Here is a 115,343-nt window from a genome sequence, read left to right as displayed (position 1 = left end):
TAGGTGCGCGGGTCCTGCCGGGGCGCATAGGGCGCCTTCGTGCCATGGCTCTCGCGGTGCGCGGGGCCGTCCGCCGCGTGCGCGGGCAGCGCGGTGAGCAGCAGGGCGCCGAGGGCGAGGACAGGGGTGAGACGTCTCATGAGTCCCGCATCCTCGGCGACCCGCGTGAACCGCCGATGGCCGGCAGATGAGCGGCTCGGACGACCGGCTCAGCTCTCCGACTCGCCCTCCATGGCCAGCAGTTCCTCGTTCGGGATCGCGCCGCCGAACCGCCGGTCGCGGGAAGCGAATTCGACGCAGGCCCGCCACAGGTCACGGCGGTCGAAGTCGGGCCACAGCACGTCCTGGAAGACCATCTCGGCGTACGCGCTCTGCCAGAGCAGGTAGTTGGAGGTGCGCTGCTCACCGCTCGGGCGCAGGAACAGGTCGACGTCCGGCATGTCCGGGTAGTAGAGGTACTTCTGGAGCGTCTTCTCGGAGACCTTGGACGGGTCGAGCCGGCCCGCCTTCACGTCCTCGGCGAGCCGCTGCGCCGCGTCGGCGATCTCGGCCCGGCCGCCGTAGTTCATGCAGAAGTACAGCGTGAGCAGGTCGTTGCCCTTGGTCTGCTCCTGGGCGACCTGGAGCTCCTTGGCGACCGACTTCCACAGCTTGGGCATCCGGCCCACCCAGCGCACGCGAATGCCGAGTTCGTCGAGCTGGTCACGGGTCTTGCGGATGAAGTCGCGGTTGAAGTTCATCAGGAAGCGGACCTCGTCGGGCGAGCGCTTCCAGTTCTCGGTGGAGAAGGCGTACAGGGAGATGTTGCGCACACCGATCTCGATGGAGCCCTGGAGCACGTCGAGCACCCGCTCGGCGCCGACCTTGTGCCCCTCGGTCCTGGGCAGACCCCGCTCCTTCGCCCACCGCCCGTTGCCGTCCATGACGATCGCCACGTGGTTCGGGACCAGTTCGCCCGGGAGCTTCGGCGCGCGGGCGCCCGACGGGTGCGGCTCCGGCGCCTTGTACTCGCGCCGCTGGCGCCCGAGGATCCCGCGTACCACCATGTGCTTCTCGTCTCCCTCTGCGATCTACGGTTTCGCTACGACTTCTCGACGTACCGGAGCGAACGCAGTCCGCGCTCCAGATGCCAGTGCAGGTAGGCGGACACCAGCCCGTTGCCCTCGCGGACGTACCGCGCCTCGCACGCGTCCGCCGTCTCCCAGTCTCCCGTAAGCAGTGCCCCGAGCAGCACCAGGGTCTGCGGGGACGGTACGACGCTGCCGGGCGCCCGGCAGTCGGCGCACACGGAGCCGCCGGAGGCCACCGAGAAGAAGCGGTTCGGGCCGGGCATGCCGCACCTCGCGCAGTCGCTGAAGCTGGGGGCGTACCCGTTGACGGCGAGGGAGCGCAGCAGGAAGGCGTCGAGGACCAGGTGCGGGGCGTGCTCGTTTCGGGCGAGTGTCCGCAGGGCACCCACCAGCAGCAGATACTGCTGGACGGCCGGCTCGCCCTCGTGATCGGTGAACCGCTCGGCGGTCTCCAGCATGGCCGTACCGGCCGTGTAGCGCGCGTAGTCGGTGACGATACCGCCACCGTAGGGAGCGATGGTCTCGCTCTGCGTGCACAGCGGCAGACCGCGCCCCACCAGCTCGCTGCCGCGCGCGAAGAACTGCACGTCCACATGCGAGAACGGCTCCAGGCGGGCCCCGAACTTCGACTTGGTGCGGCGCACGCCGCGGGCCACGGCGCGTACGCGTCCGTGACCCCGTGTGAGCAGCGTGATGATCCGGTCCGCCTCACCCAGTTTCTGGGTGCGCAGCACAATGCCGTCGTCGCGGAACAGACTCATGGGGCCATTCTCGCGTACGGCGTCAGCGCGCGTGGTCGGGTCGGTGTATGGCGTCCCACGGTGCCAGGTTCCAGGGGCTGGACCGGTTTGCCGGATCGAGCAGTGCGCGCAGATGCGCCTCCGCGACGGCCTGGGGGGCGGGGAGGTCCACCTCCGGGCTCCCCCGCAGCCCGTCCCGCCAGATCTTGCGCCCAAGCACGTAGTGATCGGCGTACTCGTGCCAGGAAACGTACGTCCCCGCCACCGTCGGCACGATGTTCTTCAGCGCGGTCCAGGCCTCGGCCTCGCTGATCATCCCGCAGCCGAAGCCGCGGCGGGTGATGTCGACGTACAGGGCCGCGTCCCAGGCCAGCGGAGAGACGCCGAGGAGCCGATGGGCCCTCGCCCGGTAGCCGGTGCGCGCCAGCCCGTCGAGCCGGCCGATCAGCTTCTCCCGCGAGGTGATCTCCCACTGGTCGGCCAGCCACCGCCGGGCCGCCTCGTCGTCGATCCGGGTGAACGGGTACAGGGTGATCCGCGAGGCGTTCCGGTCCCTGCTGACCGGCGCGCTCAGCGACACCATCCACAGTTGGTGCATCGTGAGCGGGACGGGGTACCGGCGCTCGGCCCGCGGCCTCCTCCGTCGCGTCAAGCTCCACAAGCCCATGCGCCCGCAGCCTACGTCATGGCCCACACGCCCCTGCGGGTCCGGGATCGACTGCTTCAGGGGACCTCGCCGCGGCTGCGGGCGTTCGCGTACGCGGTCGCCGCGCTCAGGCGCTCCGCGGGGGTCGCGAGACGCACGGCCTCCGGCTCCACGTCCCACTCCTTGCCCCCGCCGTACGGTCTCAACTGGACGTACGGGCCCTCGTGGCCCATCACCTCGCCCACCCTCCCGGTGCGGATGTCCACGGCGTACGAGCCGATCGGTGGTTTCATCCCGCCTCCGGGGCCCGTCGGATCCCCGGCGCCGCCGCGCGCCGGGCGGCGGCGCCGGCGGAACGGCCGCCGCCCGCTTCCACGAGCGGACAAGGCGCCTCGCGCGCGAGACCGGCGGGGTCGATCAGGAGCGACGGCACGGCGGTTCCGGCGTCCTCGAGCGCCGAACGTAATTCGTTCACTGTGTCCTCCGCCTCTTCGACGCGGTGCGCCGAGTGTCGTCCCCCGAGTGATACGTGTAGTGCAGCCACCGTGCTCCCCTCCCCCTTCGGGTTTACTCTTCGCATCCCTATGGTGACGCTCTGCATCTACACTGGGCAGGTGTCTGCGCTCTACAAGTGCTGACAATGGGGGGACCTTGAGCCGTGGCCAACGGTTCACGCGGGCGGTGTGGGGCGGAGCGCCCGGGGTCGGCCGGCACCCCTTCCTACGGCGGGTCGGACAGCTCATGTGCCGGGCCTTGGCCGCCGGTCGGCGCTAGCGGCGGTCCGGGAGCGTCTCCCGCGGCTGCGGGGCGGGGTCCGTGGAGTCGCGGTGTGCCGTGTCGCGGCGCAGGAGTGCCACGTGCGCCGCGGTGAGCGTCAGCAGGATGCCGATGTTGAGCAGCGCCGCGATGTGCACTCCGTCCGTGAACGCCGTCCGGGCCAGAGCGAGGAGTTCACCGCCGAGCCGTGCGGGCAGTCGGCCGGCGACCTCGGTGGCCCCGCCGAGGGTCGCACGGGCGGCATCGGCGAGATCGGGCCCCAGGCCGTCCGGGAGGGACCCGCCGTCCAGCTTCGCGCGGTACACGGCGGCGGCGACGGATCCGGCGACGGCCACACCCAGCGCCTCACCCAGGTTCGCGCCGGTCTCCCCGATGCCCGAGGCGTTCCCGGCGCGTTCGGGTGGGGCACTGCTGATGATCACGTCGTTGGTGAGGGCGAGGGCCGCCTGGATACCGAAGGAGGTGACGGCGAAACCCACGACGGCGAGGAACGGCCCGGACTGCGTACCGGCCAGGGTGAGCAGCACCAGTCCCGGTACGGCGAGGAGGAAACCGCCCGCCATGACCTGGAGCGGGCCCGTGCGGCCGGCCACGGCAGGGGCCAGCAGCGCACTCACGACACCCGCCCCCACCGCGGGCAGCGACCACAGCCCGGCGACGGACGGGGAGAGCCCCAACACGAGCTGGAAGTACTGCAGGAGCAGGAACTGCGTCCCGGTCACCGCGAAGAGCCCGAGGGTCAGCCCGCCCAGCGCCACCCCGAAGGCCGGGCGGGTGAAGAGCCGAAGGTCGAGCATGGGGTCGGGGAGCGTCAACTGCCTGCGGACGAAGACGGCACCCAGGCAGAGCCCGGCGGCCACGCTCAGCAGCGGCAGCGTATGGACGCCGTGCTGGGCGGTCTCCTTGAACCCGTAGACCACCGGCAGCACCGTTGTGACGGACAGCGCGACGCTGACCGGGTCCAGTCGGCCGGCCCCCGGATCGCGGTATTCGGGCAGCAGCAGCGGACCGGCGATCAGCAGGACGATGCCCACCGGCACGCCCAGCAGGAACACCGAGCCGAACCAGAAGTGTTCCAGGAGCAGCCCGCCGATCAGCGGGCCGATCATCGCGCCGATGCTGAAGTTGGTCATCCACGCCGCGACCGCCAGCCGCCGCTGTCCGGGGTCACGGAACATGTTGCTGATCAGGGAGAGGGTCGACGGCATCAGTGTCGCCCCCGCGACGCCGAGCAACGCGCGCGACGTGATGAGCATCGCCGCGCTGGACGAACAGGCGGCGAGCAAAGAGGCCGCCGCGAAGGCGGCAGCACCCGTCAGGAGGAGTCTGCGGCGGCCGATCCGGTCCCCGAGAGTCCCCATGGTGGCGAGGAAACCGGCCACCATGAAGCCGTAGATGTCGACGATCCAGAGCAGTTGCGTGCCGCTTGGGTGCAGTCGCTCGCTGAGGGCGGGCGCGGCCAGATGCAGCACGCTCATGTCCAGACCGATGAGCATGGTGGGCAGTGCGAGGACCGCGAGCCCCAGCCATTCCCGTCGCCCGGCCCGCATCGGCACGTCGGTATCCGTGCGTGTCCTCTCTTCGCAGTGAACCATCGGAATCAGCCGACGGCTCGGGAGGAGACCAGCGCATCCCGGCACTCGCCGAGCAGGCGCCGTACGGCGTAGGTCACCGGGTGATGCAGCGCTTCGTCGGGCGTGAGCCACAGAGCCGTGGTGCCCTCCGGGCCGAGTTCCACCGCCAGGTCCGCGTCCACCGCGTCGGCCGTCCGGTACACGTGCCACAGATGGGCGTCGGCACCACGGCGGCAACCGTCACCGGGTACGGGAGTCCTGGTCAGGTGTTCGAGCCTGCGGCCGGTGATGCCGGTCTCTTCCCACAGTTCGCGCGCCGCCGCCGCGTCGGGGCCCTCGTGGCGCTCGACGTGCCCGGCGGGGATCGTCAGGCCGAAGGGGAAGGCCGTACGGTCGAAGAAGAGGAGGCGGCCGCGGACGTCCTGGACGAACACCCCCGCCGTCTCGTGCCAGTACTCGCCCTCGGCGTCGGTCCACCATCGGAGCGCGGGATCCAGCACCAGCGCCCGGTCGGCGACGTGACCGCAGGCGAGGCACACCGCATGGCGGCGGGCGCCCTCGGTGCGCCACTCCACCGAGGTGCTGCGGCACCGCAGGCAGTAGTGGCGCACGGCGCCGTCCTGCAGTGCGTGGGGCGGAAGGAAGTCCAGTTTCATGCCTCACTCCGGATCTCCGACGTCCCGTCAGCCACGTGGGGAGGCGGCACGGGAACCCCGGCTTCCCGCGGCAGACACGAGGTGTCCGCCGCGGAAGCGGGGTACGTCGGACCTGACAGACGCTTATGTGTCGAGGCCGAACCGGGTGAACAGTTCCTTGTCGCCCGTGACGTAGGAGGTGTCGGTGATGCACGTCTGGTCGGACGGGCCCCGGCTGCACATGCACATGTGCCGGCCGGTGGAGACCACGCGCGCCGCACGGGCGCCACCCGAGGACATGATCTCCTCGGCGATGTCCTTCACCAGGTGCTCCTGGATCTGGAACCTGCGGCTGAACGCCTGTACCAGGCGGGGGAACTTGCCCAGGCCCAGGATCCGGCTGCCGGGCACGTAGGAGATCGCCACCTTTCCGTAGAACGGCAGGAAGTGGTGCGCGCAGATGGAGTAGTAGTTGATGTCGTGCACGCGGACCACACCGGCGTGCTCGCCCTGGACTTCGACCGTGGTCTTGAGAATCGTCGACGTGTCGATCTCATAGCCGCTCAGCAGTTGGCGGTAGGCGCGGACGATGCGGGGTTCGCATTCCGGCTCCCGGTACCAGTCGAGCGCGCGTTTGTCGGTTGTGACGTTCTCTTCGAGCCACTCGGCGATGGTGCTCATTAACACCTCCTGATGGACGCGCTTGTCGCGCCTCTACTGCTGCTGTTCCAAGGCGGTCTGAGGCCGGTCCCACACATGCGGCTCCAGGGAACTCGGTCATGACGTTCCGGCGAAGTGGTCGCTTCTGACGACCGTGCGGCTTCCGGTACCGCAACGCCGGTCCTACGGGTGCCCGTGCCGCTCGCGGCCCTGTCCGAAAACGCGTTCCGGGGGCCATGAGCATGGGCGCACGTGCCGTGAACAGCAGCTTTGTGCTGACGTTGCCATGCTGCATGCCGGTCACTTGGGGCCGCAACTTGTCCGAGATATCCGAGTGATCCCGATTTTTCCTACCGTCGGCCCGGCCCGGTGAGGACGTTGCGAGGGCGGCCGGCGAGGTAACTTACGAGGTTGTCGTACACCTCCTGGAGGTTGGCCGACCGGGCCGTGTCGGTGTACCAGGCGGTGCCCGGAGTGAGGATCACGTTGTCCAGCGTGCGCAGCAGTTCGGCGCCCTGGGTGGTGATGTCGTCCAGGGCGGCGCCCGCGAGCCTGCCGGTGGTGAGCATGCGGGTGAGCGCGGCCTGGTCGAGGAGCGCGCCGCGGCTGGTGTTGACGAGGACGGCGGAGGGCTTGAGGGTCTCGAGGCGCTCGGCGGTCACCAGTCCGCGTGTGGTCCCGTCGAGGGGGACGTGCAGCGACAGCACGTCGCTTCGGCGCAGTACCTCCTGAAGCGGCAGCACGGTGATCCCGGGCGCCGCCCTGCCCGTACGGTTGGCGCCGATCACCTCCATCCCGAACCCGGCCGCGATCCGGGCGACGGCCGTGGCGATGCGGCCGGTACCCAGCAGCCCGAGGGTCCGGCCGTGCAGTTCGAGGCCGAGGAACGGCCCGTACAGGTGACTGGCTCCGGCCCGCACCGCCCGGTCCGCGGCGGGCAGCCGGCGGATCAGGGCGAGCAGGGATGCGAAGACGTGTTCGGCGACGGCCTGCCGGGAGTACGTCGGGCAGTACGCGACGGTGAGACCGGCACGGGCGGCGGCGTCGAGGTCCACCGTGTCGAAGCTCGTGGTGACCAGCGTCAGATAGCGCAGCCGGGTGATCCCGCTCAGCAGGCCGGCGGTCAGACGGGTCCACTCGACCACGGCGAGGTCGGCCCCGCGCAGCCGGTGCAGGGCGGTCTCGGGATCGGGGCGGTCGTTGAAGACCTCGAAGTCCCCGAGCCTGGCGAATCTGGCCCGCCACCACTCGGGCAGATAGGTCGGCTCGTCGAGGTAGACGATCCTCATCGGGCGCGGGTCCCCGACAGCTGCGGAAGTGTCTCCACCGCGCCGCGCAGACGCGCGCAGGCCCTGGCGAACATGACGGGGTCGCGCGCGAGGGCGATACGGATGTGGCGGGAGCCGAGATCCGGGTCGTGCCAGTAGAAGTGGTCGCCGGGTACCACGGCTATACCGACGTCCCCGAGCAGTTCGACGACCTCCAGGCTGCCCGGCGAGGGGGCCGCGATGCGGACCCATTCGACGCTGATGGTGGCCTCCGCTGCGCCGGGCACCAGCAGGGAGCCGTCCAGGGCCCGGTGCAGGGCCCTGCGGTTGGTCCGGATCACCTGGCGTACCGAGGCGTCCAGGCCGCGCCGCACCGAGTCGTCGAGATAGGCGGTGAGCAGGGTCAGGACGAACGGGCTGACGTTCAGCAGCAGGTCGTTGTGGAGTTCGGCGAGACGGTCGTGGAGGTCGGCGCTCGTGGCGAGGATGCTGCACTTGAGGTCGAGGGTGGGCCAGGTCTTGCCGGTGTCCTCGATGCACAGATAGCTCACCCCGGAGCGATCCAGCACCTCGTACTGGTCCCAGACGTCGCCCCGGTCGAAGAAGCGGAAGGTCCAGTCGACCACCAGTAGGGTGCCGTTGGCGGCGCAGACCTCCGCGACCCGCCGGAAGTCGGCGGGCCCCAGGGTGAAACCGGTGGGGTTGTTCGGCAGGGTGAGGAAGAGCGCCCCGGGCGCGTCGGCGGCCGCGAGCAGCCGGGCGAGGTCCGGTCCGGTCACCGCCTTCTCGGCGACGGGCGTGAGCGCCACGCCCCGGCGCATGAGGAGCGTGGCGAGGTTGTCGAAGCACGGCTGCAACAGGGCAACCCCGATGCCGGCGCCGCCCAGGAAGGCTCCGACCAGGTCGATCGACAGGGAGGCCGAGTAGCAGAGCAGCGCATGGGGGTGGCGGATCGCGGATCGCTGTCCGGCCAGCCGGTAGAACGTCTCCTTGAAGGTGTTCTCGACGTCCTTCTGCCTGCTCAGTTCGCTTGTCTCATAGAGTTCCGGCAGGCGCCGGGTTATCTCCCGCTGTGCCGCGTCCGCCCCTTGATGGGCGTGACCGTCGGCCAGGTTGAGTTCACGATCGAATCCGATCCGCTCGTACTGCGTCAGATTCGGCAGCCGGGCCGGTTGCGTCATGATTTCCCCCTCCGTTCTCAGCAGCCACCGAATCCCGCCGGTCGTCGTCCTTTTCGGTTCCATGCAGCCGAATGAGCAGATCGTGCACCACGAGCACCGCGGTGAGGTATTGCCAGAGATCCGGCCGTGCGATGAGTACCGTGGACAGGCCCAGAGCGAGTGTTCCGACGATGAGTCGTCGCCACCTGTTCCGCGACCTGAATAACCGGAACTTCGCCCCCGTCATGACTGCTCCTCCTCCCGTTGCTTCCACGATACGGAGCCCGACGACGGCCGGCAACGGCCGTCTGTACCGACGGAGCAGCAGCCGATAGTGTGGGTAACTCCCCGACGCGAAAGTCGCGTTCACCGGTTGCGCTGAGGTAGCGATCATGGTCTCAAGCCAGCGCCGCGTTGAGTTCGAGACAGTTCTGCGGGACCTTCTCGACAGCCCGGCGATATCCGGAGGCAGAAAAAAGTTGGCGCGCGCACTCGCCGTCAATGAAGCGACGATCTCCCACTACCTCAACGGCCGCATCAGGCCGAGCTTCGAGACCCTCGTGCGTATCGCGGACCACTTCAACGTCACCCTGGACTACCTGGTGTTCGGTGAACGCCCCCGGGCCCAGGCGGAGGACGACCCGGCCGGTGTGCGGGCGCAGATCCGCAGGGCGGTCGTGGAGGCCAGTGACGCGAGCGGGCGCCATCTGGACATGGTCACCCGCATCAGCCGCCGGTTGCAGGCGAAGATCGACGAAACGGCCCGGGCGCTCATCGAGCACGGCGAGAACCAGGGCCCGGTGGGCTTCGTCACCGACGCGGAGGCGATCGGCATGGAGGCCTGCGTGCGGCGCATGCGCATCATGACGCGCCTCTTCCAGTCCGATGTCAACGACGGCGAACCGGGCGCGTTCATGGACGTCGTGATCCACAATTTGAAGCTGGGCCGCCCCTATCAGTATCTGCTCTACGGAGAGGGAGACTCCTGGCGGCCGTCGGTCGAGAAATTCCGGGAGCTGGTCACCCAGAGCGGCGTCCCCGTCGAACTGTCACGCGAGAATTTACAGTTCCGCTGGCTCTCCCAGGAGCTCGTCAGTTCCGTCTGCATCCTCGATCTGGATCTTCCGTTGATCAATCGTCAGGAACCGATCCTCTGGGAACGGCATCAGGACAACATCTCTCCCGAGGGCATCTGGGCCTATTTGTCGATCGAGCGTCCCGACGCCCAGGGCGGGGTGACCATCGAGCCCGTCTACCTGCTGTCGACCCTTCGTCAATTCAGCAGGGACTGGGCGGCCGCGAAACCCATATGAGCCGCGCAGACCCTGGACCTCGGTGTTGGTATAGTGGCGCGCTCAGGAAGGCCCAGGTCGACGTGGACTGAGTGGACACCAGATGAGTCAGGCAGCAGACGAGCCGAGGGACACCACACACGACGGGGACGAGCGCACCGGGGAAACCGGCGCCCCATTCGTACCGGCTGACTTCACCATCCCCCGCGGTTTCAGCGACGGGAAAATCCATCTGGTTCCGCTCGGTCCCGAGCACAACGACCGTGACTACCGGGCCTGGACCTCGAGCATGGATCACATTCAGCGGACTCCTGGATTCGAACGGTACGGCTGGCCCGTACCGATGACGCGCGAGGACAATCTCCGGGATCTCCGCAGACATCGCGAGGACTTCGAGCACCGTATCGGCTTCACCTACTCCGTCCTGATCGACGAGGACGTCATCGGCTGCGTCTACATCTACCCGGCCGGCCCTCCGGGCCACGCCGTCGTCCGCTCCTGGGTGCGCGAGGACCACGCCGAGCTGGACGAGCGGCTGTACGAGCTGGTCAGCGAGTGGCTCCGGCAGAAGTGGCCGTTCCGTGGTTTCACCTACTCCCCGCGGACCGAGAAACGCGACTTCGCCGCCCGCTGACGGGATCGCGCACCGGCCCGCGAGGAGACGTCGGGTCCCGGTACTCAGCCGGAGAGGTCCTGGGTGGCCTCCCACAGCCGGTTGAAGCGCTTCATCCGGTGTTCGACGAGGGCGGCCCTGGCGTTGAGGGTGGTCTTGGCGTTCACCTTCTTGGTGTCCTGGTCGATCTCGTAGGTGAGTTCGTTGTCGAAGATGATGAAGTCGCTGTGCGTGCCCAGCTGCACCCGGTGGGGCAGTTGGGAGAGGGCCACCACACGGGCGTCGATGCCCAGCGAGCGCTGGCTCTCGCACAGCTCCTTCAGCTTGTCGTCGATCTGTTGCTCGGTGTCGACGATGAACAGCCGCCTGATCTTCACCCCGCGCAGGATCGCATCGCTCTGCGCCTCCAGATAGCGGCTCGCGGGCTCGCTGTTCCAGAAATCACGGTCGACGGACGTGCTGGTGGCGTCGAGGGACGTCTTGATGCACCGGGTGAGGTCGATGAGCCAGTCCTGGTTCTCCCCGAGGCAGTCGGCGATGTTGTTGCTCAGGTTCTCCAGCAGCTGGGCGAGCCGGTCGATCTCCTCGCTGGCGAAGGTCTTCACCAGCTCGTTGTTCAACAGCCCCGCCTTGGTGGCGCTGCGGGCCAGCTTGGTCACCCCGTCCGAGCGCAGTACCGAGCGGTCCACCTGGCTGAAGAGTTCGGTGGCCTCGCTGATCCGGGCGAAACGGTCGTCGACCAGATCGGTCATCTCCCGGCGGTGGTCGGTGAGATGGCTGTGCACCTCACGATGGTGCTCCGCCAGGCTGTCCCTCATCTCCCGGATACGGGTGCGCTGTCCGTTCTCCATCGCCTCCAGCCGCCGCTCGAAGTCGACCATGTACTGGACGATCAGCGCGGACCCACCGATCACGATGGAGACCGTCAGCTTCCACACCTCGTCCTGCTTCTGGTTGAGCGCATTGGTGAGGACGTAGGCGATGATCGACACCACGACGGTGACGAGCGTTTTCAGCAGGAGCGGTGGGACGCGCATTCCCTCCGGCCGTGCCGTGTCCCTGGAACCTTGCGTATCGGTCATTCCTTTCCTCCCCCGTCGGACCCTCCTGGAACGCGTGCCGGAGCGGCTCGCGCGTCGTGCTCAGCGTGCGGTCAGCGCCTCCCTCAGCAGCGGAATGGCCTGGAGGGCCATCTGGTCCCGGATGCGCTGCACCAGCGTGTGCCACTGGCGGCTGAAGCCCGGCCGCTCTTCCAGCGCCTCCCACAGCGCCGACAGCTTCCGGTCCACCCGTGCCCGGGGCATCCACAGGTGCATCAGGTGGTCGACGGCGGGGCGCAGCGCCAGGACGGCCATGGGCCCGTCCGCCGACCCGAAGCGACTGCCGTCGAGCATCCGCACGAGCGTGGTGAGCAGCCAGTCGTGCAGAGCGAGGTCCTCGCACAGGCGCACGACGGCGGTCTGGTCGGTGCCTTCGGGGATCCCGAGCCGCACCGTGCGCAGGTCGTCTTCGGCGACCGTGAAGTCGATCGAGGGGCCGTGGCCGTCCGGGACGGGCAGGGCCACCCAGCGCAGGCGGGTGCGGCGGCTCTTGAAGGGGCTCTTCTGGTCCAGCAGCGGATGCCGCAGCAGCCTGGTGAGGAGCCCCTCGGCGATCAGGCCGGGGTCGAGCTCACCGGGCCGGCCGCCCTTGAGGAGCCCCTCGGCCACGGCCTGCGCGGGCAGTTTCCCGAGGGGTTCCACCACCCCGGGACGCACCAGGTAGTGGCCCCAGGGCTGCCGTTGGTCGGGTCCCGTGTCCGGGACGCGGAAAAACGAGCCGGCCTGGAGGACTCGGCCCTCGGTGAGGGCCGCGCGGGCGACGACCGTGCCGACGGCGCGTACCTTGGCGCCGTTGGAGGCGGGCAGCGCGCAGTCGACACCCATGAGGGTGTCCGGTGACAGCGCGTACAGGTTCGGGCGTTCGGATGCGAGGACGCGCTCGTCGGCCCGCAGCCGCAGCACATGGCCGGCCGCCCGGAGGTCCAGCGCCTGGGACGTCGGCAGCAGGCAGGTGCGGACTTCGCCGCAGGCGAGCGTCGTGGGCCTCGTCCGCCCCAGGGTCCCCATGTCACCACCCCGGGTAGAAGACGTAGGAGGCCCGGTCCGCCACCGAGTCGGGTACGGCGACGCCCTCGCGGTCCGACCGCTCGGCGACCTGCCGCAGTGCGCCGGCGTCCACCTCGGTCTGGTCGAGGATGATGCGCACGGCGTGCTCGACGGGCAGGAACCGCGACGGCAGCACCGAGCAGGTGCGGTACGCGTTGAAGGGAGCGGCGGTGGCGTTGAGCTGGAGCAGCGGCGCCAGCTGGTCCCATTCGGACGGGAAGCCGCCCGAGGAGTGGGCGCGGGCGACGAAGACGGGTTCGCCCTCGTTGCGGAGCAGACCGAGGCGGGTCAGCTGCCAGACCGCGGCGAGGAAGGGACAGGACCAGGTGCGGTGCCCGTCCTTGTCGTCCCACAGTTCGACGTCGAGGAAGACGGAGTGCCGGTGGGCGGCGGTCTCCTGGGGAGGCTGCCAGGCTCCGGACCGCCTCATCGCCTGGGCGCGCAGAGCCGGGGTGCGCACGCCGTTGGCGAGCCAGCCGGTCTGGCCCACGGGCGGGCGCAGGCCGTAGCTGCCGGGGGGCGGTGATTCGACCAGTCGGCCCGCCACCGATTCCGCGAGCGGCACCTTGTCCGCGACGGCACAGCCGGACTCTCTGGCCAGGTAGTCGATGACGAGTCCCGCGCGCTCGGCCTCGGCGAGCAGGACCGGTACCACCTCGGCGGGTGTGGAGAAACGTGTGAAGTAGTCGTCGATGAGGAAACAGGTGCTGATGCGGGGCCGTTTGCCGCCGGCCCGGGCGGTGGCGTCGGCGCGGGCCGCCTCCGCCCAGGGCTTCACGCTCTCGAAGTGCCGCCGCAGCCTTTCGGGGCCGCCCTCGAAGTCCTCCATGTACAGATGGCCCAGCTCCAGAGAGAGATGGGACAGCGGTAAGGAGCGGGTCAGCGGCTCGGCGGCGGTCTCCCGGAACACGGCGTCCGTCACGGCTGCCCCCAGTGGGCGTCGTCGGTCAGCTTGCGGGCGAGTTCCTCCAGCGCCTCCAGCGTCTCCTTGTTGGCGATCTGGGTGGACAGCACGTCCTCCTCGGTGATGAGCTGCTCGCGCCATTGCAGGACCGGTTCCAGCGGGACGGTCCCGAGGACGACGCTGTCCCCGATCTTCCGGTCCGAGGCGAGCTGTCGCAGATAGTCGTCGCATCGCTGCATCCAGACGGACTGGGCGGGCGACACCTGGGACCACAGCGCGGACTCGGGATCGGGTACGGCGGCGCGTACGAAGCGGATGGACTGGCGGAGCGTGTCCTTGTCGTGGAGGCCGGCCGCAGCACCGTTGAGGATTCCGTGCTCGCCGAAGACCAGCCCCGACGCCGCCAGCACGTGCTGCCGGGTCCAGCGGTGGAAGACCAGCCAGCGGGCCTCGACGCTCCGCAGCTCGGGCTGCGCGGTCGCTTCCAGCACCATGTCCATGGCATAGCTGCGTCCGGCGCTCAGGTCGACGATGATGACGTCGAACTCGCTGTTGAGACGGAGCAGCAGATCGACGCAGCGGCGCAGGGTGTCCTGGTCCGTGGCGAACTCGCCGCCGCTCGCGTCTCCCGGCAGCAGGACCAGGCGGCCGGAGCCGTTGGGCCGGTTGCGCAGCACCGGGTGCAGGGTGTGGGCCCAGATGTCGACGCGGGCAGGCTCCCCGGTGCCCGCCTCCAGGTAGGTGTGCAGGCCGCCCTCGTCGATGCCCAGCTCTCCGGGGACGTCGAAGACGGCGGCGGCGGTGGGCGAGCCGAAGTCGAAGTCGACGTAGCACACGTCGTCACCGGCGAGTGCGCGTTGGTAGGCGAGGTTCGCGCTGGTCACGGAGCGCCCCGTGCCTCCTTTGTCGGAGGCGGCGAAGACGAGCACGGTGTCATACCTCCCGGGCGGCGTCCCGGGCCTGCGCCAGGACGTCGAGTTCACCGAGCACGGACAGCGTCAGCGCACAGGCCGTACCCGGCTGTTCGTCGAGGATCCTGCGTGCCCGCCGCAGCCTGATCTCTATGCTGCGCAGCGACTTGGCGCGCTCGCCGTCGGCCGCGAGGGTGGGCTCCATCTGCTCGTAGCCGAACAGATGGGTTGACTCGCTGAGCAGCGCGCGGGCCAGGACGGCCAGTTCCGCGCTGCGGATCGGCCGCTGCACATACAGCTTGCGGGCGGCGACCATGCATTCGGTGACCCGCTCGGTGACGCTCCAGGACACCAGGCCCGAGCCGAGGGGCGAGCCGGGGTACACGGCACGCACGTTGTCCCACAGCCCGATGCCCTCGCCTTCCTGGATGCGGCGTTGCCACAGATGTCCGAAGGTCTGCTCGGCGAGCCGGAGCAGGCGGTCCTGGGCGGTGATGTTGCGGGACAGCTCGCTGAGCTGAATGGTGCGTTTGAGCAGCTGGGCCGAGAAGTCGGTCATGGTCCACTGCAGGGGCGCGCCGACGCTCTCGCTGCCTTGCAGAGGCAGGGTGACGCCGGGACTGTGGAGCTGTACGGCCGGGTCGTCGCGCGTCATACGGCTGGTGATGCGGCCGCGTTCGGCGAGCCGCTCCATGACGGTCACGGTGCGCGTGAGGTCCTCGTCGGTGGCCCTCCGGCGGACCAGGTCGTGGACCAGGATGGCGGCGACGGAGAGCGAGAAGTACTCGGATTCCAGCAGCTGGCCTGTGGTGCGCCAGGGGAGGTCCTCCAGCGGCCAGCGCTCGGGGTCGAAGCGGGCGATGCCCGACCAGTACTGCTGGGTGATCTCCCAGCGCAGCCGGAGGGCTTCGGCGAGCTTCTGCTGTTCGGGGTTGAGCAGGCCGAGGGTCAGGGTGCGGTCGGAGAACAGGTCCTGGATGCCGTCGAGTGCGACCACGGTGAAGTACAGGTAGGGCACCGCGTCCGCGACGCCGTCGGGCTGTGCGCCGATCGGGTCGCTGGTCTCCACCTTCGGTGCGTCCTTGACCAGGCTCCAGGCCCAGCCGCATTCGAAGAGCTGGTTGTCGTCCTTGAGTCGTTCCTCGACGTCGACGCCGAGGACGAAACTCTCGGTGATCGTGGCGCGCAGCGGTTTGAATCTCCGCTGGAACTGCTGGAGGACGGCACGCTCGGAGAGCTGTCCCTGACCGACCAGCCGGCGTAACCGCTGTCCCTGGCCGGAGTCGGCGTCGAAGACGTTGACGGTGAAGGAGCGCAGCAGGCTGACCATCGCGGCGGTCAGACGGGTGCTGGTGGCCTCCCTCAGCTGTGCGATGGCCTGCCTCATGTCGCTGCGGGAGGTGCGGTCCTGGTAGACCTTGAGAAAGCCGAGCGTGGCGAGGCAGAGCGTGACCGACATGGAGAAGGAGTCGACCACGCCCAGTTCCCGCTGTTCCCGGGTGATCTCCTGCTTGGCGTCCCGGGAGGTGAAGTAGTAGCCGCCCGAGAATGTGGGAGTGGCGTCCGGGCCGGTGTGCGTGCGCATGAACTGGTCGAGGACCGTCACGAGGTTGGCGGGGATCTCGGTGCGCCCGCCGACCCGTTTCAGCGCCTTCTCCACGTCCGTCTGCGTGGTGTCCGGCTCGTCGAGGCGGAATGCGGGGATCTCGGTGGCGGGATACATGAGGCACAGCAGTCGTTCGGCGTCCGCGACACTGCTGAGGCCTCCCCATTCCCCCCAGGACCACTTTCCGCCGTCGAAGGAGTGGCGGGCAATGGCCTGCCAGATGTCCAGCAGGTGCTGCCGTGGCTTGATCTGCATCCCCATGCCCCTCACACAGGTCGCTCTGCCCTGTATTCCGTGCCCTCGGTCAGAAGTGGACCACGGAATTCCGGTGACCGAGGGCCAGGATCATTCCCTCGTGCCCCGGACGCACCATGTCCGTCGGCTTCTTGAGCCCCAGGACGGCGACTTTTCCGGCGTACGGCCGCAGACTCTGGTGCACCTGCAACTCGTCCACATCACACGCCGGAAAATGTTCGTCGCCGACGTCATACCCAGTGGAGCGGGCCATGAACGCGGCGGCGAAGGGGGCACCGGGCGCCAGGGCCCGCATGAAGCACGCGACGCCGCGGCGGAACTCCGCATGGGAGTCGGACATGGACTCGGCGACGAAGAACATCGTTCCGATGGCCCAGTGCGCGGGACGGCGGACCAGATCGAAGAGGTTGCCGCGCTCGACCCGGACGGCGTCGGCGAATCTCGCCCTCCGGTTTTCGTCGATGTCGCGATAGGCCGGGCCCTCTCGCAGCACCCGCCAGAAACTGTCCCAGCCCGGGTCGAAGTTGACCCGCTGTTCCCTCAGATACTCGACGTTCGCGCGTGAAAGCTCCAGCTGGGTGATCTCCTTGCACCACGGCAGCATGGACAGAGCCGGATAGAGGTTGGCACCTGCACCGACGTCAATACCCAGAACCGGACGTTCGAAATGCCCACGGAAATGATCGCTGAAGTGATCGCGCACATACGCGATGATCTCCGCGTCCACGTCGAGCAGCTCACGGTAATTGCGGTCGATGTACGCGTGAGGGTCGAATGCGTCCCACGGGGCATCCGCGTTGAGTTTGGGTGCCCCCGCTGGGGCTGCCAGGTCCATGCTTAACCGTACCAACGGGCGAGTGGACGGGGATCCCCTTTGCCGCGACGGAGGGACCCCCGGACGGCCGGACGGGCGACGGTGAATCGGCCCCTTGGTCCTGAACCCTCCTTGAGCAGGCGGACACCGGCGGGAGATGCTGGTCAAAACCCTGCCGAAAGCGAACCGGACGGCAGGGTGTGCGCCATCCGAGTCGTATTCACCCATATGGGGCCCGCGCGTCCCCGACCTTTGACCAGGGGGTGGCATGACCGCTCATCCAGCGGAACGCTCAGGAGATCCCTTCGCGTCACTCACCGGCCAGGGCCTTTTCCCTCCCGCACGCAAACGGCCCGTGCGGATGAGAGGGGTCACCGAGGCGGACCTGCCGGAGCTGCACCGGCTCGACCGGGAGGTCTTCCAGGAGGTGGCGTACCCGTACTTCATGCTGCGGCAGCTGTTCGACATGTACGCCGATCACCTCTTCGTCCTCGACGACGGTGAGGCGTTGCAGGGCTATGTCCTGGCCGGCACAGTGCTCGGCACCGGCTGGGTGCTGGGCCTGGGCGTCGCCCGGGAACGGCGCGGGGAGGGACTGGGGCGGCGGCTGATGCTGGAGATACTGCGGCAGCTGCGCAACGACGGCGTCCGGGAGGTCAGGCTCACCGTCGACCCCACCAACGCGGCGGCCATCGCCCTGTACAAGTCCTCCGGATTCGCCCCGGCGGCAGCCGACGGCGGGCTCCGCAGGAACTACTTCGGACCGGGCGAGCACCGCCTGGTGCTGGAGCTGAGCCTGTGAGCCGGGGGCGCCGGGAGCTCAGCCGGTGAAGCGTTCCACATAGCGCCGCTGCCAGGGCGTCTCCACGGCGTGCCGGTCGTAGCGGGCGCGTACGAACTCCACGGCCTCGCGCGGCGGCACGCCGTCCAGCACGGCCAGGCAGGCCAGCGCCGTTCCGGTGCGGCCGCGGCCGCCGCCGCAGGCGATCTCGGCGCGCGCCGTAGCGGCCCGGGTCCAGACCTGGGCGAACAGCCGCCGCGCCTCGGTACGGTCGGCCGGCAACCGGAAGTCGGGCCAGCGCAGCCAGTCGTACTCCCAGGGCACCCGCGGAGGCCGTTTGCCGAGGAGGTACACCGCGTAGTCGGGCACCGGGCCCTCGGGCAGCGGACGCCGCAGCGCCCGCCCGCGCACCAGCCGCCCGGACGGCAGCCGCAGCACGCCGGGCGCGCCCGGCTCCCACCGTCCTGTGTCCGTCATCGCCCCAGTCTCGGCCACCGGTGGGCGCGGGTGCAGCGTTTTCGCGGCGCCCCCGGCGCCGCGGGCCTGCGGTGACGGCAGGTCTCAGAAGCCACCGGACGGCTCGCCGTACTCCTGGGCCGTACGGTCCTCGATGCCCCGGAAGTGGTCCGCCATCGCCCGCTCCGCGCCCTCGACGTCCCGTGCCCGCAGGGCCGTGACGATGTCCCGGTGGCGGCGCGCCGTCAGCTGCGGGGCCGTGCCGTCCGCCCAGTCCCGGGCACGGGCGACCCGCCGGAAGACCGTCCAGAACGCGCTCAGCAACTGCGGCACGAGCGCGTTGCCCAGCGAGCCGTAGAGCAATTCGTGGAACTCGCGGTCCAGTTCGGGAAAGGACCGGCCCTGGCCGCCGGCTTCCTCCATGCGGGCCACCACCGCCTCCAGACGCTCCAGCTCCGGCTCGGACAGCGTCAGGGCGACCCGCCTGATCAGTCCCTCCTCCAGCACCTCGCGGACCTGGAGGATCTCGTTCAGGGCGTCCATCTCGTCGTCGGGCCGGGTGAGCGTGCGGAAGGTGAGTCCGTCGACGAAAGGGGTCAGCGACGCCTGCCCGACATACGTCCCGTAACCGTGCCGGATCTCCACGATGTCGAGCGCCTGAAGGGCCTTGAGCGCCTCACGGACCGAGTTGCGGCTCACCCCGAGATTCTCCATCAGCTCCGACTCCGTGGGCAGCGGTGCGCCGGGCCTGAGTTTGCGATCGAGGATGAGTTGCATGACCTCGCGCTGGATCCGGCTGCTCACGCGCCGCTCGATCCTGCGCCGGTTCCCGGGGTCATCGGACATGCGCCGCATCGTACGCGCGTGCTCCTCGGGCGTCCCGTCCCCGGCACGAATGAAAACGTCAACTAACCGCATTTCAAGCCGTCATTGGTCGCACCTTTGACGGCTGGGCCATTCGTGTAGGTCCCCTTGACCGCCCTCACGCCCCCACCTATGGTCGCGCTGCCGCCCATGACGTAGGACGTCGTATCTCCCCCCTCCTCGAGCCCCAGTCCGAAGCTCTCACTCCGTCCACCTTTGCTGGAGGAACCGTGCGCGACGTGACCCTCGACGTACCGGTGCCGGACCGCCGGGCGTTCCTGAAGTACTCCGGCGCGCTGGGCGCGGCCGCCGCCCTGTCCTCGTCGCTGGCCGCCTGCTCCTCGGGCCCGGAGTCCACCAACGACACCGGCAGCGGGGGTGGCAGGAACCGGACGCTGACCGCGGTCATCGGCTACGGCAACGACGGCAGCTGGGATCCCACCCAGACCGCCTCGGCCTTCTGCATGGCAGCCAACAACCATATCTACGAGGGCCTGCTCGACACGGACCCCATCTCGCGCGAGCCGTACGCGGCTCTCGCCACCGAGGTGCCGAAGGACCCCGGCCCCACGTCCTGGAGGTTCACCCTGCGGGCCGGGGCGAAGTTCCACGACGGGCATCCGGTCACGGCCGACGACGTGGTGTTCGTCTTCGACCGGATCCTGGACCCGGGCACCCAGACCCTCGGCAAGGGGTTCTTCGCGAGCTGGCTGAGCGAGGTACGCAAGGTCGACGCGCGGACCGTCGAGCTGGTGCTCAAGTTCCCCTTCCCGGACGGTCTCTCGCGGCTGACCCTGGCGAAGATCATGCCCAAGCACGTCTTCTCCCGCCCCGGGGCCTGGGACGACGCGATCAAGGGACTGGCGGTGGGCTCCGGGCCGTACCGGCAGACCGCGCACCACCCGAAGTCCAACACCACCTTCGAGGCGTTCGCCGACTACAACGGGCCGCGCAAACCCGCGTTCAAGAAGATGAACTGGCTGACGATCGTCGACGCCGCGCCGCGCGTCGCCAGGATCTCGGGCGCCGACGCGGGGGCACAGATCGCGGACAACATCCCCTACGCCAACATCCGGCAGCTCGCGGCGAGCGGGCTGACGGTGCGGGGCGGGTCCGGGATGAACAACCTGTTCCTGATGTTCAACACCCGGCACAAGCCCTTCGACGACGTCCGCGTCCGGCAGGCGCTGCACTACGCCATCGACACCGGCAAGATGGTCGAGGTGGCTCTGAAGGGACACGGCAAGCCGTCGACCTCCTTCCTCAACGAGGCCAATCCGGCGTACCGGCGGGCGAAGACGGTCTACGACCACGACCCCGAGAGGGCGAAGGCGCTGCTGAAGGAGGCCGGGGTCAGCGGGCTGAGCATCGACCTTCTCGCGGTGAACGTGAGCTGGATCGTCGACTGCCTGCCCACCATCAAGTCCTCCTGGGACGCGATCGGCGTACGGACCACGCTGTCACCGCAGGAGACCACGGCCGTCTTCACGAAGATGGACCAGAAGCAGGACTACCAGGTCGTCGCCGCCGCCTCGAACCCCAACCAGTTCGGCCTCGACGCGGACCTGATCATGCACTACAACTACGGCCCGCAGAACCTGTGGATGCAGTACGCCCGCTGGGCCGACGACCCCGTCGCCGAGAAGCTCTTCGCGGACATGGACCGGGCGACCCGGGAGTCCGACCCGGAGCGGAAGAAGGCGATGATCCAGGACTACATCGACGTCGTCGCCGAACAGGCCGTGCTCTATCCGGTCGTCCACAACGAGCTGATGACCGCCTGGAACCCCAGGGAACTCACCGGAATAAGGGCACAGCCCTACCCGGGCATCAACCTTCTCCAGGCCAAGTGGGTCTAGCGACTTCGGGAGTTGGTCCATGGCCGCCGTCGCCGGAATCCTGGCCCGCCGTGTCCTGCTGCTGGTGCCGCTGATGCTCGGCATCGTGCTGTTCGTGTTCCTCGTGATGCGGTTCTCGGACGTCGACCCGGCGTCCGCGTTCTTCCAGGGCGCCAACCCGACACCGCAGCAACTGCACGACTTCCGGGAGCACAACGGGCTGCTCGACCCGCTGCCGGTGCGCTACGTCCACTTCGTGGGCGATCTCCTCCACGGCGACATGGGCACCAGCGCCCTTACCCGGGCGCCGGTGGTCGAGCAGGTCACGACCGCGCTGCCGCTCACCCTCCAGCTCACCTTCCTCGGGCTCGGCATCGCGGTGGTGCTGGCCCTGGCCGGCGGGGTGACGGCCGCGATCCACCGGGACCGGCTGCCGGACCAGATCATCCGCGTGGTGTCGCTGACCGGGGTCGCCGCTCCCGGGTTCTGGCTGGCGCTGCTGATGATCCAGTACCTGGCGGTCGACCGGGGCTGGTTCCCGACCGGCGGATACATCAACCCGGCGGACTCCTTCACCGGGTGGCTGCGGACGATGATCCTGCCCGCGTTCGCGCTGTCGCTGCCGGTGGCGGCACAGCTGACCAGGATCGTGCGGACGGCCGTGGTGGAGGAGCTGGACAAGGACTACGTGCGTACGGCGATCGGCAGCGGGCTGCCGCCTCGGGTGGTGGTCGGCCGGAACGTGCTGCGCAACGCGCTCATCAACCCGCTGACCGTGCTGGGCCTGCGTGTCGGGTACCTGCTGGGCGGAGCGGTCGTCATCGAGACCATCTTCTCGCTGCCGGGGATGGGCAAACTCATGATCGACGCCGTCAAGAACGGTGACCCGGCCGTCGTCCAGGGCGTCGTACTGACCACGGCGACCGGCTTCGTGGTCGTCAACCTCGCCATCGACATCCTGTATCTGCTGGTCAACCCGCGACTGAGGGATGCGGCCCGATGATCACCACACGCAGGGGCCTCGGCGCGGCCCTGTCCCGTCCCGGTATCCGGCTGCGCGGCTGGCGCCGGCTGCCGCCGCTGTCGAAGGCCGCCGTCTGCTTCCTGGCGGCCGTGGTGCTGGTGGCGCTGCTCGCACCGGTTCTCGCCCCGGACGACCCCCTCGACCAGCAGGAGCCGGTCGACGGCAGCGGGCACCCGTCCGCCGGCCACTGGATGGGGCAGGACAGCCTCGGCCGGGACATCCTGAGCCGGCTGATGTACGGGGCCCGCTGGTCGCTCGCGATCGGGCTCGGGGCGACCGCGCTGGCCCTGGCCGTGGGGGCCCTGCTCGGCGCGGTCGCGGCGACCTCCCGCAAGGCCGTCGACGAGACGCTGATGCGCTGTCTGGACGTCGTCATGGCGTTCCCCGGCATCGCGCTCGCCGCCGTCCTCATCTCCGTCTTCGGCGGCGGCATCACCGTGCTCATCTGCGCGATCGCGTTCCTGTTCATCCCGTCGGTCGCCCGGGTCGTACGGGCGAACGTGCTGGACCAGTACGGCGAGGACTATGTCACCGCCGAACGTGTGATCGGTGCGCGGACTGCCCATATCGTCCTGCGGCACGTGGCGGTCAACTGCGCCGCCCCCGTGCTGGTCTTCTGCACCGTTCAGGTCGCCGAGGCCATCGTGTTCGAAGCGTCGCTGTCGTTCATCGGGGCGGGCGTACGGCCCCCGGACCCCTCGTGGGGCAGCGTCATCGCGGACGGCAAGAACATGGTGCTGACCGGCGGCTGGTGGGCGACGGTCTTCCCGGGCCTGCTGATGCTGGTCACGGTGCTGTCGCTGAACATCCTCTCCGAGGGCGTCTCGGACGCGTGGGCGGCTCCCGCGGCCCGTGCCGTCCGGGTGCGGGGCGACGGCGACCGGTGGGAGACGCCGGAGCCGGGCAGCGGCGAGGTGCCTGCGCTGCCGGGGCTCGCCGAGGCGGCCCGGCGGCTGCGCTCCCGCGCCCGTCCGCTCCCGGACGGCCCGCCGGTGCTCGCGATGGAGAACCTCGTCGTCGGCTTCCCCGGCCGGCACCACGGCGTGGACATCGTCGACGGCATCGGCTTCGAGGTGCACCCCGGCGAGGTCCTCGGGCTGGTGGGCGAGTCGGGCTGCGGGAAGTCGCTCACCGCGCTCACGGTCATGGGGCTCCAGCCGAAGGGCGCCCGGGTACGGGGCCGGGTACGGTTCGGCGGGCGGGACCTGCTCACCGAGCCGATGCGGGTACGGCGCAGGCTGCTCGGCCACGAGATGGCGATGATCTATCAGGACGCGCTGTCCTCCCTGAACCCGGCGATGACGATCCGGGCTCAGCTGAAACAGGTCGTACGGCGCGGCGGCCGACGCAGTCCGGCCGAACTGCTGACGATGGTCGGGCTGGACCCCGAACGCACCCTGCGCAGCTATCCGCACGAGCTGTCCGGCGGTCAGCGTCAGCGGGTCCTGATCGCCCTGGCGCTCTCCCGCGATCCGAAGCTGATCATCGCCGACGAGCCGACGACCGCGCTGGACGTGACCGTTCAGGCGCAGGTCATCGAACTGCTGCTGCGGCTGCGGGCGGAACTGGGGTTCGCGCTGATCCTCGTCTCGCACGACCTGGCGCTCGTGGCGGACGTCACGGACCGGGTGGTGGTGATGTACGGCGGGCAGATCGTGGAGACCGGGGTGACCGCGGACCTCGTGGAGGCGCCGGCCCACCACTACACGCGCGGACTGCTCGGCAGCGTCCTGTCCCTGGAGTCGGCGGCCACGCGGATGACGCAGATCAAGGGGGTCGTTCCGGCGCCCGCCGACTTCCCGGCGGGCTGCCGGTTCGCGGACCGCTGCCCGCGGGCGAGCGAGGTGTGCGGAACGACGGCGCCCGCCTTGGCGGGCACACGGACGCACACGGCGGCCTGCCATCACCCGGCGGTCGACCTGGTGACGACGGAGGAGAGCGAGGCCGTGACGTGAAGGCGACCGCCGGGCCTTCCGGCGCCCCTGACGCGGACGACGCCCGTGACCCGATCGTGGAGCTCTCCGGCGCCCATGTCGTCCACAGGGCGCACAGCGGCGGCCTGTTCGCCAGGGACCGGGTGTACGCCCTGACCGGCGCCGATCTGGCCGTGGCGCCCGGGGAGACGGTCGGGGTGGTCGGCGAGTCGGGCTGTGGCAAGTCGACGCTGGCGAAGGTGCTGGTGGGTGTGGAGCGGCCGACGTCCGGCACGGTGCTGTTCCGGGGCCGCGACCTGTGGTCGATGCCGCCCGCCGAGCGCCGGGTCGCGGTCGGCGGCAGCACCGGCATGGTGTTCCAGGACCCGTCGACGGCGCTGAACCGCCGGCTGACGGTGCGCCGGATCCTGCGCGACCCGCTGGACGTGCACCGGCGCGGGACCCCGGACCGGCGGGAGGAGCGGGTACGGGAGCTGATGTCCCTGGTGGGTCTTCCCCGGGCCCTCGCCGACGCCCTGCCCGGGCAGCTCTCCGGGGGGCAGCGGCAGCGCGTGGCCATCGCCCGCGCCCTCGCCCTGGACCCGGAACTGGTGGTCGCCGACGAACCGACGAGCGCACTGGATGTGTCGGTCCGCGCGCAGATCCTGAACCTCCTGCTGGACCTGAAGGAACGCCTGGGCCTGGCGCTCGTCTTCGTCTCGCACGACATCCAGACGGTACGGCGGATGAGCGACCGTGTGATCACCATGTATCTGGGCCGGATCGTCGAGGAGGCCCCGGCCGGCCGGGTCACCGACCACGCCCGGCACCCGTACACCCGTGCCCTGTTCTCCGCGACGCCCGGTCTGCTGGACCCGATCGACCCGATCCCGCTGGCGGGTCCGGTGCCCTCGGCGACCCGGCCGCCGAGCGGCTGCCCGTTCCGTACCCGCTGCTGGAAGGCGGACGAGGTGTGTGCCACGGCGATGCCGGGCTTCTCGGGCGCGTCGGCGGCCGGGCACCGCTTCCGCTGTCACCATCCTGTGGAGGAGGGCGAGCCGACACGCGACCTGGTGCGCCAGGCGGCACGGCTCTCCCCGGACACCGCCATGGCCGAGGTACCGCCGGAACACGTACTGCCCGACCAGAAACACGCACGGGAGCCCTGATGACCCTGCCCACCCCGCTGACCGGTGTCGTCCCGCCCGTCTGCACCCCCCTGACACCGGACCGCGAGGTGGACGTCCCCTCGCTCCTCGGGCTCGTGGACCATCTGCTGTCGGGTGGGGTGGACGCGCTGTTCGTGCTCGGCTCCTCCTCGGAGGCCGCGTATCTGACGGACCGCCGGCGCCGTCTGGTCGTGGAGACGGTGGTGGCCCATGTGTCCGGCCGGGTCCCGGTGCTGGCCGGGGCCATCGACATGACCACGCCGCGGGTGCTGGACCATGTGGCGTACGCGGCCGAGGCGGGCGCGGACGCGGTGGTGGTGACGGCGCCCTTCTACACGCGCACGCACCCCGCGGAGATCGCCCGCCACTACCGTCTGGTCGCCGAGCGCTCCCCGGTGCCGGTGCTCGCCTACGACATCCCGGTCTCCGTCCACACCAAGCTGAGCCCCGAGCTGGTTCTGGAGCTGGCCGCGGAGGGCACCCTGGCCGGCCTGAAGGACTCCAGCGGCGATCTGGCCGCCTTCCGGGCGGTGGTGACGGGCGCCCACGCGGACCCCCGGATCGCGGGCTTCAGCGTGCTGACGGGTTCCGAGCTGGTCGTGGACTCGGCCCTGGCGCTGGGCGCGGACGGGGCGGTCCCGGGGCTGGCCAACGTGGACCCCGAGGGGTACGTGCGCCTGGACCGCCTGTGCCGTGCGGGCGACTGGGACGCTGCGCGGGCGGAGCAGGAGCGGCTGTGCGCGCTGTACGGCATGACCGGGGTCGGGGACCCGGCCCGGATGGGCGCCGGCTCGTCGGGGCTGGGGGCGTTCAAGGCGGCCCTGCATCTGCGGGGGGTGATCGCGTGCCCGGCCACGGCGGAGCCGCAGGTGGCGCTGTCGGAGGCGGAGACGGAACGGGTGGGCAAGTATCTGGCGGCGGCGGGGCTGTTGTAGCCGTCAGTCCGCGCCGTGAACGGGGATCCGCCGGAACTCGATCGTTTCGTACGGCCCCTTCGCCCCGGTCTCGTAGAGGATCCCGGCCTTGCCGCCGGGCAGTTGTACCAGGTCGCTGTAGGCCGCCTTCCGCCAGGACAGGGTCAGCATCTTGGTGAAGGTCGCCCCGTCGTCGGTGCTGCGCCAGACGGCCATCGCCTGGCGCGCGGTGGGCACGGAGGGCCCGGAGAAGAGCAACGGGGCATGTGGGCCGTGGAGTTGGAGGACGCTGCCCTGGACGACGGGGACGTCGTCCAGGGTGTGCTGCACGGCGTAGGGGCGGTCCAGCGTTCGGCCGCCGTCGCGGGAGTAGCTGTCGAGACGGTTCCCGGGGCTGCTGCCCATCTGGTCCCGCGCGCTGAAGTAGAGCCGCCCGTCGGGGAGCTGGGTCGCGCTGCTCTCGTTGGAGTTGACGTATCCGTCGGGGGAGTCGTCGCGGAAGCCCAGATGCCACGTCCTGCCGCCGTCGTCCGAGTAGATCGCGTGCGCGCCGTAGTACTTGGCCTCCCGCCCGGTGTCGGAGGAGCCGGGGAGCGGCGCGGCGGAGTGGTTGGCGGGCACGACGAGACGTCCGGCGTGCGGGCCCCGGGTGAGGGCGACCGCGTGACCGGGGCCGGTGGCGTACCACCGCCAGTCCGGGCGCTTCACCTCGGGCGTGATCTCCCGTGGTGCCGAGAAGTGCCGTCCGTCGTCCCCGCTCGTCTGCACGAAGACGCGGCGGCTCCGGGCGGGTGTCACCTCGCCGCGCATGATCTGCGCCTCGCTCACCGCACCGCTGTTGTAGGAGGTGACGAGGACGATCCGGCCGGTTGACGGGTCCACGACCGGCGCCGGGTTGCCCCGGGTGTTCCCCCGGCCGGCGGCGACGATCGCGAGGGGCCCCCAGGTGCAGCCGCCGTCGGAGGACCGTCTCAGCACGACGTCTATGTCCCCGCTGTCCCCGGCTCCGCTCCGCCGCCCCTCGGCGAAGGCGAGTACGGTGCCCTTGCCCGTGACGACCGTCGCCGGGATCCGGTAGGTGTGGTAGCCGCCCCGCCCGGCGGTGTACGGCACCGAGGAGAGGCAGCCGCCGCGGTGCGGATGCGGTACGAAGGACGCCGCCTGCGTCACCGGGAGGACGCTGAGCAGCCCGGCGGCGACCGTCGCTCCGACGGCGGTGCGACGGGTGAGGGTCATGGCATGCTCCCTGCACTGTGGGGCCCGGGACGTGGGATGTCCCGTCGTGATCAATGTGCCACGGATGCCACGGCGGTAGACCTGCCGGGCAGGGGCTCTGGTGTGCGGTCAGGCCCTCCTGTGGAGTACGCGCAGGGCCGTGCGCAGGCGGAGCCAGTGGCCGGTGGCGAGGCAGAGCAGGGCGTAGCGGGGTATCAGGCGTTCCACGGGGCGGCTGTCCCGGCCGAGGATGCGGATGCCGTCCTGGAGGGCCGTTCCGTACAGGGCCACGGCACGGTGCGGTTGCAGCGCCCAGAGGGTGGCGTAGGCGACGCCGCAGCGCGCGTACCAGGCCAGGAGGTGGTCTGTGCCGTGCACACGGGCACGGTCGGCGGCCAGCACCGTGTACTCGCCGACGGCGGTGCGCAGGCGGCCGGTCCGGCGGTCCGTCGCGGCGACCAGCCAGCGGGACTCGAGTGTCCAGGGGTGGTCGGGCCCGTAGAGCCGCTCGTAGTCGGCGCAGCGGGCGCGGGCGGCCTCGCGCGCCGCGCGCCAGCGGCCGGAGAGCCAGAGCGCCTGCGTCCACCAGTACCGCTGTTCGAGGGGGGCACGGTGATCCGAGCCGAAACGGGCGGTCAGATCCGCCAGCAGGCGCCGCTGGACCACGGCGTTGCGACGGACGAGGCCGACCGAGGCGTAGGCGTGGCCCAGCAGGCGGTGTGCACCTGTCACGTCCCAGCTCCATGAACCGGACCGGGTCTCGCAGGCCCGGAGCACTCGGCGGCGGATACGCAGCGCCTTGAAGCGGCGCTGCACGGCGCGGTGTCCGTCGGCCACCCGGCCGAGCAGATACACCGTGTACGGGTGTTCGGCCCCCATGAGGCGCCGGGCTCCGGTCTCCACCTCCCGGGTCAGGCGCCGGGCCTCACGTCCGCGCCCGAGTCCGGCGAGCGCCAGGGCGTGTTCGGAACGGGCCGCCAGGGTCAGCACATTGTCGGGACCGTACAGCCGTTCGCTGTCGGCCATCACCCGCTCCGTGACGGCGAGTTGCTCCCGGTGGCGCTCCGCCTCACCGTACGCCGTGGCGAGCCAGCGGCGCGCCAGCACGGCGGCCTGATGGTCGGCGCCCAGGACGCGGTTCACGTCCTCGACGACCCTGCGGTGGACCGCGAGCGCCTCGTCGTGTTCCTGGCACCAGGTGAGCACGTCGGCGAGGTCGCTGCGGGCCCATACGACGTTGAGGTGGTCGTCGCCGTAGGCCCGGAGGTTCTCCCGCAGGTTCTCCGCGCGCAGCTCTCGGGCCCGGTCGGGCCGGCCTTCCTCCAGCAGCACCCGGGCCAGGCGTCCTCGCGAGGAAAGCGTCCGCGGGTGGCCGGGACCGAAGATCCGCGCGGCGGCCCGCACCGTCCACTCCAGCAGCGCGACCGCCTCCGGATACCGGGCGGCGTCCCTCAGCGCGTCGGCAAGCGCGATCCGGGCGTCGAAGGTCTGGGGGTGCGAGGGCCCGCGGACCCTCTCGTGGTCGGCGAGAACGCCCAGCGCGTAGTCGACCGCTTCCTGGAGGCGACCGGCCTGGGCGCACAAAGAGATGTGGACACGGCGCTCGTCGAAGGTCGGGGGTGCCTCGCTGCCGAGCAGCCGCTCCAGGTCCGCGAGCAGCACCACATGGGCCTCGTAGGCCTCTTCGGGCCGCCACGCCTGGTCGAGCGACCAGACCAGTCGCCGGCGCGCCAGGAGCACGCGCCCGTCGTCCGGGCCGTGCAGGGCGGTGCGTTCCTCGACCAGCCTCCCGAACAGGGCGATGGCCTCCTCCTGGCGCCCCGCGTACAGCAGGCACGTGGCGAGGGTGTCGCGGATCTCGAGCATCTCCGGGGACCCGGGGCCGAAGAGGCGCTCGGCGTCCTCCACCGCACGCGCCGCGGCGGCGAGGCCCTCCCCGTGCAGGCCCGCGTCGACGCATTGGAGCGCGAGGCTGTTGCGGGCCCAGACGGTCTCGGGGGCGTCGGTACCGTGCTCCGCCTCGCTTTCCCGAAGGTGGCGGCGGAGCAGAGCGACGCCCTCCTCGGCCCGGCCCACCTCCTGGAAGGTGTCGGCCAGGCTCTGCAGGGAGTCCAGCGTGGAGCGTGAAGCTCCCCCGGCCGTCGGCCAGTCGGCGCGCAGCCGTTCCAGGAGGGACACCGCCTCGGCCCACCGCCCTGCCGCGGCGTAGACGTGCGCTAGATCGTCGAGGGCGGTCCTGCTGCGTTCGTGGTCCGGGCCGTAGAGCCGGCGCACGTCCTGCTCCAGCTGCTCGTACATCGGTACGGACAGCTCGTAGACCGCCGCCGACCGGTACGACCGCGCGAGGTGGCGGCGGGCCCCGAGCGTGCTCTCGTCCTCGGGGCCGAGGCACCTGTCGCAGATCTCCAGCAGTCGCCGGTAGGCGGCGATGGCCTGCCGGGCGCGGCCCGACCAGGCGTACATGTCCCCTTCGAGCCGGAGCGCCAGCCGGGAGGCGGCCGCTTCCTCGCCGAGCGCCTCCTCGCAGTCCCGCCGTGTCTCACCGGCCCACTCCACCGCCCGCGCCAATGCCCCGACATGGCCGAGGTGGTCGTAGGCCGCCCAGCGCCGCAGACCCACCAGGGCGTTCTGCACCTCCTGGTCGTACGACGCCAGGTCTCCGCGCGCCACCGACCACAGCGCACCGATCTGGTCGACGAGCTGCCCCGCGAACTCCCGGCGCTCCCATGCCTCCTCCTCCGGCACGATCACCTCGTGCAGGTGCCGGACCACGGCCCCCACCACCGGCCGCAGTGCCTCCCCGGCTCGCTCCCGCACCACCCGCTGCACCAGCCGGTGCACGCTCACCGCGTCCGCGCCGGCGTCCGTGACGAGCGACGCCTGGGCCAGGGCGCCCAGGCCCGCCTCCACCTCGGCGCTGTCACCGGCCCCGGCCTCCTTCGCCACACCGCGGAGCACGTCCCGGGGCACACCGGAGGGTGCCAGGACCGACAGCGCCTCCAGCAGCAGCCCCACCACCGGGTGCCGCTGCCCGACCTGCTCCGCCGCCAGCAGCACGGCTTCGGCCACGCCGTGCGGGTACCGCTCGCCCGGCACCTTCTCCAGCACCGTCCGCAGTGGATACGCCCGCAACCGCTCCAGATAGGCCCGATAGCCGGTCCCGCGCGCCCGGATGACGTACGCGGCCTGTGCCAGCGCCAGCGGCAGCCGCCCCAGCTCCTCCGCCACGTCACGCGCACCGTCGTCCGCAGGCACCCCCGTCCGCCGGCTCAGGAAGTCCAGGGCCTCCTCCTCGGTGAACACGGTGACGTCCACGCGAGCCCCGGCGAGGTTCTCGAACGCCTGCGAGGTGGTGGTCACGACCACCTGAGCCCGCCCGGCCGTCGGCAGCCGGCCCGCGATCTCGTCCGGGTCGGTCGCGTTGTCCAGGACCAGAAGGCACGGGTCGGGGTTCCGGGCGATCCAGGTGAGGGCCGCCCGGGCGGCCGCGGGCGCGTCGTCGTCGGCCGCCCGCACCCCCAGCTGGGCGGCCAGCTCGGCGAGCCCGGAAGTCAGCTGACCGCCGTCCTCCGCCGTGATCCAGGCGACCACGGGCCAGCCCTCCTCGATGCGGCGCCGGGCGTAGGCGGCGGCCAGCTGGGTCTTGCCCACCCCTCGGGCGCCGGTGACCGCGTGGACCACCGTCAGTCCGTGCCGCCCGGTGGCCTCGGCGAGCTCGTCGAGCAGGTCCGCCCGGGGTTGGAAGCCGACCGGTTCCCGGGGCAGGTCGCCCATGCGGATGCGGAGCGGGGGCGGATCCTTCGGCGGGGCCGCGACGGTGACCGTCGCGTTCGGGAACTCCAGCCGGGACACCGGTGAGGCCGGTTCGGTGGTCCCGGCGGCCCGTGGCACCCACCAGGCGCCCCAGGCCCCGCCCACGGTGGCCGCGACGGTGGCCGCCGCGACCCCGACGGCCACGCGGTTGTCGTCGGACGTCGGCAGCAGCGGCACTCCGGCGGCGTAGAAGAACAGAAAGACGCCCGCGAACGCCAGGACGTTCAGCACCACCACCAGCGCCCAGCGCATGCCGTGCCTCACGAGCTCCCCCTCGTCCCCCAGCACGTACCGGTACGACGATTGTGCCCCGCCGATCGCACGGCAAGGCCGGTGGGGAAGGAGGTTCCGAGAGGCAGGGAGCGGGCCGGTGACGGGCCGTCGGATTCCGCTACGAGGGTGTGCGTGCCGCCGCCAGCAGGCGGGCCACGTCGTCCGAGCAGATCGTCAGGGCCGCGCCGACCGTGGTGAGGACCTCGCGTTCGGCGGGGGTGTAGGGACCGTCCGCGAGGGCGATCCGGGCGCCCTGGAGGAGGATCGACTCACGGCCGGTGGCGGCGAGGTGCGGGGCCAGGGGGTCCAGCGCCTCGTGCAGCTCTATGGCCAGGCTTGCGCCGCCCGGCTCACCGCAGACCCGGCCGGTGTCGGCGTTCAGGGCCTCGACCAGTGCGCCGAGCCCGTCCGTCGTGCAGTCCTCGAAGCCGGCGCAGCGGACGGCGGTGGCGGCCGTCTCCAGGGCCGTGCGGGAGCAGCTGCCGCCCGCGGCGAGGACCGCGAGGGCCACGGTGTGGACGGCGTCGCGGAGCATCGCGGAGAAGCGGGTCGTGGTGGGGTGGTCCAGGACGTCCGTGCCGTAGTGGCGGCCGCAGGCCGCGCACTCCACGACCGGGCCCGTCTCGCCGCGCGGCAGGACCGGGACGCCGACGAGGGCGAGGCGGCGGCGTCCGGTGAGGCGCTGGTAGTTGCGGTCGCCCCCGCAGCCGGGGCAGAAGAACTCACCGTCGCCGACGGCGGTCCACGCGGTACGGATGCCCAGAACCTGCGAAACACGGCCCCTGCGGACTCCTCGGCCGTTGCGTCCCCGTCCTGGCAGCACGTCGCACCTCCCTCGCCACGCGGCATCATCGCCGCGCTGGCGTGATGTTAGCCACATTGTTGATGCGGAGTCAGTACCCCGGACGAGACCTCTCCGTGATCTTCGGCCGAAATGGCTGGTCCACGACGTGGCCCCGCCCGCCCTGAAGGGCGGACGGGGCCGGGAACGTGCCGGTCAGAGGGTCAGCGGGCGGCGCGGTTCACCGCGGAGACGACGGCCTTCAGCGAGGCACGTGTCGTATTCGCGTCGATGCCGATGCCCCACAGGACCTTGCCGTCGATCGCGCACTCGATGTACGAGGCGGCCTGCGCGGAGGCGCCCTCGCTCATGGTGTGCTCCTGGTAGTCCAGCAGGCGTACGTCGATGCCGATGGACTGCAGCGCGTCGAAGAAGGCCGAGATCGGACCGTTGCCGGTGCCGGTGAGGACGGTGTCCTCGCCGTCGACCGTGGCCTCGACCGTCAGCGTGTCGACGCCGTCCTTGTCGGTGGTCGTCTGGCCGGTCCTCACCTGGATGCGGCCCCACGGGTTGTCCGGGTTCGGCAGGTACTCGTCCTGGAAGACGCTCCAGATCTCCGTCGGTGTGACCTCGCCGCCCTCGGCGTCCGTCTTCGCCTGGATGATCTTCGAGAACTCGATCTGCATCCGGCGCGGCAGCTCCAGCTTGTGGTCGTTCTTCAGGACGTAGGCGATGCCGCCCTTGCCGGACTGGGAGTTCACGCGGATGACCGCCTCGTAGGAGCGGCCGACGTCCTTGGGGTCGATGGGCAGGTACGGCACCGCCCACTCGATGTCGTCGACGGTCTTGCCCTGGGCGGCCGCGTCGGCCTCCATGGCGTCGAAGCCCTTCTTGATGGCGTCCTGGTGGGAGCCGGAGAAGGAGGTGTAGACGAGGTCGCCGATGTACGGGTGGCGCGGGTGGACCTCCATCTGGTTGCAGTACTCCCAGGTACGGCGGATCTCGTCGATGTGGGAGAAGTCGATCTGCGGGTCCACGCCCTGGGAGAAGAGGTTCATGCCCAGGGTGACCAGGTCGACGTTGCCGGTGCGCTCACCCTGGCCGAACAGACAGCCCTCGACGCGGTCGGCGCCGGCCATCACGGCCAGCTCGGCGGCGGCCACGGCGGTGCCGCGGTCGTTGTGCGGGTGGGCCGACAGGCACACGAACTCGCGGCGGGAGAGGTTGCGGTGCATCCACTCGAAGCGGTCCGCGTGGGTGGAGGGCGTCGAGCGCTCCACGGTGGCGGGCAGGTTGAGGATGATCTCGCGGTCCGGGCCCGGCTGCCAGACGTCCATGACCCCCTCGCAGACCTCGAGGGCGAAGTCCAGCTCGGTGTCGGTGAAGATCTCGGGGCTGTACTGGTAGCCGAACTCCGTCTCGGGGCCCAGCAGCTTCTCCGCGTACTCCATCACCAGGCGGGTGCCGTCGACGGCGATCTGCTTGATGTCGTCCTGGGAGCCTCGGAAGACGACCCGGCGGAACACCGGGGCGGTCGCGTTGTAGAGGTGGACGTTCGCCCGCCTGGCGCCCTTCAGGGACTCGACGGTCCGCTCGATCAGGTCCTCGCGGGCCTGGGTCAGTACGGAGATCGTCACGTCGTCCGGGATGGCGCCCTCTTCCTCGATGATCGAGCGCACGAAGTCGAAGTCGGTCTGGCCGGAGGCCGGGAAGCCGATCTCGATCTCCTTGTAGCCCATCTTCACCAGCAGGTCGAACATCGCCCGCTTGCGGACCGGGGACATCGGGTCGATCAGGGCCTGGTTGCCGTCGCGCAGGTCGGTGGAGAGCCAGCGCGGGGCGCGGCTGATCCGCTGGTCGGGCCACATACGGTCGGGGATGTCGACCTGCTCGTACGGGCGGTACTTGTGGATCGGCATGGACGTGGGCTGCTGGCGGTTCGCCATGGTGCGTGGGCTCCTCAGGGGTCCGGGAGGACGGCCGACGGCGCAGCGCCAAACTCCGCGGGGAGGGGGTCGGCCTCGACTACAGGCCCTCGCCGCGGCAGCTAAGGAGGAGCAGCCCGAAACGCATGATGCTCCGCATGCTAGTGGAGCCGCGCCCGGATGCGAGGGCTCGTATCAGTATGCGGGATCCGGGGAACTTTTCGGACATAAAGTGCGCCAGCTCACAGCGGAACGACTCCCCCTTCGGATCGCGACATCACCCCCACATCACTCCCATATCACCCCTTCACGGAGTGGACTCCCCCCTGTCGTCGCTTTTCACCAATCATGGTTGCGAGGGGTGACACTGGCGTCACGGAGTGCAATGGTGCCCGACATGAACACCAACGGGGGCTTTGAGCCCGTCTTCTGCACCATCGTGCCACCGCATGTCCTCGACAACCTCGCCCAGCACGAGGACTCCGCGCTCGCCACTCCCGCGCGCCGCACCCTGGAGCGGGACGCCCTGGAGCGCACCCGCCGCCGCCTGACCACGGTCATCGGCGCGCCCGCGGCGACCCCGCCCACGGCCGACGCCGGCGCGCCGCACCGCACGGTCTACGACGCCGGACACCGGGAGACCCTGCCCGGCACCAAGGTCCGCGGCGAGGGCGACGAGGCCGGCGGGGACGCCACCGTCAACCGGGCGTACGCGGGCCTCGGCGCCACCTTCGAGCTGTATCTGACGGCGTACGGCCGCGACTCCATCGACGGCAAGGGCCTGCCGCTGGACGCGACCGTGCACTTCGGCGAGAACTACGACAACGCCTTCTGGAACGGCGAGCAGATGGTGTTCGGCGACGGTGACGGCGAGATCTTCCTCGACTTCACCCTCCCGATCGACGTCATCGGCCACGAACTCACCCACGGCGTCACGCAGTACACGGCGAATCTGGCCTACTTCGGCGAATCGGGCGCCCTCAACGAGTCGATGTCGGACGTCTTCGGCTCGCTGATCAAGCAGTACTCGCTCGGCCAGAGCGCCGCCGAGGCCGACTGGCTGATCGGTGCCGGGCTGCTCGCCCCGCGCGTCACCGGCAAGGCGCTGCGCTCGATGAAGGAACCGGGCAGCGCGTACGACGACGACGTGCTCGGCAAGGACCCGCAGCCGGGGACGATGGACGGCTATGTGCACACCAGCCGGGACAACGGCGGGGTGCACATCAACTCCGGGATCCCCAACCACGCGTTCTACCTGGTCGCCACCGAGCTCGGCGGACACGCCTGGGAGCGGGCCGGGCAGATCTGGTACGACGTGCTGACCGGCGGGGAGCTGGAGACGCACGCGACCTTCGCGGACTTCGCGCGGCTGACGGTGACGGCGGCCGTGAACCGCTACCGCGAGGGCGCGGAGCAGGAGGCCGTGCTCAAGGCCTGGGAGCAGGTCGGGGTGCCGGCCACGTAGCCCCGGGCGCCCGTCTCGTACTAGACAGGTCCCATGCGTATTCGGGTGAGGCGTACGGGCGGGTTCGCGGGCATCGAGCGCCTGGCCGAGGTGGACACCTCGGGACGGGCGGACGCTCAGGAGTGGCACACCCTGGCCGAGCGGGCACTGGCCGCCGGCCGGGGTGTGCCGCCGGCCGGGGTGCCGGACGGCTTCGGTTATGAGATCACCGTGGACGGCAAGACCGTGTACTGCGCGGATCCCCGGCTGAGCGAGGAGCAGCGGACGCTGGTCTCACGTGTGCTGAAGGAAGGTGCCTGAACCCGCCGCCTGCGAGGCAACCGGCAGTTCGCGCCTGCCCGTTGACTTCCGTTACCGGCGGTAAGGATGATCCGGCGCATGGTGACGAACCCGATACCCCAGTTCCCGGCCGGCTTCCTGTGGGGCGTGTCGACCTCGGCCCACCAGATCGAGGGGGCGGCCGACGCGCGGGAACCCTCCGTGTGGGACGTGTTCACCGCGGAGCCGGGCCGGGTGAAGGACGGCTCGACCGCCGCGGTGGCCTGCGACCACTACCACCGTTACCGCGAGGACGTGGCCCTCCTGGCGGACCTCGGTGTGGACGCGTACCGCTTCTCGGTCTCCTGGCCCCGGGTGAACTCCCCCGGCGGCCTGGACTTCTACGACCGCCTGGTCGACGAGCTGTGCGCAGCGGGCGTACGGCCGGTGGTGACCCTCTTCCACTGGGATCTGCCGGTCACCCTGGACTGGCTGGAGCGGGACACGGCGTCCCGGTTCGCCGACTACGCGTCGGCCGTCGCCGGGCGGCTCGGCGACCGTGTGGCCAAGTGGATCACCCTGAACGAGCCCGCCGAGCACACCTTGCTGGGCCATGCGCTGGGTGCCCACGCACCGGGCAGGCGGCTGATGTTCGATGCGCTGCCGGTGGCCCATCACCAGCTGCTGGCCCATGGTCTGGCCGTACGGGCCCTGCGTGCGGCCGGGGCGGGTGACATCGGGATCGCCAACTCCCACGGCCCGACGTGGCCGGCGTCCGCAACGCCGGAGGACATGGCGGCCGCGGAGTTCTACGACGTCCTGCTCAACCGGCTGTTCTCCGACCCCCTGCTGCTGGGCCGCTACCCCGAGGGCATCGGCGAGCTGATGGCCAAAAGCCCCGAGGACGTCGCGACCGACCTCAAGGTGATCGCGGAACCGGTCGACTGGTACGGGATCAACTACTACGCGCCGACACGGGTGGGCGCCCCGCAGGGCGAGGAGATCGCGTTCGGCGGCCTCTCCCTCCCTTCGGAACTCCCCTTCTCCGTCCGGGAGATCGAGGGCCGCCCGGTGACGGACTTCGGCTGGCCGGTGGTCCCCGAGGCGCTGACCGAGCTGCTCACCGGCTTCCGCGAGCGCTACGGCGACCGGCTCCCGCCCGTCGTCGTCACCGAGAACGGCTGCTCCTGCGAGGGCGTCGAGGACCGGGAGCGCATCGCCTATCTGGACGGGCACATCCGGGCGCTGCACCGGGCGGTGGAGGCGGGGGTCGACGTACGCGGCTACTTCGTGTGGTCGTTGCTGGACAACTTCGAGTGGGCCGAGGGGTACGCGCGCCGCTTCGGCCTGGTGCACGTGGACTACACGACGCTGGAGCGGACCCCGAAGGCCTCGTACGGGTGGCTGCGGGATCTGCTGCGGGCGCGGAGATGACGACGGCCGACCGGTCCGCCGATCGGTCCGCGGACGCCCTCGCCGAGCCCGTCGAACGGGTCGGCCGGGGCTGGATCTCGGCCCTGTCGCTGGCCAACGGCGCGATCTGGGTGGGCTGGTACGGCCCGTTGCAGATCCTGCTCGCGTCTCAGGCGAAGGACTTCGCACCCGGCGCCGGTATGCCCAAGGAGACGTTGCTGGCCTGGGTGACGGGAGCGGGCGCGGTGGTGTCGCTGGTCGCGAATCCGTTCTTCGGCGCGCTGTCGGACCGCACGACGGCGCGACGGGGCCGCCGTACGCCGTGGATCGTGGCGGGGGTGGCGGGCGGAGCGCTGTCGCTTCTGCTGCTGGCCGGGGCGAGCGGCCCGTGGACCATGGCGCTGGGCTGGTGCCTGGTGCAGCTGACGCTGAACGCGGCTTTCGCGGCGGTGACGGCGGCGGTGCCGGACCGGGTGCCGCGGCTCCAGCGGGGCTCGGTGGGCGGCTGGCTGGGGGCGGCGCAGATCCTCGGGGTGGTCGGCGGGACGGGCCTTGCGACGGCGGCCGGGGGCATCGGAGCCGGCTATGCGGCGTGCGCGGTGTTCACGGTGGTGGGCGTGCTGCCGTACGTCCTGCGCCACCAGGACCTGCGGCTGGCGGACGAGGACCGGCCGCCCTGGCACTGGCGGGGCTTTTTCGCGGGCTTCTGGCTGAGCCCGCGCCGCCACCCCGACCTCGGCTGGGCGTGGCTGACACGCTTCCTGATCAACCTGAGCAACTCCCTCGTCCTGCTCTACCTCCTCTACTACCTGCGGGACCGCGTCGGCTACCACGACCCTGACAAGGGTGTGCTGATCCTCACCGCGGTCAACGGGGTCACGCTCCTCGCCACCGTGGTCGTCGGCGGCGTCCGGTCGGACCGGGTGGGCCGCCGCAAGCCGTTCGTGGTCTGGTCCGGAGTGCTGATGGCGGTCGCGACGGCCGCTCTGTCGGGCTGGCAGACCTGGCCGGGCACGGTCGTCGCGGCGGCGGTGCTCGGTGTGGGTTTCGGGGTGTTCACCTCGGTGGACTTCGCGCTGATGACGGACGTCCTGCCGAAGGCCCTGGACCGCGGCAAGGATCTGGGGGTGATCAACGTCGCCAATGCCCTCCCCCAGGTCGCGGCCCCGGCCCTGGCCGCACCGATCGTCACGTACCTGGGCGGGTACCGGGTGCTGTACCTGGCGGCGGCGGCGATCGGACTGGCCGGGGCGGTGCTGGTGGGGCGGATCAGGGGGGTGGAGTGAAAGCCCGGACACAGGGTGCCATACCTGACCGCCACGGAGCGGCGCCGGCGGTCGGGCCGGTGCCACAGGTGGTGTCGTACAAGCACACGGAAAAGCCCTACGGCTCTGTCAGCGCCGCGTCGTACTCTTGAAACCGCGAGGCCGCCCTCAACTGCGCGGCCCTACGGAGGAGGAATCGCAGGCCTACAGAGCCGGCCCATGACTCAGACACCCACAGCTCACACCCCCGCGCAGGGGGAGGCGAGAACGCAGATCACCGTCCCCGCACAGCACCCCATGGTGATGGTGCTGGGTTCCGGGGATTCCCTGCTGCGCGTGATCGAGACGGCCTTCCCGGGGGTCGACATCCACGTCCGGGGCAACGAGATCAGCGCGGTCGGCGACCCGGTGGACGTCGCCCTGATCCAGCGCGTGTTCGCAGAGATGATGCTGGTGCTCCGCACCGGGCAACCGATGACGGAGGACGCAGTGGAACGCTCGATCGCCATGCTCCGCGCGAGCGACAACGGTGAGGGCGACGGACCGGAGACCCCGGCCCAGGTGCTGACGCAGAACATCCTGTCCTCCCGTGGCCGCACCATCCGGCCCAAGACGCTCAACCAGAAGCGGTACGTGGACGCGATCGACAAGCACACGATCGTCTTCGGCATCGGCCCCGCCGGCACCGGCAAGACCTACCTCGCCATGGCCAAGGCGGTCCAGGCCCTGCAGTCCAAGCAGGTCAACCGGATCATCCTGACCCGTCCGGCCGTCGAGGCGGGCGAGCGTCTCGGTTTCCTGCCCGGCACGCTGTACGAGAAGATCGACCCGTATCTGCGCCCGCTGTACGACGCGCTGCACGACATGATCGACCCCGATTCCATTCCGCGGCTGATGGCCGCCGGGACGATCGAGGTCGCACCGCTCGCGTACATGCGCGGCCGCACGCTCAACGACGCCTTCATCATCCTCGACGAGGCCCAGAACACGAGCCCCGAGCAGATGAAGATGTTCCTCACCCGCCTCGGCTTCGACTCGAAGATCGTGATCACGGGTGACGTGACCCAGGTGGATCTTCCGAACGGCACCAAGAGCGGTCTGCGGCAGGTGCAGGAGATCCTGGAGGGCGTCGAGGACGTCCACTTCTCCCGTCTGTCGTCCCACGATGTCGTACGGCACAAGCTCGTCGGCCGTATCGTCGACGCCTACGAGAAGTACGACAGCAAGAACGGCACCGAGAACGGCACCCACAAGGCCGCCCGCGGCAAGGCCGGACACGCGCACAAGGGGAAGTAGACCAGCACTGCCATGGCGATCGACGTCAACAACGAGTCCGGTACCGAGGTCGACGAGCAGGCGATCCTCGACATCGCCCGCTACGCGCTCGCGCGGATGCGCATCCACCCGCTCTCCGAGCTCTCGGTGATCGTCGTGGACGCCGACGCCATGGAGCAGCTGCACGTCCAGTGGATGGATCTGCCGGGCCCGACGGATGTCATGTCCTTCCCGATGGACGAGCTGCGGCCCCCGGCCAAGGACGACGACGAGCCCCCGCAGGGGCTGCTCGGTGACATCGTGCTGTGCCCGGAGGTCGCCGCCAAGCAGGGCGCCGAGGCAGCGACGCAGCACTCCATGGATGAGGAGCTCCAGCTCCTGACCGTCCACGGAGTGCTGCATCTGCTCGGCTACGACCACGAGGAGCCCGACGAGAAGGCCGAGATGTTCGGCCTCCAAGCCGCCATCGTGGACGGCTGGCGCGCGGAGAAGGGCCTGACCGGCCCGTCCCCGGCCCCGACCGTGTCATGAGCCTCCAGCTCGTCGTCGGCGCGGTCGCACTGGTCGTCGTCGCCTGGCTCGCCGCCTGCGCGGAGGCGGGCCTCGCGCGCGTCTCCAGCTTCCGCGCCGAGGAGGCCGTACGCAGCGGCCGGCGCGGCAGCGCCAAGCTCGCCCAGGTCGCCGCGGACCCGACCCGCTACCTCAATGTGGCGCTGCTGGTCCGGGTCGCCTGCGAGATGGCCGCGGCCGCGCTGGTCACCTACGCCTGTCTGAAGGAGTTCGCCGGGACCGCGGAGGCCCTGCTGGCCGCGATCGCCGTCATGGTGCTCGTGTCGTACGTCGCCGTCGGCGTCTCCCCGCGCACCATCGGCCGCCAGCACCCGCTGAACACGGCGACGGCGGCCGCGTACGTCCTGGTGCCGCTGGCCAGGATCATGGGCCCGATCCCGAACCTCCTCATCCTCCTCGGCAACGCCCTGACGCCCGGCAAGGGCTTCCGCCGCGGCCCCTTCGCCTCCGAGGCGGAGCTGCGCGCCCTGGTCGACCTGGCGGAGAAGGAGTCCCTCATCGAGGCCGAGGAGCGCCGCATGGTGCACTCGGTGTTCGAGCTGGGCGACACCCTCGTGCGGGAGGTGATGGTCCCCCGGACGGACCTGGTCGTCATCGAGCGCTACAAGACCATCCGTCAGGCGCTGACGCTGGCCCTGAGGTCCGGCTTCTCGCGCATCCCGGTCACCGGGGAGAGCGAGGACGACATCGTCGGGATCGTGTATCTCAAGGATCTGGTCCGCAAGACGCACATCAGCCGGGACGCCGAGTCGGAGCTGGTGTCCACCGCCATGCGGCCTGCCACCTTCGTGCCGGACACCAAGAACGCGGGCGACCTGCTGCGGGAGATGCAGAAGGAGCGCACCCACGTCGCGGTCGTCATCGACGAGTACGGCGGCACGGCCGGGATCGTCACCATCGAGGACATCCTGGAGGAGATCGTCGGCGAGATCACCGACGAGTACGACCGTGAGCTGCCGCCGGTGGAGGAGCTGGGCCACGACCGCTATCGCGTCACCGCCCGCCTCGACATCGGCGACCTCGGCGAGCTGTACGGGCTCGAGGCGTACGACGACGAGGACGTCGAGACGGTCGGCGGACTGCTCGCGAAGGCGCTCGGCCGGGTGCCGATCGCGGGGGCGTCGTCCGTGGTGGAACTCCCCGACGGCCGGGAGCTGCGGCTGACCGCGGAGGCCGCGGCGGGCCGCAGGAACAAGATCGTGACCGTGCTGGCGGAACCGGTGGGGCCGGCCGAGCCCCCCGAGGAGGACCGGCCGCAGCCGGAGTGAGCCCCTGAGGCCGCCCGGTCCGGGCGGCTTCGTATGCTCGGACCATGACCGACACCAACGCGCTCGACCCCGAGGACCGCAAGATCGTCACCCTGGCCCGTTCGGCCCGGGCCCGCAACGGTGTGCCCGAGGGTGCCGCCGTGCGCGACGAGACCGGGCGTACGTATGTGGCCGGAACCGTCGCCCTGGAGTCGCTGAAGCTGAGCGCCCTGCAGACCGCGGTGGCGATGGCGGTGGCGTCGGGCGCGAAGTCGCTGGAGGCGGCGGCCGTGGTCACGGAGGCCGGGTCCGCGTCCGCGGAGGACCGGGCGGCGGTGCGGGACCTCGGCGGTCCCGGGACGCCGGTGCTGGTGGCCGGCCCGGACGGCACGCTCCGCGCCACGCTCACGGCGGGCTGACGCGCCGTACGACGCCGGGGGGCCGCGCGCAGGCGCGGCCCCCCGGGTCAGAGCGCGTCGGGACCGCGCTCGCCCGTCCGCACCCGTACGACGGTCTCCACGGGCACCGCCCAGACCTTGCCGTCGCCGATCTTCCCGGTCTGCGCGGCCCTCACCACCGCCTCGATCACCATGTCGGCGTCCGCGTCCTCGACGACGACCTCGATACGGACCTTGGGCACGAGATCGACCCGGTACTCGGCGCCGCGGTACACCTCGGTGTGGCCGCGCTGACGGCCGTAGCCGCTGGCCTCGGTCACGGTCAGGCCGTGCACACCGAGTTCCTGGAGGGCCGTCTTGACCGCGTCCAGGCGGAAGGGCTTGACGACCGCGGTGATGAGCTTCATGCCTGGGAGCCGACCTTCTGCGTGACGGAGGGGACGGAGTGGGCGACCGGGGCGCCATGGCCCAGGACTCCGTGATCGTAGGCGGTCTCGGCGTGCACCGTAAGGTCCAGTCCGGTGTGCTCCTGCTCCTCGCTCGCGCGCAGGCCCATCACCTTGTCGATCGCCTTGCCGATCCCGTACGTCACCGCGAAGGCGTAGACCGCCACCACGGCCACGGCCAGCAGCTGCTTGCCGAGCAGGGCGGCCCCGCCCCCGTACAGCAGACCCTTCGTCCCGCCGGTCATCTCGCCGACCGCGAACAGGCCGATGAGCAGCGTGCCGATGACACCGCCGACCAGGTGAACACCGACGACGTCCAGCGAGTCGTCGTAGTTCAGCTTGAACTTCCAGCTCACGGCGTACGAGCAGACGACTCCGGCAGCCAGGCCCACGACCAGCGCGCCGAGCAGGGACACCGTGCCGCAGGACGGGGTGATGGCGACCAGGCCCGCGACCGCGCCGGACGCGGCGCCGAGCGTGGTGGGGTGGCCGTCGCGCTTCTGCTCGACGAAGAGCCAGCCGAGCAGGCCGGTGCAGCCGGCGGCGAGGGTGTTGAGGAAGGCCGCGGCCGCGAGGCCGTTCGCACCGAGCGCCGAGCCCGCGTTGAAACCGAACCAGCCGAACCACAGCAGCCCGGCCCCGAGCATCACCATCGGCAGGTTGTGCGGGCGCATGGCGTCCTTCTTGAAGCCGAGGCGGGGGCCGAGGACCAGGCACAGGGCGAGCCCGGAGGCACCGGAGGTGATCTCCACGGGCAGACCGCCGGCGAAGTCGAGGGCTCCGAGGCGGGCGAGGATCCAGCCGCCCGGGCCCCACACCCAGTGCGCGACCGGGACGTATACGAGCAGGGCCCACACCGGTACGAACACCAGCCACGCCCCGAACTTCGCGCGGTCCGCGACGGCGCCGCTGACGAGCGCCGCCGTGATGATCGCGAAGGTGAGCTGGAAGGTGGCGAAGAGCAGGGTGGGGACGCTGCCGTGCAGACTCTCCGGGCCGAGGCCCGCCATGCCGGCGTGCTTCAGGCCGCCGATCAGCCCGCCCGCGCTGTCGTCGCCGAAGGCCAGGGAGTACCCGGCGGCCAGCCACACCACCGTGACCAGGGCGATCGACACGAAGCTCATCATCAGCATGTTGAGGACGCTCTTCGTGCGGACCATACCGCCGTAGAACAGGGCCAGGCCCGGGGTCATCAGCAGGACGAGGGCGGTGGCGGCGAGCAGCCAGGCGGTGTCGCCGGTGTCGAGGGCGGGGGCCTTGCCGGCGGCCAGGTGGGCGATCTCCACGGGCGGGTCTCCTCGGGGTACGGGGCTCGTCCGAGGGTCACCGTCGCGCGTTTCCGGTTGCGTACGGGTGTGTTTCCGTGACGTTTCGTGTTGCGTCGCTGTTTCCGCAAGCTCACCGGGCCCGGCGTGCGGACAACCGTGCGGTGGGGCTCTGTGGATCAGGGAGAATGGGCGCCATGAGCGTGCGCAGCCAGTCTTCCGAGCCTACCGAGGCCGTCCACCGGGCGGGCTTCGCCTGTTTCGTGGGCCGCCCCAACGCGGGCAAGTCCACCCTCACGAACGCTCTCGTCGGGCAGAAGGTGGCGATCACCTCGAACCGGCCGCAGACGACGCGGCACACGGTACGGGGCATCGTGCACCGGCCGGATGCGCAGCTGATCCTGGTCGACACCCCTGGTCTGCACAAGCCGCGGACGCTGCTCGGCGAGCGGCTCAACGACGTGGTGCGCACGACATGGGCCGAGGTGGACGTGATCGGCTTCTGTCTGCCCGCCGACCAGAAGATCGGCCCCGGTGACCGCTTCATCGCCAAGGAGCTGGCGGGGATCAGGAAGACACCGAAGGTCGCGATCGTCACCAAGACGGACCTCGTGGACTCCAAGGCTCTCGCCGAGCAGCTGATCGCCATCGACCGGCTGGGCAAGGAGCTGGGGATCGAGTGGGCGGAGATCGTGCCCGTGTCGGCGGTCGGGGACAGGCAGGTGGAGCTGCTGGCCGACCTGCTGATCCCGCTGCTGCCCGAAGGGCCCGCGCTCTACCCCGAGGGCGACCTGACGGACGAGCCGGAGCAGGTCATGGTGGCCGAGCTGATCCGGGAGGCGGCGCTGGAGGGCGTGCGGGACGAGCTGCCGCACTCCATCGCGGTGGTGGTGGAGGAGATGCTGCCGCGCGAGGACCGCCCGGCGGACAAGCCGCTCCTGGACATCCACGCGAACGTCTACATCGAGCGCCCCAGCCAGAAGGGGATCATCATCGGCCCCAAGGGCAAGCGCCTGAAGGAGGTCGGCATCAAGTCCCGCAAGCACATCGAGGCGCTGCTCGGCACCCCGGTGTTCCTGGACCTCCATGTGAAGGTGGCCAAGGACTGGCAGCGGGACCCCAAGCAGCTGCGGCGCCTGGGCTTCTGACGGCTGTCCGGGCCGCCGGCCGCCGCCCGGGCTGCCGAGCGGCGGCACATCGCCGCGCTCATGTCGATCTGCGGAACCCGATCGTGGGTACGGCACGCCGCCGCGGCCAGGGTTCCACGCACGCCTCCGGGACCAGCCGGTCGAGGAACGCGTACCGGCTGAGGGCCGCCGGGTCCTGGTCCTCGTAGGACTGCACCCGGCGCCACCACGCCGCGACCTCGGACCATCCGGGCGCCGACAGCGAGCCGCCGAACTCCTGCACCGACAGCGCGGCCGTCAGGCCCGCGAAGGCGAGACGGTCGGCCAGCGGCCACTCGGCCAGCGTGCCGGTCACGAAGCCCGCCACGAAGACGTCCCCCGCGCCCGTCGGATCCAGCGCCTCCACGGCGATCGCGGGCACGGCGGCGGTCGCCCCGGTGCGCCCGTCCACGGCGTACGCGCCCTCCGCGCCGAGGGTGACCACGACCAGCGGCACACAGGCGCTCAGCGCATGCGCGGCGGCGCGCGGGCAGTCGGTGCCCGTGTACCGCATGGCCTCCTCGGCGTTCGGCAGGAACGCCTCGCAGTGTTCGAGGTCGGCGAGGCCCGCGAGGTCCCAGGTACCGGTGTCGTCCCAGCCGACGTCGGCGAAGACACGGGTGCCCCGCTTGGCCGCCTCGGCGATCCAGGGGGCGCGCCGGCCCGGGGTCAGCGAGGCGACGGCGGCCCGGGCGGGGGGTGGGCAGGCGGGGATGGTTTCCTCCGGCGGCGGCTCGTGGCCGTGCGAGACCATGGTCCGCTCGCCCTCGTAGGCCATGGAGACGGTGACCGGGGAGTGCCAGCCGGGGACCCGCCGGGACGGCGAGAGGTCGATGCCCTCGCCTTGTTCCAGTTCGTCCCAGCAGTACTCGCCGTAGTGGTCGTCGCCGAACGCGGCGGCCAGGGAGGTCTTCAGGCCGAGTCGGGCCAGCGCGGTGGCCATGTTGGCGACACCGCCGGGGCTCGATCCCATCCCGCGCGCCCAGGACTCGGTGCCGCGCACGGGGGCGGAGTCGAGCCCGGTGAAGATGATGTCGAGGAACACCGTCCCCGTGAGGTACACGTCCCGCGGCGGGTCCCCCGGCGCGCGCAGGGCGGCCAGGGGGTCGACATGGGAGTGGTGGTGCGCTTCCTCCCCGAGGTGGGGATGGGGGTGCGGATCCTCTTCCATGCCGGTTCGGCGGTGCGGTCCCTCTCCGGTGGTGGTCACGGTGGGCTCCCTGACGTGGTGCGGATCCAGTCAGTGTGCACCACGTGTCACGGTTCGCGGCGTCGCTTCCCCGGAGCCGTTCCGCCTACCAGCGGGGCACCGCCGGAGTGACCCAGCCGGGATCCGCGACACGCATCGCCGCCTCGTCGTCGCGGTCGCGCAGGGTGCCGTCGTCGGCGAGCCAGCGTGCGTGGAGGGCGGCCAGCCGGTCGCGGTCCAGCGTGACGCCGAGACCGGGCGCGTCCGGTACGGCGATCCGGCCGCCCTCGAAGGAGAGGCGCTCGGTGACGACGTCCTCCGACTGCCAGGGGTAGTGGGTGTCGCAGGCGTGGTGGAGGTCGGGCACGGTCGAGGCGACATGGGTCATCGCGGCGAGGGAGATGCCGAGGTGCGTGTTGGAGTGCATGGACAGTCCCACCCCGAACGCCCTGCAGACGGCGGCGAGTTCCCGGGTGTTGCGCAGCCCGCCCCAGTAGTGGTGGTCGGACAGCAGGACCTGGACGGCGCCGCGTGTGAACGCCTCCTCGATCTCCGGGAAGGTGGTCACGCACATGTTGGTGGCGAGCGGCACATCGGTTCCCGCGGCGACCTCGGCCATCGCGGCCGTCCCGAGGGCGGGGTCCTCCAGGTATTCGAGGACGTCGCCCAGCTCCCGGGCCACCTTCAGGGAGGTCCGGACCGACCAGGCGCCGTTGGGGTCCAGACGCAGCGGGTGCCCGGGGAACGCCTCGGCGAGGGCGCGGATCGCGGCGATCTCCTCGTCGGGTGGGAAGACCCCGCCCTTGAGCTTGAAGGAGCCGAAGCCGTACCGCTCCTTGAACGCCCGGGCCTGGGCGACCACTCCCTCCGGGTCGAGCGCGGCACCCCAGTCGTCCTTCTCGCAGGCCACGCCCTCGGGATGGTCGGCCCACCGGTAGAACAGGTACGCGCTGTACTCGACCTCGTTGCGCACCTTGCCGCCGAGCAGCGCGTGCACGGGCAGTCCGAGCGCCTTGCCCTGGGCGTCGAGGCAGGCGACCTCGACGGCGGAGACGACGGACAGCCGCAGTTTGTCGGCGGTCTGGACCCCGCGCAGTCCGCCCATGTCGAGTCGGGCACCGGCCCGGGTGCGGTCGACGGCGACCTCGTCGGCGACGGCGGACAGCCCGTTGAGGTCGGTCACCTGACGGCCGGTCAGCCGCTGGGCGAAGGGCCGGGCCAGTCCGAGGTACCCGGTGTCGCCGTAGGTCTCGCCGACGCCCGTGGTCCCGTCGGCGGTCACCACCTCCACGATCAGCCGGGGCGTGTACGGCTGGTGGACACCCTGCGTGTTGAGCAGCGGCGGGTCGGCGACCAGGATCGGCGTCAGACGCACCTCGGCGATGGCGAGGTCACGGCGGGGCGGGGTGGGCACAGGGCGGCTCCTCTGTCTCCCCATCGAGGGCTGTCCATATATGAAAATGAAGACTATGTAGGTGAACCAGACCCGTCAATGGCACCATCAAGGGGGCGACGGCGGGGGCGACGACGAGGATGACCCGAAGGGGGCGACGCGGGGGGGCGCCACGGAGGCGACGCACCGGCGCTGAGCCTCCGCGCCCACAGGAAGCGCGGTCGTATACCCGAGTTCACCAGACACAAACTGAAAAGTGAGCCACATCACACATCCCGCGCTTCTTCTCGAACCGCGTGCTTGATACAAATTGCCCGCGCGTTCCTGTCGGTCGACGGACGGCGCCCTCCCCCCTTCCGAGCCGCCTTTCCGCACGCCCTGGAACGCCCGTGTCCCCCCGCATTGCCCAGCCCTGGCCCCTCGTCGCCCTTTTCACGGCCGGGTACCTCGCCTCGTACCTCCTTCCCACCACCGTCGGCAGGCTCGACGCGGGTCTGCCGCTCTCCGCCACCGAGGCCGGTTCCATCGGCAGTGCCCTGCTGCTGGGTTCGGCCTCCGCGGGATTTCTGCTCGCCGCCCATGTCCACCGGATCGGCCACCGGCGGCTGGCCCGCGCCGGCCTGCTGCTCGCCGCAGCCGGATACGGCACGGCCGCCCTCAGCCACAGCATCCCCGTGGTCGTCGCGGGGGCGGTCGCCGGAGGATTCGGCTCCGGCACGGCCACCACGGTCGCCGCTACCGGTATCGCCGCCCTGGGGGCGTCCCCTGCCCGAACGAAGTCGAGAGTTTGGGATGCCCATCAGGCCTCGACTCTGGGCCTGTTGAGCGTCTCCGCGCTGGCCGGGGCGATCTATCTGACGGTCCCCCACCTCGGACCGGGTCACGGCGTCCCGCTCGCCGCGATCGCGCTCACCGCCCTGCTGGTGTGGCCCGCGACCGGCCGTCTCGCCTCCCCCGCGCCCGTCACCACGGCCCCCCGCGGGACGGGCCGGCTGCCCCATCGCGGCTCCGGACTCGTTCTGTCCGCCGGCATTCTGTGCTGGTCCCTCGCCCAGAACTCCCTGTGGGGCGTCAGCGGACGCATCGGCCTCACCCAGGCGCACCTCACGGAGGTCACCGTCGGCGCGGTCTTCGCGGCCGCGCTCGGCGCCGGGCTGCTCGGCGTGATCGGCGCGGGCACGCTGGGGCCGCGCCTCGGCCGCGCGCTTCCCGTCGGAGCGGGCACCGTCCTCATCGCCGGCTGTATCGCGCTCAGCGCCTCCGCCACCGGCCTCGGCACCTTCGCGACCGGCGAGATCGCCTGGAACACGCTCTACCCGATCGTGCTGTCGTATCTGATCGGCCTCGCCGCCTCCCTCGACGCACGTGGCCGCTGGGCCGTCCTCGTCGGCTCGGCGTCCTCGCTCGGCACCGCGGCGGGCCCCCTCACCGGAAGCGTGCTGGCCGCCCGGGCGGGTTTCCCGGCGATGGGCGCGATCCTCGCGGCCGGACTGCTGGCGATCGCCCTACCGCTGGCCGCCGTCGCCCTGCACACCGGCGGCCGCCCGCTGCTGCCGGGCGCCGTGCGCCGCCGCGGAGGCACCGCGGCCGCCCTGGTCGCCGCGTCCACGGCCGGTCCCGCGGGTGCGGTCCCTCAGGTCGGCGCACCCGAGCAGTCCGTCGTTGAGATCACGCTCGATCACCCGGTGGTCCCGGCCCGGCAGACCTACGGAACGGCCGGGCCCGGGCAGGCGACCGGGGCACCGGGACCCGGAACCCCTTAGGGCCCGGCGCGGCCGTATCAGTTCCCGGTGAACTCGTAGGCGTCCACCTCGGCGAGGTAGCGTGCCCTCCGCTCCTCGTCGTGCTCCAGGAAGGACGCGACGAACGAGTTGCGGGCCAGCTCGCGCATCCGCTCCCCGCTCAGGCCGAGGGCCTCGCGCACGGCGTGGAAGTTGTCCCCCGCATACCCGCCGAAGTAGGCCGGGTCGTCGGAGTTGACGGTGCACAGCAGCCCGGCGTCGAGCATCGCGGGCAGCGGATGGTCCGCCAGGGCGTCGACGGCACGCAGCCGCACATTGGACAGCGGGCACAGCGTCAGCGGCACCCGCTCGCGCACCAGCCGCTCGACCAGCGCCGGGTCCTCCAGGCAGCGCAGCCCGTGGTCGACGCGCTCGATGCCGAGCACGTCGAGGGCCTCGGTGATGTACTCCGGCGGCCCCTCCTCCCCCGCGTGCGCGACCCGGCGCAGCCCGAGGGCGGCGGCGGCCTCGTACACCTCGCGGAACTTGGCCGGAGGGTGGCCGACCTCTGCGGAGTCGAGGCCGACGCCGACGATCCGGTCGAGGTACGGCTCGGCGGCCCGCAGCGTCTCCATGGCGGAGTCGGCGGACTCGTCCCGCAGGAAGCACATGATGAGCTGGGTGGAGACGCCGTGGTTGTCCTCGCTGCGGCCGAGCGCGCGCCACAGGCCCTCGACGACCGTCCCCATGGGTACGCCCCGGGCGATGTGCGCCTGCGGATCGAAGAAGATCTCGGCGTGCCGTACGCCCTGCGCGGCGGCCCGTGCCAGGTACGCGTTCGCGAGGTCCTCGAAATCCCGCTCGGTCCGCAGCACGGCCATCAGCTCGTAGTACAGGTTCAGGAAGGACTGGAGATCGTCGAAGGCGTACGCCTTGCGCAGGTCGTCGGTGTCCGCGTACGGCAGTTCGACGCCGTTGCGGGCGGCCAGCTCGAACGCCAGCTCCGGCTCCAGGGTGCCTTCGACGTGGAGGTGCAGTTCCGCTTTGGGGAGGGGCATCAAAGCATCGTAGAGCCCGATCACAGCCGTTTCGGGACCGGCACTCTCAGCAGGTCGTGGGCCACGGTCAGCTCCCCCTCGAAACCGGCGGCCCGCGCCTGACGCTCGAACTCCTCCGACTCCGTGTAGCGCTGGCTGAAGTGGGTGAGGACCAGGTGCCGTGCCCCGGCCTCCCGGGCCACCCTCGCCGCCTGACCGGCCGTCAGGTGACCGTACTCCACCGCCAGCCGCTCGTCCTCGTCGAGGAAGGTCGACTCGATGACGAGCAGATCGCAGCCCTCGGCGAGGGCATACACCCCCTCGCACAGCCGGGTGTCCATGACGAACGCGAACCGCTGTCCGCGACGCACCTCGCTCACGGCTTCCAGCGGGACGCCGCCGAGGGAGCCCTCACGCTGGAGACGGCCCACGTCCGGGCCCGCGATCCCGTGCGCGGCGAGCCGCTCGGGCAGCATCCGCCGCCCGTCGGGCTCCACCAGCCGGTAACCGAACGACTCGACCGGGTGGGAGAGCCGGCGGGCTTCGAGCGTGTACGTGCCCGTCGCCGCGAGCACACCGTCCTCTGCGACCGGTGCCTCGATGAGCGGGACGGTCTCGCGGTAGGCGGTGGCATACCGGAGCCGCTCGAAGAACCGCTGTCCCGACCGGGGGTAGTGCGCGGTGATCTCGTGCGGCACCTTGTCCAGGTTGATCCGCTGGATGACCCCGGCCAGCCCCAGCGAGTGGTCCCCGTGGAAGTGCGTGACACAGATCCGGTGCAGGTCGTGGGCGGCGACCCCGGCGCGGAGCATCTGCCGCTGGGTGCCCTCGCCGGGGTCGAAGAGGATGCCCTCGCCGTCCCAGCGCAGCAGATAGCCGTTGTGATTGCGCTGCCGGGTCGGGACCTGGCTGGCGGTGCCGAGGACCACCAGTTCACGGACGGACATGGCGCGTCACCCGGGGGGCCACTGCAGGCCGCGGCCGCCGAGGACGTGGGCGTGCGCATGCCACACGGTCTGCCCGGCGCCGCTGCCGGTGTTGAAGACGATGCGGTAGCTCTCCAGCTTTTCCTGCACGGCGACCTCGCCCGCCTCACGGAGCACATCGGCGGCGACGGCCGGCGCGGCGGCGGCAAGGGATGCGGCGTCCCGGTGGTGAAGCCTCGGGATGACCAGGATGTGGGTCGGCGCCTGGGGGTTTATGTCCTGGAAGGCCACGGTGGTGTCGGTCTCGCGGATGATCGTCGCCGGAATGTGCCCCGCGGCGATCTTGCAGAACAGGCAGTCGTCCTGCGGCTCTCCCGCCATATGCGTGCCTCCTGACACAGACTGATCACTACGACGGCATCGTATCGGGCCGGCCCGTCCACCGGTCCGGAAAAGGGCCGGTGGACGGGGAAGGCCCGGCGTACACCCCTCGTGCCACGGGGGCTCACAGGCCCGGCAGCTCCGGGGGCCGCTTCGCCGGGCGCTCCTCCAGCGCGGCCAGCGCCAGCCGCACCGCCTCGTCCAGCTGGACGTCACGCCCGGCCGCGTGGTCCTGCGGCGTCTGGACCACCTCGACGTCGGGATCGACCCCGTGGTTCTCCACGCCCCACCCATAGCCCTCGAGCCAGAAGGCGTACTTCGGCTGGGTCACCAGCGTCCCGTCGACCAGCCGGTACCTGCTGTCGATCCCGATGACGCCGCCCCATGTGCGCGTCCCCACCACCGGTCCGATACCGAGCGCCTTGACCGCCGCGTTGACGATGTCCCCGTCCGACCCGGAGAACTCGTTGGCGACGGCGACGACCGGACCGCGCGGAGCGTCCTCCGGATAGCTGTACGCCCGCAGCCCGCGCGGCAGGTCCCAGCCCACGATCCGCCGCGCCAGCTTCTCCACGACCAGCTGGGAGGTGTGGCCGCCCCGGTTCTCCCGGACGTCCACGACCAGTCCCTCCCGGGCGACCTCGATCCGCAGGTCCCGGTGGAGCTGCGCCCACCCGGAACCCACCATGTCCGGCACGTGCAGGTACCCGAGCCGCCCGCCGGACTTGCCGTGCACATACGCCCGCCGGTCCGCCACCCACGCGTGGTACCGAAGCGGCTCCTCGTCCGCGATCGGCACGACGACGGCATGCCGCGGATCGCCCCCGCCCGCGGGCGAGATGGTCAGCTCCACCGGTGTGCCCGCCGTCCCGACCAGCAGCGGCCCCGGCCCGGCCACCGGATCCACCCGCCGCCCGCCGACCGCGATGATCGCGTCCCCGGCCCGTACCGCCACCCCTGGAGCAGCCAGCGGGGCACGGGCGTCGGGATCGGAGGTCTCCGACGGCAGCACCCGGTCGATGCGCCAGCTCCCGTCCGGGTGGCGGGAGATGTCGGCCCCGAGCAGCCCCTGCCGGCGGTCCGCGCCCGGCCCGTAGCCGGTGGGGGTGACGTACGCGTGCGAGGTGCCCAGTTCGCCCTGCACCTCCCACAGCAGGTCCACCAGGTCGTCGTGCGTGGCGAGGCGCTCCAGGACCGGCCGGTACCGGTCCAGTACGCCGTCCCAGTCGACCCCGCCGAGGTCGGGCCGCCAGAAGTTGTCCCGCATGAGGCGGCCGGTCTCCTCGAACATCTGCCGCCACTCGGCCGCCGGATCGACGGTCTGGCGTATGCGGGACAGGTCCACGGTGATGTTGGAGTCGCTGTCGTCGTCGTTCGGGGCCCGCCGGTCGCTGGGTACGACCTTCAGCTTGCCGTCGGTCCACAGCAGCACCCGCTTGCCGTCGCCGCTGACCGACAAGTGGTCGGCGTCCGAGGAGAGATGCTCGATGCGCTGCTGGGCGAGGTCGTAGCGCTCCAGCTCGCTCTTGGGGTCCGGGTCGTCGGGCGTGGCCCGCGAGGCGCCCAGGACACCCTGTACCGGGTGGCGCAGCCAGAGCACCCCGTCCTTGGCGGCCCGCAGCCCGGAGTAGCGCGCGGCCTCGACCGGGAACGGCACGATCCGGTCGGCGAGCCCTTCCAGGTCGATCCGGGTCGTGGGCGCGCCCTCGCTGTCGGGTGTCTCCTCCTTCCCGGGCGCGTCGAAGGGACGGCCGTGCCGTTGCGGCCCGAAGGGGGACGGGGTGGTCGCGGCGAGCGTGATCAGGTGCGGCCGCGAGCCGCCCACGAAGGCCAGGTCGAAGACGTGCTCGTCGTAGACCGGGTCGAAGGAGCGTGCCGAGAGGAACGCCAGGTGCTTGCCGTCCAGCGTGAACGCGGGCGAGTAGTCCCGGAAGCGCAGCGGGGTCGCCTCGGTCACCGACAGGTCGGCCGTGTTGGCGAGTTTCAGCTGGCGCAGCGGGCGGGGCCCGGGGTGCGACCAGGCCAGCCACGCCGAGTCCGGTGAGAAGACGAGTCCGCCGACCTCGCCGTCCTCGCTGCGGTCGATCTCACGCACCTCACCGCTGTCCCGCTCGACGAGCAGCACCCGCCCGTCGTGCGCGGCGACCGCGATCCGGCTGCCGTCGGGGGCCACCGCCAGGCCGAGGACCCGGCCGAGGCGCCCCGCCGCGAGTCGCCGGGGGGTGGCGCCGGGCGCGAGTCCGGTGGCGGGCGCGAACTCCAGCGCGTCCTCGCCCTCCGCGTCCGTCACCCACACCACCCACTCCTCGCCGTCCGCGCGGAAGGTGTGGGGCAGCCGGGCCCGTACGCCGTGCTCGGCGGCTAGCGCGCGGGCGGGCCCCGAGCGGTGGGTGACCCAGTGCACGGCGCCGCGCACCGAGATCGCGCTGCCGCGTCCGGTGTGGTCGGGCGAGGCGGCCCCGAACCAGCGGCCTGCGCTCACGGGGTACGGCTGAAGGTCCACGCGCTGCCCGCCGAGCCGGATGTCGAGCCGCCGGGGTTCGGCCCCCTCCAGGTCCTCCAGCAGCCACAGCTCACCGGCCGAGGAGTAGACGACCCGGGCTCCGTCGGTGGCCGCGTGCCGGGCGTAGAAACCTCCCCCGTTCTCGGCTTGGCTCGAGTGAGAGGTGCCCCCGAGGGGGGTGTGGCGACGCAGGTCCGAGCCGTCGGCGAGCGACGAGTACAGGGCGCCGACGCCCTCGTGGTCGGAGAGGAAGGCAAGGCGTTCCCCGACCCATGACGGGTACTCGATGTTGCCGTCGAGGTCCTCGTGCAGCCGGACGAACTCTCCGGCTCCTTCGCCGTCGTGGGCGGCCCGGTCGATCCACAGCTTGCCGGCCGTGCCGCCCCGGTACCGCTTCCACCAGGCGGCCTCGCGGCCCATGGGCGCGGACAGCAGCACCGTGCCCGGTCCGTGGGCGACGTCGCCGACGGGCCCGTACGGCAGGGTGGTGGCAGGGCCGCCGTCGAGTGGTACGGCGTGCGCCCAGGTGCGGCGCAGCGAGGCCTGGCCGACCGTGCTGAGGGCCAGGACCCGCCCGTCGGGGGTCCAGCCGCGCACCTGGGTCTTGGCACTGCCCCAGTGGGTCAGGCGCCTGGCGGAGCCGCCGTCGATGGGGGCGGCGTACACCTCGGGGGCGCCGTCGCGGGTGGAGGTCCAGGCGACGGTCCGGCCGTCCGGTGATATTCGGGGGTGGTTGACCGGGACGTTGTCGGCGCTGACCCGCCAGGCACGGCCGCCGTCCATCGGGGCGACCCAGACGTCGTCCTCGGCGGTGAAGGCGACCAACTCGCCGTGCAGATGCGGGAAGCGGAGATACGCGGGCGATGCGGACTGAGTCACCAGGTCACCCTAAGCAGCAAGGGCCGTCGTGGACAGGGGTTTTGTGTGGTGCCACCGGTTCCCGAGGGGCGTCATTTGCCCTGGGCGGGCCAGCAGGTGGGGTCGCCCTGGCACCAGATGGTCTTCGTCACGGTGACGGTGGGCCCGGGCTGCCCGGTCGGCCGGTAGGTGACGGGCGGCCGGTACGTGGGCGTCGTGGTGGCGTTGCAGTTGCCCAGGCCGTTGACGTGGAACCACTCCCGGCCGCCCACGGTGGCCCGCAGGTCCCCGCGGACGCACTTGCCGTCGACGGCGCGGGTGACCCTGCCCTTGACGGTGATGTCCTTGTCGTCGTCCGTCTTCCCCTGGCAGTCGACTCTGACGACGGTGGACTCGGTCGGTGCGGGTGTCCCGCGGGACCTGGTGGCGGTCGGACTGCCGCCGTAGCCGCCCGTGCAGCTGAGCCAGCGCACGTGCACATGCTGCCGCTGGAGTTCCCGGGTCGCGGTCTGGTCGGTGGTGTACGCCACCGCCGCGGAACTCAGGTCACCGGGCTGGCACGCCACGGTCCCGCCGACGGCGACCGCCACGAGTCCGGCCGCCGCGGCGGGCCGCCATCCCCGCGGTCGCCGCCAAATCCGCCTCAAAGCCCCCATGGAGGGCAGCGTGCCACTCTCCCGCCGCCGGCGGTAGAGCGCATACGGTCACCCGGAGGCCGGTGTGCGCCCCTCCTCGCCCCGCCTCCCGACGTGCCGTCAGCCGCGCATGAGGAGCCACTCCTGGAGTTCCACCAGGTTGCCCTCGGGGTCCTTGAGGTGGGCGACGCGCATGCGGTCGGTCATGGGGGCCGGGCCGTGCAGGAGGGTCGCGCCGCGGGACGTGATCCGCTCGCAGTAGGCGTCCAGGTCGTCCACGCGCAGCACCACGAGCGAGCGGTGGCCGGTCGCCGCGTCGCCCAGTTCTCCCAGGACCCGGGCCATCATCGCCCGGTCCTGCAGCGCGATGCCCGCCGAGCCGACGGCCGGACTGAACTTCTCGTACGGCCCTTCGACGGCGCCCGACTGGGGCTTGAGCCCGAGGACGTCGGCGTAGAACCGGTAGCAGTCGGCGAAGTGCGAGACCAGCAGCCGTACCTGGGCGAGTTCCATGGCGTACCCCCGTGGGTCAGGACCAGCGTCCGCTGCGGCCGAGCAACAGCGCGGCCGCAGCGGTGCCGGCGGTCGAGGTGCGCAGGACGGTGCGGCCCAGCCGGAAGGCCTTCGCGCCCGCCTGCGCGAACAGGGTCAACTCCTCCGGGGCGACGCCCCCTTCGGGCCCGACGACCAGCACGATCTCGCCGTCGGCGGGGAGTTCCACGGTCGCGAGGGGTTCCTCTCCGCTCTCGTGCAGGACCGCGGCGAAGTCGGCCTTGGCCAGAAGTGTCGCAACCTGCTTGGTCGTCGCCGCGTCCGCGACCTCGGGGAAGCGCACCCGGCGGGACTGCTTGCCCGCCTCGCGGGCGGTGGCCCGCCACTTGCCGAGGGCCTTCAGCCCCCGGTCGCCCTTCCACTGGGTGATGCACCGGGACGCCTGCCACGGGACGATGGCGTCGACGCCGACCTCGGTCATGGTCTCGACGGCCAGCTCGCCCCGGTCGCCCTTGGGGAGGGCCTGGACGACGGTGATGCGGGGTGCCTCGGGCGGCTCCTCGGACAGCGAGGTGACCTGGACGAGCAGCCGGTCCTTGCCCTCGGTGCCGACGACCTCGCACTGCGCCCGGCGTCCGGCGCCGTCGGTCAGGACGACGGCCTCCCCCGGCCGCAGCCGCTTCACCGAGACCGCGTGCCGCCCCTCCGGGCCGTCGAGCACGAACTCGGGCCCGATGCCGTCGAGCCGGTCCACGACGAACACGGGGGCCGTCATCGCCCGCCACCCTGCGTGGACAACGCTGTCGCCGCCTCCCGGAGCTCCGCGGCCAGCACCTCCACCAGCCGCCCGGCGGGCAGGTCGCGCGCCATGCGGTGGCCCTGACCGGCCCACAGGCCCATGCCCTGCGGGTCTTTCGCCTTGGCGGCCGCCTTGCGCAGCGGCGAGGTGAGGTGGTTGATCTCGGGGTAGGCGGCGGGCGCGTACGGCCCGTGCTCCCTCATGAACCGGTTGACCAGGCCGCGCGCCGGGCGCCCGGAGAACGCGCGCGTCAGCTCCGTCCGCACGAACAGGGGGTCGGTCAGCGCCTGCTTGTGCAGGGGGTGGGCGCCGGACTCGGGCGTGGCGAGAAACGCGGTGCCGAGCTGGGCCGCGCTCGCGCCCGCCGCGAGCACCGCGGCGATCTGGCTGCCGCGCATGAGGCCGCCGGCCGCCACGATCGGGAGCCGCACGGCCTCGCGGACCTGGGCGACCAGGGAGAGCAGGCCGATGCCGGAGCCGTCGTTCTCGGCGCTGTCGCGGTGGGTGCCCTGGTGGCCGCCGGCCTCGATGCCCTGCGCGATCACCGCGTCGGCGCCCGCCTCCTGCACGGCGAGGGCCTCCTCGGCGGTGGTCGCCGTGACCAGGGTGAAGGTGCCCGCGCGGCGCAGGGACTCCAGGACCGACGGGTCGGGGACGCCGAAGTGGAAGGAGACCACCGGCACCGGGTTGTCGAGGAGTACGGCGAGCTTGACGTCGTAGCCGTCGTCGCGGCCGGCCTCGGGGTCGCCCAGCTCGGTCTCGTACCAGGCGGCCTCGCCGGCGAGCTGTTCGGCGTAGACCTCGACGGCGGCGGGGTCCGCCTGGTCGGGCTGCGGCATGAACACGTTCACGCCGAAGGGGCGGGCCGTGAGCCCGCGAAGCTGCTTGATCTCCTGGTACATGCCGTCGGCGGTCTTGTACCCGGCGGCGAGGAACCCGAGGCCACCCGCCTCGGACACGGCGGCGGCGAGCTGGGGCACGGAGACACCGCCCGCCATGGGGGCCTGCACGATCGGGTGATGGAGCAGATCGGTCAGCACGGAGGACATGACGGCATGTTGTCACGTCCTCCGAACAAGTCCGAATCCGGCCGTCCGCGGGCACATGCCAGGGGAAGGGTCCGCGGATCAGGGCCGGTGGGAGTGTGCCGCCCGGGGGCCGGCCCCCGGGCGGCGGCCTACGCCACCGACCCCGTCAGCGCCCGTTGAACGCGTCCTTCAGACGGGAGAACAGGCCCTGCTGCCCCGGCTGGAACTGCCCCTGCGGCCGTTCCTCGCCCCGCAGCTTCGCCAGTTCCCTCAGCAGGCGCTCCTGCTCGGGGTCCAGCTTCGCCGGCGTCTGCACCTCGACATGCACGATCAGGTCGCCCCGGCCGCCGCCGCGCAGATGCGTGACGCCGCGGTTGTGCAGCGGGATCGACTGCCCGGACTGGGTGCCGGGACGGATGTCGACCTCCTCCATGCCGTCCAGCGTCTCCAGCGGCACCTTCGTGCCGAGGGCCGCCGCCGTCATCGGGAGGGTGACCGTGCAGTGCAGGTCGTCGCCGCGGCGCTGGAACACCGCGTGCGGCAGCTCGTGGATCTCGACGTACAGGTCGCCGGCGGGTCCGCCGCCGGGGCCGACCTCGCCCTCGCCCGCGAGCTGGATGCGGGTTCCGTTGTCGACGCCCGCGGGGATCTTGACGGTGAGAGTCCGGCGGGAGCGCACCCGGCCGTCGCCCGCGCACTCCGGGCACGGGTTCGGGACGATGGTGCCGAAGCCCTGGCACTGCGGGCAGGGCCGGGAGGTCATGACCTGGCCCAGGAACGACCGCGTGACCTGCGAGACCTCACCGCGACCGCGGCACATGTCGCAGGTCTGCGCGGACGTGCCGGGCGCGGCGCCCTCGCCGTTGCAGGTGTTGCAGACCACGGCCGTGTCGACCTGGATGTCCTTCGTGGTGCCGAAGGCCGCCTCGTCGAGCTCGATCTCCAGGCGGATCATGGCGTCCTGGCCCCGGCGGGTACGCGAGCGCGGACCGCGCTGCGACGCCGTGCCGAAGAACGCGTCCATGATGTCCGAGAAGTTCCCGAAGCCGCCCGCTCCGAAGCCGCCCGCGCCCGCGGCGCCGGCCTGGGACAGGGGATCGCCGCCGAGGTCGTAGACCTGCTTCTTCTGCGGGTCCGAGAGCACCTCGTACGCCGCGTTGATCTCCTTGAACCGCTCCTGCGTCTTGGGATCGGGGTTGACGTCCGGGTGCAGCTCGCGGGCGAGCCGGCGGAACGCCTTCTTGATCTCTTCCTGCGACGCGTCGCGGCGCACGCCGAGCACGGCGTAGTAGTCCGTGGCCACTTACGACTCCGCCAGGATCTGTCCGACGTACCGTGCCACCGCTCGTACCGCTCCCATCGTTCCCGGGTAATCCATGCGGGTCGGTCCGACCACGCCGAGTTTCGCTACTGCCTCGCCGCCCGAACCGTAGCCCACGGAGACCACCGACGTGGAGTTGAGTCCCTCGTGCGCGTTCTCATGGCCGATACGCACCCGCATGGCCGGATCCTTTGCCTCGCCCAGCAGCTTGAGGAGGACGACCTGCTCCTCCAGCGCCTCCAGGACGGGACGGATGGTGAGAGGGAAGTCGTGCACGAAGCGGGTGAGGTTGGCGGTGCCGCCGATGATCAGGCGCTCCTCGGTCTCCTCCACGAGCGTCTCCAGGAGGGTGGAGAGCACCGTGGAGACCGTGCCCCGGTCCTCCAGCTCGAAGGCCTCGGGCAGGTCCTGCACCAGCTGCGGCACATCCGTGAATCGGCGGCCGACGATCCGGCTGTTGAGTCGCGCCCGCAGATCGGCGAGAGACGTTTCTCCAAACGGCGCGGGGCAGTCGATCATGCGCTGCTCGACCCGGCCGGTGTCGGTGATCAGAACCAGCATCAGCCGCGCGGGCGCCATCGACAGCAGCTCCACATGGCGCACCGTCGAGCGCGTCAGCGAGGGGTACTGCACGACGGCGACCTGCCGGGTGAGCTGCGCGAGCAGCCGTACCGTACGCGCCACGACGTCGTCGAGGTCGACGGCGCCCTCCAGGTAGTTCTGGATCGCGCGGCGCTCGGGCGGGCTCATCGGCTTGACGGCCGCGAGCCTGTCGACGAAGAGGCGGTAGCCCTTGTCCGTGGGGATGCGTCCGGCACTGGTGTGCGGCTGGGCGATGTAGCCCTCCTCCTCCAGCACGGCCATGTCGTTGCGGACGGTGGCCGGCGAGACGCCGAGGTTGTGCCGCTCGGTGAGCGCCTTGGAACCCACCGACTCCTCGGTGCCCACATAGTCCTGGACGATGGCGCGCAGCACTTCGAGCCTGCGTTCACTGAGCATGCGCACACCTCCAGCGGTCTGTCGCCCTGACGCTTCTCTGGCACTCTGCGCAGGTGAGTGCCAGCATCCCCGGAGCAAGTGTACGGCCGTCGGGTACGCCCCGGGCAAGGGCGGGCTCCGCCGCCGTACCGACGTGTACCGACCTGTCCCCGGGTGTCCTGCCAGGCAGGGCGCCTGCGGGATAGCGTCGCCCCCATGACGGTGTGGTGGGAAGAGTCCGGATGGGAGGCGCTCAGCGACCGGGCGGGGCGCACGCGGCTTCCGGGCTGGGACTGCACGGCGGGACTGGTGGTCGGCGAGCATGCGGTGCTCATGGTCGACGCCGGGTCGAGCCTGGCCGAGGGAGCGCGGCTGCGCACCGAGACGCGGCGGCTGCTCGCGCCGCTCGGCGGGGAGGGGCGTGTGACGCATCTCGCGCTCACGCACCCGCACTTCGACCATGTCCTCGGAGCGGCGGCGTTCGCGGGCGCGGAGGTGTTCGGGGCGGTGGGCCTCGACGCGGTGTTCCGGCACGAGCGTGACGCGCTGGTCGCCGACGCGGTGAGGCACGGTCTGGACGCGGCCGAGGCGGCCGAGGCCGCGGAGCTGCTGGTCCGCCCGCGTCATCCGGTCTCGGGCGAATGGACGCTGGACCTGGGCGGGGTGCAGGTGCTGCTGGCGAACGTGGGCCCGGCCCATACGGCCCACGATCTGGTGGTCCTCGTCCCCGGCGAGCGGGAGGTGGTGTTCTGCGGTGATCTGGTGGAGGAGTCCGGCGAGCCGCAGGCGGGCCCGGACGCGGTTCCCTCGCACTGGCCCGCGGCCCTGGACCGGCTGCTCGACCTGGGCGGCCGGGACGCGCTGTACGTGCCGGGACACGGTGCCGTGGTGGACGCGGCGTTCGTCCGGGCGCAGCGCGACGAACTGGCCGCCCGTTTCGGCGTGTCGTGACGGCTCCCGCGACCCTCGCGTCCGGGCTTCTCCTATCGTCATCCGAATGCGCCACTACTCGCCGGACCTGACCCCGCCGTGGAAGAAGCCCCAGCCCGTGCCGGAGGTCCCGGCGGATCCCGGTCTGGTGGTCGAGGAGCCGCGCACCGGCTTCTGCGGTGCGGTGATCCGCTGCGAGGCGGGGACGGTGACCCTGGAGGACCGCTTCGGCAAGCACCGGGTGTTCCCGCTTCAGCCGCGGGGGTTCCTGCTGGAGGGCCGGGTGGTGACACTGGTACGCCCGTCCAAGGCGCCGGTGCGTCCCACACGCACGGCGTCGGGTTCGGTGGCCGTCCCGGGGGCGCGCGCGAGAGTGGCCCGCGCCGGCCGCATCTATGTGGAGGGGCGCCACGACGCGGAGCTGGTCGAGAAGGTGTGGGGCGACGACCTGCGCATCGAGGGTGTGGTGGTGGAGTACCTGGAGGGCGTCGACGACCTGCCGTCGATCGTGGCCGCCTTCTCCCCCGGCCCCGACGCCCGTCTCGGCGTCCTGGTGGACCACCTGGTCCCGGGCACCAAGGAGTGGCGGATCGCTCAGTCGGTGACGAGCGAGCATGCGCTGGTGGTGGGCCACCCGTACATCGACATCTGGGAGGCCGTGAAGCCGGCGGCGCTGGGGATCGGGGAGTGGCCGCGCGTCCCGCACGGGCAGGACTGGAAGAAGGGGGTGTGCCGGGCGCTGGGCTGGCCGGAGAACACGGGCGCGGCCTGGCAGGGGATTCTGGGGCGGGTGCGGTCCTACAGGGATCTGGAGCCGGAGTTGCTGGGGAGGGTGGAGGAGCTGATCGACTTCGTCACGGACAGTGGTGGGGCTTGACTCCGGGGAACGTCACCAGGTCCGGTACGGGCTCACTGGCTTCGTCGAGGACATCGACGTCCTGCCGACGGGGTGATCAGTCCACCAGGTCCCGCACCACCGCGTCCGCCAGCAGCCGCCCCCGTAGGGTGAGAACCGCCCGGCCCTCGTCGTACGGCCCCTGCTCCAGCAGTCCCTCCGTCAGCGCCCGGCGCGAGGCCGCAAGCCCCTCCTCCCGCAGCAGCGACAGCGGCGCGCCCTCCCGCAGGCGCAGCTCCAGCAGGATCCGCTCCACCCGGCGGTCCTCGTCCGACAGAAGCTCTCGCCCGGCTCCCGGCGACCGCCCGGCCGCAAGCGCCGCCGCGTACGCCCCCGGATGCTTCACGTTCCACCAGCGCACGCCGCCCACATGGCTGTGCGCGCCGGGCCCCGCGCCCCACCAGTCGGCGCCGCGCCAGTACAGCTCGTTGTGCACACAGCGGCCGGATTCCGAGGTGGCCCAGTTGGAGACCTCGTACCAGTCGAAGCCCGCCGATCCGAGCACCTCGTCCGCGATCAGATAGCGGTCCGCGTGGACGTCGTCGTCCGTCATCGGTATCTCGCCCCGGCGGATGCGGCGGGCGAGCCGGGTGCCCTCCTCGACGATCAGCGCGTACGCCGAGACGTGGTCGGGGCCCGCGCCGAGCGCCGCGTCCAGCGACGCCCGCCAGTCGTCGTCCGACTCGCCCGGCGTGCCGTAGATCAGGTCCAGGTTCACGTGCTCGAAGCCGGCCGCCCGCGCCTCGGCCACACAGGCCTCGGGGCGGCCCGGGGTGTGGGTGCGGTCCAGGACCTTCAGTACGTGGGGACGCGCGCTCTGCATGCCGAAGGAGATGCGGTTGAAGCCGCCCTCCCGCAGCGTGGCGAGATAGCGCTCGTCCACCGACTCCGGGTTCGCCTCCGTCGTCACCTCGGCGTCGTCCGCGAGCCCGAACTCGTCGCGGATCGCCCCCAGCATCCGTACGAGGTCCTCCGCGGCCAGCAGCGTCGGCGTGCCGCCCCCGACGAAGACCGTCCGGACCTCGCGCGGGTCGTCGCCCAGCACCTTGCGGGCCAGGCGGACCTCCTCGGTCAGGGTCCCGGCGTAGTTGTCCCGGGAGGCGAGCACCCCGCCCGTGCCGCGCAGTTCCGTCGCGGTGTACGTGTTGAAGTCGCAGTAGCCGCAGCGCGTCGCGCAGTACGGCACATGGAGGTAGAACCCGAGGGGGCGCCGGGCGGCCCCGGCGAGCGCGTGCGCGGGCAGTGCGCCGTCGTCGGGGACGGGCTCGCCGTCGGGGAGTGCGGAAGGCATGTCCCCCATTGTCCAGCACCGCGGAGGTGACCGTCTTGGTCCGGCACCTCACTCCGCGCGCAGCACCAGCAGCGCGAGGTCGTCCTCCGGCGGCTTGCCCCCGAACTCGTGGACCAGCGTCCGGATCCGCTCCGCGATCATCTGGGCGCTCATCCCGGCGCACCCCGCGAATGCCGCCGCGAGCCCGTCCCCGTCGTCGAACTGGCGCGACCCGCTGCGCCGCTCGGTCACCCCGTCCGTGACGCACAGGAGGGTGTCGCCGGGGTGCAGCTCGAAGGTCTCGCCCACGTACATGACGTCCTCGACGACGCCGAGGAGGGTCTGCGGCTGTGCCACGACCCGTACGTCGCCGTCCGGGCCCAGCAGCAGCGGCAGCGGGTGCCCGGCGGCGGCGAGCGTGCAGCGCACCCCGCCGTCGAAGGGGACCAGCTCACCGTAGAGCAGGGAGAGGAAACGCGCGTGGGGGCCGCCGTCGGCGACCGGCACCGGGGCGCCCGCCGCCACGAGCGCACGCGCCGCCGCGTCCGCCGCCTCCGTCGCATCGTCGAGGAGGAGCTGGTTGAGGCGGTCCAGGACATCGGGGACCGCGTAGCCCTCGCGGGCGAGCAGCCGCAGCCAGGGGCGGGCCAGTCCGATCACGACCGCCGCCTCCGGGCCCTTGCCCTGGACGTCGCCGAGCGCGAAGCTCCACCGTCCGTGGCCGGCCGGGAAGAGGTCGTAGAAGTCGCCGCTGGGGCCGCCGCCCTTGTCGCACGGCTCGTACACGAGCGCGCTGCTCACCCCGGGGATCTCGGCGACGGCCCCGGGCAGCAGCCCCCGTTGCAGCACCCTGCTGATGGTGGCCTGGCGCGCGTACTGCCGGGCCGCCCCGATGGCGAGCGCCACCCGGCGGCTGAGGTCCTCGACGAGCCCGGTGACCTCGTCGGGAAAGCGCAGTAATCCCGCCCGGCCGATGACGAGCGTGCCGAGCGGGCGGCCGCCGGCGATCAGCCGGTAGGCCAGTGCCGCCCCGGTCGCGCCGCGCGGGCCGAGCGCCTCCCCGGGCCAGGGCACCGGCACCGCCCGGGACCGCACCGACTCCGGCAGCCTCGGCGGGTCCTTCTCCAGCACCCGGCGCAGCTCCTCGATGCGGTTCTCGCTGCCGTGCCAGACCCGCGCGAGACGCGGCCCGGCGGCGACCGCCGTCTCGGGACCGTGCCAGCCGGTCGCCTCGTCCTCGAGCCACACCGCGCACCAGTCGGCCAGACGCGGCACGAGGAGCTGCCCGGTGAGTGCGGCGACCAGGTCCTCGTCGAGCTGTCCGGCGAGCAGATCGGACGCCTCGGCGAGGAAGGAGAGGGCACCGCGGCCCCGCCAGTCATGGTCGGGGACGCCACGTCCGGGCTCGGCGAAGGCGGTGACGTCGGGACCCGGGGTCTCGGCCGCGCCCAGCCCGCAGTCCAGGGCGCCGCCCTCACCGGCGTACCCCTCCATGCCGTCCGAAACGGCCGAGTGGCCGTCGAGGGGCAGCTGTGCCCAGACGGTCTTGGACGCGGTGCGGTAGGTGATGCCCCAGGCCGTGGCGAGCGTGGCGACCAGGCGCAGACCGCGGCCGTGCTCGGGTATGCCGTAGGAGCGTTCGGTGACGTCGTCCCGTACCGCCCGCGAGGGGTGGTGGTCGGAGACCTCGACGAGGAGGCCGGGAGGTTCGTCCTCCACGTCGCGGAAGCAGCAGAGGATGTCGACGTCCGTGCCCGCGTGCACGACCGCGTTGGTGACCAGTTCGCTGACCACGACCAGGGCGTCGTCGACCAGCCGCTCGGTGAAGGTGTCGGGTTCGGCCGCCTCGGCCCACGCGCAGAGGGCGGCGCGCATGAAACGGCGGGCGGCGCCCGGCGCGAGGGGGCCACCGGGCAGCGTGGTACGCACCACCGTCTGCAGCCTCGCGCCCTCGTGCCTCTCGGTCGCGGGCGTGTCAGGGGCACGGGCGATGGTCTCCCGTGGCGTGGGAATGGGCCCCATGGACGGCTCCCCGAGCATTCCGACGAACTCTGACGAATACGCCTCCGGCGATGCGGACAGAGTGACAGACCGGCCACGCTCATAAGCATGGAGTTACCGAAGTGGGCCGCCATGAGTGAGAAGAGTGCTACAGATGTGCTCGAAGACGGACAGATTCGAGCAACGGATCTGCGTCCTGTGCTCGGCCGCTGATCACCGCCCGGGAAGACGGCTTCGGGAAGAGTCCCGTGACGGGGGAATCACGGCGGTCGCGGCCGGGGTGGCGCCCCGTGGCCGCGACCGCCGGGCGCCTCTTACGCCTCGCGCGTGCCCGCGTACATCTCCTCGATGAGGTGCTTGTACTCCCTCTCCACCACTGGCCGCTTCAGCTTCAGGCTCGGCGTGATCTCACCGTGCTCCACATCGAGGTCGCGCGGCAGCAGCCGGAACTTCTTGATGGTCTGCCACCGCTGGAGCCCCGCGTTGAGTTCCCGGACGTAGCCGTCGACCATCTCGACCGTGACGGGGGCGGCGACGACCTCGGCGTACGTCTTGCCCTCCAGACCGTTCTCCTTCGCCCACTCGAGGATCGCGATCTCGTCCAGGGCGATGAGGGCGGTGCAGAAGTTCCGGTCGGCGCCGTGCACCAGGATGTTGGAGACGTACGGGCACACCGCCTTGAACTGCCCCTCGACCTCGGCGGGCGCGATGTACTTGCCGCCGGAGGTCTTGATGAGGTCCTTCTTGCGGTCGGTGATACGCAGATAGCCGTCCGGGGACAGCTCGCCGATGTCCCCGGTGTGGAACCAGCCGTCCGCCTCCAGCACCTCGGCGGTCTTCTCCGGCAGCCCGTGGTAGCCCTCCATGATGCCCGGGCCGCGCAGCAGGATCTCGCCGTCGTCCGCGATGCGCACCTCGGTACCGGGCAGCGGCTTGCCGACCGTGCCCGTGCGGTACGACTCGCCCGGGTTCACGAACGAGGCCGCGGAGGACTCGGTCAGGCCGTAGCCCTCCAGGATGTGGATGCCGGCACCCGCGAAGAAGTAGCCGATCTCGGGCGCGAGGGCGGCGGAGCCGGAGACACAGGCCCGCAGCCGGCCGCCGAACGCCTCCCGGATCTTGGCGTATACGAGGGTGTCGGCGACCTTGTGCCTGGCGCCGAGACCGAAGGGCACGGAGTGCGTACCGGTGCGCCGGAAGTTGTCCTGGCTGACCTTGGCGTACTCGCGGGCGACCTCGGCGGCCCACTGGAAGATCCTGTACTTGGCCCCCCCACCCGCGCGGGCCTTGGCGGCGACGCCGTTGTACACCTTCTCGAAGATGCGCGGCACGGCCGCCATGTACGTCGGCTGCACCACCGGAAGGTTTTCGATGATCTTGTCGACGCGGCCGTCGACCGCGGTGACATGCCCCACCTCGATCTGGCCGGAGGTGAGCACCTTGCCGAAGACATGCGCGAGGGGCAGCCACAGATACTGCACGTCGTCGCCGCCGACCAGCCCGGTCGCGGCGATCGCCTTCGCCATGTACGCCCAGTTGTCGTGCGGCAGGCGCACACCCTTGGGGCGGCCGGTGGTGCCGGAGGTGTAGATGAGGGTGGCGAGCTGGTCCTTGGTGATCGCGCCGACCCGCTCCTTGATCAGCTCCGGGTGCTTCTCCAGGTAGGCCGCGCCTCGGGTCTCCAGCTCGGCGAGGGTGAGGACCCAGTCCCCGGACTCGACGCCTTCCGGGTCGATGACGACGACGTGGTGCAGGTCGGGCAGCTCGGAGCGCTTCTCGAGGGCCTTGGCCAGCTGCGCGGCGTTCTCCGCGACGAGGACCCTGCTCTCGGAGTCGGAGAGGATGAAGGCCGACTCGTCGGCGTTGGTCTGCGGATAGATCGTGGTCGTGGCCGCGCCCGCGCACATGATGCCGAGGTCGGCGAGGATCCACTCGATACGGGTGGAGGAGGCGAGCGCGACACGCTGCTCGGGCCGCACACCCAGCTCGATCAGCCCCGCGGCTATCGCGTGGACCCGCTCGGCGGCCTGCCCCCAGCTCAGCGACCTCCACTCGTCGGGACCCTCGCCCGCGGACACCGGCACCGGGTAGCGGTAGGCCTCGGCGTCCGGCGTCGCCGCCACACGCTCCAGAAAGAGGGCCGCGACAGACGGCGGACGGTTCTCGATCAAAGTCTGTGTGTGGCTCACGACATCCTCCGGGCCCGCGACGGTGCGGCTGGCTCATTTCTGCTGTTTCTACTCGCGGCGGTTGTTTAACTCGCGAGTAACCATCGAGCAGGCATCAGAGTAGAGCCCGACCAGCCGGTTTGTAAGAGGCGACGACCCGTCGCTTTGCTCACGTGGCCATCCGACCTATGCACAGGGGCCCGCCGCGCCGCACACGACGGACCCCATCGCTCCCGGTTTGCCCTGCTCCCGGCGACTACTTCTTGCCCTTGGCCGGCCCCGCGCTGTCATCGCTGGAGAGCACCGCGATGAATGCCTCCTGCGGAACTTCCACGGAACCCACCATCTTCATCCGCTTCTTGCCCTCCTTCTGCTTCTCCAGCAGCTTCCGCTTACGGGAGATGTCACCGCCGTAGCACTTGGCGAGGACGTCCTTGCGGATGGCACGGATGGTCTCGCGGGCGATCACCCGGGAGCCGATGGCGGCCTGGACCGGCACCTCGAAGTTCTGCCGCGGGATCAGCTCCTTCAGCTTGGCGACGAGCCGGACGCCGTACGCGTACGCCTGGTCCTTGTGGGTGATCGCCGAGAAGGCGTCGACCTTGTCGCCGTGCAGCAGGATGTCGACCTTGACCAGGGAGCTGCTCTGCTCGCCCGTGGGCTCGTAGTCGAGGGACGCGTACCCGCGGGTCTTGGACTTCAGCTGGTCGAAGAAGTCGAAGACGATCTCCGCGAGGGGGAGGGTGTAGCGGATCTCGACGCGGTCCTCGGACAGGTAGTCCATGCCGAGCATGGTGCCGCGCCGGGTCTGGCACAGCTCCATGATCGCGCCGATGAACTCGGTGGGCGCGAGGATCGTGGCCCGTACGACCGGCTCGTACACCTCGGCGATCTTCCCCTCGGGGAACTCGCTCGGGTTGGTGACGGTGTACTCGACGCCGTCCTCCATGATCACGCGGTAGACCACGTTGGGTGCGGTGGCGATCAGGTCGAGGCCGAACTCGCGCTCCAGCCGCTCGCGGATCACGTCGAGGTGGAGCAGGCCGAGGAAGCCGACGCGGAAACCGAAACCGAGGGCCGCGGACGTCTCCGGCTCGTACACGAGCGCGGCGTCGTTGAGCTGGAGCTTGTCCAGGGCCTCGCGCAGGTCGGGGTAGTCGGAGCCGTCGAGCGGATACAGGCCCGAGAAGACCATCGGCTTCGGGTCCTTGTACCCGCCCAGGGGCTCTACGGCGCCCTTGGCCTGGCTGGTGATGGTGTCACCCACCTTGGACTGGCGGACGTCCTTCACACCCGTGATCAGATAGCCCACCTCGCCGACCCCGAGCCCGTCGGCCGGGAGCATCTCGGGCGAGCTGACGCCGATCTCCAGCAGCTCGTGGGTCGCGCCGGTGGACATCATCCTGATGCGCTCGCGCTTGTTCAGCTGTCCGTCGATGACACGGACATAGGTGACCACGCCGCGGTAGGAGTCGTACACGGAGTCGAAGATCATGGCCCGGGCGGGCGCGTCCGCGACACCGACCGGCGCCGGGATCTGCTCGACCACCTTGTCCAGCAACGCCTCGACGCCGAAACCGGTCTTGGCCGAGACCTTGAGCACGTCGTCGGGCTCGCAGCCGATCAGGTTCGCGAGCTCCTCGGCGAACTTCTCGGGCTGCGCGGCCGGCAGGTCGATCTTGTTCAGTACGGGGATGATCGTGAGGTCGTTCTCCATCGCCAGGTAGAGGTTGGCGAGGGTCTGGGCCTCGATGCCCTGGGCGGCGTCGACGAGAAGGATGGTCCCCTCGCACGCGGCGAGCGACCGCGAGACCTCGTAGGTGAAGTCGACGTGCCCCGGGGTGTCGATCATGTTCAGGATGTGCGTGTTGCCCGGATCGTGGGTCGGGGCCCACGGCAGACGCACCGCCTGGGACTTGATCGTGATGCCGCGCTCGCGCTCGATGTCCATGCGGTCGAGGTACTGAGCGCGCATCTGCCGCTGCTCGACGACACCGGTCAGCTGGAGCATCCGGTCGGCGAGCGTGGACTTGCCGTGGTCGATGTGCGCGATGATGCAGAAATTGCGGATCAGAGCCGGGGCGGTACGGCTCGGCTCGGGCACATGGCTAGGGATCGCGGGCACGCAGGGTCCTGATTCTTGAGGCGTCCGCAGCGTCTGCGGTCTCGGGTCGGATCGATACGTAGCCTCCATGGTCCCACGCGCGGGAGGCTGCGACCGGTACGGGCCGTGCCGGAGCCGACCGGAACGGCGCGTGGACGGGTGACCGCGCCGGCCGCCCCCGGTTCGCGCGGGGGCCTGACGGGTTCCCCGCGGGACCGGTTTGGGCGGGCCGGAAGGCGGCTGGTAGCCTGGGTGGCTGTGTCTCCTGCCCTCTCAGCGCGAGACACGTCTTCTGGAAATCACCGGCACGCGGGACAGCCCGTCTCGCGTACCTGAACCTGTAAAGGCTCATTCGTGGCGAACATCAAGTCCCAGATCAAGCGGAACAAGACGAACGAGAAGGCGCGCCTGCGCAACAAGGCCGTCAAGTCCTCGCTTCGCACCGCGATCCGCAAGGCCCGTGAGGCCGCCGCCGCGGGTGACGTCGAGAAGGCCACCGAGCTCCAGCGCGCCGCCGCGCGTCAGCTCGACAAGGCCGTCTCGAAGGGCGTCATCCACAAGAACGCGGCTGCCAACAAGAAGTCGGCGCTGGCCTCCAAGGTCGGTGCCCTCAAGGGCTGACACTTGATTTGACGCCGGAGGGAACCGAGCGGGCCCTCTCTCATCCGCTCCCACCCGGCACCCCGGGTCCGTACGCGGCCTGCGTTCGCCACGCGGGTACGGACCCAAGAGCTTGACCGAAGGCCCCGCCTCCCGTCCTTCCCCAGGACGGGAGGCGGGGCCTTCGGCATGCACGGCACGTGTCCGCGAAAGGACTCGCCGACCTACGCGCGGCCCCTGGACCGGGCCGCCCTCGCGACCGTGACGACCGCCTTCTCCAGGGCGTACTCGGGGTCGTCACCGCCGCCCTTCACGCCCGCGTCGGCCTCGGCCACCGCCCGCAGCGCGACCGCCACGCCCTCCGGCGTCCATCCCCGCATCTGCTGCCGCACCCGGTCGATCTTCCACGGTGGCATGCCCAGCTCACGCGCGAGGTCCGCGGGACGCCCGCCGCGGGCCGACGACAGCTTCCCGATCGCCCGCACCCCCTGTGCGAGCGCACTCGTGATCATCACCGGCGCCACCCCCGTGGCCAGCGACCACCGCAGCGCCTCCAGCGCCTCCGCCGCACGTCCCTCGACCGCCCGGTCCGCGACGGTGAAGCTCGACGCCTCGGCCCGCCCGGTGTAGTACCGCCCGACCACCGCCTCGTCGATCGTGCCCTCGACGTCCGCGACCAGCTGTGACACCGCGGACGCCAGCTCCCGCAGATCGCTGCCGATCGCGTCGACCAGCGCCTGGCACGCCTCGGGCGTCGCCGAACGCCCCCGGGCCCGGAACTCCCCCCGCACGAACGCCAGCCGGTCCGCCGGCTTCGTCATCTTCGGGCAGGCCACCTCGCGCGCCCCCGCCTTGCGGGCGGCGTCGAGCAGGCCCTTGCCCCTGGCGCCGCCCGCGTGCAGGAGCACCAGGGTGATCTCCTCGGCGGGCGAGGCGAAGTAGCCCTTCAGTTCCTTGATCGTGTCGGCCGCCAGATCCTGCGCGTTGCGCACGACCACGACCTTGCGCTCGGCGAAGAGCGACGGGCTGGTCAGCTCGGCGAGCGTGCCGGGCTGCAACTGGTCCGAGGTGAGGTCCCGTACGTCCGTATCGGCGTCGGCGGCCCGGGCGGCGGCCACCACTTCCTGCACGGCGCGGTCGAGCAGCAGGTCTTCCTGGCCCACGGCAAGGGTGACGGGGGCGAGAGGGTCGTCATGCGCGGTCTTCTTGGCCATCACGGAAAGCATCGCATGCGCCGCTGACATCGCGGTCCCGTCGCCGCCCCGCGAGGCCGGCCCCCCGGATCACCACAAGGACGGGCTACGGCTCCTCCCGCCAGCCGTCCCACTCCCCCACGAACACGTCCAGCGCCTCCGGGTCGAGCGATTCCTCCTCGTCCCGCAGCACCACCAGCCACTGCGCGTCCTCGGCGTCGTCCTCACCGGCCAGCGCGTCCCGTACGATCCGCGGCTCCTCATCGAGTTCGAACCGCTCCCCGAGCGCCTCCGCCACCTCTTCCGCAGTGTCACGGTCGGGCAGCACCAGCACATGTCTCACATCGCTCACGGGGACATTTTCCGCTACGCGGGACACCGCTACGCCCCGGTACCACCCCGGAGTTCCCCGGGGCGCCCCCGCCGCCCCTCGCCCCCTCCCGCGCCGGGAACGTGCCGCCGCCCTTGCGTTCCCGGCTCCGCGAACCCGCATGCCGGTCAGCCGTCCCGGCCGCCCTGCCGCACCGTCGGCACCCGGTCCAGGACGATCCCGAACCGCTCCCGGTACATCTCCAGCACCTCCTCGTCACTCGCCAGGTCCGACACCTCCTTCCGCCCGTCCGGTGCCGTCACCGTGACCCGGCGGCCGCTGAGCGTGATCCGCCCTCCGTCCTCGGTGACCCGTGAACACACCAACGACCGCACGAAGTGCGAGACCGGCGAGGTGGTGTTCCACCAGGCCCCGACCGTGAAGTCCCCGAGCGTCCGCGGGCGCGTCTCCAGCCGGTACTGCGGCGTGCCGTCCCGCAGCACATCCAGGTCCCCGTACGCCGGACCCCTGCCTCCTCGCGCCCCCGCCGCGTCCGCCCCGGCCTCGATCACCCGGAACGCACCGCCCGGGTCGGGCTGCTCGCCCCGCTCCCCGAACGCCAGCGGATAGTGGCTGTGCGCCCCGAACCCCACATCCACCAGCCAGTCGCCCCCGTCCACCGTCCGCACCCGCAACGCGAGATGGTCGTACGGCACCCCGAGCCGCCGCTCCGCCCCGTACACCCGTGCCGCGAGCAGCGTGACATCGAAGCCGAGCGCCGCCAGCAACGCCCCGAACGCACCGTTGAGTTCGTAGCAGAAGCCGCCCCGGCGAGCCCCGACGATCTTGTCGAACAGCCGCTTCTCCTCCAGCACGATCTCCTCGCCGAGATGGATCGACAGGTTCTCGAACGGGACGGTCTTCAGATGACGGAGTTGCAGCTCGCGCAGCACATCGATGGTGGGCCACGCGGGATGGTCCGCCCCGATCCTGTCGAGGTACGCGTCAACCTGTGCGGAATTCATGACCTCAGTCTCTCGCGGCCCTCAGGTCGCCGCCCGCTCCGACGACCGCGATCGCCCCGTCCCGGTCCGTCCGCAGCACCAGTGCGCCCTCGCCCCGCAAGGCCGCGACCGTGCTCGGCGCCGGATGGCCGTAGGGGTTGTCCCTGCCGCACGAGATCAGCGCGAGCCTCGGCGCGGCCCTCCGTATCAGCTCGGGATCCTGGTACGCCGACCCGTGGTGGGCGACCTTGAGGACATCCACCGGTCCCAGCCCGGCGCCCGCGGGTGATTGCAACAGCTCCTCCTGCGCGAGGGGTTCCAGATCGCCCAGCAGGAGCAGGGTCAGCCCCGCCGACCGTACGAGCAGGGCGACGCTCGCGTCGTTCGGGCCGTCCGGCAAGGGCGCCGGGTCCGGCGGAGGCCACAGCACCCGCCAGTCGAGGGCCTCGAGGCGGCGGCGCTCCCCGGCCACGGCGCGCGTCACCGGAATGTGCCGGGCGGCAGCCCGGGCGCGCACGAACGCCGCCTGCTCCGGTGGCTCCTCGAACCCGGTCGTCTCGATCGCGCCCACCGATCGACCGCGCAGCACCCCCGGCAGCCCCGCCACATGGTCGGCGTGGAAGTGGGTCAGCACGAGCAACGGGACGCGGGTGACACCGAGCGCGGTGAGGCATCGGTCGACCAGCACCGGATCGGGGCCCGTGTCCACGACCACCGCCGTACCGTGGCCCGCCGCGAGCACGGTCGCGTCCCCCTGCCCCACGTCGCACATCGCGAACCGCCAGCCCGGCGGCGGCCACCCGGTGATCACCCGTGTCAGGGGCGGTGGCTGTACCACGACGAGCAGCAGCACGACGACGCAGACCCCGGCCGGCCAGGGGCGCCGGAGAAGCCACCGCCCGGCGAGGACGACGGCCGCCGTCACGGCCGCCAGCAGCATCGCCCCGGTCCAGCCGCCGGGCCAGTCCACCGCACCGCCCGGCAGCGAGGCTCCGGTACGCGCGATGCCGGCGATCCATCCGGCAGGCCAACCCGCACACCACGCCAGCCCCTTGGCGACCGGCATCGCCGGCCGAGCCGCCGCCAGCGCGGCGAACCCCAGCACGGTGGCCGGTGCCACGGCGAACTCCGCGAGCATGTTGCAGGGCACCGCCACAAGACTCACGCGCGACGACAGCACCGCGACGACCGGCGCGCACAGCGCCTGCGCGGCGGCCGCGGCGGCCGATGCCTCGGCCAGCCGGGGCGGCACACCGCGCCGCCGCAATGCCGCGCTCCAGCGCGGGGCGACCGTGAGCAGGGCACCGGTCGCCAGCACGGAGAGCAGAAAGCCGTAACTCCGGGCGAGCCAGGGGTCCCAGAGCACGAGCAGCAGCACCGCCGTGGCCAGCGCGGGAATCAGCGATCGGCGGCGCCCGGTCGCGAGCGCGAGCAGGGTGATCGCCCCGCAGGCCGCGGCCCGCAGCACACTGGGGTCGGGCTGGCACACGACCACGAACCCGAGCGTGAGCGCACCGCCGAGCAGCGCCGTGCCCCGCAGCGGGATACCGAGCCGGGGCGCCAGTCCGCGCCGCTCCACGCGCTGCGCCAGGCCGGCCGGGCCGACGACCAGGGCCAGGAGGATCGTGAAGTTGCCCCCGCTCACCGCGAGCAGATGCGCGAGGTCCGTCCGCTTGAAGGCGTCGTCCAGCCCGGGCGGAACCCGCGAGGTGTCCCCGACGACCAGTCCGGGCAGCAGCGCCCGCGCGTCCGGGCCGAGCCCGTCGCTCGCCGCACGCAGCCCGGCCCGCATCCGTCCCGCCCACCGCTGCACCCCGGTCGGACCGCCCACCACCTGGGGTGGTGCCGCGGCCCGTACGCGCACCACCGCGGCAATGTGATCACCTCCGGTGAGCGCCGGTGCCAGCCGGGCGGCCACCCGCACCCGCGTGGAGGGCAGCAGCCCCAGCCACGGCGACCGCGCGGCCCCCTCGACGGCACCCACCGAACCACCCGGGCGCGCACGGGTGTTCAGGTCGACCACCATCAGCACCGGCGTCCGGACCGCCACCTCGGTCCCGTCCGCCTTCGTCAGCCGCCGTACCTTCCCGTCGAGCAGCACGGCGGTCGGAGCCGTGTGGTCCCCCGTGATCCTGGGTCTGGTGAGCCGTGGATCGGAGGTGATCTCGATGTCCGCGGTCACCTCCGCGTGCCGAGCCGCAAGGGCGGGCACGGGCCCTCGTCGCAGATCGGCACTCTGCAACCCCGCGGAGGCCCCGGCGGCCGCGACGCAGAGCAGCGCCGCGGCTGCGGACACCGTCGACCAGGAGCCCCGGAGCCGAGGTCGGCCCCCGGCCCGACCCCGTCGCGCCGCCAGCAACACTCCGGCCGCCATCAGGGCGACGAACACCACACCGGTGACCCGGTCGGCCGGGGCGCCCAGAGCCCAGGCGGCCGCCACCCAGGCCCCTACCGCAGGCCCCACCATCCGCAGGTCCACCGGCCCCTCATGCCGGGCATGCGCCTCTCCGAGCCCGCTGCGGGCCGCATCACGCACGGCCGAGGGGGCGGGGCCGCCGGGCTCCCGTGACGCTGTCCCCGGCCCGACGGCGGCCGGGTCGCTCGGCGGTGTCTTCGGGACGGCCGGGACGCGTTCGCTCGGCGGTGTCCTCGGCCCGCGTGTGCCGCGATCCATCGGGGGCGTCATGGCCGGACGAGATTTCGCAGGTCGGCGAAGCGGCGCTCGCCGATGCCGTTGACGTTGCGGAGTTCGTCGACCGAGCGGAAGCCGCCGTGCTGGGAGCGGTAGTCGATGATGTGCTGCGCCAGCACCGGCCCCACCCCGGGCAGCGTGTCGAGCTGGTCCACGGTCGCCGAGCCGAGCGAGACCGGACCCGCGGGTGCCGCCCCCGTGGCGGGACGACCGGCGACCGGGGCCGCCGGGCCCGTGCCCGGCGCGGGTGCGGGGCCGCCCACCACGATCTGCTCGCCGTCCACCAGAAGGCGGGCACGATTGAGGCCATCGGTGTCCGTACCCGGGCGCACTCCGCCCGCCGCCCGCAGGGCGTCCGCGACCCGGGACCCGGGCGGGAGCCTCAGCAGCCCGGGCTTACGCACCTTGCCGGTGACATCCACGACGACCGCCGGGCCCGCCGCCCCCGCACCGCCCGCAAAGCGGGGACCGGGCGAGACTCCGTGCGCCGTCGACCGCCCGGCTTCGAGTGCGCCCGGCGCTCCGTACCGCGCCGCCGCCCGCACCACCTCCGGTGCCCGCACCTGTTGCGGGCGGCCGGACCAGAAGTGCTGCGCGGCGAAGAGCACGGCCACCACGAGCAGCACCCCCAGCGCGGCCACGCTCCTGCGCTCCAGACCGCACCTCGACTGCATCCACAGCGGCATCCGCTCCCGCAGGGCCGGCCCGACCCGCTCCCGCCACGCCATGCCGGTCGCCGCGCGCTCCGGGGGCGCAAGGCCGTCGTGCTCCGGGGTGTCCCGCGGGGCGTCCGTGTCCCGGTTTGCCACCGGCGGCCCGTTTCCCCGTGCCTTGCCATCCGCAGGGTCTTGGGCGAAGAGTGCCTCGGCGCGCAGGCGCAGTGCGTCGGCCGACGGGCTCTTGGGGTTCCGTCGTGGATGTCCCCGCGCATGGCGCAGCCGGTGGCGTGTGCGGCCGTCGGAACCGGGGCTGCGGCCCGGGCCACTGGTGGAGACGGCTGTGCGTGAACGTGATCGAAGTGCCATGCCCCGACGATCGGGCACATCACCGCCCTCGCGATGATCTTGGGCAATTCCCGGGGAAAACTCGCCGGTTGTGGATAACTCCGTCACCCACACAAGGGGCAGTCACCGTAGTCGCCCCCACAGCGGCGGTCATCGCGATCGCACCCACAAAGGGCAGTCACCACGATCGCCCACGCGACGGGAAGGTCACCGGGGCGACACCACGGCCCCGAGCAGTCCGGGCCCCGTATGCGCCCCGATCACCGCGCCGACCTCGCTGACATGCAGATCGGCCAGCCCGGGAACCCGTGCGCGCAGACGGTCCGCGAGAGCCGACGCCCGTTCGGGGGCGGCGAGATGGTGGACCGCGATGTCGACCTGTCCCCTGCCCGCGCGCTCCGCCACGACCTCCTCGAGGCGGGCGATCGCCTTGGACGCCGTGCGCACCTTCTCCAGCAGCTCGATACGTCCGCCGTTCAGCTGGAGCAGCGGCTTCACCGCCAGCGCGGAGCCCAGCAGCGCCTGCGCGGCCCCGATCCGGCCGCCCCGCCGCAGATAGTCCAGCGTGTCGACGTAGAAGTAGGCGGAGGTGTCCGCGGCCCTCTTCTGCGCGGCGGTGACCGCCTCGTCGACCGTACCGCCGGCCTCCGCGGTCTCCGCGGCGGCCAACGCGCAGAAGCCGAGGGCCATCGCGACCATCCCGGTGTCCACCACCCGCACCGGCACCGGGGCGTCACGGCCGGCGAGCACGGCGGCGTCGTACGTTCCGGAGAACTCGGAGGACAGGTGCAGTGAGACGATGTCGGTCGCGCCTGCCTCGGCCACCTGGCGATAGGTTTCGGCGAACTGCTCGGGGCTGGGCCGGGAAGTGGTGACGGACCGTCGCTTCTGCAGGGCCTCGGCGAGCGAGCGGGCCGAGATCTCGGTCCCCTCCTCGAGCGCCTGGTCACCCAGCACCACGGTGAGCGGCACCGCGGTGATGCCGTGGCGCTCCATCGTCCGCGGCGGCAGGTAGGCCGTTGAATCGGTGACGATAGCGACATGGCGGGACATGAGCTGGAGGTTACCTGCCGGAACGCGCGCGCGGCAGCCCGGCCCCTCCGAGCTGGTCACGCCTTGGCGTAATCATGTGGTGCTCTCGGGTCGGGGCTTCCTCTGCCAGGGGTACACGGCCCGCTGTCCGGGTGGGGTCAGAGACGGCCTGGAGGGCCGGGACGGATCATGCGCCGCACGGGACTCGGGCGTCTCCGGCCAGGTCTGGCCGTCGGCGGCCGCGGGCTCGGGCGCCGGTGCCTCCGGCCAGGGCGAAGCGGACGGGTTCGGCCGCTCCTTGGTCCAATGGCGCAAAGCGCCCGCCTCCACGTCGATCTGCGCGCTCAGGGTGTCCAGGTCGTCGTCGGCGAACCTGCGTGCCCGGTCGTGTGCCGCCCAGCGCAGCGCGTCCGCGGACCGGGTGATCCGCTCGGTCCGCTCACGCAGGTCGGGCAGGCGGGCGGCGAGCATGCCCCGGTCCGGCTCGGTCTCCAGGCGCCGTAGCTCCGCGTCCAGTTCGCGTCCGTGCGCGCTGAGACGCTCGAAGAGGCCGAGCGACTCCTTCAGCGACTCGTCCTCGGCGACACCCGCGTGCAGCGCGTCCTGCGTGGCCCGCAGGGAGGTGCGCAGCGACAGACGGAGCTGGGCGAGTTCACCGGCGGGGCCTGGCTGGGCGAGGGTCCTGGCGCGCAGGGTGGTGTCCTCGACCGTGCGCCGGGCCTGCGCGATCGTCCGGTCCACGCCGCGTTTGGCCGCGCGGACCGCTTTCACCGTCGCATACGTCCCGAGCACGACGCACAGCACGAACAGGAGCGCGATGACGGTCAACACGGCTTCCACGACGCTCCTCCTCCGGCCGGCCATGACGGTGGCTGCACCGCTCTTCCACGGTAAACGCAGCGGGCAGGCCCGGGGTTCCGCCAGAACCCCGAACCTGCCCGTAGGGGACTACCCCGACACCGAAAAGGCCGTGGGATGCGAGGCCGGCCGACGTTACGCGGTGACGATGTTCACCAGCTTCGGCGCGCGCACGATCACCTTGCGGATCGCGGCACCCCCCAGCGCGGCGACCACCTTCTCGTCGGCCAGCGCCACCTTCTCCAGCTCCTCCTCCAGGATCGAGGGGGAAACCTCCAGGCGCGCCTTGACCTTGCCCTTGACCTGGACCACGCAGGTCACGGTCTCGTCCACGACGTACGCCGGGTCGGCGACCGGGAAGTCCTGGTGGACGACCGAGTCGGTGTGACCCAGCCTGCGCCACAGCTCCTCGGCGATGTGCGGGGCCAGCGGCGCGACCAGCAGCACCAGGGCCTCGGCGACCGCGCGCGGCACCGAGCCGCCGGCCTTCGTCAGGTGGTTGTTCAGCTCGGTGATCTTGGCGATGGCCGTGTTGAAACGCAGCGCCTCCAGGTCCTGGCGCACGCCGTCGATCGCCTTGTGCAGGGCACGCAGGGTGTCCTCGTCGGGCTCGGCGTCGGCGACGGTGACCTCGCCGGTGGCCTCGTCGACGATGTTGCGCCACAGCCGCTGCAGCAGCCGGAACTGGCCCACCACGGCGCGTGTGTCCCACGGCCGTGACACGTCCAGCGGGCCCATCGCCATCTCGTACAGACGCAGCGTGTCGGCACCGTACTCGGCGCAGATCTCGTCCGGGGTGACGGCGTTCTTCAGGGACTTGCCCATCTTGCCCAGCAGACGGCTGACCTTCTCGCCCTGGTAGTAGTACGCCCCGTCGCGTTCCTCCACCTCGGCGGCCGGCACCGCGATACCGCGGCTGTCGCGGTAGACGTAGGCCTGGATCATGCCCTGGTTGAACAGCTTGTGGAACGGCTCGGCCGAGGAGATGTGGCCCAGGTCGAACAGGATCTTGGACCAGAAGCGCGCGTACAGCAGGTGCAGCACGGCGTGCTCGGCGCCGCCGACGTACAGGTCGACGCCGCCGTGCGGCATGCCCTCACGCGGGCCCATCCAGTAGCGCTCGGTCTCCGGGTCGACCAGCTTCCCGCCGTTGTGCGGGTCCAGGTAGCGCAGCTCGTACCAGCAGGAACCGGCCCAGTTGGGCATGGTGTTGGTCTCGCGGCGGTACTTCTTCGGCCCGTCACCCAGGTCCAGGGTGACGTTGACCCACTCCTCGTTGCGCGACAGCGGGGTCTCGGGCTGGGTGTCCGCGTCGTCCGGGTCGAAGGTGCGCGGCGAGTAGTCCTCGACCTCGGGCAGCTCCAGCGGCAGCATCGACTCGGGCAGCGCGTGGGCGACGCCGTCCTCGTCGTAGACGATCGGGAAGGGCTCGCCCCAGTAGCGCTGGCGGCTGAACAGCCAGTCGCGCAGGCGGAAGTTGACGGTGCCCTGGCCGATGCCCTTGCGCTCCAGCCACTCAGTGATGCGCGCCTTGCCGTCGACGACGTTCAGGCCGTCCAGCGACACGCTCTCACCGGAGGAGTTCACGATCTTCGCCTCGTATGCGACGAAGGCGTCGTCCCAGGTCGCGGGGTCGGTGCCGCGGCCGTCGGTGGGTTCGACGACGCAGCGCATCGGCAGCTCGAATGCGCGCGCGAAGGCGAAGTCGCGGCTGTCGTGCGCCGGGACGGCCATGATCGCGCCGGTGCCGTAGCCCATCAGCACATAGTCGGCGATGAAGACGGGGACCTTCTCGCCGCTGACCGGGTTGGTGGCGTACGCGCCCGTGAAGACGCCGGTCTTGTCCTTGGCCTCGGCCTGCCGCTCGACGTCGGACTTCGAGGCGGCCTGGGCGCGGTAGGCGGCGACGGCCTCGGCGGGAGTGCCGTGGCCACCGGTCCACACCTCGTGCGTGCCCTCGGGCCACGCCTCGGGGGTGAACTTCTCGACCAGCGGGTGCTCCGGCGCCAGCACCATGTAGGTGGCGCCGAACAGGGTGTCCTGGCGCGTGGTGAAGATCGTGACGGCTTCGCCGTCGATCGGGAAGTCGACGCGGGCGCCCTCGGAGCGGCCGATCCAGTTGCGCTGCTGCAGCTTGATGGCCTCGGGCCAGTCCAGCCCGTCCAGGTCCTCCAGCAGCCGGTCGGCGTAGGCGGTGATGCGCATGTTCCACTGGCGCAGTTTGGCCTTGAACACGGGGAAGTTCCCGCGCTCGGAACGGCCGTCGGCGGTGACCTCCTCGTTCGCCAGGACGGTGCCCAGGCCGGGGCACCAGTTGACGGGTGACTCGGAGGCGTAGGCCAGCCGGTACTCGCTCAGGATGTCGGCGCGCTCGGCGGCGCTCAGCTCGTTCCACGCCCGCGTGGTGCCCGGGACCGCGCGCTCACCCGACTCGAACTGGGCGATCAGCGCGGAGATCGGGCGGGCCTTGCGGGCCTCCTCGTCGTACCAGGAGTTGAAGATCTGCAGGAAGATCCACTGGGTCCACTTGTAGTAGTCCGGGTCGATCGTGGCGAACGACCGGCGCTTGTCGTGCCCCAGGCCCAGCCGACGCAGCTGCGCCTTCATGTTCTCGATGTTGGCCTCGGTGGACACGCGCGGGTGCGTGCCGGTCTGCACGGCGTACTGCTCGGCGGGCAGGCCGAAGGCGTCGAAGCCCAGGGTGTGCAGGACGTTGTGGCCGGTCATGCGCTGGAACCGGGCGAAGACGTCGGTGGCGATGTATCCCAGGGGGTGGCCGACGTGCAGGCCCGCACCGGACGGGTACGGGAACATGTCCATGATGTACTTCTTGGGCCGCGCCACCAGCTCGGGGTCGCCGGCCAGGTCACCCTCGGGGTTGGGCGCCTGATAGGTGCCCTCTGCGTCCCAGACGTCCTGCCAGCGTGCCTCGATCTCGGCCGCCATGGCGGCCGTGTAGCGGTGCGGCGCGGCCTCCGCCGACGCGGCTGCGGTGGCAGCGGGGTTCGTCTCGCTCATGATCCTCAAAGCTCCATCGATCGTCTCTGCTCGGCGGCTGCGACATCCAGGAAACGAAAAATCCCCTCGCACAGGAGGGGACGCCGCGCCGATTCCGACCGTCCGGTGCACCGGTGGTCGGGACTGATCAGCGCGGCCCGCTAAGCAGAAGGCGTACGGCACGCATGGCGTCAGGGTACCCCAGCGTCCGAGCGTGCCGCGACGGACTTCGGGCGGCACCTCCGGGCGGCGAGGCGGCACGCCCGGATGCGAAGGCGACTGAACCCAACGAGGGGCACAACCGTACTCACTCTCCGACGGTCGGTTGTGAAGGTCCCGAAAAGCTGAACAAGGTTCAAATGTTACTTCGCGTAACAACAGCTAATCGGACAACGCGACCACCCCGTTGCCCTCAGATAACAACCCAATAACTCAAACCTCGTACCGCTCGGTTTGGAGCCCCTTTAGAGTGCGGCAGCGGGACCGCCTTCCCGAAACTGTTCGGAGTTGCCCCCATGAACCCTCCACGTAGTAACAGCTCGCTCCCCAAGCCGGGCCGCTCGGCCTACGGCGTTGCGTCGGCTGTGGTACTGCTGCTCATACCCGTCATCGTGCTCGCCGGCGGAAACGCAGTCCGGGACTTCCTCAACTTCGGAGCGGGTGTCCTCTCGCTCGTCTCCCTCAGCTGCTCGGTGATCTGGGGGCTGGTCGCCCAGGACCGGATCTTCCTGAACATCCGCCAGCGGATCGTCGCCCAGGCCGTGCACCGGACGACCGCGGTGGCCTCGATCGCGTTCCTCCTGGTGCACATCACGGTCAAGCTGGCACTCGAGCACACCGTGCTGATCGCCGCGCTGATCCCCTTCAGCCTGGGCGTCAGCGGCTCGGGCGGACTCATCGGCCTCGGCTCCCTGGCCGGACTGCTCATGATCTTCGTGGGCGTCACCGGCGCCCTGCGCAGCAACTTCGCCTCCCCGGCACCCGTCGCCGCGCGCTGGCGGGCGATGCACATGCTGGCCTACCCGTCCTGGTGCGCGGCGCTGATCCACGGCCTGTTCGCGGGACGCGCGGCGAAGCCGTTCTTCATGGTGTCGTACGAGCTGTGCCTGCTCGGGGTCATGGCGGCGCTGGGACTGCGCGCGGCCCCGCGCCCGTTCAAGCGCAAGGTGGCCGACCGCATCTTCGCGGTCATCGGGACCGGCGACCGGCCGGGGCGCGACGAGCTGGAGGCCAGCCGCGCCCGCAACGCGGAGGCCGCGGCCGCCCTCGCGGGCTTCGGAGCGCGCGCTGCGGGCCGCGGCGGCACCGACACGGGGCTGATCCCCCCGCAGCCCTCCTCGCCCCTGTACGAGGCCCCTGCGGCCCGCACCATGACCCCGGAGCCGGGCAACGGCTTCGCGGCCGCCTACCGGGCCGTCTCGGGCACCCCGCGCGCGCAGGGCCCGATGACACCCGACGCGACCCGGCGCATGGACCTGCCCATGGACATGCAGGCCACCGAGGCGATGCCCCGGGTCGACGGCGCCGGCGCCCCCTCCGGCAGCTGGCCGATCCCCTCGCCGCCGCCCGTCGGCGAGGCGCCGCCCTCGGCGTACGACCCGCTCCAGGACACCGGCTACACCGTTCCGGCCTACGGCAATTCGGGATACAACGCATACGGCGCGAGTGACATGTACGACACAGGTGAGACGAACGCCGCCTACGGCACGTACAACTCGAACAACATGTACAACAGCGGTCCCGCGACGGAAACGCTTCCCGGCGCCTACGACACGCCGGGGGCCGGCGAACCCTGGAACGCGCCTTCCGGAGGCTTTAAGTGAACGAGGCCCTGCCCGACGTCCCAGAGGTCCGCGTCGTCGGACTTCCGCAGCTCACGTCGGGCTTCGACCTTGTCGAGAGACTCGACCTGCCGATGCACCTCAAGGTGCACGGCCCCCTCGAGCCGATGGGCGGCGAGCAGCTCGCACAGCTGGCCGAGCAGATCTCCCTGAAGGGGCGCGGCGGCGCCGGCTTCCCCTTCCACAAGAAGCTGCGGTCGGTCGCCGAGTCGGCGATCCGCCGTGGCATCCGGCCTGTGGTGGTCGTCAACGGAAGCGAGGACGAGCCGGCCTGCCGCAAGGACACGGTGCTGATCAACCGTGCCCCGCACCTCATCCTGGACGGCGCCCTGCTGGTCGCCGAGGCCCTCGGCGCACGCCAGCTCGTGGTGGGCGTGACCCGGGCCTCCACCGAGCGCTCGATGGAGCAGGCGCTGGCCGAGCGCGGCCTGAGCGACCGGCGTGGCGCGCCCATACGCGCGCGGGTGCAGCGCAACCCGGTGCGCATGGTGACCGGCGCCGCGGCCTCGCTGATCCGTTCCATCGACGGCGGGCCGGCCATCCCGCCCGGACGCAAGACCAGCGCCTCGCAGAGCGGCGTGGGCGGCGCGCCCACGCTGCTGTCGAACGCCGAGACGTTCGCCCAGCTCGCGATCGCCGCCCGCATCGGTTCGGAGCGCTACTGCAACACCGGGCTGTACGACGAGCCCGGCACCGTCATGCTCACCGTCTCCGGCGCCGTCAGCCGCCCCATGGTGATCGAGGTCCCGACGGGCGTGCCGCTGCGGTACGTGCTCCAGCTGGCCGGCGCCCCGCCGGTCCCGCAGGGCGTGCTGACCGGCGGCTACCACGGCAAGTGGATCGACGCGGTGACGGTCAACGAGGCGATCGTCTCGCGCAACTCCCTGGACGCCGTCGGCGGCTCCCTCGGTGCCGGCGCGATCCTCCCCATCAGCCAGGAGACCTGCCCGCTCGGTGAGTCCCTGCAGGTGGCCAAGTGGCTGGCCGAGGAGAGCGCGGGCCAGTGCGGGCCCTGCTACCTCGGGCTGCCCGCAGCGGCACGCGGTATGGAGGACATCCTCAACGGCGGCGGTCCGGCCGCCCTGGAGGCCCTCAAGCAGGTCGCCAAGGCCGTGAAGAGACGTGGGGCCTGCTCCCACCCGGACGGCTCGGCGATGTTCCTGGAATCGACCATCAAGGCCTTCACGGACGACCTGGCGGCGCACGTCCTCGGCAACGGCTGCGGCAGGCCCGTGGAGGGCGTGCTGCCGCTCTTCGAGGGCGGCCGCGCTCCTACGGGGATTCCGGGCGGCGGGCAGGCCGAGCCCGAGGCGGGCGCCAGCCGGCAGAAGATCTACGTCGACTGGACGCTGTGCCGCGGTCACGGACTGTGCGCGGACATCCTCCCGGAGGTCTTCGAACTGGGGGCCGACGGCTTCCCGACGGTCGCGCAGGCGCCGGTGCCGCTGTACGCGGAGGCGAAGGCTCTGCGGGCCGTTCGCCGCTGTCCGGCACTGGCGCTGCGGATCGAGGAGGACAACGGGTCCTCCGCGCCGTCCCGCAGCAATCTCCCGGTGCTGTCGCAGGGCCGCGGGCGCCGGGCCCTCGGCCGCTGAGACGCCGACCCGGCCGCTGACCGGGACGTCGACGGCGGGCCGCCCTGCTCGGGGCGGCCCACCGTCGGTGTTTGTGCGAGCCCCTACTTCTTGCAGACCCCATAGGCCTTGCAGGCATACGACGAGGGCGGTCCATCCGATCGGATGGACCGCCCTCAAGTCCTGTGGAGCTAAGGAGAATTGAACTCCTGACCTCCTGCATGCCATGCAGGCGCTCTACCAACTGAGCTATAGCCCCTTGCGGCCACGCGGCGGAGCCGCATATCGACCGTGTCGCCCGGTTTCCCCGGCGGCGACGCCAACATTACACGGTCCACCGGGTGGAACACCAAATCGTTTCCGCCGGGCACGCGGACGGCCACCCCGCGGCCACCTGCGCGCTCGTGCCGAGGCCCCGGGTCAGGCCGTGGCGAACGAGTAGAAGCGCTTGAGCGTGCAGTGCTCGTCGAGGAGGCGGCCGTAGATCGGCTCGCCCTCCAGCTCCCGGTAGGTCTCGATCGGGTCGCCTTTTATGATCAGCGCCCGTGCGCATTCCTCGCACCAGTACTGGTAGTCCGGGTTGACCGGTTCCATGTCCCGGACGATCGGTGTACCGCTACCGCACCAGTCGCACTTCCGCCTGTGTGCACCCATCGATCAGCTCCAGCTGTGGCCGCAGGCCGTGCACACGTAGGAGATGCCGCCGTTGTCGCCGAGGACCTGGGCGACATGGGACGATCCGCAGGAAGGGCAGTCGAGGAGGGTGGCATTCCGACGTCTCACCGCAACTGCGAGGAGTCCGTGGACCTCCCCGCGGATGCTCCCAGGCATCGCTACTCCCTCCCGTCGGGCCGCGCCCCCTTCCGGCCGTTTGATTCTGCCACGGCCGGGCCAATACGGTCAGCGACGCCTTCGTACCAGTCCGGACACGGGCCCCCGGCATGGCCCTCGAGGCCAGCGCGCACATGCACAGGGGGAGCGCGTCCGAAGAGGTATACGCCGTGGGGGCCCAAGTGACTCAAGCGGGTCGGAGAACAGTGTGCCGCAGAACCCTCGCCCCGCACGGAACGGGCACCGTCATCGTCGCCCTTGATCCACACCTGCCCGGCGGTCCCTGGAAAGCCACGCTGACGCTGCACAGCGGGCCCGTGGTACGGACGGGCACGGCAACCGTGACGCTCGCCCGAGAGACGCCCGGATCTCACGCACTCCTCTACGCCGCAGCCGCCGCGGTCATTGCCCTGGCCGCCTGCGCACTCGCCCTGGTGAGACGCCGACGCCGCCGGCGAGACAGCCGAGAGCCCGCCACCACCGCCGCCGACATCACCACGGTCAGTGGGCAGAACGAGCCGGTCTGAGTGGGCACCAAGAGAGGCCCTTGCCACCGAGGCGGAGCGCTTGGAGACCCGGGCGGACGCCGTGGGCAGTCGGCTGACGTCAACTGCCCACGGCGGCAAGGCACTCCGCCATGAAAAAATCCCGCCCCTCGAGGGACGGGATCTTCCGTGTCGATCGGTGACACCCGAGAGTGTCGACCCGTGGAGCTAAGGAGAATTGAACTCCTGACCTCCTGCATGCCATGCAGGCGCTCTACCAACTGAGCTATAGCCCCTTGCGCCACGCGGCCGAGCCGCATGGTGTTTCGCCCCGCTCGGCGGGGCGAACAAGAAGAACTTTAGCCTGCGACCTGCCAGAAAGTGAAATCCGGGTCCGGCACCTCGTGAGGAGGTGTCAGTCGTCGTCGCCGAGGACCGGCTCCGGCAGGGTGCCCGCGTTGTGCTCCAGAAGGCGCCAGCCGCGCTGGCCTTCGCCGAGGACCGACCAGCAGCAGTTGGAGAGGCCGCCGAGGCTCTCCCAGTGACGGGCCTCCAGGCCGAGCAGCCGGCCGATGGTGGTACGGATCGTGCCCCCGTGGCTGACCACCACGAGGGTGCCGTCCTCGGGGAGCTTCTCGGCATGCCGCAGCACCACGGGGGCGGCACGGTCGGCGACCTCGGTCTCCAGTTCGCCGCCGCCGCGGCGGACGGGCTCGCCGCGCTTCCAGGCGGCGTACTCCTGTCCGTACCGGGCCATGATCTCCTCGTGGGTGAGCCCCTGCCAGACGCCCGCGTACGTCTCCCGCAGGCCCTCGTCGAGGGTGACCTCCAGCCCGGTGAGCGCGGCCAGCTCGGCGGCCGTGCCGGCGGCTCGCCTGAGGTCGGAGGCGACGATGGCGTCGGGCTTCAGGGAGGCGAGCAGACGGGCGGAACGACGGGCCTGGCCCACGCCGGTCTCGGTCAGCTCGACGTCCGTGGAGCCCTGGAAGCGGCGCTCCACGTTCCACGACGTCTGGCCGTGGCGCCACAGGATGAGGCGGCGGCCCCGGCCCTTTCTCCCCACCTCGGCCCCCGGGGCGGTCACCGCAGCTCCCCGCCCAGCTCGGCGGCCTCCCCGGCGGCCTGGAGCCGGGCGTGCTCCTCCGCCTTGCCGCGGGTGGCCTTGGCGTCGGCGGGCAGCTCCAGCTCGGGGCAGTCCTTCCACAGCCGCTCCAGAGCGTAGAAGACGCGCTCCTCGCTGTGCTGGACGTGCACGACGATGTCGACGTAGTCCAGCAGGACCCAGCGGGCCTCACGGTCGCCCTCGCGGCGCACCGGCTTGACGCCGAGTTCCTTGAGCAGCCGCTCCTCGATCTCGTCGACGATCGACTTGACCTGGCGGTCGTTGGGTGCGGAGGCCAGCAGGAAGGCGTCCGTGATCGACAGCACGTCGCTGACGTCGTAGGCGATGATGTCGTGCGCGAGCTTGTCGGCGGCCGCCTGGGCGGCGGTGTTGATGAGCTCGAGAGAACGGTCCGTGGCGGTCACTACAAGGCTTTCGGTCGGCGGACAGTGATACCTCAAGGGTCTCACGGACCGCCGACGGCACCCCATGTGATTAACGGGGCACTCCCCGCGCGCGATGTGTGGCCCACGTCACGAGCTCGTCCTGTAGTTCTGGCCGAGGACCACGGAGACGTTGGCGTTCGAGGTGACCTTGCCCTTGTGCACGGCGCTGGTGGGCAGGCCCAGGGTCTTGGCGACCTCGGTCGCGTTCTCCTTGTCGCCGTCGTCGGCGTAGGTGATCCGGGACAGCGCCTGGGCTGCTCCGGTGCCGGCGTCGATGAAGGTGTAGCCGCCGTTGACCAGAACCACGCGGGCCTGTTCCGCGGCGGTCTTCGAGCCGGTGGCGTTCTGGATGCCGACCCGCACGGCGTCGCCTGCCTGCGGGCTCTTCACGGTGCCGCCGAGCAGGGTCTTGACCACGGTGTCGGTGGCCTTGTCGCCGACGGTGCCGTCGGACCGGACCGGCAGCAGCGCGGTCTTGTAGGCGCCCTCCTTGGCGCGGTCGGCGAGTTTGGCGAGGAAGCTGCCGAGGTCCTTGTCGTTCAGGGGCGGGTCGAGGATCTGGGCGAGCGTCTGCACGGTGGTCGTCGCGGCCTGCGGGTCCGAGGACATCTTGCGCAGCACGCCCTGCATCACCTGGCCGAACCGCTCCAGCTGGGCGTCCTGGGACTCGCCGGGGGCGCGGTAGGTGGCGTAGGCGACGGCCATCTTGCCGCTGAGGGTCTGGTCCTGCCCCTTGTGCACGAGGAGGGAGCCGCCCTTCTTCTTGGCGGCGGGGTCGGGGACGTCGGTGTCGGTGGTGACCTCGATGTTGCCGACGAGTTCGACGAGGTTGTTGAGGTAGGGGGTGTCGAGGCGCCAGGAGCCCTCGACCCTGGTGCCCAGGACGGAGTCGATGGCGTCGCTGGTACCGGAGGAGCCGTCGTCTGCGACCGACTTGGCGAGGGTGGTCGTGGTGCCGTCGTCGGAGGTGAGCGCGAGGGAGTTGGGCAGCAGGACGGTGGCGCCCTGCTTGAGGGTGGTGTTGTCGACGAGCAGGGCGGTGGAGGTGCCGCCGCCCTTGGTGTTGTGCAGGTGGACGACGAGCACGTCACGGTTCTGGGCGGCCGTGGCCGGGACCGTGGCGGACTTGCCGCCGGAGGAGGTGCCGGGCAGCTTGCCCGCGTACCAGAGGTAGCCGACACCGCCGACGGCCACCAGGGCGAGGACGACGACGAGGGTGACGATCCGGCTGCGGGCGCGGCGCTTGGCCTCCTCCCGGCGCTCGGTGCGGTTCTCGGTGAACTTCAGCCAGTCGATGACGTCTTCGGAGTCGCCGTCGGGCTCCTCGACGAACGCGAACTGCTCGGTGCGGTGGTCGCGGTCGCCGTGCGGCCCCCGCGGGGCGTTTCCGGTCCGTCCCGCCTGGTCGGCGTCGACGGCACCGGCCGGGCCGTCTGCGTGCCCGGGACCGCCGTCGGCCGGCCCCGCCTGCTGGGGGATGTAGGCGGTCTGTTCGGCAACACGCGGCTGCTGACCGGAGGTTGAGGTCTGGCCGTACGGGTCGTAGCCGCCCGTCGTCGTGGTGCCGTACGGAGCGTAGGGATCGTAAGGAGCGGCGGGGGGCCGGGGGCCCGTGTCCTGGGAGGACACGGGTTGCTGCTGACCGGTGTGATACGGCGGCACGGGCTGCTGCCGGCCGCTCCCGTAGGGGTCGTAGCCGTAGCCCTGGGGCTGCTGATGCTGTTGCGTGCCGTAGGGGTCGTAGCCCTGCGGGGTGCGCTGCACCGGCACCTGCCGGTACACAGGCTGCCCGAACTCGTCGTAGCCGACGAGTTCGTACGAGTCGCCGTTGCCGCCCGCGTACCCGTCGTATCGGTCGTTCACCGGTGCCCCTCTCGGCTCATTCGCCGCGGTACAGCTGCCGCTTGTCGATGTACCGCACCACACCGTCCGGCACCAGGTACCAGACGGGTTCGCCCTTGGCGACTCTCGCACGGCAGTCTGTGGACGAGATGGCCAGCGCGGGAACCTCGACCAGCGAGACGCCGCCCTCGGGGAGGCCGGGGTCGGTCAGGGTGTGGCCGGGACGGGTGACGCCGATGAAGTGCGCGAGGGAGAACAGCTCGTCCGTGTAGCGCCAGGTGAGGATCTGGCTCAGGGCGTCGGCGCCGGTGATGAAGAAGAGGTCGGTGTCCGGGTTCAGCGCCTTGAGGTCCCGCAGGGTGTCCGTGGTGTAGGTGGGGCCGCCGCGGTCGATGTCGATGCGGCTGACCGAGAACTGGGGGTTCTCGGCGGTCGCGATGACCGTCATCAGGTAGCGGTCCTCGGCCGCGGAGACCTTGCGGTTCGTCTTCTGCCACGGCTGGCCGGTGGGCACGAAAACCACCTCGTCGAGGTGGAACTGCGCGGCGACCTCACTGGCCGCGACGAGGTGCCCGTGGTGGATCGGGTCGAATGTCCCGCCCATCACGCCGAGGCGGCGTTTGCCGGGGTTCGACGGCCCGTTCCCGGGGCCGGTTCGCGTGTCCTGCGCCGGACCGGTGGGCATGTGCTGCTCTCCCATGCGTGCAGACCCTACCGGCCCGGTCGAGGGACACCGGCCGACAGCCCCTCGCGGGCGGCCGGGACCGGGCCCGGTGCCGGACTCAGCGGTCGCGGTTGAAGCGGGTGGTGATCCACAGCAGCAGCAGGAGGATGACGAGGGCGCCGCCGCCCGTCATGAAGGGGCTGATGCTCGCGTGGCGCTCGGTCTCGCCCTCGGCGAGCGTGGCCAACTGGGCAGCGGTGCTGTGCAAGCTCATCTTCGGCAGAACCTATCCGGTGTGGGCGGGATAAAGACGTGGGCTCATCGTATGCGGGTGCGGTGGCGCCGATCACGCCGACTCCGCCGTTTCGGGCCGTCCCCGCAGCCGGGGAGGGGCCTGGCAGGCCGGGAGCCGTCCGTCCCCCCGCTCCGGGAGCCGTCCGTCCCCCCGCCCGTCACTTGCGCTTGTAGCCGCGCAGCAGGAGCCAGGCGGCCAGGGCACAGCCGACGACCATGACGACCAGCACGACGCGGAGGAGGTTGCCCGGGCCCTGCCGGCCGGCGGCCAGCGCGGCCTCCGTGAGCCATGTGGCGGGAATGTGCTCCATGGGATCGCTCCTTACGGTGTGCTGCCCTGCCACGGTATCTCCGCCTAGGCTGGACCCCGCTTCGGGGGCACTCCATCACGCGGCGAGCCGACAGACACATGGGGGAACACATGTCCGACGACGGTCTTGAGCAGAACGTGTCCGACCACGGGCACGGCACCGTGCCGAGCAGGCGGCGCAGGCGCTTTCCGGGGATCTCCTCGCGGGCGTACGAACACCCGGCGGACCGTTCGGCCCTGGTGGCCCTGCGCAAGCTCAGCGGCTTCGACACGGTCTTCAAGGCGCTCAGCGGTCTGCTGCCCGAGCGGAGTCTGCGGCTGCTGTTCCTCTCCGACTCGGTCCGGGTCTCGGACGCGCAGTTCACCCACCTCAACGACATGCTTCGGGACGCCTGTTACATCCTGGACGTGGAGAAGGTCCCGCCGATGTACGTGACGCAGGACCCGCAGCCGAACGCGATGTGCATCGGGCTGGACGAGCCGATCGTCGTCGTGACCACCGGGCTCGTGGAACTCCTCGACGAGGAGGAGATGCGGGCGGTCGTCGGCCATGAGGTCGGGCACGCGCTGTCCGGCCACGCCGTCTACCGGACCATCCTGCTGTTCCTGACCAACCTCGCGGTGCGGGTCGCGTGGATCCCGCTGGGCAACCTCGCGATCATGGCGATCGTGACCGCGCTGCGGGAGTGGTTCCGCAAGTCGGAGCTGTCGGCCGACCGGGCCGGGCTTCTGGTCGGGCAGGACCTCCAGGCCTCGATGCGCGGGTTGATGAAGATCGCCGGCGGCAACCATCTGCACGAGATGAACGTGGACGCGTTCCTGGAGCAGGCCGAGGAGTACGAGGCCGGGGGCGATCTGCGGGACTCCGTGCTGAAGATCCTGAACGTACTGCCGCGTACGCATCCCTTCGCCGCGGTCCGTGCGGCCGAGCTGAGGAAGTGGGCCGGCTCCCGTGACCACCAGCGGATCATGGACGGTCACTACTCGCGGCGCACCGAGGACAAGGACACCTCGGTGTCGGACTCGTTCCGGCAGTCGGCGGCCCACTACGCGAACGATGTGAAGCAGTCCAAGGACCCGCTGATGAAGCTGGTCAGCGACATAGCGGGCGGTGCGGGCGACCTCGGGGACCGGATGCGGCGCGGCTTCGCGGGCTTCACGGGCGGTGCCCCCAAGGACACGCCGAACGACCACGGCGACGGCCGCCCCGGAGGTCACCGTCCGGACGACGGCCGCCCCGGCGACACCCGTCCGGACGACGGCCGCCCCGACGGCGAAGCCCCGGAGAGCGACGGCTGAGACGGTCAGACCCCCGGTTCCGCGCTCGACGACAGGGTGCCGCACAGGGCCGTGGCGTTGTCCGTCGCGTACGGATCCGTACCGGCCGGTCCGCCCGCCTTGGCGGTCTGCCCCGCGAGCAGCGGACGGAGGTGGTCCGCGGTGTCGTCCGGGCAGGACAGCGGGCCCGCCTGGACATAGGAGGCGACCAGCTCGGCCTGGTGCATCCGCAGGTCGTCACGGTCGAAGCGGAAGGTCAGCTCGCGCCGCACGGTGAACAGCGAGGCCTTCGCCCTCGCGTCGGCACCGGCCGGTTTCAGCGCGTAGACCAGGGTGTGGTCGGCGGTGACCTCCAGCGCGCCGGAGGTGGACTCCACGGCCTGAAGGGTGCCCTCGACGCGGATCTGCCGGTCGGCCAGCTGCACCTGTGACGGGTCGAACCGGATCAGCCAGCCGGTGGGCGAGTGCCGCCCGTCCGCGGCCGGGTGGTAGAAGCTCTGGTCGAACTGATCGAGCTGCTGCGGGGCGACCAGAAGGCGTACCGCCCGCACGCCGCCGCCGGTGAGGACGCCCTGGTCGAGCGTGGAGGCGACGAGATAGTCCTTCGCGATGGTGACGGCGGCGACGACCTGGCTCTCGGAGAAGTGGGTGGTGCGCCGGGTGGCGGGAAGGGTGAAGCCGAGGGCACCGATGCGGAACTGCGCGGCGGGGCTGTGCGCGTACAGGGCCTCGGGGTCCGTGGAGCCGGGCACGGCGGACCGGGGGGCGAGCGGTATCACCGTCATGTGCACCGGCTCGGCGAGCCGGGCCTTGGGGGTCGGGTAGGGGTGGCGCACACCCATGTAGACGGCGGTGCCGAAGGCGAGCGCTATCAGCAGGACCAGGATCAGCGCCTGCCGGGACGGTCCGCGGTGCAGGGCCGGACGGCGGCGTACGGCCGGGGCGTGGTCGGCCATCCGCTCCTGTGCGGAGTACTCCTGGAGGCGGGCAGCCCGGACGAACGACTCGTCGAACACGACGGATCGGTACTCGTCCTCGCCACCGCCGGGAGCACCCTCGGGCGTCCCCTCAGGTGGGTCTCCAGGCCCGCCCATACCTTCAGAGTAGGTCTCCCGGAGCCCCGGTAAACGCCCTGGTACACGACAACTTCTGACAGGTTCTCACCAAGTATGCGAACGGATTCCGAGAGGGCCCGGGCCCGCTCGCCGGCAGGGGCTCAGCGGGTCCGCGGTACGGCCGAGAACACCGGAGGGGAGGAGTCCGCCGAGACCGAGGGGGCCGTGCCGACGCCGGCCTCCTGGCCCTGCTCCAGCCCCGTGGTGGCGGGTGGCGGGATTTCCTGGCGGCCCGGGGATCCGCCCCGGTAGACCGCGGCGAAGGCCAGCGCGACCATGCCTATGCCCATCACGAGGGCGAGCATCCAGGCGACCGGACGGTGCCAGCGGGCACCCTTGCGGTAGGGCCTGCCCCAGGCGCCCGAGGTGCCGTAGTGACCCTCCAGGACGTCCGTGTCGTCCAGGTCGTCAAGATCCCGGTGGTGGCCGAACGGGCCGTCCTCGCCCAGGCCGAAGCCGTCCTCGTAGAGATCGTCGTCACCGTGTGCGCGGCGGCGGTGTGCCCGGCGGGCCTCGGCCTCCTGGGCCTCCGCGCGGGCCTGCGCCGCGGCGAGGAGTCTCTCCACGGCCGTCGGTTCATGGAAGGCGGCCGCCCGTACGAAGGCCTCGTCGAAGACCACGGAGGCGAACTCTTCGTCCCTGCCTCCGCGGTCGCGGTCGTCGTCGGGCTCCCGGCCGTCAGCGAACGGCGTGCCCCCCACGTCCTCCGGCACGGCTCCAGAGTAGACCTGGGGGGTCAATTTGGGCAGACGGTAAGGAAATTCATCCGCCTGGCGAGACGGGTTTCACAGATGGTTGCCAGGGGCGACCGACGGACCCCCCTGAGCGCTCGCTCAGCGCCGTACGTGCCCGTCGCCGGTGACGATGTACTTGGTGCTGGTCAGCTCCGGCAGGCCCATGGGACCCCTGGCGTGCAGCTTCTGCGTGGAGATCCCGATCTCCGCGCCGAAGCCGAACTGCCCGCCGTCGGTGAACCGCGTCGAGGCGTTCACGGCGACCGTGGTCGAGTCGACCAGTCGGGTGAATCGGCGGGCGGCCTGCTGCGAGGTGGTGACGATCGCCTCGGTGTGACCGGAGCTCCACAGCCGGATGTGCTGCACGGCCTTGTCCAGGGAGTCCACGACCGCCGCCGCGATGTCGTACGAGAGGTACTCGGTGTCCCAGTCCTCCGGCGTGGCCTCCACCACCGTCGCACGGGAGTCCTTGGCGTAGGCCATCACCCGCTCGTCGGCGTGGACCGTGACCCCGGCCTCCGCGAGCGCGTCCAGGGCGCGCGGCAGGAAGTCGGGGGCGATGTCCTGGTGGACGAGGAGCGTCTCGGCGGCGTTGCAGACACTCACGCGCTGGGCCTTGGAGTTGATGAGGATGTCGATCGCCATGTCGATGTCGGCCTGGGCGTCGACGTAGACGTGGCAGTTGCCGGTGCCGGTCTCGATCACCGGGACCGTGGACTCCTCCACCACCGTGCGGATCAGGGAGGCGCCGCCGCGCGGGATGAGCACGTCGACCAGCCCCCGGGCCCGCATCAGCTCGCGCACCGACTCACGGCTCTCACCGGGCACCAGCTGGACGGCGTCGGCCGGCAGCCCGGCGCCGCCCACCGCGTCGCGCAGCACCCGTACGAGGGCGGTGTTCGACTCGTACGCGGAGGACGAGCCGCGCAGCAGTACCGCGTTTCCGGACTTCAGACACAGGGCGGCGGCGTCGACCGTCACGTTCGGCCGCGCCTCGTAGATGATGCCGACGACGCCGAGCGGGACCCTGACCTGGCGCAGATCGATGCCGTTGGGGAGGGTGGAGCCGCGGACGACCTCGCCGACCGGGTCGGGCAGGGCGGCGACGTCCCGTACGTCGGAGGCGATGGCGCGGATCCGCTCGGGCGTGAGGGTGAGCCGGTCGATGATCGCCTCGCTGGTGCCGGCCTCGCGGGCCTTGGCGATGTCCCTGGCGTTGGCCTCGACGATCTCGCTCGTGCGGACCTCCAGCGCGTCCGCGATGGCGAGCAGCGCGTCGTCCTTCTCGGCCCGGGGCAGCGGCGCGAGGTCGGCGGCGGCGGCCTGCGCGCGGTAGGCGGCCTGGGCGACCGGGGACATGGAGTCGTACGGCGAGAGCGTGGTCATGGAGGAAGGGTAGTGCGCCGGGCTCGGGGGGCCGAGGTACGTCCCACACCCCGAGACGGTTCAAAACGGGTGAACTCCGACAGGTGTCGCCCGCGGCGGCCCGCTCCCCTCGGCGACCCGCTGGTGATAGGTGTCGCGGTCGATGACCTCCAGGCCGACGATCTCCCAGGGCGGGAGTCCCGCGGTCCGGCGGTGCTCGCCCCACAGACGCAGCGCGACCGCGGCGGCGTCGTGCAGGTCGCGGGCCTCCTCCCAGTAGCGGATCTCCGCGTGGTCGCCTGCGTAGCGGCTGGTCAGCAGGAAGGGATGGTCGTGGGCGAGTTGTTCGAGGGCGCGCCGCACCTCCGTCAGCGGTGCCTCGTCGCCGGAGACGCTGAGCGTGACGTGCCACAGGCGGGGGACGTCGCCGGGCCCGGCGTAGGCGTCACCGGCCGCGACACTGGTCAGTCCGCGCTCCTCGCCCACCGCACGGGGGGTGCCGCCGCGAGCGGTGCCGGAGGTGCCACGGCCGCGGGGCGTCGCGGCCCCAGGGCGCACTCGTCTCACGGCGGCCTCCTTTGCGGTGCTCGTGCGGTATGGGTGCCCGAGACAAAGTTGAGCAGGCCGCAGGGGTCCGCGGGGCGGTTTTACGGAACGTCCCCCACCGGACGGGCCCGCGAGGCGGCCCTTTCGGGCCGTTACGGGTGCAGGACGACCAGGTCGTCCCGGTGGACGACCTCGCGTTCGTAGGCGGGGCCCAGTTCGCGCGCCAGTTCCCTGGTCGAGCGGCCGAGCAGCCGGGGGAGCTCCTTGGCGTCGAAGTTCACGAGCCCGCGAGCGACCGCCCGGCCCTGGCCGTCGCGCAGTTCCACGGGGTCGCCGGCGGAGAACTCGCCCTCGACCGCCGCGATGCCGGCGGGCAGCAGCGACTTGCGGCGTTCGACGACCGCGCGGACGGCACCGTCGTCGAGCGTGAGCGCGCCCTGCGGGGTGGAGGCGTGCTGGAGCCACAGCAGCCGGTCGGCGGAGCGCCTGCCGGTGGGGTGGAAGTACGTGCCGGTGTCACGGCCCGCGAGGGCGTCGGCGGCGTGCACGGCGGAGGTGAGCACCACGGGGATGCCGGCCGCCGCCGCGATCCGGGCCGCCTCGACCTTGGTGACCATGCCGCCGGTGCCGACGCCCGCCTTGCCGGCGCTGCCGATCTCCACGTGCGCGAGGTCCTGCGGCCCTCGCACCTCCGCTATGCGAGAGGTGCCGGGCTTGCTCGGGTCCCCGTCGTAGACGCCGTCCACGTCCGAGAGCAGGACCAGCAGGTCGGCACGGACGAGGTGGGCGACCAGCGCGGCGAGCCGGTCGTTGTCGCCGAAGCGGATCTCGTCCGTGGCGACCGTGTCGTTCTCGTTGACGACCGGCAGCGCACCCATCGCGAGGAGCTTGTCGAGGGTGCGGGAGGCATTGCGGTGGTGGACGCGGCGGCTGGTGTCGTCGGAGGTGAGCAGCACCTGGCCGACGCGGATGCCGTGGCGGGCGCAGGACGCCGTGTAGCGGGCCACCAGCAGGCCCTGGCCAACGCTGGCGGCGGCCTGCTGCCGGGCCAGGTCCCGGGGGCGGCGGCGCAGACCGAGGGGGGCCAGACCGGCGGCGATGGCGCCGGAGGAGACGAGGACGATCTCCTTCTCTCCCCCGCTGCGGTGTTTGGCGAGGACGTCGACGAGGGCGTCGACGCGGTCGGCGTCGAGCCCGCCCGCGGCCGTGGTCAGCGAGGACGAACCCACCTTGACGACGATCCTGTGGGCCTCGCTCACGGCCTGCCTTGCCCCTGCCACCTTGCCTGCCGTCCCCTCGGATCGGTTCACCTGCCCCTCGAAATCTACGCGAAGAGGGACCGGCGGCGCGCATCGGTCCGGCAGGAGGACGGGATCGCCGAGGGATGCAGGCCAAGCGGCCCTCGGCGATCGGACCGCGATCGGGTTCCGGGCGCCGGCGGGCGAGGCGGCCCGTACTCCCCCGGCCCTCCGCCCGGCGGGGGCGGCGTCGGCGAACCCGTCGCCGCTTACCCCGTGTTCACGTTCCACGCCACTCGATAAACAGGTGACAATCAGTCAAATCATGGCAGCAGCAGACGTGTTCTTTCTCATTCGTCCACCAGAACCAAACGAGTGGTCAACAATCTCTTCACTTGCGTAACATCTCTGTGCGTTTGTCGTGTCCCTGGCACGGGCCGAACTGCCGCATCCCCAAAGGGACATGTGCACGGCGGACCACGAGTCTGCCTGGCGGCTTGCCGTCGCACATGCGCGCAGCCGTCGGGCACCCAATCGAAGGACCACTTTGGACACCACCTACTGGAGCCGGCGGCGTGTGCTCGGCGCCCTCGCGGCCACCACTGCCGTCGCCGCGGCCTCGAGCCTCGTCCTCAACCCCGTGGCGGCCTGGGCCGACACCCCTGCGTCCGACGGTGACGAGGGCGACCCGCTCAACCTGCCCGACACCGACCGGGCGAAGGCCGTCCAGGCCTGGCTGCTGGGCGGCCCCGCCGTCCGCGCCGCCGCGGAAGCGGCGCTCAGCGGCTCCGACACCGACATCCGGACCTTCCTGACGGTGGACCTTCCCAAGGCCACGGCAGAGGACAACCGCGTCGCCATCGTCACCTCCCTGGCGGGAGGCGGTACGGGTGTCCGGCGGGAGGCCGCCGCGGCCCTGGGCGGCGGCGACGCCGACATCATCGCCTTCCTCGACGGGGGCTTCCACAGCGCGATCCTGGAGGACCTGCGCGTCGCCGCCACCACGGTGATGGCCACGGGCGGCAAGGCCGTGAACCGGGACGGCAACACGGCGCTGAGCACGGGCACCCGGGAAGCCCTGGAGCAGTACCTCCTCGACGGCCAGTACACGGCGCGCCAGGAGGACATGCGCTTCGAGGCCACCAAGCTCACCGTCAACGCGGGCCCGGAGGTGCAGAAGTACGCCACCCGGGCGCTGTCCGGCAGCGCCGAGGACGTCGAGTGGTTCCTCGAGACCGGCCAGCACATCGCCCGCGCCCGTGACCAGGAGTCCGCGACCATCGACGAACTCGTCGCGGTCGTCGAGCGCGAGGGCAGGAAGGCCGACGCGAAGACGAAGGAGGCCCAGGAGGCCGCCGCTCGCGCCACGGAGGCCGCGGGGAAGGCCAAGGAGGCCGCCGAGCAGGCCGCCGCCGAGGCCCAGGCGGCTCAGCAGGACGTGATCAAGTCGGGCCGGGCGGCCCGCAAGGCGGCGCAGGCCGCTCAGGGCGCGGCGGACTCGGCCCGGGTCGCCATCCGCGCTTCCCGCGCCGCCGTCGACGCCTCGCGCCGTGCCGCCTACGCCGCCACGGCGGCGAGCCAGGCGGCCGCCACCGCCGGCAGCGCCGCCGCCCAGGCGTACAACGCCGCCATCGCCGCGTCCAAGGACGCCACCAAGACGGCCGCCGCCAAGAACGCCGCCGTGGCCGCGCGCAACGCCGCTGCCAAGGCCCGCAGTGCCGCGAAGGCCGCCGACGCCGCCAAGGTCTCCACCGACCAGTCCAAGGCGGCCAGCGCCTCCGCCGCGTCCGCGGCCCGCAACGCGGCAGCGGCCGCGTCCGCCTCCGCCACGGCGGCTGCCGCCGCGGGGGCGTCCGAGGCGGAGGCCGCGGAGGCCAAGCGGCAGGCGCAGATCGCCGGCGCCAACGCCCAGATCGCCACCAACGCCGCCGGCACCGCCCAGGCTCTGGCCAACACCGCGTCGGCGGCGGCCGCCGCCGCACGCGACGCCGCGAACAGCGCCGCCGACCACGCGGACAAGTCCGCGGACGCCGCCGAGTGGGCCGTCAAGTACGCGGGCAAGGCGGTCGACTACGCCAACAAGTCGACCGCCTTCGCCAACGAGGCCACCAAGGCCGCCAACACCGCCATCGACGCCGTGGACAAGGCGGTCACGGTGGAGCAGCAGGCGCGGGACGCCGAGTGGCAGCGCCTCGACCAGGACACGAAGCAGGCGCTGGAGGAGGCCCGCCTGCTCGCGCAGATCGAGGACGGGGAGCGGGCGCAGTACGCCGAGAAGCGGACGCAGGCCGCGCGGGCCGCGCAGGCCACCGTGGACCTCATCACGAAGGCCGAGACGGCACTTCGGGGCGGCGACCTGGGCCTGTCCGCCACGCTCGGGCGCAGGGCGGCCATCGCCGTGATGAACGCCACCGGGACCTGGTCGCGGGAGGCCGCACGGTTCGCCCTGTCCGGGGTCGACGCCGACGTCCACCGCTGGATCGACACCGACCGCCGGCTCGCACAGCGGCAGGACGACCTGGAGACGTCCCTCTACATCGCCCAGGTCTCCTCCCCCGACGTGGCCGACGCGGCGGCCAGGGCACTGGAGGACGACGACCCGGACGCCGGCACGGCCTTCCTCGGCTCTGGCGTCATAGCGGCCGCGGCCGCGGACAACCGGGTCATGATCTCCCGCGTCCTGGCAGGCACTCCCGGCAGCACGGTGAAGAAGGCTGCGAACGACGCACTCGACGCCGGCACCCCCGAAGCCCTGCACCAGTTCCTCAGCGCCGGGTACGAGGCGGCGATGCGGGACGACGACGCGGTCGCCACCGCCGCCCTCATCGACAAGGGGGGCCCGTACACCAAGGCCCACGCCCAGGTCGCGATGGAGGGCCCGGCGTGGATGCGCCGCAACTTCATCGCCTCGGTGCAGTACAAGACCGCGCAGCTCGACTACGACTCCGCCGCCCACATCGCGGCCGTCCAGGGCGCCATCGCCGCCGCCTCGAAGGTCGCGAACAAGGCGGCGGAGAACGCGAACCGCGCCCAGGAGGCCGCGGCCAAGGCCCGCAACGCGGCCAAGGAGGCGTCGGACTGGGCGGACAAGGCCACGCAGTCGCAGAAGAAGGCCGAGGACTGCGCCAAGCAGGCGAACGCGAACGCGGACGCCGCCGACAGGTCGGCGCAGAGCGCGCAGGCCTCGGCCGACCAGGCCAAGCAGGCTGCCGCCAAGGCACGCACGGCCGCGCGCTCGGCGAACTACTCCGCCAACCGTGCCGTGGACGCCGCCCAGAATGCCAGGGCCTCCGCCAACGCCGCCCAGGCCTCCGCCAACGCCGCCCGGGCTTCCGCCATCCAGGCGAAGCAGGACGCGCAGACCGCGGCGGCCGCGGCAAGCGAGGCGAACAGGATCGTCGCTGCCAAGCGAAAGGCCGAGCTCGCGGAGAAGGCCCGCAAGGCGGCCGAGGAGGCGCGGCAGGCCAAGGCGAGCGGGAAGGACCCGGCCGACACCGCCGACAACGACTCCGTCAAGGGCGGTCTTCCCTGGTGGAAGAAGGACGCCCGCTGGCTGGCGAACGCCACGAACGATCTGAGCATCGGCACCGGCTTCATCGCCGCCGGTCTCGGCCTGGCCGGCCTCGCCTTCCCGGTGCTCGAACCCGCGGCGGGCGCCTTCGGGGAGGCTTCGGTCGCACTCGGCGGGCTCAGTGCCCTGTTCACCGGCATCGGCTACGGATTCACGAGCTCCGAGTTCAAGCAGTCCGCGGCGAGCGCCGCCCTGGGCCTGATCACCTTCGGCCAGTCGAAGTGGATCGGTGCTCTCGGCGCGGGCAAGGTGGCCACGAAGGTGACGCAGTTCGGACACGACCTCGTCTCGCCGGTCACCGGACTTCTGAGCCTTTTCTGACGGGCACGCAAGCCGGCATCGTGCAGTAATTGGGCCGGCGGCTCCGACGCCGTCGGCCCTTCTTCACCGCGGAAAGGAACCCGCCATGCTCGCCCGGCTTCCTCTGCACTGGTTGTTGCTTCTGGCGGCCCTCGCAACCGTGGTCCTCGGCCTCGGTGTGCAGTGGGTGTTCAGAAGGCCCAAGGCACTGGCGCTTTACCTGGCCATTTCGGTGGGATGCTGCCTCGGCATGATCGCCGTGGGCGCCCGCCAGTATCAGCACTGGACCACCTCGCAGATGCTGATTCTCTACTCCTTCAGCTGGCTCGGGCTCGCCATCGGCTTCTTCCCGTCCAGGAAGCTGCTGCGCCAGTACGCGGAGGACCGGCGTCGCGGACTGAAGCCGGAGAACATCGAGTACCCGGCCCGATACCGGGCGCCCCTTTTGATCTCGGTGATCGTCATGGAGCTCCTTGGCTTCATTCTCTCGAGCTGAACCCCCAGTTTTTTGCCCAATCATTTACGACGTACGACGCAACCCGAAACAGGCGTGATCAATCTCATACCAAGACGGCGGTTTTGCGCCCCATTTAACCACTTTACGAAGTGGACAGACACTCTTCGCATAAGGTTTTATTGGCGCGTTCGATCAACGGAATCCGGACCGACCGTCAGCATTCCATGGCGGGGATTTGGGGGAACGAATGCCGATTCCGGTTGCCTTCACTTCCATGTCTGAAACATGCTCGCGCTCGTTTTCCGGAGGCGAGAAGTAAGGATTGCGATGAAGGCACGTGCCACCACGGCAAAGCCATTGCGCAGGAGACTCATAGGCACCGCCGCCCTGGCGGCCGCGGGCGCCCTGACCTGGGTCACGCTGCTCGGCGGAGGAGCGTCCGCCGGCCAGGGCACCGCCTCCGAAACGGTCGCGCCCGCCGCCGGCGAGGCCCCCGGCTACGCCGTCGAGAACTTCGGCTACCCGCAGGCCGACAAGATCCTCGCCGAGAGGAACATCGTCCTCAAGCGCGGCGACGGTCACATCACGCTCGCCGACTGCGCCAGCGGCACCGGCTTCCTCGAGGTCTGGGCGCGGAGCAAGGACAAGGTCTGCTTCCAGGTCACCGGCAACGCCGGCTGGCTGACCCTGGAGATCCCCTCCGTCTACGCCGTCCGGGGCAACGACTACGCGGCCCAGGTCGACATGACCGTCGGCACGGAGGAGAAGAGCTTCGACGTCGCGAAGAACACCTGGACCGCGGTCGGCGAGAGCGCGGACCCGCAGGGCCGAGAGCACATGCTCGTGGAGATCAGGACCTCCAAGTAGCGCCCGCCGCGGCTCCGTTCGCCAGCCGATCCGCCCTCCCGGTCCCCGAGACCTCACGTCCAAGGAATCACGTCATGCGACACACCAGACACGTGCGCCTCGCCGCGCTCGCCGCAGCCCTGATCGCCGGCCCGGTCGCGGTATGCGCCGCACCCGCGTCCGCCGTCACCGGCGCGCCCGTCGGCGACAGCAGCTTCAGCTACACCGCCCAGGTCATCGTCGGCGACCACGACCGCGGCTGCTCCGGCGTCCTGGTCGCCCCCGAGTGGCTGCTCACCGCCGCCAGTTGCTTCGCCGACAACCCTGCCGCGAGCCTGGCCGTGCCTGCGGGCAAGCCGAAGACCCCGACCACCGCCACCATCGGCCGCTCCGACCTCAGCGGCTCCGACGGGGCGGTGCGCGACATCGTCCAGCTCGTCCCCCGCACCGACCGCGACGTGGTCCTGGCACGCCTGAACCGGCCGGTCACCAACGTGGCCCCCATCGCCGTGGCCACCACCGCACCCGCCGCGGGCGAGGAGCTGAAGTTCGCCGGATACGGCCGTACCCAGACCGAATGGGCGCCGCTGAAGCTGCACACCGGCGCGCTGACCGTGGACTCGGCCGCGGCCACCTCGGCCACCGTCACCGGCAAGGACGCGGCCGCCTGTATGGGCGACAGCGGCGGCCCCGTGGTCCGCACGGCCGGCGGCACTCCGCAGCTGGTCGCCCTCAACAGCCAGTCGTACCAGGGCGGTTGCTTCGGCGTCGACGCCTCCGAGACCCGCACCGGCGGCATCGCCGCCCGCGTCGACGACCTGGCCTCCTGGGTGACCTCCACCGCCGGCGCCCCCCGTATCGCCGACTTCAACTGCGACGGCATCGAGGACACCGCCATCGCCGACCCCAAGGCGACCGTCGGCGGTGACGACGGCGCCGGGGTGGTCCGGATCGTCTACGGCGGCGGCAAGGGCACCGCCGAGATCAACCAAGACCTGGACTGGGTGCCCGGCGGCGCCGAGCCGAACGACTGGTTCGGCGAGTCCCTGGCCACCGTCGATTACAACGAGGACGGCTGCACCGACCTGGTCGTCGGCACCCCCTCCGAGGACCTGGGCACCGCCCCCGACGCGGGCGTGGTCGACCTCCTGTACGGCGCGCCGGGCGGCATCGGCACCGGCGCCACCAAGGACACCCACTTCGAGCAGGGCACGGGCACCGGTTCTCTCAAGTCCTCGGCAGCCGAGAGCGGCGACCGCATGGGCCAGGCCCTCGCGGCCGGGACCACCGCCGCGGGCGAGCCGTTCATGGTGTTCGGCGACCCCGGTGAGGCCATCGGCAAGGTCGCCAAGGCGGGCATGGCCTTCTACGTGCACGGCAACACCAACGTGGCCATCAGCCAGGACAGCACCGGCGTCCCGGGTGCCGTGGAGGAGGGCGACGGCTTCGGCAGCACGGTCGCGGCCGACGCCAACCACATCGCCATCGGCGCCCCCGACGAGACCATCGGCTCCGACGCGGACGCCGGCAATGTCGCGGTGTTCAGCCACAAGCTGAACTCCGAGGGCCGCCCGACCGCGCTGTTCGGTCTCGACGAGGACCTGGACACCGTCTCCGGCGGCGCCGAGGCCGGCGACCTGTTCGGCAAATCCCTTGCTCTGGTTCCCTACCGCCCGTCCGGGGCGGCGGCCGCCACCGACTCCATCCTCGCGGTGGGCGCGCCCGGCGAGGACCTGACCATCGACGGCGTCAACAAGGCCGACGCGGGCAATGTGATCACCTTCCGCATCACCCCGGCGGGCACGTACAGCCAGCTCAACGTGTACTACTCGGGCTCCGCCTCCGACGAGATGGTCGGCACCTCCGAGGCCGGCGACCACTTCGGCCAGACCCTGGCCGCTGTCAACACCGCACCCAGCGCGGTGAGCACCGCCGCCACGATGAAGCTCGCCGTCGGCATCCCGGACGAGACCGTCGGCACCACGGCCAAGGCAGGCGCCATCACCACCTTCTCGCTGCTCGGCGCCCGCGGCGACAACGACCGCTGGATCGAGGCGGGCACCTCCGGCATTCCCGGCTCGGCGGGCGCCAACCAGCACCTGGGTACCAGCCTGCACTTCACCGGCACCAAGCTGTACGTGGGCATGCCCTACGGTCCGTCCGGCTACGGCACGGCCTACGGCCTGCCCCTGTCCAACGTGACCGCGGGCGGCACCAACGCCGCGATCACCACGTACCAGCCCGGCACGGGCGGCCTCCCGGCAGCCGGTGCCCGCTTCGGCTACGTCGTCCGCTAACGGAAGAGCAGCGGACGCGACTCCGCCGGCCGTGGGCCCAACAGGCCCCTGCGGCTCCCGCACCGTGCCCGGCTGGGTTTCCCAGCCGGGCACGGTGCATCGGCGGCAGCCGGGTCCGCTGCTACGACGACGGCTCCCATGACGAGGGGGGACCGGCCCTGTGCGGGCCGGTCCCCCCTCGTCATGTGCCGCGCAGGGAACGGTTCAGCGCTCCAGGAACGTGAACAGTTCCTCCCACCGTTCGCAGATGGCCGCGGGCGAGTACCGCTGGACGTTCGTCCGCGCCCGCTCACCCATCGTGTCGCGGAGTGCCGCGTCCTCCATCAGACGGCCCAGCTGGTGGGCGAGTTCGGAGACATTGCCGGGGCGGGCGAGGAGGCCGTCCTCCTCGTCCCGGATGATCTCGCGCACGCCCGGGGCGCAGTCGAAGGCCGCGCACGGCACGGCGCAGGCCATCGCCTCCAGCAGAGCCAGGGGGAAGCCCTCGCCCCGGGAGGACTGCACGAACACGGATGCCCCCCGCAGCGCGCCGGCGACATCGTCCGTCTGCCCGGCCCACTCCACCGATCCGTCCAGGCCCAGCCGGGTGCACTGCTGCCGCAGGGCCTCCTCGTCGGGGCCGGAGCCGTAGATCTTGAGGAGCCAGCCGGGGTGCTTCGGCGCCGCCTCGGCCCAGGCGTCCAGAAGCATGTCGATGCCCTTCTGGTGCCCCAGCCGGCCGATGCTCGCGACGACCTTCTCGGTGCGCTCGGAGGGGACCTCCGGCATCATCGGCAGCGGATTCGGCATATAGCCGACGTTGTTGAGGCCCCGGCCTATCCACAGGTCGGCGTCCTCGCGGGTGAGCAGCAGCAGACGGTCGGTTTCCTTGTAGTACCGCTCGACGCGCTGGAAGCGGGAGGAGCCGCGCGAGTACTCGTAGGACTCGTGGCTCATGCCGATGACCGGGTGCCCGGCGGTGTCGGCGAGCGCCACCCACTCCATGGCCCACACCTGGGTCACGATGATCATCGCCCCGGGCCGGGCGGCCCGGAAGACGGACGACAGCCGCTCGGCGGCCCGGCGCATGTCCGCCTCACGCATGGCCTCGCGCCGCCGGGCCCTGAGGTTGGCACGGTCGGACAGGGTCCGCGCCTGCCAGCGCCCCGGCGGGCGCTCGTCGTAGAGCGTCACCGTGGAGAACGGCGGGTTCTCCCCCAGGTCCATGGGGACCTCGGGCGGCGCGATGCCGACGATGGTCACCCGGTGGCCGCTCTCCGCGAACAGCTTGGCCATCAGCGCCTGCCAGCGTGCCACTCCGCCGAGTTCGTTGACCTCGTTGGCCACGAAGATGATGTCGCGCTGTGTCATCGGGCGTCTCCCCGGTTTCCGAAGAAGCGGTCGACGATCCGGGCGGCGGCGTCGCCGCGGTCGTACTCGCCGTACTGGGTCACGAATTCCTTGAGGCGTGCCTCGTGCTCGGAGGCGAGGCTCTGCAGATCCTCCAGGACGCGGAAGAGGTCCTCCGCCGTCCGGACGACGGGACCGGGAGCCTGCTCGGACAGGTCGAAGTACGTCCCGCGGCTGTTGTCGACGTACTCCTCCCAGTCGTAGGTGAAGAAGACCATCGGGCGCTGGAGCAGCGCATAGTCGAACATCACCGAGGAGTAGTCGGTGATCATCGCGTCCGCGAGCAGGAGAACCGGCGTGATGTCCGGCTCCTCGCTGACGTTGACCACCCGGCCCGCCACGGAGGGCGGGAGCGTCACGCTGTTGAGGTAGTGCGTCCGGATCAGCAGGGTGAACTCATCGCCGAAGCGGTCCGCGAAGGCGTCGATGTCGAACGGGAATTCGAACTTCTGGACCTTTCCGTTCTGCTCCCGGAACGTGGGGGCGTACAGGACGACGGGGCGGTCCGTGCGGATGCCGAGCCTGTCCGCGAGTTCCCGCGCCGCCGGGTCGAGGGTCTCGGCGTCCTTGGCGCGGACCAGCGCGTCGTTGCGCGGGTAGCCGGTGCGCAGGAGCTTCTCCTCTGGGATCCGGTAGGCCGGGGCCAGGGTCTTCTCGTCGTGCCGGCCCCGCACCACGAAGTAGTCGAACCGGTCGATCGCCTCCTGGTAGGCGCTCTGCTCGTGCTCCGGCTTGATGCGGTACTTCGGCTCGTCGAATCCCATGCGCTTGAGCGCGGAGCCGTGCCAGGTCTGGATGTAGGTGGTCTCCGGGCGCTTGTTCAGCTTCAGCGGGAAGCCCTGGTTGTCGATCCAGAACTCCGCCTGCGCCAGCGCCCTGAGGTAGGGCCAGGACCAGCGGCGCACCAGCTCGACGTCCTTCGGGAAGCCCGTGGGACGCTCGCCGGCGTAGGACCAGACGGCCTTGAAGGGCACGCCGCGGCGGCGCATCTCCTCGTAGATCGCCCGGGGGCTGTCGCTGTACTGCTTGCCGAGGTGGCTCTCGAAGACCACCGTGCCCGTGCGGACGGGAAGCAGCCGGATCATCCGGTGGTAGGTCTCGATCTTTCGCGGACCCGAGTGGAGGTCCTTACGGGCCGCGACGACCTTGCGCGCCATCTTCTTCGCCAACTCGGCGGGCGGGCTCTGCATATTGCGCTGCACCAGCATCGAGGTGCGGCGGGCGAGCCTGCCGTGCTGGGTGAGGCGGAAGGCGAGGTGGCCCTTGGCCGAGGCGTGCGGCTGGAGGCGGTCGGCCGTCATCCGGCCGAGCCGGGGACGGACGCGTACGGCTCCGCCCTCCTCCAGGGAGGTCTGGCCGACCGTCAGCCGGCTGGTGGTCCGTTCGCCGTCGACGGTGAGGTGGAGGCGCACGTCCCACACCTCGTCGATGATGCCGAGGGGGCGGAGCTTCGCCGCGAGCGGCACATCGGCCTGCCAGGCCACGGACACGCCCTCGTGCTTCACGCTCTGCACCGGGAAGCGGAACGTCTGCAGGCTCTTGCGGCGGGCCCGGAACTCCAGCTCGGCCTTGAGCTTCGCGTTCGGCGGGATCACCCCGAGCGGGTTGACGAGCGCACCGGCCACCGTCACGCCCGTGGGGCTCTCCGTGTAGGCGGTCACCTGGTTGCGCAGGGCGAGGCGCTGGACCGGCTTGGCGTGGTACCCGAGGTCGGTCACGTCGAGGATCTCGCGGCCCACCGGGTCGTCGAGGTGCTCCGCGCACCAGTAGACGCGGCCGTCGCGCTCCACCAGCGAGCTGGACACCTTGCCCGGGTTGATGAGCGTGTCGATCGCCGGGGTGAGGTTCTTCCAGTCCTCGCGCAGCAGCAGAAAGGCGCAGAGCCGGTGGATCGGGGACAGGCCCTCGTAGGCCTCCTGGGAGAAGTCCTGGATGTAGCCGCGGGCCATCTCGGCGAAGTGGTGCCGGTACTCGTCGTCCAGGAAGGGCAGGTCCCGCAGGTACAGCACGAGGTCGTGCTTGAGGAACTTGCGGTCCTTGTGGAGCTTCAGCTCGTCCTGGCCCTGCTCGGCGAGGATGCGGTCGATCCTGCGGTGGATCTCCACCCGGTCGGCGAAGTTGTTGATCTCGTGGCGCCGGTTGCTGATCGACTTCTCGGCGGCCTTCTCGACGACGTTCCAGAAGTAGACCGTGTTGGGAATCAGCGTGATCCGGGACGCGGCCAGGTAGGCCTGGGCCGAGAAGAGCAGGTCCTCGTAGTGGATGCCCCGGGGGAAGACCAGACCGCTGTCGATCAGGAACTCACGCCGGTAGCACTTGTTCGTCGACAGGGTGTCGAAGACCAGCAGGTCCGGTATCTCGGCGACGGAGTCGAAGGTGCGGGTCTCCCGGTAGAGCCACGGGTACCACTTGACCGTCTTGCCGTGCCTGTTGTCCGTGTGGACGCGCAGGCAGAGCCCGGAGACCAGGTCGGCGCCGGTGCTCTCGGCGGCTTCCAGCATGTTCCGGCAGGCGTTCGGCTCCAGCGTGTCATCGCTGTCGAGGAACATCACATAGCGGCCGCGGGCCACCGCCACGCCCTGGTTGCGCGGCTCGCCGCAGCCGCCGCTGTTCTCCGGCAGCTGGATCGCCCGCACGCGGTCGGACCGGGCGGCCAGCTGCTGCGCGACCTCGAACGAGGCGTCGGTGGAGTGGTCGTCGGCGATGATCACCTCGACGTTGCGCAGGGTCTGGTCGAGGACCGACTGCACGGCTGTCGGAAGGCGTGCCGCGTCGTTGAAGACGATGACGACGACGCTGATGTCGGGCGTTGTGTCGGGGTGCTGGGACACTGCTGCAGCTACCTCTGGCTCGTGGGGACGGATATCGGGGCCGACGCGTCGCGGGACGGCCCTGGTGGCGGGGCGGGGGTGCGTTCGTCCAGCGGGACGAGGGGCGGCAGGGCCTCGAGGGGCTCGCCGAGGAAGACATGGCGCACGGTGCGCTCGGCTGCACGACCGTCGTCGAAGTCGCAGAAGCGACGGCGGAAACGGTCCCGCGCCCGGGTGGCCCGCTCGCCGCGCCAGGCGTCGGAGCAGAGCACGTCGGCCAGTTCCTCCTCGGTGGTGGCGACGGCACCCGGCGCCTGTGCGAGCACATCGAAGTAGGTGCCGCGCACGGCGGAGTAGGTGTCCCAGTCGTCGGCGAAGACCACGATCGGCCGATCCAGGTTGGCGTAGTCGAACATCGCCGACGAGTAGTCCGTGATCAGGCAGTCGGCGGCGAGGTAGAGGCGCTCGACCGCGGGGTGGGCGGACACGTCGAGGATCCGCCCGTCGGCCGGCAACTCGGCCGGCGGGTCGGACCGGTGGTGGGCGTAGTGGCCGCGCACCAGCAGCACGGCGTCCGGCCCCAGCCGCTCGGCCAGCCTCACCGGATCGAGGCGCAGCACGAAGTCGCGCTGGTACTCGCGGTACGTCGGCAGGTAGAGGAAGGCCGTGGTGCCCTCGCTCAGCCCGAGCTCACGGCGGGCCTCGCGCACGTCCCCGGCCGTGGAGTTGAGCAGGACGTCGTTGCGCGGGTAGCCGGTCTCCAGGGAGGTGTAGGAGCAGGGGTACGCCCGCTCCCACACGGCGCTCGAGAACCGGTTGGAGACAAGGCTGAAGTCCCAGCGGTCGCAGCGCTCGAGGAGCTTGCCGAAGTCCATGCTCGTCGAGGCCGGGTACCTCTGCTGGTCCAGGCCCATGGTCTTCAGCGGGGTGCCGTGGTGGGTCTGCACATGTATCTGGCCCTCCCGCTTCACGACGGCGTTCGGGAAGTTCACGTTGTTGACCAGATACGTGGCACGGGCGACGGCGGCCCAGTACTCGCGCGAGCCCACCCGCACGTGGTCGACGCCCTCGGGCACCGTGTCCGCCGCGTCCGGGTGGACCGCCCACACCCGGCGTATGTGGGGTGCGAGGCGGGCGAGCTCGGAGTCGATGGCCGCCGGGTTGCAGGAGACGCCGCGGCTCCAGTAGGCGGAGAACACCGCCAGGTACTCGTCGCGCGGCAGCCGCAGCTGGGACTGGTAGTACAGGCTCATGGCGCCGCGCCGGGAGCGGTTGAGGGTGGCGCGCGCCCGGCCCCGGACCGTGTTGCGGATCCTCACCGCGGCCGTGGCGCCCGCCAGTCCGGCGTAGGCGTCGCGTTCCAGCAGCGCGTACTTCTTGCCGCGGGCGCCGGCCGGCTTCCGGAAGCCCTCGGGCATCCGGTCACGGTAGTCGGCGGCGGCACGGTGGAAGAACTCCGCCCGGGCGTCCTGCGGCAGCCGTCCGGGGCGCTCCAGGACGGCCAGGTAGTGGTCGACCATCTTGCGGAACAGGGGGGTGCGCCAGCGGGTGCCGTCCTCACGTGCGTCGAGGAAGTCGAAGACGCGGCGGTACTGCTCGAAGACGTCGAAGTGCTTGCGGCTGACGGTGGAGAGGATGTTGCCGCCCTCGCGCCGCTGCCGGTACAGCAGGCAGACGCGGTCCAGGACGGTGATGCGGTCCGCTGCGATCAGGGAGCGGAACGTCCACAGGGCGTCCTCGTAGTAGCCCGGCGGGAAGGTGAGGCCCTCCCGGGCGATGAAGTCCCGGCGGTAGGCCTTGTTGCAGACGATCTGCAGCAGATCGAGCAGCTGCGGCCGCTCGGCGAGGGAGAAGACCTCCCCGTCGGCTTCCTTGAGCAGGCGCGCCCGCTGGTTCGGGCGGACCTCGCCGTTCCAGTAGGTGCGCACATAGTCGTAGATCAGTACCTCGGGATCGCCGGCGGCCTCCAGCCGCCCGGCTATGGCCGACAGCGCCCCCGGAGCCAACGTGTCGTCACTGTCCAGAAACAGGACGTAATCGCCGCGGACGTTTTCCAGGGCGATATTGCGTGCACGCCCCAGGCCGACGTTCTCCGTGAGGTGAATCACACGAATACGGTCGTCCCGTATGGCGTACTCATCGAGAATGGCACCCGAGCCGTCCGGAGAGCAGTCGTCGACGGCGACGATTTCGAAGTCCGCGTAGTCCTGCCCCAGGACCGACTCAAGACACTCGGAGAGGTACCCCTGCACCTTGTAGGCGGGGACGACGAGGGAGAGTCTAGGTACCTTTTGCAACCTGTCTCCGGGGCGAACGTTGAGTACACGAGCGAGGCCGGCGCGCGCGGCCTTCGCGGACCGGAGCGCACACCGCCCATCAGAGTAAGGGATTCACGAGATGTTTCCGTGAAAGAGGTCGTCCGGCCACCTGGACCCGCCCCAGTGATTTTGACCTTTTCCTTCGGAACGCGTCCTGTTTGTCCGATTCGATTTTCCGGGGCCCACCGACCAGTCTGAACACACTGACCACCGCACAGGAGAGGTGACAATGAGCTGGCTGGTAACGGGCGGCGCGGGGTACATAGGCGCGCACGTGGTGCGCGCCCTGATGCGGGGCGGTGAGAGCGTCGTGGTCTACGACGACCTCTCGACCGGCAGCGCCGACCGCGTGCCCGCCGGCACTCCGCTGGTGGTCGGCAGCGTGCTGGACGCCGAGAGGCTCGCGCAGACGATTCGTGACCATGATGTGACCGGCGTGGTGCACATCGCGGCCAAGAAGCAGGTGGGCGAGTCCGTCGAGCGGCCGCTCCACTACTACCGGGAGAACGTCACCGGCCTTCAGACCCTGCTCGACGTCATGACCGCCGCCGGGGTCGACCGGCTCGTCTTCTCCTCCTCCGCCGCGGTGTACGGCATGCCGGACGTGGACCTCGTCACCGAGGACACCCCCTGCGCGCCCATGAGCCCCTACGGCGAGACCAAGCTGATCGGCGAGTGGCTGATCGGCGCCGCCGCACGAGCCCACGGGATCCGGGCCGCCTCGCTGCGCTACTTCAACGTGGCCGGAGCCGGCAGCCCCGAACTCGCGGACACCGGCGTGTTCAACCTCATTCCCATGGTCTTCGAGCGCCTCGAAGCCGGTGAGGCGCCCCGGATCTTCGGCGACGACTACGCCACGCCGGACGGCACCTGTGTCCGCGACTACATCCACGTCGAGGACATCGCCACCGCCCACCTCGCGGCCGCCCGCCGCCTCCAGGACGCTCCCGCGGGAACCTCGCTCGTCCTGAACATCGGCCGGGGCGAGGGCAGTTCCGTCCGGGAGATGGTGGACCGCATCCTCAAGGTCACCGGCCACGACGTGGTGCCCGCGGTGTCGGAGCGCCGCCCCGGCGACCCGGCCCGTGTGGTGGCCTCCGCCGACCGTATCCACCGGGAACTCGGCTGGTCGGCCGGCCACGACCTGGACGACATGATCGAGTCGGCCTGGGAGGGCTGGCGGCACCACCACCAGTGAGCCGCCGCGACGGGCGCCCCTCAGCGCCCGTCGGCACGGCCGGTCCGGCCCGAAGGGGCACCGAAGCCGCTCGGGCCGACCGGAGGCAGCGGGGCAGGGCCACCGTGCTGCCCCCGGTCGGCCGGCGCCGCTCAGAACGGCTCGAAGCCGTCGAACTCCTGGAGAGTCTCGTCCCGCTCGGCCTGCCGGTCCCGGCGCCGCTGTGCCGCGGGCCGCACCCCCTCGAACCGGTGGTCCTCACCGCGCCGGCCGAGCATCTCCGCGCCCGCCGTCACCGTCGGCTCCCAGTCGAAGACGACCGCGTTCTCCTCGGGTCCGATGGCCACGCCGTCACCGGCACGGGCGCCCGCCTTCATCAGCTGGTCCTCGACACCGAGGCGGTTGAGCCGGTCGGCGAGGTAGCCGACGGCCTCGTCGTTGTTGAAGTCCGTCTGCCGCACCCAGCGCTCGGGCTTCTCGCCGCGCACCCGGAACAGCCCGTCGTCCTCGCGCGTCACCGTGAAGCCCGCGTCGTCCACGGCCTTCGGCCGGATGACGATCCGGGTCGCCTCCTCCTTCGGCCGGGCGGCGCGTGCCTTCGCGACCAGGTCGGCGAGGGCGAACGACAGCTCCTTCAGCCCGAGATGGGCCACGGCGGACACCTCGAAGACGCGGTAGCCGCGCGCCTGAAGGTCCGGCCGCACCATCTCGGCCAGGTCCTTGCCGTCCGGTACGTCGATCTTGTTGAGGACCACGATCCGCGGGCGGCCGTCGAGGCCGCCGTACTGCCTCAGCTCCTCCTCGATGACATCGAGATCGGAGACGGGGTCGCGGTCGGACTCCAGGGTGGCCGTGTCCAGCACGTGCACAAGCACGCTGCACCGCTCGACGTGCCGCAGGAACTCCAGGCCGAGCCCCTTGCCCTGGCTGGCGCCCGGGATGAGCCCCGGCACATCGGCGACGGTGTAGACGGTCGCGCCCGCGGTGACCACGCCCAGGTTCGGGACGAGGGTGGTGAACGGATAGTCGGCGATCTTCGGCTTCGCCGCGGACAGCACGGAGATCAGCGAGGACTTGCCCGCGCTCGGGTAGCCGACGAGCGCCACGTCCGCGACCGTCTTCAGCTCCAGCACGATGTCGTGGAGATCACCGGGCTCGCCGAGCAGGGCGAAGCCGGGCGCCTTGCGGCGGGCGGAGGCCAGCGCCGCGTTGCCGAGGCCACCGCGGCCGCCCTGGGCGGCGACGTACGAGGTCCCGTGCCCGACCAGGTCGGCCAGCACATTGCCCGCCTTGTCCAGCACGACCGTGCCGTCCGGCACCGGCAGCACCAGGTCCTGGCCCTCCTTGCCGGAGCGGAAGCCGCCTTCGCCGGGCTTGCCGTTGGTGGCCTTGCGGTGCGGGGAGTGGTGGTAGTCGAGAAGCGTGGTGACGGACTGGTCGACGGTGAGGATCACATCGCCGCCCCGGCCGCCGTTGCCCCCGTCGGGGCCGCCGAGCGGCTTGAACTTCTCGCGGTGGACGGAGGCACAGCCGTGGCCTCCGTTACCCGCGGCGACGTGGAGTTCGACGCGGTCCACGAAGGTGGTCATGGTTCAGTGCCTCCTGGGGGTACCCCCGGCCGAGAGCCGGGGGGAATGCGGGGTGTGCTGTGAATAACAAGCGAAAGGCGGACCCGCCTTCCCGACCGGGAAGTGAGGTCCGCCTCGCGAAACGCCCTACGGCGCCTGGGCCCGAAAGGGGCTGCCTCAGGCGACCGGAACGATGTTCACGACCTTGCGGCCACGGTGGGTACCGAACTCCACCGCACCGGCCTGCAGCGCGAACAGCGTGTCGTCGCCGCCGCGGCCGACGCCCGCGCCCGGGTGGAAGTGCGTGCCGCGCTGGCGGACCAGGATCTCACCCGCGTTCACGACCTGACCGCCGAAGCGCTTCACGCCGAGCCGCTGGGCGTTGGAGTCGCGACCGTTCCGGGTGGACGATGCGCCCTTCTTGTGTGCCATCTGTTCTCAGTCCCTTACTTCGCAGCCGTGGGGATCGACGTGACCTTGATCGCCGTGTACTGCTGGCGGTGGCCCTGCCGACGGCGGTAGCCGGTCTTGTTCTTGTAGCGCAGAATGTCGATCTTCTGGCCCTTGTGGTGGTCCACGACCTCGGCCTGGACCTTGATGCCGGCCAGCACCCACGGGTCGCTGGTCACAGCGTCGCCGTCGACCACGAGCAGGGTCGAGAGCTCGACCGTGTCGCCAACCTTGGCAGTGGAAATCTTGTCAACCTCAACGATGTCGCCGACAGCAACCTTGTGCTGGCGGCCACCGCTGCGCACGATGGCGTACACGCGGATCTCACTCTCTGTCACTCGGGAACGGCACCCCCGCAGTCCAGCCGCCCGGCACCGCGGACGGCCTCTTCCGAAACGCCCGGCGCCCGGAAGGAAGAGGTTTACGGGGATGTGGCGGGTCAGTGGACACGCCGACGGTCAAGGTTACGGGGGCCGGCCTGACGGGTCAAACCGGGCTCGGCCGCCCGCGTGCGAAGCGCCACGGCGACCGCGACGGCACGAACCGCAGGGCCGGGGAAGCGGCTGCACGGCGTGTCCGGACGGCCGTACGGCGGCGGCCGGCCCCGCAGGTCCGGGGCGGGCCGCCGCCGTGTGTGGCGCCGTGACGGGGTGAACCCGGCGGAACACCCGGGAGGGGTCAGTCCTCCGTGGTCACCGAGACCGTCGGCTGAGCCGTCTGCTCGGCGGCCGCCGTCTTCTTGGCGGCCGTCTTCTTGGCGACCGTCTTCTTGGCCGCCGCCTTCTTGGCGGTGGTCTTCTTCGCGGCGGTCTTCTGGGCAGCCGTCTTCTTGGCCGCCGTCTTCTTCGTGGCGGCCTTCTTCGCCGTCGCCTTCTTGGCGGTCTTGCGGGCCGCCTTCTTGGCGGGCGCGGAGACCTCGGCCTCGCCCTCCGCCGGGGCCTCGGCCGCTGCCGGTTCCTCGGCCGCTGCCGGTTCCTCGGCCGCCGACGGGACGACCACGACGGCCGCGTCCTCGGAGGACGTGGGCGCGGTGGCCTTGCGCACGGCACGGCGGCGCGGACGGGCCGGAGCCGCCTCCTCGAGGGGGGCCTCGGCCGTCTCGACCACCTCGGCGGGTGCCTCGGGAGTCTCGGCGGGTGCCTCGGCCTGCGGCGCGGCCTCGCCGACCGTCACCACGGCCTCTGCGGGGGCACCGGCCGGCGCCGACACCCTGCGGGTCGCGCGGCGACGCGTACGGCCCTTGGGCGCGGTCTCGGCCTCCTCCTCGAGCGGCGCGGGCGCCTCGACGACCGGGTCCTCGGCCGCGGCCGGCTCGGCCTCGGCGTCCTGCCGGGACTTCGGAGCGCGCTCGTCCTTGCGCGACTTCGGCG

Annotated in this window: 97 protein-coding genes, 2 tRNA genes and 1 pseudogene (1 of these 100 running past the window's edge); 30 read left to right on the top strand and 70 right to left on the bottom strand. The window is 71.2% G+C overall.

From position 1 onward, the window contains the following. From LZ604_RS04355 to LZ604_RS04305, 10 genes are all read right to left on the bottom strand, one after another. Positions 1-140 carry the beginning of a histidine-type phosphatase gene (locus LZ604_RS04355; protein ID WP_234512760.1) on the bottom strand. Its footprint begins 1,186 nt before the window's first position, so the window shows 140 of its 1,326 coding nt (coding positions 1-140); the start codon lies at positions 138-140; its stop codon lies off the left edge, out of view. 69 nt (positions 141-209) lie between these two features. After that, positions 210-1,046 carry an isoprenyl transferase gene (locus tag LZ604_RS04350; protein ID WP_234512758.1) on the bottom strand — a complete coding sequence of 279 codons (837 nt, stop codon included), beginning with the start codon at positions 1,044-1,046 and terminating at the stop codon, positions 210-212. A gap of 35 nt (positions 1,047-1,081) precedes the next feature. Then, positions 1,082-1,831, bottom strand: coding sequence for a DNA repair protein RecO (gene recO, locus LZ604_RS04345; protein ID WP_234512756.1), 750 nt, complete (start codon positions 1,829-1,831; stop codon positions 1,082-1,084). 22 nt (positions 1,832-1,853) lie between these two features. Next, a complete protein-coding gene (locus tag LZ604_RS04340; RefSeq protein ID WP_234512755.1) occupies positions 1,854-2,477 on the bottom strand; it encodes a DUF1266 domain-containing protein in 624 nt (207 codons plus the stop codon). A 56-nt stretch (positions 2,478-2,533) separates the two neighbouring features. Next, a complete protein-coding gene (locus LZ604_RS04335) occupies positions 2,534-2,749 on the bottom strand; it encodes a hypothetical protein (RefSeq protein WP_234512754.1) in 216 nt (71 codons plus the stop codon). Between the two features lie 477 nt (positions 2,750-3,226). Then, complete coding sequence (locus LZ604_RS04325; protein WP_234513091.1) at positions 3,227-4,783, bottom strand: MFS transporter; 1,557 nt, start codon at positions 4,781-4,783, stop codon at positions 3,227-3,229. A gap of 50 nt (positions 4,784-4,833) precedes the next feature. After that, complete coding sequence (locus tag LZ604_RS04320; RefSeq protein ID WP_234512753.1) at positions 4,834-5,463, bottom strand: NUDIX hydrolase; 630 nt, start codon at positions 5,461-5,463, stop codon at positions 4,834-4,836. A 123-nt stretch (positions 5,464-5,586) separates the two neighbouring features. After that, positions 5,587-6,123, bottom strand: coding sequence for a GTP cyclohydrolase I (gene folE, locus LZ604_RS04315; RefSeq protein WP_234512752.1), 537 nt, complete (start codon positions 6,121-6,123; stop codon positions 5,587-5,589). 329 nt (positions 6,124-6,452) lie between these two features. Next, a complete protein-coding gene (locus tag LZ604_RS04310; protein ID WP_234512751.1) occupies positions 6,453-7,391 on the bottom strand; it encodes a 2-hydroxyacid dehydrogenase in 939 nt (312 codons plus the stop codon). Further along, the gene (locus LZ604_RS04305; protein WP_234512750.1) at positions 7,388-8,551 is read right to left on the bottom strand and encodes an aminotransferase class I/II-fold pyridoxal phosphate-dependent enzyme; all 1,164 of its coding nucleotides are present in this window, start codon (positions 8,549-8,551) and stop codon (positions 7,388-7,390) included. Before LZ604_RS04305 ends, LZ604_RS04310 begins: the two co-directional genes overlap by 4 nt. Positions 8,552-8,922: 371 nt before the next feature. Between LZ604_RS04305 and LZ604_RS04300 the strand changes: the two genes are divergently transcribed. Both LZ604_RS04300 and LZ604_RS04295 read left to right on the top strand, forming a co-directional pair. After that, on the top strand, positions 8,923-9,843 hold the full coding sequence (locus tag LZ604_RS04300) for a helix-turn-helix domain-containing protein (RefSeq protein ID WP_234512749.1): 921 nt from the start codon (positions 8,923-8,925) through the stop codon (positions 9,841-9,843). Positions 9,844-9,925: 82 nt separating this feature from the next. Beyond that, a complete protein-coding gene (locus LZ604_RS04295) occupies positions 9,926-10,456 on the top strand; it encodes an N-acetyltransferase (RefSeq protein WP_234512748.1) in 531 nt (176 codons plus the stop codon). 44 nt (positions 10,457-10,500) lie between these two features. Here the strand turns inward: LZ604_RS04295 and LZ604_RS04290 are convergent, their stop codons facing one another. Genes LZ604_RS04290 through LZ604_RS04265 form a run of 6 tightly spaced genes read right to left on the bottom strand, consistent with a single transcriptional unit; the run spans position 10,501 to position 17,093 of the window. Further along, positions 10,501-11,517 carry a DUF6879 family protein gene (locus LZ604_RS04290; protein ID WP_234512747.1) on the bottom strand — a complete coding sequence of 339 codons (1,017 nt, stop codon included), beginning with the start codon at positions 11,515-11,517 and terminating at the stop codon, positions 10,501-10,503. A 60-nt stretch (positions 11,518-11,577) separates the two neighbouring features. Further along, complete coding sequence (locus LZ604_RS04285; protein WP_234512746.1) at positions 11,578-12,543, bottom strand: SCO2521 family protein; 966 nt, start codon at positions 12,541-12,543, stop codon at positions 11,578-11,580. Position 12,544: 1 nt separating this feature from the next. After that, positions 12,545-13,504 carry an SCO2522 family protein gene (locus tag LZ604_RS04280; protein ID WP_234512745.1) on the bottom strand — a complete coding sequence of 320 codons (960 nt, stop codon included), beginning with the start codon at positions 13,502-13,504 and terminating at the stop codon, positions 12,545-12,547. Continuing rightward, entirely contained in the window at positions 13,501-14,415 is a 915-nt protein-coding gene (locus tag LZ604_RS04275) for an SCO2523 family variant P-loop protein (RefSeq protein ID WP_234512744.1), read from the bottom strand. The genes LZ604_RS04280 and LZ604_RS04275 overlap by 4 nt, the downstream gene beginning before the upstream one ends. Positions 14,416-14,419: 4 nt before the next feature. Beyond that, complete coding sequence (locus LZ604_RS04270; RefSeq protein ID WP_234512743.1) at positions 14,420-16,258, bottom strand: SCO2524 family protein; 1,839 nt, start codon at positions 16,256-16,258, stop codon at positions 14,420-14,422. A 49-nt stretch (positions 16,259-16,307) separates the two neighbouring features. After that, complete coding sequence (locus LZ604_RS04265) at positions 16,308-17,093, bottom strand: SCO2525 family SAM-dependent methyltransferase (protein WP_234512742.1); 786 nt, start codon at positions 17,091-17,093, stop codon at positions 16,308-16,310. Between the two features lie 247 nt (positions 17,094-17,340). Between LZ604_RS04265 and LZ604_RS04260 the strand changes: the two genes are divergently transcribed. Continuing rightward, positions 17,341-17,874, top strand: a complete 534-nt coding sequence (locus LZ604_RS04260) for a GNAT family N-acetyltransferase (protein WP_234512741.1) — start codon at positions 17,341-17,343, stop codon at positions 17,872-17,874. A gap of 18 nt (positions 17,875-17,892) precedes the next feature. Here the strand turns inward: LZ604_RS04260 and LZ604_RS04255 are convergent, their stop codons facing one another. Beyond that, entirely contained in the window at positions 17,893-18,330 is a 438-nt protein-coding gene (locus LZ604_RS04255) for a phosphatase domain-containing protein (RefSeq protein ID WP_234512739.1), read from the bottom strand. Positions 18,331-18,414: 84 nt separating this feature from the next. Further along, positions 18,415-19,164, bottom strand: a complete 750-nt coding sequence (locus tag LZ604_RS04250; protein ID WP_234512737.1) for a FadR/GntR family transcriptional regulator — start codon at positions 19,162-19,164, stop codon at positions 18,415-18,417. A 239-nt stretch (positions 19,165-19,403) separates the two neighbouring features. Between LZ604_RS04250 and LZ604_RS04245 the strand changes: the two genes are divergently transcribed. Genes LZ604_RS04245 through LZ604_RS04225 form a run of 5 tightly spaced genes read left to right on the top strand, consistent with a single transcriptional unit; the run spans position 19,404 to position 26,052 of the window. Next, on the top strand, positions 19,404-21,032 hold the full coding sequence (locus tag LZ604_RS04245) for an ABC transporter substrate-binding protein (RefSeq protein ID WP_234512735.1): 1,629 nt from the start codon (positions 19,404-19,406) through the stop codon (positions 21,030-21,032). A gap of 19 nt (positions 21,033-21,051) precedes the next feature. Then, positions 21,052-22,014 (top strand): ABC transporter permease, encoded by a 963-nt coding sequence (locus LZ604_RS04240; RefSeq protein WP_234512733.1) that lies wholly within the window; start codon positions 21,052-21,054, stop codon positions 22,012-22,014. Further along, complete coding sequence (locus LZ604_RS04235; RefSeq protein WP_234512732.1) at positions 22,011-23,990, top strand: dipeptide/oligopeptide/nickel ABC transporter permease/ATP-binding protein; 1,980 nt, start codon at positions 22,011-22,013, stop codon at positions 23,988-23,990. The genes LZ604_RS04240 and LZ604_RS04235 overlap by 4 nt, the downstream gene beginning before the upstream one ends. Further along, positions 23,987-25,117, top strand: coding sequence for an oligopeptide/dipeptide ABC transporter ATP-binding protein (locus LZ604_RS04230; RefSeq protein WP_372482086.1), 1,131 nt, complete (start codon positions 23,987-23,989; stop codon positions 25,115-25,117). Before LZ604_RS04235 ends, LZ604_RS04230 begins: the two co-directional genes overlap by 4 nt. After that, positions 25,117-26,052 carry a dihydrodipicolinate synthase family protein gene (locus tag LZ604_RS04225; RefSeq protein ID WP_234512731.1) on the top strand — a complete coding sequence of 312 codons (936 nt, stop codon included), beginning with the start codon at positions 25,117-25,119 and terminating at the stop codon, positions 26,050-26,052. Before LZ604_RS04230 ends, LZ604_RS04225 begins: the two co-directional genes overlap by 1 nt. A 3-nt stretch (positions 26,053-26,055) precedes the next feature. Here LZ604_RS04225 and LZ604_RS04220 read toward each other — a convergent pair whose 3' ends face one another. The 4 genes from LZ604_RS04220 to leuA all read right to left on the bottom strand — a co-directional run bounded on the left by LZ604_RS04220 (position 26,056) and on the right by leuA (position 34,059). Beyond that, entirely contained in the window at positions 26,056-27,267 is a 1,212-nt protein-coding gene (locus LZ604_RS04220) for a sialidase family protein (protein WP_234512730.1), read from the bottom strand. Positions 27,268-27,375: 108 nt separating this feature from the next. Next, complete coding sequence (gene fxsT / locus LZ604_RS04215; RefSeq protein WP_234512729.1) at positions 27,376-31,323, bottom strand: FxSxx-COOH system tetratricopeptide repeat protein; 3,948 nt, start codon at positions 31,321-31,323, stop codon at positions 27,376-27,378. 127 nt (positions 31,324-31,450) lie between these two features. Further along, a complete protein-coding gene (locus tag LZ604_RS04210) occupies positions 31,451-32,155 on the bottom strand; it encodes a TerB family tellurite resistance protein (RefSeq protein ID WP_234512728.1) in 705 nt (234 codons plus the stop codon). Between the two features lie 182 nt (positions 32,156-32,337). Beyond that, positions 32,338-34,059 (bottom strand): 2-isopropylmalate synthase, encoded by a 1,722-nt coding sequence (leuA, locus tag LZ604_RS04205; protein ID WP_234512727.1) that lies wholly within the window; start codon positions 34,057-34,059, stop codon positions 32,338-32,340. Between the two features lie 376 nt (positions 34,060-34,435). Here leuA and LZ604_RS04200 point away from each other — a divergent pair, with 376 nt between their 5' ends. The 8 genes from LZ604_RS04200 to LZ604_RS04165 all read left to right on the top strand — a co-directional run bounded on the left by LZ604_RS04200 (position 34,436) and on the right by LZ604_RS04165 (position 41,950). Continuing rightward, positions 34,436-35,503, top strand: a complete 1,068-nt coding sequence (locus tag LZ604_RS04200; RefSeq protein ID WP_234512726.1) for a M4 family metallopeptidase — start codon at positions 34,436-34,438, stop codon at positions 35,501-35,503. 33 nt (positions 35,504-35,536) lie between these two features. Continuing rightward, positions 35,537-35,803, top strand: a complete 267-nt coding sequence (locus LZ604_RS04195; RefSeq protein WP_234512725.1) for a protealysin inhibitor emfourin — start codon at positions 35,537-35,539, stop codon at positions 35,801-35,803. 66 nt (positions 35,804-35,869) lie between these two features. After that, positions 35,870-37,195 (top strand): GH1 family beta-glucosidase, encoded by a 1,326-nt coding sequence (locus LZ604_RS04190; RefSeq protein WP_234512723.1) that lies wholly within the window; start codon positions 35,870-35,872, stop codon positions 37,193-37,195. Next, positions 37,192-38,460: an MFS transporter gene (locus LZ604_RS04185; RefSeq protein ID WP_234512721.1), complete on the top strand. Its 1,269-nt coding sequence runs from the start codon at positions 37,192-37,194 to the stop codon at positions 38,458-38,460. The genes LZ604_RS04190 and LZ604_RS04185 overlap by 4 nt, the downstream gene beginning before the upstream one ends. A 198-nt stretch (positions 38,461-38,658) precedes the next feature. Further along, on the top strand, positions 38,659-39,735 hold the full coding sequence (locus tag LZ604_RS04180) for a PhoH family protein (RefSeq protein ID WP_234512718.1): 1,077 nt from the start codon (positions 38,659-38,661) through the stop codon (positions 39,733-39,735). 12 nt (positions 39,736-39,747) lie between these two features. Further along, positions 39,748-40,245: an rRNA maturation RNase YbeY gene (gene ybeY / locus LZ604_RS04175; protein WP_234512716.1), complete on the top strand. Its 498-nt coding sequence runs from the start codon at positions 39,748-39,750 to the stop codon at positions 40,243-40,245. Beyond that, entirely contained in the window at positions 40,242-41,552 is a 1,311-nt protein-coding gene (locus LZ604_RS04170) for a hemolysin family protein (protein WP_234512715.1), read from the top strand. The genes ybeY and LZ604_RS04170 overlap by 4 nt, the downstream gene beginning before the upstream one ends. Positions 41,553-41,596: 44 nt before the next feature. Further along, positions 41,597-41,950, top strand: coding sequence for a cytidine deaminase-like protein (locus LZ604_RS04165; RefSeq protein WP_234512714.1), 354 nt, complete (start codon positions 41,597-41,599; stop codon positions 41,948-41,950). A gap of 47 nt (positions 41,951-41,997) precedes the next feature. Here the strand turns inward: LZ604_RS04165 and LZ604_RS04160 are convergent, their stop codons facing one another. Continuing rightward, positions 41,998-42,336, bottom strand: a complete 339-nt coding sequence (locus tag LZ604_RS04160) for a P-II family nitrogen regulator (protein ID WP_234512713.1) — start codon at positions 42,334-42,336, stop codon at positions 41,998-42,000. Further along, the gene (locus LZ604_RS04155; protein WP_308283560.1) at positions 42,333-43,661 is read right to left on the bottom strand and encodes an ammonium transporter; all 1,329 of its coding nucleotides are present in this window, start codon (positions 43,659-43,661) and stop codon (positions 42,333-42,335) included. Before LZ604_RS04155 ends, LZ604_RS04160 begins: the two co-directional genes overlap by 4 nt. 167 nt (positions 43,662-43,828) lie before the next feature. On the opposite strand from LZ604_RS04155, the gene era reads away from it, so the two are divergent. Continuing rightward, on the top strand, positions 43,829-44,788 hold the full coding sequence (gene era, locus LZ604_RS04150) for a GTPase Era (protein WP_234512712.1): 960 nt from the start codon (positions 43,829-43,831) through the stop codon (positions 44,786-44,788). Positions 44,789-44,846: 58 nt separating this feature from the next. Here the strand turns inward: era and LZ604_RS04145 are convergent, their stop codons facing one another. Further along, on the bottom strand, positions 44,847-45,977 hold the full coding sequence (locus LZ604_RS04145) for a carbohydrate kinase family protein (protein ID WP_234513088.1): 1,131 nt from the start codon (positions 45,975-45,977) through the stop codon (positions 44,847-44,849). A 124-nt stretch (positions 45,978-46,101) separates the two neighbouring features. Further along, positions 46,102-47,433: a glucarate dehydratase family protein gene (locus LZ604_RS04140; RefSeq protein WP_234512711.1), complete on the bottom strand. Its 1,332-nt coding sequence runs from the start codon at positions 47,431-47,433 to the stop codon at positions 46,102-46,104. Positions 47,434-47,777: 344 nt separating this feature from the next. Here LZ604_RS04140 and LZ604_RS04135 point away from each other — a divergent pair, with 344 nt between their 5' ends. Beyond that, positions 47,778-49,151, top strand: a complete 1,374-nt coding sequence (locus LZ604_RS04135) for an MFS transporter (RefSeq protein ID WP_234512710.1) — start codon at positions 47,778-47,780, stop codon at positions 49,149-49,151. 17 nt (positions 49,152-49,168) lie between these two features. Here LZ604_RS04135 and LZ604_RS04130 read toward each other — a convergent pair whose 3' ends face one another. The 10 genes from LZ604_RS04130 to hrcA form a co-directional block, all read right to left on the bottom strand. Beyond that, positions 49,169-50,167: an adenosine deaminase gene (locus LZ604_RS04130; RefSeq protein ID WP_234512709.1), complete on the bottom strand. Its 999-nt coding sequence runs from the start codon at positions 50,165-50,167 to the stop codon at positions 49,169-49,171. Between the two features lie 20 nt (positions 50,168-50,187). Further along, on the bottom strand, positions 50,188-51,093 hold the full coding sequence (locus tag LZ604_RS04125; RefSeq protein WP_234512708.1) for a ribonuclease Z: 906 nt from the start codon (positions 51,091-51,093) through the stop codon (positions 50,188-50,190). Positions 51,094-51,099: 6 nt separating this feature from the next. Beyond that, positions 51,100-51,453 carry an HIT domain-containing protein gene (locus LZ604_RS04120; protein ID WP_234512706.1) on the bottom strand — a complete coding sequence of 118 codons (354 nt, stop codon included), beginning with the start codon at positions 51,451-51,453 and terminating at the stop codon, positions 51,100-51,102. Positions 51,454-51,577: 124 nt separating this feature from the next. After that, positions 51,578-54,835 carry a S41 family peptidase gene (locus LZ604_RS04115; protein WP_234512705.1) on the bottom strand — a complete coding sequence of 1,086 codons (3,258 nt, stop codon included), beginning with the start codon at positions 54,833-54,835 and terminating at the stop codon, positions 51,578-51,580. A gap of 71 nt (positions 54,836-54,906) precedes the next feature. Then, positions 54,907-55,470 carry a hypothetical protein gene (locus LZ604_RS04110; RefSeq protein ID WP_234512704.1) on the bottom strand — a complete coding sequence of 188 codons (564 nt, stop codon included), beginning with the start codon at positions 55,468-55,470 and terminating at the stop codon, positions 54,907-54,909. Positions 55,471-55,569: 99 nt separating this feature from the next. Then, the gene (locus LZ604_RS04105) at positions 55,570-55,962 is read right to left on the bottom strand and encodes a VOC family protein (protein ID WP_234512703.1); all 393 of its coding nucleotides are present in this window, start codon (positions 55,960-55,962) and stop codon (positions 55,570-55,572) included. A gap of 16 nt (positions 55,963-55,978) precedes the next feature. Beyond that, on the bottom strand, positions 55,979-56,716 hold the full coding sequence (locus LZ604_RS04100; protein WP_234512702.1) for a 16S rRNA (uracil(1498)-N(3))-methyltransferase: 738 nt from the start codon (positions 56,714-56,716) through the stop codon (positions 55,979-55,981). Then, positions 56,713-57,789: a nitronate monooxygenase gene (locus LZ604_RS04095; protein WP_234512701.1), complete on the bottom strand. Its 1,077-nt coding sequence runs from the start codon at positions 57,787-57,789 to the stop codon at positions 56,713-56,715. The genes LZ604_RS04100 and LZ604_RS04095 overlap by 4 nt, the downstream gene beginning before the upstream one ends. A 145-nt stretch (positions 57,790-57,934) precedes the next feature. Then, positions 57,935-59,071 carry a molecular chaperone DnaJ gene (dnaJ, locus tag LZ604_RS04090; protein ID WP_234512700.1) on the bottom strand — a complete coding sequence of 379 codons (1,137 nt, stop codon included), beginning with the start codon at positions 59,069-59,071 and terminating at the stop codon, positions 57,935-57,937. Continuing rightward, the gene (gene hrcA, locus LZ604_RS04085) at positions 59,072-60,088 is read right to left on the bottom strand and encodes a heat-inducible transcriptional repressor HrcA (RefSeq protein WP_234512698.1); all 1,017 of its coding nucleotides are present in this window, start codon (positions 60,086-60,088) and stop codon (positions 59,072-59,074) included. Positions 60,089-60,283: 195 nt separating this feature from the next. On the opposite strand from hrcA, the gene LZ604_RS04080 reads away from it, so the two are divergent. Both LZ604_RS04080 and LZ604_RS04075 read left to right on the top strand, forming a co-directional pair. After that, a complete protein-coding gene (locus tag LZ604_RS04080) occupies positions 60,284-61,018 on the top strand; it encodes an MBL fold metallo-hydrolase (protein ID WP_234512696.1) in 735 nt (244 codons plus the stop codon). A gap of 46 nt (positions 61,019-61,064) precedes the next feature. After that, the gene (locus LZ604_RS04075; protein WP_234512694.1) at positions 61,065-61,874 is read left to right on the top strand and encodes a DUF3097 domain-containing protein; all 810 of its coding nucleotides are present in this window, start codon (positions 61,065-61,067) and stop codon (positions 61,872-61,874) included. A 76-nt stretch (positions 61,875-61,950) separates the two neighbouring features. Here the strand turns inward: LZ604_RS04075 and hemW are convergent, their stop codons facing one another. The 4 genes from hemW to lepA all read right to left on the bottom strand — a co-directional run bounded on the left by hemW (position 61,951) and on the right by lepA (position 69,456). Then, complete coding sequence (hemW, locus tag LZ604_RS04070; protein ID WP_234512692.1) at positions 61,951-63,183, bottom strand: radical SAM family heme chaperone HemW; 1,233 nt, start codon at positions 63,181-63,183, stop codon at positions 61,951-61,953. 48 nt (positions 63,184-63,231) lie between these two features. Further along, positions 63,232-65,184 carry a SpoIIE family protein phosphatase gene (locus tag LZ604_RS04065; RefSeq protein ID WP_234512690.1) on the bottom strand — a complete coding sequence of 651 codons (1,953 nt, stop codon included), beginning with the start codon at positions 65,182-65,184 and terminating at the stop codon, positions 63,232-63,234. A 293-nt stretch (positions 65,185-65,477) separates the two neighbouring features. Next, complete coding sequence (locus LZ604_RS04060; protein ID WP_234512688.1) at positions 65,478-67,352, bottom strand: AMP-dependent synthetase/ligase; 1,875 nt, start codon at positions 67,350-67,352, stop codon at positions 65,478-65,480. A 235-nt stretch (positions 67,353-67,587) separates the two neighbouring features. After that, positions 67,588-69,456, bottom strand: coding sequence for a translation elongation factor 4 (lepA, locus tag LZ604_RS04055; RefSeq protein WP_234512686.1), 1,869 nt, complete (start codon positions 69,454-69,456; stop codon positions 67,588-67,590). 333 nt (positions 69,457-69,789) lie between these two features. On the opposite strand from lepA, the gene rpsT reads away from it, so the two are divergent. Then, complete coding sequence (rpsT, locus tag LZ604_RS04050) at positions 69,790-70,056, top strand: 30S ribosomal protein S20 (protein WP_234512684.1); 267 nt, start codon at positions 69,790-69,792, stop codon at positions 70,054-70,056. A 203-nt stretch (positions 70,057-70,259) separates the two neighbouring features. Here the strand turns inward: rpsT and holA are convergent, their stop codons facing one another. The 8 genes from holA to leuS all read right to left on the bottom strand — a co-directional run bounded on the left by holA (position 70,260) and on the right by leuS (position 81,146). Further along, positions 70,260-71,249, bottom strand: a complete 990-nt coding sequence (gene holA / locus LZ604_RS04045) for a DNA polymerase III subunit delta (RefSeq protein ID WP_267970942.1) — start codon at positions 71,247-71,249, stop codon at positions 70,260-70,262. Between the two features lie 85 nt (positions 71,250-71,334). Then, positions 71,335-71,580, bottom strand: coding sequence for a hypothetical protein (locus LZ604_RS04040; RefSeq protein ID WP_234512679.1), 246 nt, complete (start codon positions 71,578-71,580; stop codon positions 71,335-71,337). A 146-nt stretch (positions 71,581-71,726) separates the two neighbouring features. Continuing rightward, the gene (locus tag LZ604_RS04035; protein WP_234512678.1) at positions 71,727-72,563 is read right to left on the bottom strand and encodes an arylamine N-acetyltransferase family protein; all 837 of its coding nucleotides are present in this window, start codon (positions 72,561-72,563) and stop codon (positions 71,727-71,729) included. A 4-nt stretch (positions 72,564-72,567) separates the two neighbouring features. Beyond that, positions 72,568-75,216, bottom strand: coding sequence for a ComEC/Rec2 family competence protein (locus LZ604_RS04030; protein WP_372482085.1), 2,649 nt, complete (start codon positions 75,214-75,216; stop codon positions 72,568-72,570). An 8-nt stretch (positions 75,217-75,224) separates the two neighbouring features. Continuing rightward, positions 75,225-76,259: a ComEA family DNA-binding protein gene (locus LZ604_RS04025; protein ID WP_234512677.1), complete on the bottom strand. Its 1,035-nt coding sequence runs from the start codon at positions 76,257-76,259 to the stop codon at positions 75,225-75,227. Between the two features lie 186 nt (positions 76,260-76,445). Then, positions 76,446-77,291: a DegV family protein gene (locus LZ604_RS04020; protein WP_234512676.1), complete on the bottom strand. Its 846-nt coding sequence runs from the start codon at positions 77,289-77,291 to the stop codon at positions 76,446-76,448. Between the two features lie 72 nt (positions 77,292-77,363). Next, entirely contained in the window at positions 77,364-78,110 is a 747-nt protein-coding gene (locus LZ604_RS04015) for a hypothetical protein (RefSeq protein ID WP_234512675.1), read from the bottom strand. 153 nt (positions 78,111-78,263) lie between these two features. Further along, positions 78,264-81,146, bottom strand: coding sequence for a leucine--tRNA ligase (gene leuS / locus LZ604_RS04010; protein ID WP_234512674.1), 2,883 nt, complete (start codon positions 81,144-81,146; stop codon positions 78,264-78,266). Positions 81,147-81,640: 494 nt separating this feature from the next. On the opposite strand from leuS, the gene LZ604_RS04005 reads away from it, so the two are divergent. Both LZ604_RS04005 and LZ604_RS04000 read left to right on the top strand, forming a co-directional pair. Then, positions 81,641-82,948, top strand: coding sequence for a cytochrome b/b6 domain-containing protein (locus LZ604_RS04005; RefSeq protein WP_234512673.1), 1,308 nt, complete (start codon positions 81,641-81,643; stop codon positions 82,946-82,948). Beyond that, the gene (locus LZ604_RS04000; RefSeq protein WP_234512672.1) at positions 82,945-84,561 is read left to right on the top strand and encodes an NADH-quinone oxidoreductase subunit NuoF family protein; all 1,617 of its coding nucleotides are present in this window, start codon (positions 82,945-82,947) and stop codon (positions 84,559-84,561) included. The genes LZ604_RS04005 and LZ604_RS04000 overlap by 4 nt, the downstream gene beginning before the upstream one ends. Positions 84,562-84,726: 165 nt before the next feature. Here the strand turns inward: LZ604_RS04000 and LZ604_RS03995 are convergent. From LZ604_RS03995 to LZ604_RS03985, 3 genes are all read right to left on the bottom strand, one after another. Further along, a tRNA-Ala gene (locus tag LZ604_RS03995) sits at positions 84,727-84,799 on the bottom strand. Between the two features lie 161 nt (positions 84,800-84,960). Continuing rightward, positions 84,961-85,194, bottom strand: a complete 234-nt coding sequence (locus LZ604_RS03990; protein ID WP_016643127.1) for a hypothetical protein — start codon at positions 85,192-85,194, stop codon at positions 84,961-84,963. 3 nt (positions 85,195-85,197) lie between these two features. Then, positions 85,198-85,371, bottom strand: coding sequence for a hypothetical protein (locus LZ604_RS03985; protein ID WP_234512671.1), 174 nt, complete (start codon positions 85,369-85,371; stop codon positions 85,198-85,200). A 206-nt stretch (positions 85,372-85,577) separates the two neighbouring features. Between LZ604_RS03985 and LZ604_RS03980 the strand changes: the two genes are divergently transcribed. Beyond that, on the top strand, positions 85,578-85,898 hold the full coding sequence (locus tag LZ604_RS03980) for a hypothetical protein (protein WP_234512670.1): 321 nt from the start codon (positions 85,578-85,580) through the stop codon (positions 85,896-85,898). A gap of 181 nt (positions 85,899-86,079) precedes the next feature. Here LZ604_RS03980 and LZ604_RS03975 read toward each other — a convergent pair. The 7 genes from LZ604_RS03975 to LZ604_RS03945 all read right to left on the bottom strand — a co-directional run bounded on the left by LZ604_RS03975 (position 86,080) and on the right by LZ604_RS03945 (position 90,515). Then, positions 86,080-86,152: transfer RNA gene (locus LZ604_RS03975), tRNA-Ala, on the bottom strand. 119 nt (positions 86,153-86,271) lie between these two features. Next, positions 86,272-86,940 carry a histidine phosphatase family protein gene (locus LZ604_RS03970; RefSeq protein WP_234512668.1) on the bottom strand — a complete coding sequence of 223 codons (669 nt, stop codon included), beginning with the start codon at positions 86,938-86,940 and terminating at the stop codon, positions 86,272-86,274. After that, the gene (gene rsfS, locus LZ604_RS03965; RefSeq protein WP_234512667.1) at positions 86,937-87,383 is read right to left on the bottom strand and encodes a ribosome silencing factor; all 447 of its coding nucleotides are present in this window, start codon (positions 87,381-87,383) and stop codon (positions 86,937-86,939) included. Before rsfS ends, LZ604_RS03970 begins: the two co-directional genes overlap by 4 nt. Before the next feature lie 108 nt (positions 87,384-87,491). Then, complete coding sequence (locus tag LZ604_RS03960; protein WP_234512666.1) at positions 87,492-89,267, bottom strand: LCP family protein; 1,776 nt, start codon at positions 89,265-89,267, stop codon at positions 87,492-87,494. A gap of 16 nt (positions 89,268-89,283) precedes the next feature. Continuing rightward, positions 89,284-89,946: a nicotinate-nucleotide adenylyltransferase gene (gene nadD, locus LZ604_RS03955; protein WP_234512665.1), complete on the bottom strand. Its 663-nt coding sequence runs from the start codon at positions 89,944-89,946 to the stop codon at positions 89,284-89,286. Positions 89,947-90,028: 82 nt separating this feature from the next. Then, positions 90,029-90,184, bottom strand: coding sequence for a hypothetical protein (locus LZ604_RS03950; protein WP_234512664.1), 156 nt, complete (start codon positions 90,182-90,184; stop codon positions 90,029-90,031). A gap of 178 nt (positions 90,185-90,362) precedes the next feature. Continuing rightward, positions 90,363-90,515, bottom strand: coding sequence for a hypothetical protein (locus tag LZ604_RS03945; RefSeq protein WP_234512663.1), 153 nt, complete (start codon positions 90,513-90,515; stop codon positions 90,363-90,365). A gap of 110 nt (positions 90,516-90,625) precedes the next feature. Here LZ604_RS03945 and LZ604_RS03940 point away from each other — a divergent pair, with 110 nt between their 5' ends. Next, complete coding sequence (locus LZ604_RS03940) at positions 90,626-91,813, top strand: M48 family metallopeptidase (protein WP_234512662.1); 1,188 nt, start codon at positions 90,626-90,628, stop codon at positions 91,811-91,813. 5 nt (positions 91,814-91,818) lie between these two features. Here LZ604_RS03940 and LZ604_RS03935 read toward each other — a convergent pair whose 3' ends face one another. From LZ604_RS03935 to proB, 5 genes are all read right to left on the bottom strand, one after another. Beyond that, positions 91,819-92,886, bottom strand: coding sequence for an SCO2583 family membrane protein (locus LZ604_RS03935; protein ID WP_234512661.1), 1,068 nt, complete (start codon positions 92,884-92,886; stop codon positions 91,819-91,821). 122 nt (positions 92,887-93,008) lie between these two features. Further along, positions 93,009-93,620, bottom strand: a complete 612-nt coding sequence (locus tag LZ604_RS03930; RefSeq protein WP_443732471.1) for an SCO2584 family spore wall biosynthesis protein — start codon at positions 93,618-93,620, stop codon at positions 93,009-93,011. A 120-nt stretch (positions 93,621-93,740) separates the two neighbouring features. Beyond that, positions 93,741-95,027: a glutamate-5-semialdehyde dehydrogenase gene (locus LZ604_RS03925; protein WP_234512659.1), complete on the bottom strand. Its 1,287-nt coding sequence runs from the start codon at positions 95,025-95,027 to the stop codon at positions 93,741-93,743. Positions 95,028-95,087: 60 nt separating this feature from the next. After that, the gene (locus tag LZ604_RS03920; RefSeq protein WP_234512657.1) at positions 95,088-95,573 is read right to left on the bottom strand and encodes a DUF8830 family protein; all 486 of its coding nucleotides are present in this window, start codon (positions 95,571-95,573) and stop codon (positions 95,088-95,090) included. A 131-nt stretch (positions 95,574-95,704) separates the two neighbouring features. After that, on the bottom strand, positions 95,705-96,811 hold the full coding sequence (gene proB, locus LZ604_RS03915; protein ID WP_234512656.1) for a glutamate 5-kinase: 1,107 nt from the start codon (positions 96,809-96,811) through the stop codon (positions 95,705-95,707). A gap of 526 nt (positions 96,812-97,337) precedes the next feature. Between proB and LZ604_RS03910 the strand changes: the two genes are divergently transcribed. From LZ604_RS03910 to LZ604_RS03895, 4 genes are all read left to right on the top strand, one after another. Beyond that, the gene (locus LZ604_RS03910; RefSeq protein ID WP_234512655.1) at positions 97,338-100,682 is read left to right on the top strand and encodes an ALF repeat-containing protein; all 3,345 of its coding nucleotides are present in this window, start codon (positions 97,338-97,340) and stop codon (positions 100,680-100,682) included. Between the two features lie 85 nt (positions 100,683-100,767). After that, positions 100,768-101,157 (top strand): hypothetical protein, encoded by a 390-nt coding sequence (locus LZ604_RS03905; RefSeq protein WP_234512654.1) that lies wholly within the window; start codon positions 100,768-100,770, stop codon positions 101,155-101,157. A 288-nt stretch (positions 101,158-101,445) separates the two neighbouring features. After that, a complete protein-coding gene (locus LZ604_RS03900) occupies positions 101,446-101,985 on the top strand; it encodes a hypothetical protein (protein WP_234512653.1) in 540 nt (179 codons plus the stop codon). 74 nt (positions 101,986-102,059) lie between these two features. After that, positions 102,060-104,261 (top strand): trypsin-like serine protease, encoded by a 2,202-nt coding sequence (locus LZ604_RS03895; protein ID WP_234512652.1) that lies wholly within the window; start codon positions 102,060-102,062, stop codon positions 104,259-104,261. Positions 104,262-104,465: 204 nt separating this feature from the next. Here LZ604_RS03895 and LZ604_RS03890 read toward each other — a convergent pair whose 3' ends face one another. Genes LZ604_RS03890 through LZ604_RS03880 form a run of 3 tightly spaced genes read right to left on the bottom strand, consistent with a single transcriptional unit; the run spans position 104,466 to position 110,757 of the window. Further along, on the bottom strand, positions 104,466-105,611 hold the full coding sequence (locus tag LZ604_RS03890) for a glycosyltransferase family 4 protein (RefSeq protein WP_234512651.1): 1,146 nt from the start codon (positions 105,609-105,611) through the stop codon (positions 104,466-104,468). Further along, entirely contained in the window at positions 105,608-108,481 is a 2,874-nt protein-coding gene (locus LZ604_RS03885; protein WP_234512650.1) for a bifunctional glycosyltransferase/CDP-glycerol:glycerophosphate glycerophosphotransferase, read from the bottom strand. Before LZ604_RS03885 ends, LZ604_RS03890 begins: the two co-directional genes overlap by 4 nt. Before the next feature lie 8 nt (positions 108,482-108,489). Then, complete coding sequence (locus tag LZ604_RS03880) at positions 108,490-110,757, bottom strand: bifunctional glycosyltransferase/CDP-glycerol:glycerophosphate glycerophosphotransferase (protein WP_234512649.1); 2,268 nt, start codon at positions 110,755-110,757, stop codon at positions 108,490-108,492. A gap of 250 nt (positions 110,758-111,007) precedes the next feature. On the opposite strand from LZ604_RS03880, the gene galE reads away from it, so the two are divergent. Then, complete coding sequence (gene galE / locus LZ604_RS03875; RefSeq protein ID WP_234512647.1) at positions 111,008-111,976, top strand: UDP-glucose 4-epimerase GalE; 969 nt, start codon at positions 111,008-111,010, stop codon at positions 111,974-111,976. 131 nt (positions 111,977-112,107) lie between these two features. Here the strand turns inward: galE and obgE are convergent, their stop codons facing one another. From obgE to LZ604_RS03855, 4 genes and pseudogenes are all read right to left on the bottom strand, one after another. Then, positions 112,108-113,544, bottom strand: coding sequence for a GTPase ObgE (obgE, locus tag LZ604_RS03870; protein WP_234512646.1), 1,437 nt, complete (start codon positions 113,542-113,544; stop codon positions 112,108-112,110). A 156-nt stretch (positions 113,545-113,700) separates the two neighbouring features. Further along, on the bottom strand, positions 113,701-113,955 hold the full coding sequence (gene rpmA / locus LZ604_RS03865; protein ID WP_023550764.1) for a 50S ribosomal protein L27: 255 nt from the start codon (positions 113,953-113,955) through the stop codon (positions 113,701-113,703). Positions 113,956-113,969: 14 nt separating this feature from the next. Further along, positions 113,970-114,290, bottom strand: a complete 321-nt coding sequence (gene rplU, locus LZ604_RS03860; protein ID WP_009188585.1) for a 50S ribosomal protein L21 — start codon at positions 114,288-114,290, stop codon at positions 113,970-113,972. Between the two features lie 361 nt (positions 114,291-114,651). Then, a pseudogene (locus LZ604_RS03855) lies at positions 114,652-115,343 on the bottom strand (Rne/Rng family ribonuclease); the annotation flags it as partial.

The sequence above is a fragment of the Streptomyces glomeratus genome (assembly GCF_021462825.1).
Lineage (GTDB): Bacteria > Actinomycetota > Actinomycetes > Streptomycetales > Streptomycetaceae > Streptomyces > Streptomyces glomeratus.
Note: the sequence above shows the minus strand (reverse complement) of the source record. Positions and strands in the feature narration are given on the sequence as shown.

What these genes read in the sequence shown, in the direction of transcription:
- LZ604_RS04250 (WP_234512737.1), bottom strand. Translation starts at nt 19,164, where the DNA reads ATGCGGCGCATGTCCGATGACCCCGGGAACCGGCGCAGGATCGAGCGG.
- LZ604_RS04075 (WP_234512694.1), top strand. Translation starts at nt 61,065, where the DNA reads ATGCGCCACTACTCGCCGGACCTGACCCCGCCGTGGAAGAAGCCCCAG.
- LZ604_RS04195 (WP_234512725.1), top strand. Translation starts at nt 35,537, where the DNA reads ATGCGTATTCGGGTGAGGCGTACGGGCGGGTTCGCGGGCATCGAGCGC.
- LZ604_RS03905 (WP_234512654.1), top strand. Translation starts at nt 100,768, where the DNA reads ATGCTCGCCCGGCTTCCTCTGCACTGGTTGTTGCTTCTGGCGGCCCTC.
- folE (WP_234512752.1), bottom strand. Translation starts at nt 6,123, where the DNA reads ATGAGCACCATCGCCGAGTGGCTCGAAGAGAACGTCACAACCGACAAA.
- LZ604_RS04170 (WP_234512715.1), top strand. Translation starts at nt 40,242, where the DNA reads ATGAGCCTCCAGCTCGTCGTCGGCGCGGTCGCACTGGTCGTCGTCGCC.
- leuS (WP_234512674.1), bottom strand. Translation starts at nt 81,146, where the DNA reads ATGAGCGAGACGAACCCCGCTGCCACCGCAGCCGCGTCGGCGGAGGCC.
- LZ604_RS04020 (WP_234512676.1), bottom strand. Translation starts at nt 77,291, where the DNA reads ATGTCCCGCCATGTCGCTATCGTCACCGATTCAACGGCCTACCTGCCG.
- LZ604_RS04110 (WP_234512704.1), bottom strand. Translation starts at nt 55,470, where the DNA reads ATGGGGGCTTTGAGGCGGATTTGGCGGCGACCGCGGGGATGGCGGCCC.
- LZ604_RS04180 (WP_234512718.1), top strand. Translation starts at nt 38,659, where the DNA reads ATGACTCAGACACCCACAGCTCACACCCCCGCGCAGGGGGAGGCGAGA.
- LZ604_RS03940 (WP_234512662.1), top strand. Translation starts at nt 90,626, where the DNA reads ATGTCCGACGACGGTCTTGAGCAGAACGTGTCCGACCACGGGCACGGC.
- LZ604_RS03900 (WP_234512653.1), top strand. Translation starts at nt 101,446, where the DNA reads ATGAAGGCACGTGCCACCACGGCAAAGCCATTGCGCAGGAGACTCATA.
- LZ604_RS03925 (WP_234512659.1), bottom strand. Translation starts at nt 95,027, where the DNA reads ATGACCACGCTCTCGCCGTACGACTCCATGTCCCCGGTCGCCCAGGCC.
- obgE (WP_234512646.1), bottom strand. Translation starts at nt 113,544, where the DNA reads ATGACCACCTTCGTGGACCGCGTCGAACTCCACGTCGCCGCGGGTAAC.
- LZ604_RS04300 (WP_234512749.1), top strand. Translation starts at nt 8,923, where the DNA reads ATGGTCTCAAGCCAGCGCCGCGTTGAGTTCGAGACAGTTCTGCGGGAC.
- LZ604_RS04190 (WP_234512723.1), top strand. Translation starts at nt 35,870, where the DNA reads ATGATCCGGCGCATGGTGACGAACCCGATACCCCAGTTCCCGGCCGGC.
- hemW (WP_234512692.1), bottom strand. Translation starts at nt 63,183, where the DNA reads ATGCCTTCCGCACTCCCCGACGGCGAGCCCGTCCCCGACGACGGCGCA.
- LZ604_RS04290 (WP_234512747.1), bottom strand. Translation starts at nt 11,517, where the DNA reads ATGACCGATACGCAAGGTTCCAGGGACACGGCACGGCCGGAGGGAATG.
- nadD (WP_234512665.1), bottom strand. Translation starts at nt 89,946, where the DNA reads ATGGGAGAGCAGCACATGCCCACCGGTCCGGCGCAGGACACGCGAACC.
- LZ604_RS04320 (WP_234512753.1), bottom strand. Translation starts at nt 5,463, where the DNA reads ATGAAACTGGACTTCCTTCCGCCCCACGCACTGCAGGACGGCGCCGTG.
- LZ604_RS04310 (WP_234512751.1), bottom strand. Translation starts at nt 7,391, where the DNA reads ATGAGGATCGTCTACCTCGACGAGCCGACCTATCTGCCCGAGTGGTGG.
- LZ604_RS04140 (WP_234512711.1), bottom strand. Translation starts at nt 47,433, where the DNA reads ATGGGGAGACAGAGGAGCCGCCCTGTGCCCACCCCGCCCCGCCGTGAC.
- LZ604_RS04285 (WP_234512746.1), bottom strand. Translation starts at nt 12,543, where the DNA reads ATGGGGACCCTGGGGCGGACGAGGCCCACGACGCTCGCCTGCGGCGAA.
- LZ604_RS03950 (WP_234512664.1), bottom strand. Translation starts at nt 90,184, where the DNA reads ATGAGCTTGCACAGCACCGCTGCCCAGTTGGCCACGCTCGCCGAGGGC.
- LZ604_RS04185 (WP_234512721.1), top strand. Translation starts at nt 37,192, where the DNA reads ATGACGACGGCCGACCGGTCCGCCGATCGGTCCGCGGACGCCCTCGCC.
- LZ604_RS03935 (WP_234512661.1), bottom strand. Translation starts at nt 92,886, where the DNA reads ATGGGCGGGCCTGGAGACCCACCTGAGGGGACGCCCGAGGGTGCTCCC.
- era (WP_234512712.1), top strand. Translation starts at nt 43,829, where the DNA reads ATGGGCGCCATGAGCGTGCGCAGCCAGTCTTCCGAGCCTACCGAGGCC.
- recO (WP_234512756.1), bottom strand. Translation starts at nt 1,831, where the DNA reads ATGAGTCTGTTCCGCGACGACGGCATTGTGCTGCGCACCCAGAAACTG.
- LZ604_RS04065 (WP_234512690.1), bottom strand. Translation starts at nt 65,184, where the DNA reads ATGGGGCCCATTCCCACGCCACGGGAGACCATCGCCCGTGCCCCTGAC.
- LZ604_RS04200 (WP_234512726.1), top strand. Translation starts at nt 34,436, where the DNA reads ATGAACACCAACGGGGGCTTTGAGCCCGTCTTCTGCACCATCGTGCCA.
- LZ604_RS04130 (WP_234512709.1), bottom strand. Translation starts at nt 50,167, where the DNA reads ATGCCCCTCCCCAAAGCGGAACTGCACCTCCACGTCGAAGGCACCCTG.
- LZ604_RS04270 (WP_234512743.1), bottom strand. Translation starts at nt 16,258, where the DNA reads ATGCAGATCAAGCCACGGCAGCACCTGCTGGACATCTGGCAGGCCATT.
- LZ604_RS03895 (WP_234512652.1), top strand. Translation starts at nt 102,060, where the DNA reads ATGCGACACACCAGACACGTGCGCCTCGCCGCGCTCGCCGCAGCCCTG.
- LZ604_RS04080 (WP_234512696.1), top strand. Translation starts at nt 60,284, where the DNA reads ATGACGGTGTGGTGGGAAGAGTCCGGATGGGAGGCGCTCAGCGACCGG.
- LZ604_RS04255 (WP_234512739.1), bottom strand. Translation starts at nt 18,330, where the DNA reads ATGACGGACACAGGACGGTGGGAGCCGGGCGCGCCCGGCGTGCTGCGG.
- LZ604_RS04030 (WP_372482085.1), bottom strand. Translation starts at nt 75,216, where the DNA reads ATGGATCGCGGCACACGCGGGCCGAGGACACCGCCGAGCGAACGCGTC.
- rpmA (WP_023550764.1), bottom strand. Translation starts at nt 113,955, where the DNA reads ATGGCACACAAGAAGGGCGCATCGTCCACCCGGAACGGTCGCGACTCC.
- LZ604_RS04025 (WP_234512677.1), bottom strand. Translation starts at nt 76,259, where the DNA reads ATGGCACTTCGATCACGTTCACGCACAGCCGTCTCCACCAGTGGCCCG.
- LZ604_RS04220 (WP_234512730.1), bottom strand. Translation starts at nt 27,267, where the DNA reads ATGACCCTCACCCGTCGCACCGCCGTCGGAGCGACGGTCGCCGCCGGG.
- holA (WP_267970942.1), bottom strand. Translation starts at nt 71,249, where the DNA reads ATGGCCAAGAAGACCGCGCATGACGACCCTCTCGCCCCCGTCACCCTT.
- LZ604_RS03945 (WP_234512663.1), bottom strand. Translation starts at nt 90,515, where the DNA reads ATGGAGCACATTCCCGCCACATGGCTCACGGAGGCCGCGCTGGCCGCC.
- LZ604_RS04305 (WP_234512750.1), bottom strand. Translation starts at nt 8,551, where the DNA reads ATGACGCAACCGGCCCGGCTGCCGAATCTGACGCAGTACGAGCGGATC.
- hrcA (WP_234512698.1), bottom strand. Translation starts at nt 60,088, where the DNA reads ATGCTCAGTGAACGCAGGCTCGAAGTGCTGCGCGCCATCGTCCAGGAC.
- LZ604_RS03890 (WP_234512651.1), bottom strand. Translation starts at nt 105,611, where the DNA reads ATGACACAGCGCGACATCATCTTCGTGGCCAACGAGGTCAACGAACTC.
- LZ604_RS04035 (WP_234512678.1), bottom strand. Translation starts at nt 72,563, where the DNA reads ATGAATTCCGCACAGGTTGACGCGTACCTCGACAGGATCGGGGCGGAC.
- LZ604_RS03990 (WP_016643127.1), bottom strand. Translation starts at nt 85,194, where the DNA reads ATGGGTGCACACAGGCGGAAGTGCGACTGGTGCGGTAGCGGTACACCG.
- LZ604_RS04335 (WP_234512754.1), bottom strand. Translation starts at nt 2,749, where the DNA reads ATGAAACCACCGATCGGCTCGTACGCCGTGGACATCCGCACCGGGAGG.
- LZ604_RS04325 (WP_234513091.1), bottom strand. Translation starts at nt 4,783, where the DNA reads ATGCGGGCCGGGCGACGGGAATGGCTGGGGCTCGCGGTCCTCGCACTG.
- ybeY (WP_234512716.1), top strand. Translation starts at nt 39,748, where the DNA reads ATGGCGATCGACGTCAACAACGAGTCCGGTACCGAGGTCGACGAGCAG.
- LZ604_RS04005 (WP_234512673.1), top strand. Translation starts at nt 81,641, where the DNA reads ATGAACCCTCCACGTAGTAACAGCTCGCTCCCCAAGCCGGGCCGCTCG.
- LZ604_RS04350 (WP_234512758.1), bottom strand. Translation starts at nt 1,046, where the DNA reads ATGGTGGTACGCGGGATCCTCGGGCGCCAGCGGCGCGAGTACAAGGCG.
- LZ604_RS04340 (WP_234512755.1), bottom strand. Translation starts at nt 2,477, where the DNA reads ATGGGCTTGTGGAGCTTGACGCGACGGAGGAGGCCGCGGGCCGAGCGC.
- LZ604_RS04235 (WP_234512732.1), top strand. Translation starts at nt 22,011, where the DNA reads ATGATCACCACACGCAGGGGCCTCGGCGCGGCCCTGTCCCGTCCCGGT.
- LZ604_RS03985 (WP_234512671.1), bottom strand. Translation starts at nt 85,371, where the DNA reads ATGCCTGGGAGCATCCGCGGGGAGGTCCACGGACTCCTCGCAGTTGCG.
- LZ604_RS04120 (WP_234512706.1), bottom strand. Translation starts at nt 51,453, where the DNA reads ATGGCGGGAGAGCCGCAGGACGACTGCCTGTTCTGCAAGATCGCCGCG.
- LZ604_RS04265 (WP_234512742.1), bottom strand. Translation starts at nt 17,093, where the DNA reads ATGGACCTGGCAGCCCCAGCGGGGGCACCCAAACTCAACGCGGATGCC.
- LZ604_RS04165 (WP_234512714.1), top strand. Translation starts at nt 41,597, where the DNA reads ATGACCGACACCAACGCGCTCGACCCCGAGGACCGCAAGATCGTCACC.
- LZ604_RS04240 (WP_234512733.1), top strand. Translation starts at nt 21,052, where the DNA reads ATGGCCGCCGTCGCCGGAATCCTGGCCCGCCGTGTCCTGCTGCTGGTG.
- leuA (WP_234512727.1), bottom strand. Translation starts at nt 34,059, where the DNA reads ATGGCGAACCGCCAGCAGCCCACGTCCATGCCGATCCACAAGTACCGC.
- LZ604_RS04125 (WP_234512708.1), bottom strand. Translation starts at nt 51,093, where the DNA reads ATGTCCGTCCGTGAACTGGTGGTCCTCGGCACCGCCAGCCAGGTCCCG.
- galE (WP_234512647.1), top strand. Translation starts at nt 111,008, where the DNA reads ATGAGCTGGCTGGTAACGGGCGGCGCGGGGTACATAGGCGCGCACGTG.
- LZ604_RS04295 (WP_234512748.1), top strand. Translation starts at nt 9,926, where the DNA reads ATGAGTCAGGCAGCAGACGAGCCGAGGGACACCACACACGACGGGGAC.
- LZ604_RS04145 (WP_234513088.1), bottom strand. Translation starts at nt 45,977, where the DNA reads ATGGAAGAGGATCCGCACCCCCATCCCCACCTCGGGGAGGAAGCGCAC.
- LZ604_RS04225 (WP_234512731.1), top strand. Translation starts at nt 25,117, where the DNA reads ATGACCCTGCCCACCCCGCTGACCGGTGTCGTCCCGCCCGTCTGCACC.
- LZ604_RS04095 (WP_234512701.1), bottom strand. Translation starts at nt 57,789, where the DNA reads ATGTCCTCCGTGCTGACCGATCTGCTCCATCACCCGATCGTGCAGGCC.
- LZ604_RS04105 (WP_234512703.1), bottom strand. Translation starts at nt 55,962, where the DNA reads ATGGAACTCGCCCAGGTACGGCTGCTGGTCTCGCACTTCGCCGACTGC.
- LZ604_RS04100 (WP_234512702.1), bottom strand. Translation starts at nt 56,716, where the DNA reads ATGACGGCCCCCGTGTTCGTCGTGGACCGGCTCGACGGCATCGGGCCC.
- LZ604_RS04260 (WP_234512741.1), top strand. Translation starts at nt 17,341, where the DNA reads ATGACCGCTCATCCAGCGGAACGCTCAGGAGATCCCTTCGCGTCACTC.
- LZ604_RS04160 (WP_234512713.1), bottom strand. Translation starts at nt 42,336, where the DNA reads ATGAAGCTCATCACCGCGGTCGTCAAGCCCTTCCGCCTGGACGCGGTC.